At 71.0% G+C, this 114,534-nt stretch carries 96 protein-coding genes and 2 pseudogenes (1 of these 98 only partly in view); 55 read left to right on the plus strand and 43 right to left on the minus strand.

The window, feature by feature from the left end; all coding sequences use genetic code 11:
• On the minus strand, positions 1–306 hold a 306-nt coding region (locus ACZ7L7_RS18445; protein WP_472076513.1), incomplete at its 3' end, for a cbb3-type cytochrome c oxidase subunit I.
• Complete coding sequence (ctaC, locus tag ACZ7L7_RS18450) at positions 303–1,262, minus strand: aa3-type cytochrome oxidase subunit II (RefSeq protein WP_285516098.1); 960 nt, start codon at positions 1,260–1,262, stop codon at positions 303–305. The genes ctaC and ACZ7L7_RS18445, both read right to left, overlap by 4 nt.
• 266 nt (positions 1,263–1,528) lie before the next feature.
• On the opposite strand from ctaC, the gene ACZ7L7_RS18455 reads away from it, so the two are divergent.
• On the plus strand, positions 1,529–2,905 hold the full coding sequence (locus ACZ7L7_RS18455) for a cysteine desulfurase/sulfurtransferase TusA family protein (RefSeq protein WP_285516097.1): 1,377 nt from the start codon (positions 1,529–1,531) through the stop codon (positions 2,903–2,905).
• 8 nt (positions 2,906–2,913) lie between these two features.
• Here ACZ7L7_RS18455 and ACZ7L7_RS18460 read toward each other — a convergent pair whose 3' ends face one another.
• Positions 2,914–3,888: a carbohydrate kinase family protein gene (locus ACZ7L7_RS18460; protein ID WP_285516096.1), complete on the minus strand. Its 975-nt coding sequence runs from the start codon at positions 3,886–3,888 to the stop codon at positions 2,914–2,916.
• A gap of 134 nt (positions 3,889–4,022) precedes the next feature.
• On the opposite strand from ACZ7L7_RS18460, the gene ACZ7L7_RS18465 reads away from it, so the two are divergent.
• Positions 4,023–4,232, plus strand: coding sequence for a hypothetical protein (locus ACZ7L7_RS18465; protein WP_261718150.1), 210 nt, complete (start codon positions 4,023–4,025; stop codon positions 4,230–4,232).
• 94 nt (positions 4,233–4,326) lie between these two features.
• A complete protein-coding gene (locus ACZ7L7_RS18470) occupies positions 4,327–5,856 on the plus strand; it encodes a hypothetical protein (RefSeq protein WP_285516094.1) in 1,530 nt (509 codons plus the stop codon).
• Positions 5,857–5,938: 82 nt separating this feature from the next.
• Here the strand turns inward: ACZ7L7_RS18470 and ACZ7L7_RS18475 are convergent, their stop codons facing one another.
• Positions 5,939–6,295: a HesB/IscA family protein gene (locus ACZ7L7_RS18475; protein ID WP_004001854.1), complete on the minus strand. Its 357-nt coding sequence runs from the start codon at positions 6,293–6,295 to the stop codon at positions 5,939–5,941.
• Between the two features lie 324 nt (positions 6,296–6,619).
• Between ACZ7L7_RS18475 and nadA the strand changes: the two genes are divergently transcribed.
• Positions 6,620–7,804, plus strand: a complete 1,185-nt coding sequence (gene nadA / locus ACZ7L7_RS18480) for a quinolinate synthase NadA (protein ID WP_471593104.1) — start codon at positions 6,620–6,622, stop codon at positions 7,802–7,804.
• A gap of 18 nt (positions 7,805–7,822) precedes the next feature.
• Here the strand turns inward: nadA and ACZ7L7_RS18485 are convergent, their stop codons facing one another.
• The 6 genes from ACZ7L7_RS18485 to ACZ7L7_RS18510 form a co-directional block, all read right to left on the minus strand.
• On the minus strand, positions 7,823–10,063 hold the full coding sequence (locus tag ACZ7L7_RS18485) for a protein kinase domain-containing protein (RefSeq protein ID WP_471593105.1): 2,241 nt from the start codon (positions 10,061–10,063) through the stop codon (positions 7,823–7,825).
• Positions 10,064–10,157: 94 nt separating this feature from the next.
• A complete protein-coding gene (locus ACZ7L7_RS18490) occupies positions 10,158–13,274 on the minus strand; it encodes an efflux RND transporter permease subunit (protein ID WP_471593106.1) in 3,117 nt (1,038 codons plus the stop codon).
• Between the two features lie 133 nt (positions 13,275–13,407).
• Complete coding sequence (locus ACZ7L7_RS18495) at positions 13,408–14,091, minus strand: response regulator (RefSeq protein WP_261718154.1); 684 nt, start codon at positions 14,089–14,091, stop codon at positions 13,408–13,410.
• Positions 14,088–15,323 (minus strand): sensor histidine kinase, encoded by a 1,236-nt coding sequence (locus ACZ7L7_RS18500; protein ID WP_472076517.1) that lies wholly within the window; start codon positions 15,321–15,323, stop codon positions 14,088–14,090. Before ACZ7L7_RS18500 ends, ACZ7L7_RS18495 begins: the two co-directional genes overlap by 4 nt.
• Before the next feature lie 323 nt (positions 15,324–15,646).
• A complete protein-coding gene (pspAA, locus tag ACZ7L7_RS18505) occupies positions 15,647–15,925 on the minus strand; it encodes a PspA-associated protein PspAA (RefSeq protein ID WP_093718601.1) in 279 nt (92 codons plus the stop codon).
• Positions 15,926–15,948: 23 nt separating this feature from the next.
• Positions 15,949–16,734 carry a PspA/IM30 family protein gene (locus tag ACZ7L7_RS18510; RefSeq protein ID WP_261718156.1) on the minus strand — a complete coding sequence of 262 codons (786 nt, stop codon included), beginning with the start codon at positions 16,732–16,734 and terminating at the stop codon, positions 15,949–15,951.
• A 292-nt stretch (positions 16,735–17,026) separates the two neighbouring features.
• Here ACZ7L7_RS18510 and ACZ7L7_RS18515 point away from each other — a divergent pair, with 292 nt between their 5' ends.
• Both ACZ7L7_RS18515 and ACZ7L7_RS18520 read left to right on the plus strand, forming a co-directional pair.
• A complete protein-coding gene (locus ACZ7L7_RS18515; RefSeq protein WP_285516086.1) occupies positions 17,027–17,626 on the plus strand; it encodes a DUF3043 domain-containing protein in 600 nt (199 codons plus the stop codon).
• An 83-nt stretch (positions 17,627–17,709) separates the two neighbouring features.
• Positions 17,710–18,411, plus strand: a complete 702-nt coding sequence (locus ACZ7L7_RS18520) for a class I SAM-dependent methyltransferase (RefSeq protein ID WP_285516085.1) — start codon at positions 17,710–17,712, stop codon at positions 18,409–18,411.
• Positions 18,412–18,518: 107 nt separating this feature from the next.
• On the opposite strand, the gene ACZ7L7_RS18525 is transcribed toward ACZ7L7_RS18520, so the two are convergent.
• Positions 18,519–18,728, minus strand: a complete 210-nt coding sequence (locus ACZ7L7_RS18525; protein ID WP_285516084.1) for a hypothetical protein — start codon at positions 18,726–18,728, stop codon at positions 18,519–18,521.
• A gap of 91 nt (positions 18,729–18,819) precedes the next feature.
• Here ACZ7L7_RS18525 and ACZ7L7_RS18530 point away from each other — a divergent pair, with 91 nt between their 5' ends.
• A complete protein-coding gene (locus ACZ7L7_RS18530) occupies positions 18,820–20,022 on the plus strand; it encodes a bifunctional adenosylcobinamide kinase/adenosylcobinamide-phosphate guanylyltransferase (protein WP_471593107.1) in 1,203 nt (400 codons plus the stop codon).
• A 12-nt stretch (positions 20,023–20,034) separates the two neighbouring features.
• On the opposite strand, the gene ACZ7L7_RS18535 is transcribed toward ACZ7L7_RS18530, so the two are convergent.
• Complete coding sequence (locus ACZ7L7_RS18535) at positions 20,035–20,793, minus strand: class I SAM-dependent methyltransferase (RefSeq protein ID WP_285516082.1); 759 nt, start codon at positions 20,791–20,793, stop codon at positions 20,035–20,037.
• Between the two features lie 167 nt (positions 20,794–20,960).
• On the opposite strand from ACZ7L7_RS18535, the gene cobT reads away from it, so the two are divergent.
• The gene (gene cobT, locus ACZ7L7_RS18540) at positions 20,961–22,031 is read left to right on the plus strand and encodes a nicotinate-nucleotide--dimethylbenzimidazole phosphoribosyltransferase (RefSeq protein WP_285516081.1); all 1,071 of its coding nucleotides are present in this window, start codon (positions 20,961–20,963) and stop codon (positions 22,029–22,031) included.
• 186 nt (positions 22,032–22,217) lie between these two features.
• Here the strand turns inward: cobT and ACZ7L7_RS18545 are convergent, their stop codons facing one another.
• A complete protein-coding gene (locus tag ACZ7L7_RS18545; protein ID WP_453607076.1) occupies positions 22,218–22,961 on the minus strand; it encodes a hypothetical protein in 744 nt (247 codons plus the stop codon).
• Positions 22,962–23,030: 69 nt separating this feature from the next.
• Here ACZ7L7_RS18545 and ACZ7L7_RS18550 point away from each other — a divergent pair, with 69 nt between their 5' ends.
• Entirely contained in the window at positions 23,031–23,816 is a 786-nt protein-coding gene (locus tag ACZ7L7_RS18550; RefSeq protein WP_472076520.1) for an adenosylcobinamide-GDP ribazoletransferase, read from the plus strand.
• 7 nt (positions 23,817–23,823) lie between these two features.
• Here the strand turns inward: ACZ7L7_RS18550 and ACZ7L7_RS18555 are convergent, their stop codons facing one another.
• The 4 genes from ACZ7L7_RS18555 to ACZ7L7_RS18570 are packed head-to-tail and all read right to left on the minus strand — an operon-like array spanning position 23,824 to position 29,635.
• Positions 23,824–24,636, minus strand: coding sequence for an endo alpha-1,4 polygalactosaminidase (locus ACZ7L7_RS18555; RefSeq protein ID WP_285516078.1), 813 nt, complete (start codon positions 24,634–24,636; stop codon positions 23,824–23,826).
• Positions 24,633–26,036 carry a hypothetical protein gene (locus ACZ7L7_RS18560; RefSeq protein ID WP_472076522.1) on the minus strand — a complete coding sequence of 468 codons (1,404 nt, stop codon included), beginning with the start codon at positions 26,034–26,036 and terminating at the stop codon, positions 24,633–24,635. Before ACZ7L7_RS18560 ends, ACZ7L7_RS18555 begins: the two co-directional genes overlap by 4 nt.
• The gene (pelF, locus tag ACZ7L7_RS18565; protein WP_472076524.1) at positions 26,033–27,550 is read right to left on the minus strand and encodes a GT4 family glycosyltransferase PelF; all 1,518 of its coding nucleotides are present in this window, start codon (positions 27,548–27,550) and stop codon (positions 26,033–26,035) included. The genes ACZ7L7_RS18560 and pelF overlap by 4 nt, the downstream gene beginning before the upstream one ends.
• A 54-nt stretch (positions 27,551–27,604) precedes the next feature.
• Positions 27,605–29,635 (minus strand): hypothetical protein, encoded by a 2,031-nt coding sequence (locus ACZ7L7_RS18570; RefSeq protein ID WP_285516075.1) that lies wholly within the window; start codon positions 29,633–29,635, stop codon positions 27,605–27,607.
• Positions 29,636–29,973: 338 nt separating this feature from the next.
• Between ACZ7L7_RS18570 and ACZ7L7_RS18575 the strand changes: the two genes are divergently transcribed.
• The 7 genes from ACZ7L7_RS18575 to ACZ7L7_RS18605 all read left to right on the plus strand — a co-directional run bounded on the left by ACZ7L7_RS18575 (position 29,974) and on the right by ACZ7L7_RS18605 (position 40,559).
• Positions 29,974–31,497: a leucyl aminopeptidase gene (locus ACZ7L7_RS18575; RefSeq protein WP_285516074.1), complete on the plus strand. Its 1,524-nt coding sequence runs from the start codon at positions 29,974–29,976 to the stop codon at positions 31,495–31,497.
• Positions 31,498–31,739: 242 nt separating this feature from the next.
• Entirely contained in the window at positions 31,740–33,128 is a 1,389-nt protein-coding gene (gene lpdA / locus ACZ7L7_RS18580) for a dihydrolipoyl dehydrogenase (protein WP_176711634.1), read from the plus strand.
• A gap of 60 nt (positions 33,129–33,188) precedes the next feature.
• The gene (sucB, locus tag ACZ7L7_RS18585) at positions 33,189–34,970 is read left to right on the plus strand and encodes a 2-oxoglutarate dehydrogenase, E2 component, dihydrolipoamide succinyltransferase (protein ID WP_472076526.1); all 1,782 of its coding nucleotides are present in this window, start codon (positions 33,189–33,191) and stop codon (positions 34,968–34,970) included.
• A gap of 174 nt (positions 34,971–35,144) precedes the next feature.
• Complete coding sequence (locus ACZ7L7_RS18590; protein ID WP_453608271.1) at positions 35,145–35,774, plus strand: GntR family transcriptional regulator; 630 nt, start codon at positions 35,145–35,147, stop codon at positions 35,772–35,774.
• 455 nt (positions 35,775–36,229) lie between these two features.
• Positions 36,230–38,932 carry a pyruvate dehydrogenase (acetyl-transferring), homodimeric type gene (aceE, locus tag ACZ7L7_RS18595; RefSeq protein WP_453608268.1) on the plus strand — a complete coding sequence of 901 codons (2,703 nt, stop codon included), beginning with the start codon at positions 36,230–36,232 and terminating at the stop codon, positions 38,930–38,932.
• 56 nt (positions 38,933–38,988) lie between these two features.
• Positions 38,989–39,978, plus strand: a complete 990-nt coding sequence (locus ACZ7L7_RS18600) for a helix-turn-helix transcriptional regulator (RefSeq protein ID WP_285516069.1) — start codon at positions 38,989–38,991, stop codon at positions 39,976–39,978.
• Positions 39,979–40,034: 56 nt separating this feature from the next.
• Positions 40,035–40,559, plus strand: a complete 525-nt coding sequence (locus ACZ7L7_RS18605; RefSeq protein WP_285516102.1) for a DUF4240 domain-containing protein — start codon at positions 40,035–40,037, stop codon at positions 40,557–40,559.
• A 9-nt stretch (positions 40,560–40,568) separates the two neighbouring features.
• On the opposite strand, the gene ACZ7L7_RS18610 is transcribed toward ACZ7L7_RS18605, so the two are convergent.
• The gene (locus tag ACZ7L7_RS18610) at positions 40,569–41,387 is read right to left on the minus strand and encodes a peptidoglycan recognition protein family protein (RefSeq protein WP_472076529.1); all 819 of its coding nucleotides are present in this window, start codon (positions 41,385–41,387) and stop codon (positions 40,569–40,571) included.
• A 173-nt stretch (positions 41,388–41,560) separates the two neighbouring features.
• On the opposite strand from ACZ7L7_RS18610, the gene ACZ7L7_RS18615 reads away from it, so the two are divergent.
• On the plus strand, positions 41,561–42,745 hold the full coding sequence (locus ACZ7L7_RS18615; protein WP_472076671.1) for a MarP family serine protease: 1,185 nt from the start codon (positions 41,561–41,563) through the stop codon (positions 42,743–42,745).
• A 148-nt stretch (positions 42,746–42,893) separates the two neighbouring features.
• On the opposite strand, the gene ACZ7L7_RS18620 is transcribed toward ACZ7L7_RS18615, so the two are convergent.
• Positions 42,894–43,391: a GNAT family N-acetyltransferase gene (locus ACZ7L7_RS18620; protein WP_285516067.1), complete on the minus strand. Its 498-nt coding sequence runs from the start codon at positions 43,389–43,391 to the stop codon at positions 42,894–42,896.
• A 71-nt stretch (positions 43,392–43,462) separates the two neighbouring features.
• Between ACZ7L7_RS18620 and ACZ7L7_RS18625 the strand changes: the two genes are divergently transcribed.
• Together ACZ7L7_RS18625 and ACZ7L7_RS18630 are read left to right on the plus strand one after the other, a co-directional pair.
• Entirely contained in the window at positions 43,463–44,359 is an 897-nt protein-coding gene (locus tag ACZ7L7_RS18625; RefSeq protein ID WP_453608259.1) for a TIGR01777 family oxidoreductase, read from the plus strand.
• A gap of 171 nt (positions 44,360–44,530) precedes the next feature.
• The gene (locus tag ACZ7L7_RS18630) at positions 44,531–45,868 is read left to right on the plus strand and encodes an NAD(P)/FAD-dependent oxidoreductase (protein WP_471431932.1); all 1,338 of its coding nucleotides are present in this window, start codon (positions 44,531–44,533) and stop codon (positions 45,866–45,868) included.
• Between the two features lie 361 nt (positions 45,869–46,229).
• On the opposite strand, the gene ACZ7L7_RS18635 is transcribed toward ACZ7L7_RS18630, so the two are convergent.
• Positions 46,230–47,663, minus strand: coding sequence for a regulator (locus tag ACZ7L7_RS18635; RefSeq protein WP_285516064.1), 1,434 nt, complete (start codon positions 47,661–47,663; stop codon positions 46,230–46,232).
• A 233-nt stretch (positions 47,664–47,896) separates the two neighbouring features.
• Here ACZ7L7_RS18635 and lipB point away from each other — a divergent pair, with 233 nt between their 5' ends.
• The 4 genes from lipB (at position 47,897) to ACZ7L7_RS18655 (ending at position 50,977) form a co-directional block, all read left to right on the plus strand.
• Entirely contained in the window at positions 47,897–48,694 is a 798-nt protein-coding gene (gene lipB / locus ACZ7L7_RS18640) for a lipoyl(octanoyl) transferase LipB (protein WP_471431934.1), read from the plus strand.
• A 107-nt stretch (positions 48,695–48,801) separates the two neighbouring features.
• A complete protein-coding gene (lipA, locus tag ACZ7L7_RS18645) occupies positions 48,802–49,767 on the plus strand; it encodes a lipoyl synthase (RefSeq protein ID WP_285516062.1) in 966 nt (321 codons plus the stop codon).
• A 248-nt stretch (positions 49,768–50,015) separates the two neighbouring features.
• A complete protein-coding gene (locus tag ACZ7L7_RS18650; protein ID WP_285516061.1) occupies positions 50,016–50,216 on the plus strand; it encodes an SCO2195 family GlnR-regulated protein in 201 nt (66 codons plus the stop codon).
• Between the two features lie 59 nt (positions 50,217–50,275).
• A complete protein-coding gene (locus ACZ7L7_RS18655) occupies positions 50,276–50,977 on the plus strand; it encodes a DUF4191 domain-containing protein (protein WP_261718165.1) in 702 nt (233 codons plus the stop codon).
• Between the two features lie 1,492 nt (positions 50,978–52,469).
• On the opposite strand, the pseudogene ACZ7L7_RS18660 reads toward ACZ7L7_RS18655, so the two are convergent.
• The 4 genes and pseudogenes from ACZ7L7_RS18660 to ACZ7L7_RS18675 all read right to left on the minus strand — a co-directional run.
• Positions 52,470–52,964: pseudogene (locus ACZ7L7_RS18660) on the minus strand (recombinase family protein); the annotation flags it as partial.
• Positions 52,965–53,118: 154 nt separating this feature from the next.
• Positions 53,119–53,892, minus strand: coding sequence for a replication initiator (locus ACZ7L7_RS18665; protein WP_354430062.1), 774 nt, complete (start codon positions 53,890–53,892; stop codon positions 53,119–53,121).
• 61 nt (positions 53,893–53,953) lie between these two features.
• A pseudogene (locus tag ACZ7L7_RS18670) lies at positions 53,954–54,652 on the minus strand (replication initiator); the annotation flags it as partial.
• Between the two features lie 124 nt (positions 54,653–54,776).
• On the minus strand, positions 54,777–55,049 hold the full coding sequence (locus ACZ7L7_RS18675; RefSeq protein WP_261718166.1) for a hypothetical protein: 273 nt from the start codon (positions 55,047–55,049) through the stop codon (positions 54,777–54,779).
• Positions 55,050–55,387: 338 nt separating this feature from the next.
• On the opposite strand from ACZ7L7_RS18675, the gene ACZ7L7_RS18680 reads away from it, so the two are divergent.
• On the plus strand, positions 55,388–56,119 hold the full coding sequence (locus ACZ7L7_RS18680) for a helix-turn-helix domain-containing protein (protein ID WP_261718167.1): 732 nt from the start codon (positions 55,388–55,390) through the stop codon (positions 56,117–56,119).
• Positions 56,120–56,266: 147 nt separating this feature from the next.
• Here the strand turns inward: ACZ7L7_RS18680 and ACZ7L7_RS18685 are convergent, their stop codons facing one another.
• The 3 genes from ACZ7L7_RS18685 to ACZ7L7_RS18695 form a co-directional block, all read right to left on the minus strand.
• Positions 56,267–56,770 (minus strand): flavin reductase family protein, encoded by a 504-nt coding sequence (locus tag ACZ7L7_RS18685; RefSeq protein WP_250752264.1) that lies wholly within the window; start codon positions 56,768–56,770, stop codon positions 56,267–56,269.
• A gap of 66 nt (positions 56,771–56,836) precedes the next feature.
• Entirely contained in the window at positions 56,837–57,988 is a 1,152-nt protein-coding gene (locus ACZ7L7_RS18690) for an acyl-CoA dehydrogenase family protein (RefSeq protein ID WP_472076533.1), read from the minus strand.
• A gap of 102 nt (positions 57,989–58,090) precedes the next feature.
• Positions 58,091–58,558, minus strand: coding sequence for an RDD family protein (locus tag ACZ7L7_RS18695; RefSeq protein ID WP_285516057.1), 468 nt, complete (start codon positions 58,556–58,558; stop codon positions 58,091–58,093).
• A 209-nt stretch (positions 58,559–58,767) separates the two neighbouring features.
• Between ACZ7L7_RS18695 and glnA (ACZ7L7_RS18700) the strand changes: the two genes are divergently transcribed.
• From glnA (ACZ7L7_RS18700) to pspAB, 4 genes are all read left to right on the plus strand, one after another.
• On the plus strand, positions 58,768–60,177 hold the full coding sequence (glnA, locus tag ACZ7L7_RS18700; RefSeq protein ID WP_285516056.1) for a type I glutamate--ammonia ligase: 1,410 nt from the start codon (positions 58,768–58,770) through the stop codon (positions 60,175–60,177).
• Positions 60,178–60,277: 100 nt separating this feature from the next.
• Entirely contained in the window at positions 60,278–60,541 is a 264-nt protein-coding gene (locus ACZ7L7_RS18705; RefSeq protein WP_285516055.1) for an SCO2583/SCO2584 N-terminal domain-containing protein, read from the plus strand.
• Between the two features lie 78 nt (positions 60,542–60,619).
• Entirely contained in the window at positions 60,620–61,528 is a 909-nt protein-coding gene (gene htpX / locus ACZ7L7_RS18710) for a zinc metalloprotease HtpX (RefSeq protein ID WP_285516054.1), read from the plus strand.
• 23 nt (positions 61,529–61,551) lie between these two features.
• Positions 61,552–62,139 carry a PspA-associated protein PspAB gene (gene pspAB / locus ACZ7L7_RS18715; RefSeq protein ID WP_285516053.1) on the plus strand — a complete coding sequence of 196 codons (588 nt, stop codon included), beginning with the start codon at positions 61,552–61,554 and terminating at the stop codon, positions 62,137–62,139.
• A 25-nt stretch (positions 62,140–62,164) separates the two neighbouring features.
• On the opposite strand, the gene ACZ7L7_RS18720 is transcribed toward pspAB, so the two are convergent.
• Positions 62,165–62,422, minus strand: coding sequence for a hypothetical protein (locus ACZ7L7_RS18720; RefSeq protein ID WP_453605468.1), 258 nt, complete (start codon positions 62,420–62,422; stop codon positions 62,165–62,167).
• A 119-nt stretch (positions 62,423–62,541) separates the two neighbouring features.
• Here ACZ7L7_RS18720 and ACZ7L7_RS18725 point away from each other — a divergent pair, with 119 nt between their 5' ends.
• On the plus strand, positions 62,542–63,045 hold the full coding sequence (locus tag ACZ7L7_RS18725) for a DUF1269 domain-containing protein (protein ID WP_285516051.1): 504 nt from the start codon (positions 62,542–62,544) through the stop codon (positions 63,043–63,045).
• A gap of 57 nt (positions 63,046–63,102) precedes the next feature.
• Here ACZ7L7_RS18725 and ACZ7L7_RS18730 read toward each other — a convergent pair whose 3' ends face one another.
• Positions 63,103–63,417, minus strand: coding sequence for a hypothetical protein (locus ACZ7L7_RS18730; protein ID WP_093722361.1), 315 nt, complete (start codon positions 63,415–63,417; stop codon positions 63,103–63,105).
• Between the two features lie 233 nt (positions 63,418–63,650).
• Here ACZ7L7_RS18730 and ACZ7L7_RS18735 point away from each other — a divergent pair, with 233 nt between their 5' ends.
• The 9 genes from ACZ7L7_RS18735 to ACZ7L7_RS18775 all read left to right on the plus strand — a co-directional run bounded on the left by ACZ7L7_RS18735 (position 63,651) and on the right by ACZ7L7_RS18775 (position 73,593).
• Entirely contained in the window at positions 63,651–64,013 is a 363-nt protein-coding gene (locus tag ACZ7L7_RS18735) for an arsenate reductase family protein (protein ID WP_285516050.1), read from the plus strand.
• Positions 64,014–64,087: 74 nt separating this feature from the next.
• A complete protein-coding gene (locus tag ACZ7L7_RS18740) occupies positions 64,088–64,912 on the plus strand; it encodes a hypothetical protein (RefSeq protein ID WP_472076537.1) in 825 nt (274 codons plus the stop codon).
• Positions 64,913–65,029: 117 nt separating this feature from the next.
• A complete protein-coding gene (locus tag ACZ7L7_RS18745; protein WP_453605465.1) occupies positions 65,030–65,725 on the plus strand; it encodes an RlpA-like double-psi beta-barrel domain-containing protein in 696 nt (231 codons plus the stop codon).
• A 299-nt stretch (positions 65,726–66,024) separates the two neighbouring features.
• The gene (gene glnII, locus ACZ7L7_RS18750; protein ID WP_285516047.1) at positions 66,025–67,053 is read left to right on the plus strand and encodes a glutamine synthetase; all 1,029 of its coding nucleotides are present in this window, start codon (positions 66,025–66,027) and stop codon (positions 67,051–67,053) included.
• 66 nt (positions 67,054–67,119) lie between these two features.
• Positions 67,120–68,862, plus strand: coding sequence for a hypothetical protein (locus ACZ7L7_RS18755; RefSeq protein ID WP_472076539.1), 1,743 nt, complete (start codon positions 67,120–67,122; stop codon positions 68,860–68,862).
• A 59-nt stretch (positions 68,863–68,921) separates the two neighbouring features.
• Positions 68,922–69,929, plus strand: coding sequence for an NAD-dependent epimerase/dehydratase family protein (locus ACZ7L7_RS18760; protein WP_472076541.1), 1,008 nt, complete (start codon positions 68,922–68,924; stop codon positions 69,927–69,929).
• A gap of 53 nt (positions 69,930–69,982) precedes the next feature.
• Positions 69,983–71,236 carry a sensor histidine kinase gene (locus ACZ7L7_RS18765; RefSeq protein ID WP_472076543.1) on the plus strand — a complete coding sequence of 418 codons (1,254 nt, stop codon included), beginning with the start codon at positions 69,983–69,985 and terminating at the stop codon, positions 71,234–71,236.
• Positions 71,221–71,877, plus strand: a complete 657-nt coding sequence (locus tag ACZ7L7_RS18770; RefSeq protein WP_285516043.1) for a LuxR C-terminal-related transcriptional regulator — start codon at positions 71,221–71,223, stop codon at positions 71,875–71,877. Before ACZ7L7_RS18765 ends, ACZ7L7_RS18770 begins: the two co-directional genes overlap by 16 nt.
• Positions 71,878–72,024: 147 nt before the next feature.
• Positions 72,025–73,593, plus strand: coding sequence for a DUF1996 domain-containing protein (locus ACZ7L7_RS18775; protein ID WP_453605453.1), 1,569 nt, complete (start codon positions 72,025–72,027; stop codon positions 73,591–73,593).
• A 93-nt stretch (positions 73,594–73,686) separates the two neighbouring features.
• Here the strand turns inward: ACZ7L7_RS18775 and ACZ7L7_RS18780 are convergent, their stop codons facing one another.
• Entirely contained in the window at positions 73,687–74,133 is a 447-nt protein-coding gene (locus ACZ7L7_RS18780; protein WP_285516041.1) for a hypothetical protein, read from the minus strand.
• Between the two features lie 99 nt (positions 74,134–74,232).
• Between ACZ7L7_RS18780 and ACZ7L7_RS18785 the strand changes: the two genes are divergently transcribed.
• The 5 genes from ACZ7L7_RS18785 to ACZ7L7_RS18805 all read left to right on the plus strand — a co-directional run bounded on the left by ACZ7L7_RS18785 (position 74,233) and on the right by ACZ7L7_RS18805 (position 79,481).
• Positions 74,233–74,733: a tetratricopeptide repeat protein gene (locus ACZ7L7_RS18785; RefSeq protein WP_453605451.1), complete on the plus strand. Its 501-nt coding sequence runs from the start codon at positions 74,233–74,235 to the stop codon at positions 74,731–74,733.
• Positions 74,734–74,782: 49 nt separating this feature from the next.
• Entirely contained in the window at positions 74,783–76,702 is a 1,920-nt protein-coding gene (locus tag ACZ7L7_RS18790) for a hypothetical protein (protein ID WP_472076546.1), read from the plus strand.
• A gap of 71 nt (positions 76,703–76,773) precedes the next feature.
• On the plus strand, positions 76,774–77,688 hold the full coding sequence (locus ACZ7L7_RS18795) for a metal-dependent hydrolase (protein ID WP_285516038.1): 915 nt from the start codon (positions 76,774–76,776) through the stop codon (positions 77,686–77,688).
• Entirely contained in the window at positions 77,688–78,734 is a 1,047-nt protein-coding gene (locus ACZ7L7_RS18800; RefSeq protein WP_285516037.1) for a PDR/VanB family oxidoreductase, read from the plus strand. Before ACZ7L7_RS18795 ends, ACZ7L7_RS18800 begins: the two co-directional genes overlap by 1 nt.
• A 57-nt stretch (positions 78,735–78,791) precedes the next feature.
• Positions 78,792–79,481: a TetR/AcrR family transcriptional regulator gene (locus tag ACZ7L7_RS18805; protein ID WP_453605443.1), complete on the plus strand. Its 690-nt coding sequence runs from the start codon at positions 78,792–78,794 to the stop codon at positions 79,479–79,481.
• Here the strand turns inward: ACZ7L7_RS18805 and ACZ7L7_RS18810 are convergent.
• The 7 genes from ACZ7L7_RS18810 to ACZ7L7_RS18840 all read right to left on the minus strand — a co-directional run bounded on the left by ACZ7L7_RS18810 (position 79,478) and on the right by ACZ7L7_RS18840 (position 92,196).
• Positions 79,478–79,837 (minus strand): 5-carboxymethyl-2-hydroxymuconate Delta-isomerase, encoded by a 360-nt coding sequence (locus ACZ7L7_RS18810; RefSeq protein WP_285516035.1) that lies wholly within the window; start codon positions 79,835–79,837, stop codon positions 79,478–79,480. The two genes, ACZ7L7_RS18805 and ACZ7L7_RS18810, sit on opposite strands and share 4 nt — an antisense overlap.
• A gap of 61 nt (positions 79,838–79,898) precedes the next feature.
• Positions 79,899–85,289, minus strand: a complete 5,391-nt coding sequence (gene pulA, locus ACZ7L7_RS18815; protein ID WP_472076549.1) for a pullulanase-type alpha-1,6-glucosidase — start codon at positions 85,287–85,289, stop codon at positions 79,899–79,901.
• A gap of 129 nt (positions 85,290–85,418) precedes the next feature.
• Positions 85,419–86,795 (minus strand): alpha-amylase, encoded by a 1,377-nt coding sequence (locus ACZ7L7_RS18820; RefSeq protein WP_472076551.1) that lies wholly within the window; start codon positions 86,793–86,795, stop codon positions 85,419–85,421.
• A gap of 209 nt (positions 86,796–87,004) precedes the next feature.
• Complete coding sequence (locus ACZ7L7_RS18825) at positions 87,005–88,717, minus strand: glycoside hydrolase family 13 protein (protein ID WP_453605435.1); 1,713 nt, start codon at positions 88,715–88,717, stop codon at positions 87,005–87,007.
• Positions 88,718–88,896: 179 nt separating this feature from the next.
• A complete protein-coding gene (locus ACZ7L7_RS18830) occupies positions 88,897–89,805 on the minus strand; it encodes a sugar ABC transporter permease (RefSeq protein ID WP_471431952.1) in 909 nt (302 codons plus the stop codon).
• Between the two features lie 13 nt (positions 89,806–89,818).
• Positions 89,819–90,823: a carbohydrate ABC transporter permease gene (locus tag ACZ7L7_RS18835; protein ID WP_261718180.1), complete on the minus strand. Its 1,005-nt coding sequence runs from the start codon at positions 90,821–90,823 to the stop codon at positions 89,819–89,821.
• A 101-nt stretch (positions 90,824–90,924) separates the two neighbouring features.
• Positions 90,925–92,196 carry an extracellular solute-binding protein gene (locus ACZ7L7_RS18840; protein ID WP_453605432.1) on the minus strand — a complete coding sequence of 424 codons (1,272 nt, stop codon included), beginning with the start codon at positions 92,194–92,196 and terminating at the stop codon, positions 90,925–90,927.
• Between the two features lie 381 nt (positions 92,197–92,577).
• Between ACZ7L7_RS18840 and ACZ7L7_RS18845 the strand changes: the two genes are divergently transcribed.
• A complete protein-coding gene (locus ACZ7L7_RS18845) occupies positions 92,578–93,612 on the plus strand; it encodes a LacI family DNA-binding transcriptional regulator (RefSeq protein ID WP_285516031.1) in 1,035 nt (344 codons plus the stop codon).
• A gap of 108 nt (positions 93,613–93,720) precedes the next feature.
• A complete protein-coding gene (locus ACZ7L7_RS18850) occupies positions 93,721–94,587 on the plus strand; it encodes a phosphatase PAP2 family protein (RefSeq protein ID WP_285516030.1) in 867 nt (288 codons plus the stop codon).
• 10 nt (positions 94,588–94,597) lie between these two features.
• Here the strand turns inward: ACZ7L7_RS18850 and ACZ7L7_RS18855 are convergent, their stop codons facing one another.
• Positions 94,598–97,594, minus strand: a complete 2,997-nt coding sequence (locus ACZ7L7_RS18855; RefSeq protein WP_285516029.1) for a bifunctional [glutamine synthetase] adenylyltransferase/[glutamine synthetase]-adenylyl-L-tyrosine phosphorylase — start codon at positions 97,592–97,594, stop codon at positions 94,598–94,600.
• Positions 97,595–97,995: 401 nt separating this feature from the next.
• Between ACZ7L7_RS18855 and ACZ7L7_RS18860 the strand changes: the two genes are divergently transcribed.
• Entirely contained in the window at positions 97,996–98,436 is a 441-nt protein-coding gene (locus tag ACZ7L7_RS18860) for a VOC family protein (protein WP_471431954.1), read from the plus strand.
• A 2-nt stretch (positions 98,437–98,438) separates the two neighbouring features.
• Here the strand turns inward: ACZ7L7_RS18860 and ACZ7L7_RS18865 are convergent, their stop codons facing one another.
• A complete protein-coding gene (locus ACZ7L7_RS18865) occupies positions 98,439–98,912 on the minus strand; it encodes a hypothetical protein (RefSeq protein WP_453605426.1) in 474 nt (157 codons plus the stop codon).
• A gap of 82 nt (positions 98,913–98,994) precedes the next feature.
• Complete coding sequence (glnA, locus tag ACZ7L7_RS18870; RefSeq protein WP_093725411.1) at positions 98,995–100,356, minus strand: type I glutamate--ammonia ligase; 1,362 nt, start codon at positions 100,354–100,356, stop codon at positions 98,995–98,997.
• A 301-nt stretch (positions 100,357–100,657) separates the two neighbouring features.
• On the opposite strand from glnA (ACZ7L7_RS18870), the gene ACZ7L7_RS18875 reads away from it, so the two are divergent.
• Positions 100,658–101,848, plus strand: a complete 1,191-nt coding sequence (locus ACZ7L7_RS18875; RefSeq protein WP_472076555.1) for a globin domain-containing protein — start codon at positions 100,658–100,660, stop codon at positions 101,846–101,848.
• A 186-nt stretch (positions 101,849–102,034) separates the two neighbouring features.
• On the opposite strand, the gene ACZ7L7_RS18880 is transcribed toward ACZ7L7_RS18875, so the two are convergent.
• Positions 102,035–102,475: an Rrf2 family transcriptional regulator gene (locus ACZ7L7_RS18880; protein ID WP_285515658.1), complete on the minus strand. Its 441-nt coding sequence runs from the start codon at positions 102,473–102,475 to the stop codon at positions 102,035–102,037.
• 187 nt (positions 102,476–102,662) lie between these two features.
• On the opposite strand from ACZ7L7_RS18880, the gene ACZ7L7_RS18885 reads away from it, so the two are divergent.
• The 3 genes from ACZ7L7_RS18885 (at position 102,663) to ACZ7L7_RS18895 (ending at position 105,767) form a co-directional block, all read left to right on the plus strand.
• Positions 102,663–103,325: a DUF3105 domain-containing protein gene (locus tag ACZ7L7_RS18885; protein WP_472076557.1), complete on the plus strand. Its 663-nt coding sequence runs from the start codon at positions 102,663–102,665 to the stop codon at positions 103,323–103,325.
• A complete protein-coding gene (locus ACZ7L7_RS18890; RefSeq protein WP_285515660.1) occupies positions 103,325–103,945 on the plus strand; it encodes a DUF305 domain-containing protein in 621 nt (206 codons plus the stop codon). The genes ACZ7L7_RS18885 and ACZ7L7_RS18890 overlap by 1 nt, the downstream gene beginning before the upstream one ends.
• 67 nt (positions 103,946–104,012) lie before the next feature.
• The gene (locus tag ACZ7L7_RS18895) at positions 104,013–105,767 is read left to right on the plus strand and encodes an NAD+ synthase (RefSeq protein WP_472076559.1); all 1,755 of its coding nucleotides are present in this window, start codon (positions 104,013–104,015) and stop codon (positions 105,765–105,767) included.
• A gap of 511 nt (positions 105,768–106,278) precedes the next feature.
• Here the strand turns inward: ACZ7L7_RS18895 and panB are convergent.
• Positions 106,279–107,145 (minus strand): 3-methyl-2-oxobutanoate hydroxymethyltransferase, encoded by an 867-nt coding sequence (gene panB, locus ACZ7L7_RS18900; protein ID WP_093725698.1) that lies wholly within the window; start codon positions 107,143–107,145, stop codon positions 106,279–106,281.
• A gap of 207 nt (positions 107,146–107,352) precedes the next feature.
• On the opposite strand from panB, the gene ACZ7L7_RS18905 reads away from it, so the two are divergent.
• From ACZ7L7_RS18905 to ACZ7L7_RS18925, 5 genes are all read left to right on the plus strand, one after another.
• Complete coding sequence (locus ACZ7L7_RS18905; protein WP_285515662.1) at positions 107,353–108,903, plus strand: MFS transporter; 1,551 nt, start codon at positions 107,353–107,355, stop codon at positions 108,901–108,903.
• A 37-nt stretch (positions 108,904–108,940) separates the two neighbouring features.
• On the plus strand, positions 108,941–109,582 hold the full coding sequence (locus ACZ7L7_RS18910) for a TetR/AcrR family transcriptional regulator (RefSeq protein ID WP_285515663.1): 642 nt from the start codon (positions 108,941–108,943) through the stop codon (positions 109,580–109,582).
• Between the two features lie 180 nt (positions 109,583–109,762).
• Positions 109,763–110,812 carry an endonuclease/exonuclease/phosphatase family protein gene (locus tag ACZ7L7_RS18915; RefSeq protein WP_285515664.1) on the plus strand — a complete coding sequence of 350 codons (1,050 nt, stop codon included), beginning with the start codon at positions 109,763–109,765 and terminating at the stop codon, positions 110,810–110,812.
• Positions 110,813–110,891: 79 nt separating this feature from the next.
• Positions 110,892–111,917, plus strand: coding sequence for an ATP-binding cassette domain-containing protein (locus ACZ7L7_RS18920; RefSeq protein WP_285515665.1), 1,026 nt, complete (start codon positions 110,892–110,894; stop codon positions 111,915–111,917).
• Complete coding sequence (locus tag ACZ7L7_RS18925) at positions 111,914–112,723, plus strand: ABC transporter permease (protein WP_093723057.1); 810 nt, start codon at positions 111,914–111,916, stop codon at positions 112,721–112,723. Before ACZ7L7_RS18920 ends, ACZ7L7_RS18925 begins: the two co-directional genes overlap by 4 nt.
• A gap of 13 nt (positions 112,724–112,736) precedes the next feature.
• Here the strand turns inward: ACZ7L7_RS18925 and ACZ7L7_RS18930 are convergent, their stop codons facing one another.
• Positions 112,737–114,534, minus strand: partial view of an AfsR/SARP family transcriptional regulator gene (locus ACZ7L7_RS18930; protein WP_285515666.1) — the 3' portion only. It continues 1,433 nt past the right edge of the window; 1,798 of the gene's 3,231 nt are visible here — the last part of the coding sequence; the start codon falls outside the window, past its right edge; its stop codon occupies positions 112,737–112,739.

The raw sequence follows: 114,534 nt of genomic DNA on the forward strand, positions 1-114,534 counted from the left end.
CAGCGGCGTCGCGAACATCAGCAGCATCACGGTGCCGTGCATCGTGAACGCCTGGTTGAACTGCTCGTTCGACATGATCTGCAGACCGGGCCGGGCGAGTTCGGCGCGCATGAAGAGCGCCATCACGCCACCGATCACGAAGAACACGAACGACGTGATGAGGTACAGCGTTCCGATCGTCTTGTGGTCAGTGGTCGTCAGCCACTTGACCACGACATTGCCGGGCTGCTTGCGCCTGACCGGCAGCTCGTCCGTGTAGTGGGACTCCGCCGCCGCGGCACCCTGGGGTTCGTTGAGGATGCTCACAGGTTGTTCGTCTCCCGGTTCTTCTCGTGGCTCGTCTGCGCGATGCCTGCGGGAACGTAACCGGTCTGCCCCTTCTTCACGAGTTCCTGAAGGTGCTGCTCGTACCGCTCCTGGGAGACGACCTTCACGTTGAACAGCATTCGGGAGTGGTCGACGCCGCAGAGCTCGGCGCACTTGCCGAGGAAGGTGCCCTCCTGGTTCGGGGTCACCTCGAAGGCGTTGGTGTGGCCGGGGATGACGTCCTGCTTCATCAGGAACGGCACCACCCAGAAGGAGTGGATGACGTCGCGCGAGGTGAGCACGAAGCGGACCCGCTTGCCCTCCGGCAGCCACAGGGTCGGACCCGGGTTGCCGGTCTGCGGGTTCTTGGTGCCCGGGATGCCGCAGTCGTAGACACCGCCGGCGTTGGCCGGGAAGTCGTCCTTGAAGCGGTTCGGGATCGCGTCCAGGTCCTTGGACTTGGTGGCGTCCCCGGTGGAACCTTCGACGTCCGCGATGTAGTTGAAGCACCAGCTCCACTGGAAGCCGACGACATTGATGGTGACGTCGGGCTTGTCCTTGAGCTCAAGGAGCTTCGACTCGTCGCGGGCGGTGAAGTAGAAGAGCACCGAGACGATGATGAGCGGGACCACCGTGTACAGAGCCTCGATGGGCATGTTGTACCGGGTCTGCGGAGGCACCTCGACCTTGGTGCGGCTGCGCCGGTGGAAGATGGCGCTCCAGATGATCAGACCCCACACCAGCACGCCGACGGCGAGCGCGGCGGCCCAGGAGCCCTGCCACAGGGAGAGGATCCGCGGAGCCTCTTCCGTGGTCGGGGTGGGCATACCAAGGCGGGGGAAGTCCTTGTATGTGCAACCGGTGGCGGTCGCCAGGACCAGGCCCGCGGTCATTGCCTGCAGCAGCTTCCGCCGCATCGGGCGCCGCGGCGAGCGGTCGGAGCCGTTGGGACTCACGTAGCGCCTTCCCGAGAGTCTCGCCCGCGCGGTTCGGCTGCGGCCTGGCCTTCTCGCTGGTCGGTCGCCGCCCTGCGTCGGGCAGGGGTTTGGATGTTTATGCGGACCAAACCCTAGCCGACGCTCTCCGAGGGTTCGCAGGGAGGGGTGCCTAGTGGGTTGGGGGTTCGCTGGATTGGCGGCTGCGGGTTTGTTGTCGCTGGTCGCGCCCACGGGGAGCCGCCGATCGGCACAGGCATGTACGTCTACGGAGCTAGCGTGGTCGTGTGTCCTATTTCGATGCCGCTTCCGGTGCCCCGCTCCATCCCGTCGCCCGTCAGGCGCTGTTGGCCTCCCTCGACGAAGGGTGGGCTGATCCCGCGCGGTTGTACCGGGAGGGGCGACGGGCCCGGATACTGCTGGACGCGGCCCGCGAGGCCGCTGCCGAGGCCGTGGGGTGCCGCCCTGACGAGCTGAGCTTCACCGCCTCGGGCACCCAGGCCGTGCAGAGCGGGATCGCGGGCGTGTTGGGCGGGCGGCGGCGGGTGGGACGTCACCTCATCGTGTCAGCCGTTGAACATTCTTCCGTGCTCCATTCGGTCGAAATCCACGAGCGGGAGGGCGGCTCGGTCAGCCGGGTGACCGTCGACCGCTCGGGAGCCGTGGACCCCGCGGCCTACGCGGAAGCCCTCCGCCCCGATACCGCGCTGGCCTGCCTTCAGTCGGCCAACCATGAGGTGGGCACCGTGCAGCCGGTGGCCGAAGTGGCCGCGCTCTGCCGGGAGGCGGGGGTGCCGCTGCTGGTGGACGCGGCGCAGTCGCTGGGGTGGGGGCCGGTCGAGGGCGACTGGTCGCTGCTGGCGGCCAGCGCCCACAAGTGGGGCGGTCCGGCCGGGGTCGGGCTGCTCGTGGTGCGCAAGGGTGTCCGGTTCGCCCCGCAAGGTCCGGTGGACGAGCGGGAGTTCGGGCGGGTCCCCGGGTTTGTGAACCTGCCGGGGATCGTGGCGGCGGCCGCCTCGCTGCGGGCGGTGCGGGCCGAGGCGGACCGGGAGGCGGCGCGGCTGCGGGAGCTGACGGAGCGGATCCGGGCGCGGGTGCCGGAACGGGTGCCGGATGTCGAGGTGGTGGGCGATCCGGTACGGCGGCTGCCCGGGATCGTCACCTTCTCCTGTCTCTATGTCGACGGGGAGGCACTGCTGCACGAGCTGGACCGGGCCGGTTTCTCCGTGTCGTCCGGATCGTCCTGTACGAGCAGCACGCTGACGCCCAGCCATGTGCTGAAGGCGATGGGGGTGCTCAGCGAGGGGAACGTCCGGGTGTCACTGCCGCTCGGGGCGGCCGAGGAGGATGTGGAGCGGTTCCTCGACGTGCTGCCGGGGGCGGTGGCCGCGGTACGGGAGAAGCTGGGCGCCCCGGCCCCTCGTACCGCCGTCGAGGAGGACGCGCTGGTGGTGGACGCGCTGGGCAAGCGGTGCCCGATCCCGGTCATCGAGCTGGCGAAGGTCATCGGCGACGTGCCCGTCGGCAGCCTCGTCCGGGTGCTCTCCGACGACGAGGCGGCCCGGCTGGACATCCCCGCGTGGTGCGAGATGCGGGGGCAGGAGTACGTCGGGGAGGAACCGGCGGACCGGGGTACCGCGTACCTGGTCCGCCGGGTGAGCTGAGGCGCGGGTCAGTTCAGGTGGCCCTGGACCTCGGCCGCGGCCTCGTCGCCGTAGGCCTTGGTGAAGCGCTCCATGAAGTGGGCGCGGCGCAGCTGGTACTCCTGGGTGCCGACGGTCTCGATGACCAGCGTGGCGAGCATGCAGCCGACCTGGGCCGCGCGCTCCAGGGAGACGCCCCAGGCGAGGCCCGACAGGAAGCCGGCGCGGAAGGCGTCGCCGACGCCGGTGGGGTCGGCCTTGCGCTCCTCCTCGGGGCAGCCGACCTCGATGACGGGCTCGCCGACGCGCTCGATCCGGACACCGCGGGAGCCGAGGGTGGTGACGCGGTGGCCGACCTTGGCCAGGATCTCCTCGTCGCTCCAGCCGGTCTTGGTCTCGATCAGGCCCTTCTCGTACTCGTTGGAGAAGAGGTAGGTCGCGCCGTCCAGCAGTATCCGGATCTCGTCGCCGTCCATGCGGGCGATCTGCTGGGAGAAGTCCGCGGCGAAGGGGATGCCGCGGGTGCGGCACTCCTCGGTGTGGCGGAGCATCGCCTCGGGGTCGTCGGCGCCGATGAGGACCAGGTCGAGGCCGCCGACGCGGTCCGCGACGGTCTTCAGCTCGATCAGCCGGGCCTCGCTCATGGCACCGGTGTAGAAGGAGCCGATCTGGTTGTGGTCGGCGTCGGTGGTGCACACGAAGCGGGCCGTGTGCAGGGTCTCGGAGATGCGCACCGACTCGGTGTCCACGCCGTGCCGGTCCAGCCAGGCGCGGTACTCGTCGAAGTCGAAGCCCGCGGCGCCGGCCAGGATCGGGCGGGTGCCGAGCTGTCCCATGCCGAAGGCGATGTTCGCGCCGACGCCGCCCCGGCGGACGTCCAGGTTGTCGACCAGGAAGGACAGCGAGACCGTGTGCAGCTGGTCCGCGACGAGCTGGTCGGCGAAGCGGCCGGGGAAGGTCATGAGGTGGTCGGTGGCGATGGAGCCGGTGACTGCGATGCGCACGGCTGGGAATCTCCTGCACTGCGGCGGCGGATTGACAGTTAACGCTACTAGGTTTCGGGCACCGCTCAGAAGCGGCCAAAACTACCTGATAGTAGATCTTTCTTGGCGGCCCGGGACGTGCTTACGGTTCGGCTATGACGAAACTCAAGGCTCCGCTTCCCGTCACGGCGGACACGGACGGCGACCTCGCGTCGCTGCGCGGCGACTGCGCCCGGATGGCTCCGCACTGGCACGCTCCCGACCGGGTCGCCGCACACCCGGTCTCCCCCTCGCTGATCCACGGGGTGGAGGTACCGACCGCCTACGCGCGGCTGCTGGACGCCATGTCGGACTACGGCGACTGACCGGACCGCCCGACGGGAACCGCGGGCTCGTCTGTCGCGTCCCATCGACGTCCCCCGGAAAGGGGATGCGGGATACGACTCAAGGAGCGATGCGGTGAACACCGAGCGACCCGGGAACGACGACGCGGCCGAGCCCGACGCCGTCGGGGCCGAAGAGAAGACGGAGCCCGGCGAGGGCTCCGGTCCGGGGCGACGCCGGTCCCCGGTGGTCATCGCCTCCGTCGCCGCCGCCGTTCTGCTCGTCGGTGGCGGCGGGGCCTACCTCGCCGCCACCGCCGCCTCCTCGGACGGCTCCGGCGGCGGTGCGTCCGCGGGCAAGTCCGGTGACACTCCCCCGCCGCTCGCCCTGGACGGGTACTCCGAGGAGTCCGGCCCCGGGATCGCGCCCGGGGAGCCGAACCCGTACGGCACCTCCTTCCGGGCGGACGGCCCGCTCCCGAAGGGGCCCGGTTCCGCGCCGGTCCATTACGCCCGGGGCCAGGTCACCGAGGACGAGGTGGCGCGGCTGGCGAAGGCGCTCGGGGTGGACGGGAAGCCCGTGCTGAGCGGACAGACCTGGCGGATCGGCGGCCAGGACGGCTCGGGGCCCTCGCTCCAGGTGAACCGGCAGGCGCCGGGGACCTGGACCTTCCAGCGGTACGCGCCGGGCGGCGACAACTGCACGGGGACGACGACGTGCGACAAGAAGCCCACCGGCAGGGCCGGCGACCCGGTGAGCGAGGCGGCGGCGAAGCAGGCAGCCGCGCCGGTGCTGAAGGCGGTCGGGCAGGACGACGCCAAGCTGGACGCGAGCCAGGTCACGGGCGCCGAGCGGGTGGTGAACGCCGATCCGGTGATCGGCGGGCTGCCCACCTACGGCTGGACGACCGGGGTGCGGATCGGCGCGCAGGGTGACGTGGTCGGCGGCAGCGGGCAGCTGAAGGCGCCGGTCGAGGGCGACACGTATCCCGTGCTGAGCGCGGAGAAGACCGTGGAGCGGATGAACGAGGCACCGGGGCAGGACCCGCGGTCGGGCATCGCCGGCTGCGCCAGCCCGGTGCCGCTGGAGGACGGGGAGACCTGCGGGGAGCAGGACAAGCCCGGCAAGCAGGAGACCATCGAGGTCGAGAAGGCCGTCTTCGGGCTCGCCGCGCACTATGTGGACGCCAAGCAGGCGCTGGTGCCGTCCTGGCTGTTCCAGGTCCGCGCGCCGGGCGCGCAGGACAGCTTCACAGTGACCCATCCTGCCGTGGACCCGAAGTTCCTGGCCTCGCCGACGGCGTCCGACGGCCCCACCGAGAAGCCGAGCCCGCGGCCCACCGGCCCGGACTCGGGGCAGACCACGAACACCGTGGGCGTCCAGGGCTACACCGCCGAGGGCAAGGAGCTGACGGTGTACTTCACCGGCGGGGTCTGCGCCGACTACGACGTCAGCGTCAAGGAGAGCGGCGACAGGGTGACGGTCACGGTGACCGAGACGCCGTGGCCGGACAAGGTCTGCATCCTGATCGCCAAGGTCTACGACCGCACGGTCCCGCTCGACAAGCCGCTCGGCGACCGCGAGGTCGTGGACGCGGACGGCGCGAAGGTCCCGTGGGAGAAGCCGGGCGCCCGGCTGCCGGACACCGCCAAGGCACCCCAGTAGGAGCCCGGACACACGAAGGCGGCGACCCCCGTGGAGGGATCGCCGCCTTCGTCGTAAGACCTTCGGGCCGGGCCCGAACGGCTTAGCTGAACGAGTCGCCGCAGGCGCAGGAGCCGGTGGCGTTCGGGTTGTCGATCGTGAAGCCCTGCTTCTCGATGGTGTCGACGAAGTCGATGGTGGCGCCGCCGAGGTAGGGGGCGCTCATGCGGTCGGTGACGACCTTCACGCCGCCGAAGTCCTTCTCCACGTCGCCGTCGAGGGAGCGCTCGTCGAAGAAGAGCTGGTAGCGCAGGCCGGAGCAGCCACCGGGCTGGACGGCGACACGCAGGGCGAGGTCGTCACGGCCTTCCTGGTCGAGCAGGGCCTTGACCTTGGACGCGGCGGCGTCGGTCAGGACGATGCCGTCGGTGACGGTGCTGGTCTCGTCCGATACGGACATCTACATCTCTCCCGGGTTGTACGGAGACTGCTTGCCGACGGTTGTAACCGGCGCGGCGGCGGATTCATTCCGGACCGGGCGCGTGTCTTACCGGTTCGTGCGGTTGCTTCCTCATGCTCGCACACGGCCCGGGGAGCGGAAAACGGCCCTTTCGGGAATGAAAGACCGCTCACAGGGATTCACGTCACATGGACGCTATGCCCATCGTCAAACTGACGTGAAGCGGTTATGATAGATAGCGTCATTTCGACGAAAAGCCAGATGGTGACCCCGCCGCCCGGACCACACCGGACGGCGAGCCGCAGAACAGAAAGGGTGCGTGTCGTGACCACCGCCCAGACCCAGGAGCTCGACGTACAGCCGACGCCCCTCGCCCTGCTGCTCCTCGGCCGGGAGGCCGACCCGAAGAGCGAGCGCGGTGTGGAGTGCCCCGGTGACCTGCCCTCGCCGTCCGACCCGGACCTGGTGGAGCGCGCCCGCGCGGCCAAGGCGAAGCTCGGCGACAAGGTCTTCGTGCTCGGCCACCACTACCAGCGCGACGAGGTCATCCAGTTCGCGGACGTCACCGGCGACTCCTTCAAGCTGGCCCGGGACGCGGCCGCCCGCCCGGAGGCCGAGTACATCGTCTTCTGCGGTGTGCACTTCATGGCCGAGTCGGCGGACATCCTGACCTCCGACGACCAGAAGGTCGTCCTGCCCGACCTCGCCGCCGGCTGCTCGATGGCCGACATGGCGACCGCCGAGCAGGTCGCCGAGTGCTGGGACGTGCTCACCGAGGCCGGGATAGCCGAGCAGGTCGTCCCGGTGTCGTACATGAACTCCTCGGCCGACATCAAGGCGTTCACCGGCAAGCACGGCGGCCTGATCTGTACCTCCTCCAACGCCGAGCGCGCCCTGGAGTGGGCCTTCGAACAGGGCGAGAAGGTCCTCTTCCTGCCCGACCAGCACCTGGGCCGCAACACCGCGGTGCGGGACATGGGGATGTCGCTGGACGACTGCGTCGTCTACAACCCGCACAAGCCGAACGGCGGTCTGACCGCCGAGGAGCTGCGCGCCGCGAAGATGATCCTGTGGCGCGGCCACTGCTCGGTGCACGGCCGGTTCAACATGGACTCGGTCAACGACGTGCGCGAGCGCATCCCGGGCGTCAACGTCCTGGTGCACCCCGAGTGCAAGCACGAGGTCGTGGCCGCCGCCGACTACGTCGGCTCGACGGAGTACATCATCAAGACGCTGGAGGCGGCCCCGGCCGGCTCGAAGTGGGCCATCGGCACCGAGCTGAACCTGGTCCGCCGCCTGGCCAACCGGTTCGCGCCGGAGGGCAAGGAGATCGTCTTCCTGGACAGGACGGTCTGCTTCTGCTCGACCATGAACCGCATCGACCTCCCGCACCTGGTCTGGGCGCTGGAGTCGCTGGCCGAGGGCAAGCTCGTCAACCGCATCGAGGTCGACAAGGAGACCGAGGCGTTCGCGAAGCTGGCCCTGGAGCGGATGCTCGCCCTGCCATAACCCGCGGACCCGGCACGCTCACCCCGACACGGGCTTCCGGTCGGGGTGGGCCGGGTCGAGGGAGAAGACGTCGCCGTCGGGGGTGTTGACCACCACGGCGCCCCGGTCCAGCAGCACCCTGGGCACCTGCCAGGTCGACGTCACCCGCTCGGCGCGCGGCAGGGTCTCCCACAGCAGTTCGCCGTTCCCGGCGTCGAGGGCGGCGACCCGGCCGCTGACGCTGGCCATGTAGACCACCTGGTTGCGCGGGTCGTGGGTGACACCGCTCGGCTCCTCCAGGCTCGTCGGGGTCCGCCACAGCTTCTTCCCGGTCTCCGCCGACACGGCCGTGACCCGGCCGGAGGTTCCGGTGAACCACAAAGTGCCGCCCGAGAGCGTGACATTGCCCTCGAACCGCTCGGCCAGCTTCGTCGTCGTGGTCCTGCCGCTCTCCGGGTCCACCCGCCGGATCCGGGAGAACGGTCCCGTGTCACCGGTCGCCGGGTTTCCCTCCTCGTCCTCGGCCGGGTCCAGGATGAGCAGCCGGCCGTCCAGCGTCCCGACCGGGGTGCCCTCCGAGGGCACCGTGACCCGCTGCTCCTTGCCGTCCTCCGGGTCGAAGCGCACCAGCAGCGCCTGCTCGGCGGGCGCGTTTCCCGGTCCGCAGGTCAGGAACGGCCCGTCGACGAGGTTCAGCAGACCGCAGTACAGGTCCTTCGGCAGCGGAGCCGTCCAGCGCTCGTCGCCGGTGCGCGGCGAGCGGGCGGTGACGGTGCTCCCGTCGCCCTCCGGGACGACGACCAGGTCGTCCGCGAGGTACGCGCCGTCCGTCCAGCGGGGGTTGACCTCACGGTGCCACAGCCGCTTGCCCGTCTTGGTGTCGAGGGCGACGACCGTGGCCACATGCTCGCCCCCGGTGGGCTCGGGGAAGTACTTCTGCTGCACCAGCAGCGCGTCGTCCGCCGTCCCCAGCAGCGTGTACTCGTAGCTCCCTTCGCCGGTGCCGGGCGGCGCCACCCCGGCACGCCAGTCGACCCGCCCGGTGAGCCCGTCGATACGCATCGGGAGCACTCCGGCGCCCGCGCAGTAGACGGCGCTGCGGTGCACACGGCACTGCGGGGCGTCGGACTGGTAGTCGGCGACCGTCCGCCCCTTGCGCACCCCGCGCTCGGCGGTGGCGTGCACCGTCGTCTGCCAGGGCTGCCAGCCGTCCGGCAGGACCGCCCAGCGGGAGGAGGCGGCCGCCTCCTCGCTCACCGTGCCCCCGTCGCCCTCACCCTCGACCTCCGCCCAGCCCGGGACGGTCAGCAGATACGCCGTCAGGGCCAGCACCACCGCACCGGTCGCGGCCGGCGCCGGCCGCAGCCGCCGGTGTCGGCGGGCGGGAGCGGTGAACGGCGGGGCGCCGGTGTCGGACTCGTGCGGCAGGCCGCCGCCGGGTGTCACCGTCGGCAGGTCGTCGGCCGGGTCCTCCTCGGGCAGCAGCCGGGCGAACTCCTGGGCGAGGTGGTCGAGTCCGGGCCGCTCCGCGGGGTCCTTGGCGAGACACCGCTCCAGGACCGAGCGCAGCGGCTGTCGTACGCCGTCCAGGACCGGCTCGTCGTGGACCACCCGGTACGCCGTCAGATAAGGGCTGTCCGCGTCGAACGGACCCCGGCCGGTCAGGGTGTACGTCAGCAGCGCGCCGAGGGAGAAGACATCGGAAGGCGGTCCCACCGAGCGGGCGTCCGTCAGCTGTTCCGGGGACATGAACGGCGGGGTGCCGATCATCTGGCCGGTCTCGGTGAGCGGGAGGTTCTCCGCGGCCCGGGAAATACCGAAGTCGATGACCCGGGGGCCGTCGTCGGCGAGCAGGACATTGGCCGGTTTCAGGTCCCGGTGAACCACCCCGGCCCGGTGGATGTCGCGCAGCGCCTCCACCAGACCCAGCGCCAGGCGCCGCAGCCGCTCCTCGGGCAGCGGGCCCAGCTCGCGGATGCGGGAGGCCAGCGAGCGGCCGGGCACGTACTGCGTGGCCATCCACGGGCGGTCCGCCTCCGGATCGGCGTCCACCACGGGTGCGGTGAAGGCGCCGCTCACCTTGCGGACGGCCTCGATCTCCTGCCGGAACCGGGTACGGAAGACGGCGTCCGCCGCGTACTGGGCGTGCACCACCTTGACCGCGACATCGCGCCCGGAGCGGGCCCTGCCCCGGTAGACGACGCCCATGCCGCCGGCACCCAGCCGGTCGACGAGCCGGTACCCGCCGAGCGACTTCGGATCGTCCTTGTGCAGCGGCACTCCCCGATCCCTCTCCCCCGTGTGTCGGTTGGGACCACAGAATACGGCCGGGTCCCGTACCTGCGTGTACGGGACCCGGCCGTGCGGTGCTGCGTCAGACGCCCGCGGGCTCCGGCTCGTCGGAGGCGGCCGGGGCGGGCACGCCCGCCTTCTTCAGCCGCTTCGCCGCGCGCTTCTTCGCCCGGCGCTCCTTGCGCAGCTCCAGCATGGCGTAGAGCGTCGGGACGAGGAGCAGGGTGAGCAGCGTCGAGGTGATCAGACCGCCGATCACCACCACCGCCAGCGGCTGGGCGATGAAGCCGCCCTCGCCGGTGACGCCGAGCGCCATCGGAAGCAGGGCGAAGATCGTCGCCAGGGCGGTCATCAGGATCGGGCGCAGCCGGTGGCGGCCGCCCTCGATCACGGCCTCGACCACGCCGTAGCCCTGCCCGCGGTACTGGTTGATGAGGTCGATCAGCACGATCGCGTTGGTCACCACGATGCCGATCAGCATCAGCATGCCGATCATCGCGGGGACGCCCATCGGGGTGCCGGTGAGGACCAGCAGGCCGATCGCGCCGGTGGCCGCGAACGGGATGGAGACCAGCAGGATCAGCGGCTGGGCCAGCGAGCGGAAGGTCGCGACCAGCAGCATGAAGACGATCGCGATGGCCGCCAGCATGGCCAGGCCCAGGTTGGCGAAGGCCTCGTCCTGGTCCTCGGAGACCCCGCCGATCTCGGCCGTCGCGCCCTCGGGCAGGTCCAGGCCGTTGATCGTGGACTGCAGGTCGGCGCTGACCGCGCCGGTGTTGTCACCGGTCGGCTTGGCCGTGATGGTCGCGGCGCGCTGCCCGTCGATCCGGGTCATCGACACCGGTCCGTCGACCAGCTTCACGGTGGCCACGTCGGACAGCTTCACCGGGCCGAGGCGCAGGGCCTTGAGCTCGGCGAGCGTCTCGGCGGGCTTGGCCGAGCGGATGACGATGTCGCGCTCGGCGTCGTCCAGGGTGGCGCGTGCGGCGGTGGTGCCGCGGACGGCCTGGGCGACGGCCGCGCCGAGGGTGGCGTCGTCGAAACCGGCGGCCGCGGCCTTGTCGTTGGCCTTGACCGAGATACGCGGCACGCTCTGGGAGAGGTCGCTGGTGACGTCGGTGACGTCGTCCAGGTCGGCCACGGCCTTGCGGACGTCCTCCGCGGCCTCGCGCAGGACGTCGGCGTCGGCGGCCTTGACGACCACGCTGAGGTCCTGGTTGCCGAAGCCGTCACCGGCGGCGATGGTCGTGGTGCCGATGCCGTCGAGCTTCTTCAGCCCGGCCTCGATGCGGTCGATGACGTCGTCGGAGGAGGCGGAGTCCTCCAGCATCACCGAGTAGGACGCCTGGTTGGTGTCCGTGCCGCCGCCGAAGGCCGCCATGAAGCCGGACGAGCCGATGGTGACCTGGAAGTCCTTGACGCCCTCGGTCTCGCCGAGGAGCTTCTCGACCTTCCTCGCCTGGGCGTCGGTCGCCGCCAGGCTGGTGCCGGGCTTGAGCTCCTGCTTGACGGTGAGGACCTCCTGCTCGCCCTGGTCGAAGAAGTTCGTCTTCAGCAGCGGCGCCATGCCGAAGGTGCCGAGCAGGACGACGACCGCGAGGGCCACGCTGGTCAGCCGGCGCCGGGTGGCGAACCGCAGGACCGGCACGTACAGACGCTGCAGACGGCTCCTGGCCTCCTTCTCCTCGGCGGCACGGCGGGCCTCCTCGGCGTCCTCGGGGGTGCCCTTCGGGGGCCGCAGGAACCAGTACGACAGCACCGGCACGACCGTCAGCGACACCAGCAGGGAGGCCAGCAGCGCGGCGGTGACGGTGAGGCTGAACGAGCCGAACAGCTCGCCCACCATGCCGCCGACCAGGCCGATCGGCAGGAAGACGGCGACCGTGGTGAGCGTCGAGGACGTCACCGCGCCCGCCACCTCGCGGACCGCCTTGAAGATGGCCTGCTCGCGCTCCTCGCCGTAGCCGAGGTGGCGCTTGATGTTCTCCAGGACCACGATCGAGTCGTCCACGACCCGGCCGATGGCGATGGTCAGGGCGCCCAGCGTGAGCATGTTCAGGGACAGGTCCCGGGTCCACAGCACGATCAGCGCGAGGACCACGGACAGCGGGATGGACACCGCCGTCACCAGCGTGGAGCGGACGGACGCCAGGAAGACCAGGATGACCAGGACCGCGAAGAGCAGGCCGAGCGCGCCCTCGGTGGTCAGGCCGTCGATGGCCTTCGCGACCGCCGGGCCCTGGTCGCTGACGACGGTCACCTCGGCACCGGCGCCGAGGTCGGCGCGCAGCTGCGGGAGCTTGTCCTCGACGGCGTCGGAGATGGCGACCGCGCTGCCGTCGCGGTCCATGGTGACCATGACCGCGAGGCTCGGCTCGCCGTTGGTGCGGGTCAGCGAGTCGGCCGGGGCCTCCTCCTGCTTCACGTCCGCGACATCGGCGAGGCGGACCGGCTTCTTCTCGCCCTTGATCCGCAGGTTCTCGATCTGCTCCAGCGAGGTGAAGCCGCCGCCGACCTGGACGGTGCGGTTGGCGCCCGCCTCGTCGAAGGAGCCGGCCGGCACGGTCGCGCCGCCCGCCTGGAGGGCCTGGGCGAGGGACTGCGCGGTCAGCCCGGCCGCGGCCAGCTTCGGCTCGTCGGGGGTGACGGTGACCTGGAGGTCGCGCACCCCGTCGACGGTGACCTGGCCGACGCCGTCGATGTCCTTCAGCGCCGGGACGACCGTGGTGTCGAGCTGGTCGGCCAGCGCCTGCTGGTCCTTGTCGGCGGTGACGGCGAGCACCACGGTCGGCATGTCGTCCGTGGACCCGGCGATGACCTGCGGGTCGACAGCGTCCGGGAGCTGTGCGCGGGCCCGGTTCACGGCCTGCTGGACGTCGGCGACGAGCTGCTGGGTGTTGTTGCCGTAGTCGAAGGACGCCATGATCAGGGCGTTACCCTCGCTGGCGGTGGAGGTGACGCCGGTGATGCCGTCGACGCCTTCGAGGCTGTCCTCGATGGGCTCGACGACCTGCTTCTCCACCACGTCCGGGGAGGCGCCCTGGTAGGGCGCGAGCACCGACACCATGGGCAGTTCGATGGACGGCAGCAACTGCTGCTTGAGCTGGGGTATCGCGATCGCTCCGAAGGCGAGCGCGATGATCGACACGAGCCCGATCAGGGCGCGTTGCGCGAGGCTGAATCTGGACAGCCAGGACATGGGATCAGGGTCTCTCTTCTGTTGAGACGAGCGGCGCCTTAAACCCTGATCCATCCGGAACCCCTGATTCGTAGGCCCGAGGTCCCGTTTCCTTATCCCGCGCCTACTCCACTCGCAGTACGCCCGGCCGCCCTCACTCCACCCTTGGACGGACCAGCCCGGACTCGTAGGCGATCACCACGAGCTGCGCCCTGTCCCGTGCGCCCAGTTTGGCCATGGCCCGGTTGACGTGCGTCTTCACGGTGAGCGGGCTGACTTCCAGGCGCTCGGCGATCTCGTCGTTGGAGTGGCCGGCCGCGACCTGCACCAGCACCTCCCGCTCCCGCACGGTCAGCGCGGCCAGCCGCTCGGAGCGGACCGGGTCAGCGTCCTCGTCGCCCGTGTCGCCCTGGGCGAGGAAGCGGGCGATCAGGCCCTTGGTGGCGGCCGGGGAGAGCAGTGCCTCGCCGCCCGCGGCGACCCGGATGGCGTTGAGGAGTTCGTCGGGCTCGGAGCCCTTGCCGAGGAAGCCGGAGGCCCCGGCGCGCAGCGACTGCACGACGTAGTCGTCGACCTCGAAGGTGGTCAGGATGACCACGCGGACCTGGGCGAGGGACGGGTCGGCGCTGATCAGACGGGTGGCGGCGAGGCCGTCGGTGCCGGGCATCCGGATGTCCATCAGGACCACGTCGGCGCGCTGCTCCTTGGCCAGTTGCACCGCCTCGGCGCCGTCGGAGGCCTCGCCGACGACCTCCATGTCGGGCTCGGAGTCGACCAGGACGCGGAAGGCGCTGCGCAGCAGCGCCTGGTCGTCGGCGAGCAGGACGCGGATGGTCATACGGTCTCCCCCGGTTCTCCCGTGGCGGTGGCGGTACGGGTCCTGACCGGCAGGATCGCATGGACACGGAAGCCGCCGCCGTAGCGGGGGCCGGTGGTGAGAGTGCCGCGCAGGGCGGTGACGCGTTCGCGCATGCCGAGCAGCCCGTGGCCGCCGCCGGAGTTCGGGGCCGTGTCGTCGGGGGTGCCGTTGTCGAGGACGGTGATCTCCATATGGGGTCCCACCCGGACGACGCTGACCTCGGCCTTCGCCGAGTTGCCGGCGTGCTTCTGGACGTTGGTGAGGGCTTCCTGGATGACCCGGTACGCGGCGAGGTCGACGGCGGCGGGGAGGGTGGTGCCCTGGTCGGCGCGGGCCACCTCGACCTGGAGTCCGGCGCTGCGGAAGGTGCCGACCAGTTCGTCGAGGAGGTCCAGGCCGGGCGCGGGTTCGGTGGGGGCCTCCGGGTCGCCGGACTGGCGCAGCAGGCCGACGGTGGCGCGCAGTTCGTTCAGCGCGGAGCGGCTGGCCTCGCGGACGTGGGAGAGGGCCTCCTTGGCCTGGTCGGGGCGCTTGTCCATGACGTGGGCGGCGACTCCGGCCTGCACATTGACCAGGGCGATGTGGTGGGCGACCACGTCGTGCAGGTCGCGGGCGATGCGCAGGCGTTCCTCGGCGACCCGGCGGCGGGCCTCCTCCTCACGGGTGCGCTCGGCGCGTTCGGCGCGCTCCTTGATGGCGTCGACGAAGGCGCGGCGGCTGCGGATGGCGTCGCCGGCGGTGGCGGCCATGCCGGTCCAGGCGAAGATCGCGAGGTTCTCCTGGGCGTACCAGGGCAGCGGGCCCGCGAGCATGGCGGCGCCGGTCAGCACCGTCATGGTGAGCAGGCCGATGCGCCAGGTGGTGGGACGGTCGGTGGTGGACGCGACGGTGTAGAGCGCGATGACCGCGGACATGGCGACGGGGGCGCGGGGGTCGTCGCCGGTGACGCTCTCGATCACGGAGAGGGTGCCGGTGACGGCGAGCACGGTTCTGGGGGCGCGGCGGCGGAAGACGAGGGCGGTGGCGCCGAGGGTGATGAGGGTGAGGCTGGCGAGGTCGGGGGTGCGCAGGGTCCAGGTGACGCCGTCCTGGCTGTGCGGGTCCACGAACGAGCCGGCGACCATGCAGACCAGGACGGCGGCGGCGAGGGCCGCGTCCAGGGCCATGGGGTGCGCTTTGAGATGGGCTCGGGCGCGGTCGAGGGTGTTCACGGCTGTTTACGGTAGCCGGGGTGGGGGTCGGTGCGAATGGTGCCCGGCGCCGGGGCTGGGGTGGGGGTGGGTCGCGCAGCCCGGCGCGTGCGGGGTGCCGCGGCGGGGCGGGCTTCGCTTGCCCGCGCTTGCGGGGTGCCGCGGCGGGGCGGGCTTCGCTTGCCCGCGCTTGCGGGGTGCCTCCCCCAGAGGGGGGACCCCCAGCCCACCCGTGCCGCCTGGGGGTCCCCCCTCTGGGGGAGGCACGACTGCCCGCAGCTACGCGGATATGGCGGTACCGGCTGCCCGCAGCTACGGCGATCGCGCGGCACCGGCTGCTCGGCTCACCCCGGGATCAGGCCGTCGTCGCTCAGGAGTTCCTGGACCTCTTCCAGGGTGGCGTCCGGGGACGGGAGGATGAGGTCCGAGGGTTCCAGGGCGTCGTCGGGGAGGGGGTCGCCCAGCTCGCGGACCTTGGTGAGGAGGGCCTGGAGAGTACGGCGGAAGCCGGGGCCGTCGCCGTTCTCCATCTCGGCCAGAAGCTCGTCGTCCAGCTTGTTGAGCTCGGTGAGGTGGCTGTCGGCCAGCCTCACCTGTCCCTCCCCCATGATCCGTACGATCATGTCGCCCTCCTAGGCGTGGGCCCCTACTGCTTGTCGAAGCGCGGGGTGTCCTGCGGCTGCTGCTGGGGCTGGGACTGGCCGGTGCCGCCCTCGATGGCCTGCTGCTGCCCCGAGGTGCCCCCGGCCAGCTCCGCCTTCATGCGCTGAAGCTCCAGCTCTACATCCGTACCACCGGAGAGCCGGTCCAGCTCGGCCTGGATGTCGTCCTTGTGCATGCCGGACTGGTCGTCGAGGGCACCGGAGGCGAGCAGTTCGTCGATGGCGCCGGCGCGGGCCTGGAGCTGCGCGGTCTTGTCCTCGGCACGCTGGATCGCAAGGCCGACGTCGCCCATCTCCTCGGAGATGCCGGAGAACGCCTCGCCGATCCGGGTCTGCGCCTGGGCCGCGGTGTAGGTGGCCTTGATGGTCTCCTTCTTCGTACGGAAGGCGTCCACCTTGGCCTGGAGCCGCTGCGCCGCGAGGGTGAGCTTCTCCTCCTCGCCCTGGAGGGTGGCGTGCTGGGTCTCCAGGTCGGTCACCTGCTGCTGGAGCGCGGCCCGCCGGGACAGCGCCTCGCGGGCCAGGTCCTCGCGGCCCAGCGCCAGCGCCTTGCGGCCCTGGTCCTCCAGCTTGGACGACTGCGACTGGAGCTGGTTGAGCTGCAGTTCCAGGCGCTTGCGGCTGGTCGCCACGTCGGCGACACCGCGGCGCACCTTCTGGAGCAGTTCCAGCTGCTTCTGGTACGAGTAATCGAGGGTTTCGCGCGGGTCCTCGGCCCGGTCAAGGGCCTTGTTCGCCTTCGCGCGGAAGATCATCCCCATACGCTTCATGACACCGCTCATGGGCTTCGCGCGCCCCCTTCTGACGGACTCCAGCTCCAGCTCCTGCGACAGAACCCACAGTACGGGCCCTGCATCCATTACCGCACTGTTCGGGGACGGATGCGCTCATCCCCAAGGACGACTGACGGCGTCCGGGCTCCGGCGTAAGGAGTAGGTGCTCCCCGGGGTTCCCCGAAACGCTGGCAACGTCCCCTCTGTCCCTTACAGGACGACTGGTGTTGCCGATTCGTTCCCCACCGGGCTGGGGTCCATGCGTGCGGACCCCGTACCCTTGGGTTTTGTGTTCCGTAGCCGTGCCAAGGAAGAGAAGGCACCTGCCGCCGACAAGGCGCCGGTGAACTTCTCCAAGCAGCCCCGCGACCCGCAGGCCCCGAAGGGCAGGCCCACGCCCAAGCGCAGTGAGGCCCAGTCCCAGCGCCGCAGCGTCGCCAATACGCCCACCACCCGCAAGGAGGCGGCCAAGCGCAGCCGGGAGGAGCGCCGGCAGGCGCTGGCCCGTCAGCGCGAGGCGCTGGCCAACGGCGACGAGCGGTACCTGCCCGTACGGGACAAGGGTCCGGTGCGCCGTTTCGCCCGTGACTTCGTCGACTCGCGCCTGAACATCGCGGAGTTCTTCCTCCCGATGGCCGTGATCATCCTCGTGCTGAGCATCACGCCGTCGCAGGCCGTCAAGAGCATCTCGCTGCTGATGTGGCTGGTCGTGATCGTGCTGATCGTGCTCGACTCGATCGTCACCGGCTTCCGGCTGAAGAAGCAGCTCAAGGAGCGCTACCCGGACGAGAACAAGCGTGGCGCGGTCGCCTACGCCCTGATGCGCTCGCTCCAGATGCGACGGCTCCGGCTGCCCAAGCCGCAGGTCAAGCGCGGGGAGCGGCCCTGAGCACGACGCCGTTCTCCGGGGGCGCGGCGGATGCCTGGCTGAGCAAGCTGGGCGGACTGCGGGATGTCGTACGACAGGAGCTGGTGGCCCGGCAGCTCGACGAGCAGATAGTCGGCCGTTACCCGGTGGGGCGGCGGCTGCGCATCCTCGACGTGGGGATGGGGCAGGGCACGCAGGCGCTGCGGCTGGCACGGGCCGGTCATCAGGTGACCGGTCTGGAGCAGGACGCGACGATGATCGCCGCGGCTCGGGAGTCGCTGGCGTCCGAGCCGGTCGGCATCCGGGAGCGGATGCGGATCATCGAGGGGGACGGCCGGGACACCGGTGTGCACTTCCTGCCGGGCAGCTTCGACGTGGTGCTCTGCCACGGCGTGCTGATGTACGTCGAGGAGCCCGACCCGCTGCTGGCGGGTCTGGCGCGGATGCTCGCCCCGGGCGGGCTGCTGTCGCTGCTGGTCCGCAACGGCGACGCGCTGGCGATGCGGCCCGGTCTGTCCGGCGACTGGGCCGGGGCGCTGGCCTCCTTCGACACCACCGCCTACCGCAACCGGCTGGGCCTGGACGTCCGGGCGGACCGGCTGGCCACGCTGAAGGCGACGCTCGCCGGGATCGGCGCCCCGCTGCACACCTGGTACGGCGTGCGGGTGTTCACCGACACCGCGGCGGACGGCGCCGAGATCCCCGCCGACCTGGAGAGTCTGCTGGCCGTGGAGGAGCGGGCGGGCCGCACGGACCCGTACCGGGGGGTCGCGGCGCTGCTGCACCTGTGCGGGGTGCGGGGCTGAGGCCGTCAAAGCCCACCGGCTGAGCCCGGTCGGGCAGTGGGAAGGGGCGGCGGTACGTGAATCACGTACCGCCGCCCCTTCCCGTACCGCTGTGCCGCTGTGCCGCGCTACTCGTCGGCGTGCAGGCTCATGGGGCCGTAGATCTCGGTGGCGTCCTCGAACAGACGTACCTGGTCCACGCCTCCGGCGAGCAGGTCCTTCCACACCTCACCGATCCAGGACTCGGCGTCGCCCTGTGTCGAGAACTCCTCGGGCTCCACCGCGGGCGCGGTCTCGGTCCCGTCGGACTTCTCGAACCGCCACGTCCATGTCGCCATGCATGCCTCCCCTGGGTGAGCACTGGTGCTGGTCAGCCTATAGGTGGGTGCCCGCAGCGCACGTCATGGCGTCAACAGTGAAAATCATGGTGTGGAACTGACATTGCTGGGCACCGGCGCCCCCGCGGGCCTCCCCCGCCCCGACTGCCCCTGCGCGGTGTGCGCGACCGCCCTCGGTCCGGACGCCCGGGCGGCGACCGCGCTGCTCGTCGACGGGGCGCTGCTGCTGGACCTGACGCCCGGTGCCGCGTTCGCGGCGGCGCGGGCGGGCAAGTCCCTGGGCGGCGTACGGCAGGTGCTGCTCTCGCACCCGCACGACGGACCGGCCGTCGAGGTGCCCGCCGGACTCCCCGCCCCCGGACGGGTGCCGGACGGACGGGAGTTGACGCAGCTGACGGGGCACCGGGTGCGGGCGCTGGCGATGGACGCGGGCGGCACCGGGTACGCGGTGACCGGGCCCGGCGGACAGCGGCTGCTGTATCTGCCGCCCGGGAGCGCGCCGGCCGGGATCGAGGACGGGGGCATCGGTACGTACGACATGGTCGTCGCCGATGTCATGGGGCGGCCGGACGCGCTGGCGCGGCTGAGGGCCGTGGGGGCGATCACGCCGACGACGGACGTCGTCGCCGTCCACCTGGACCACGACGTGCCGCCGGGCGCGGAGTTGCGGCGCCGCCTCGCCTCCCTGGGGGCGCGGGCGGTGCCGGACGGGGCGACGCTGGTGGTCGGGGCGTACGAGGAGGTGCCCGACGTGCCGCGGCGGACGCTGGTGCTGGGCGGCGCCCGGTCGGGGAAGTCGGTGGAGGCGGAGCGGCGCCTGGAGGCGTTCCCGGACGTGCTGTACGTGGCGACGGGCGGGCTGCGCGGCGGGGACACCGAGTGGACGGCGCGGGTGGCGGCGCACCGGGAGCGGCGGCCGGGGTCGTGGCGTACGGAGGAGACCTGCGACCTGGTGCCGCTGCTGGCCGAGGACGGGCCGCCGCTGCTGATCGACTGTCTGTCGCTGTGGCTGACGGACGCGATGGACGCGGTCGGGGCGTGGGACGACGCGATGTGGGCGGACGGCGGGGAGAGGGCGCTGCGGGAGCGGGTGCGCGAGCTGACCGAGGCGGTGCGGGCGACGCGGCGGACGGTGGTGGCGGTGTCCAACGAGGTCGGTTCGGGGATCGTGCCGGCGACCGCGTCGGGGCGGCGGTACCGGGACGAACTGGGGCGGCTGAACACGGCGTTCGCGGCGGAGTGCGAGCACGTGCTGCTGGTGGTGGCGGGGCAGGCGGTGGCGCTGCGGGGGTGAGGGGCCGAGGGGCTACGCGTTGCCTTCCTTGCGGGCGATGACCCGGTAGGTGCCCGCGAAGGCGGTGTGGCGCAGCAGCGGGTAGCGGATGTGCTGTGTGGTTCTGACGATCGTGCAGGAGCGGGAGTGCAGTTCCGCGCGGAGGTTCTCCAGCGGCAGCAGGTGCGCGTGGCGGGGTTGCGGCCGGGGCTGCCACCAGCGGCCGAGGAGCCGGGCGAACCGGCTGTGCGGGTCGGGGAGTTCCAGCAGGAGGTGGCCGCCGGGGCGCAGGGCGGTGAGGGCGGCCCGGAGGAGTTCCCGGGGGTCGGTGGTGTGCGACAGGTGGTGCAGGACGCTCACCACGTCGTAGCGGGCGCGCAGCCGGGCCGCCAGGTGGGGGTTGGTCAGGTCGCCCGTGTACGCCTCCTCCAGATGGCCCGCGGCCAGGGCCTTTTCGAGGCGGGAGGCGGGGTCGACGCCGTCGAAGGCGGTGTACGGGAAGAGTTCCTTCGCCGCCGCCGGGAACGCCGCGTCGCCGGTGCCGACGTCCAGCCAGCTCTCCGGTTCCGGGAAGGGCAGCATCGCGCGGGCCGTGGCCCGCAGATCCCTGCGGCCGGGCCGGTACAGGGGGCGGCCGGGGCGGGCCGGGCAGGGGTTCTGGAAGGCGTGGGCGCAGTCGTGGCACTCGGTCAGGGGGAGCAGGGCGCGCAGACGTCTGGAGCCGCACCAGGGGCAGTCGTCGCGGCGGGGAACGGGGGCGGAGGAAGGGGGCTCGGCGAGGTGGGCGGACATGGGCGACTCCGGGCGCGAGGGGCGTACGACAATCCGCAGCAAAACGGAACGTATGGGATCGCGATCTTGGGTGCAACGACGCCGCCCCGGAGCCGGGGTGACGTGGCGGGGTGTCCGGTGGCGATCTGGCGGCGTTCCGTTCGACCGGTGCCGGTACTGTTCGGCGAATGAGCTCGCTTAATCTCGACGACTTCACCGATCTGATCGAGCGCCCCGACAGCAAGGTGCGGCGCGACGCGGAGGCGCGCCGGGAGCGCCAGATCGTGCCGCCCGGATCGCTGGGCCGCCTCGACGACCTGGGTGAGTGGCTGGCGGCCGCGCAGGGTGCCGTGCCGGTGCGGCCGGTGGAACGGCCGCGGGTCGTGCTCTTCGCCGGTGACCACGGGATCGCCGAGCTGGGGGTCTCGCGACGGCCGGCCGGCGGCGCGGGGCAGTTGGTGCGGGACATCCTGGACGGCGGCCGGCCGGTGTCGGTGCTGGCGCGGCGGCTCGGGGTGCCGGTGCGGGTCGTGGACATGTCCCTGGACTGCGATCCCGACTCGCTGCCCGAGACCGTCGTACGGCACCGGGTGCGGCGCGGCAGCGGCCGGATCGACATCGAGGACGCGCTGACCCTTGAGGAGGCGGAGGCGGCGTTCCGGACCGGTGTCACCCTCGCCGACGAGGAGGCCGACTCCGGGACCGATCTGGTCGTGCTCGGTGATGTGAGCGTGGGCGGTACGACCGTGGCGGGCGTGCTGGTCGCCGCGCTGTGCGGGACCGACGCGTCCGTGGTGACCGGGCGGGGTGGGCTGGCCATCGACGACCTGGCCTGGATGCGCAAGTGTGCGGCGATCCGGGACGCGTTGCGGCGGGCGCGGCCGGTGCTCGGGGATCAGTTGCAGTTGCTGGCGACGGTGGGCGGGGCGGATTTCGCGGCGCTCACCGGGTTCTTGCTGCAGAGCGCTGTGCGGAAGATGCCGGTGCTGCTGGACGGGGTGGTGGTGGCCGCGTGCGCGCTGGTCGGGCAGCGGGTTGCCTTTCGGGCGCCGGACTGGTGGCTGGCGGCGCACGACAGTGGGGAGCCGGGGCAGGTGAAGGCGCTGGATCGGATGGCGTTGGAGCCGCTGCTTGCGCAGGGTGTGAAGGTCGGCGAGGGGGCCGGGGGGTTGTTGGCGCTGCCGATGGTGCAGGCTGCGGCGGCGTTGGCGGCGGAGTTGCCGGAGGTCTCCGACGGGGCGGCGAAGCCGGAGGAGTGACCCGGGGTTTGGTGGGGGCCGTCGGCCGGGGGTGCCGTGGGGGTGGGTGCGCTTGCCCGCGCTTGCGGGGTGCCTCCCCCAGAGGGGGGACCCCCAGCCCACCCGTGCCGCCCTGCGGCACGACTGCCCGCAGCTAGGACGGCATGGCTGCCCGCAGCTACTGGGGTTTGGCGGTGCCGCCCGCAGCTAGGTTGGCTCGTTTGGTTTGCCTCCCACCCAGTCCTGGAGTTTTTGCATGGGGACTGTCCAGCGGCGGTCGTGGTGGTAGGCGCGGAGCATGGCTCGGGCTCGGGCTCGGGGGCGGTTCTTGTAGAAGCGGCGGGACCAAGGGGTGTCGGGGCGGGCCAGGCGGATCGCGGCGATCAGGGCCAGGAACGGGATCACCACCCCGAACACCGCCATCTTCGCCTTGCCCTTGGCCAGGGCGATCAGGGAGAAGAGGAAGCTGGTCGCCACCGTCCAGATGACCGTGCCGCGGTCCTGGAGTTCGTCGTCGCTGAGGTCGTTGACGCCGAACGGGGAGAAGCCGGAGAGGACCAGGCCCACCAGCGCGGCCGTGAGGATGACCATCTCCACGCTCTGGCGGCCCTCCTCCGTCCAGTAGACGTCGGCCAGGTGCAGGATCAGCGCGAACTCGTCCAGCACCAGACCCGCGCCGATCCCGAACACCACCGCGCACGCGGCCGCCCCGAACCCGTACCGGCTGCTCGCCACCGCGCCGAAGCCGCCGATCACGGTGAGGATGACTCCGGGCACGACGTGGTGGATGTGCACCCCGCCCGCGCTGACGTTGCCGAACGGACCCCGGCCCGCGCGGATGAGGCGGGTGATCAGCCGGGTGACGAGGAACGTCACGACGAAGGCGGTCAGGGCGAGCAGCAGGGGCAGTTTGCCCGGTTCGATGATGTTGCGATGCAGCCATTGCCCCATGTCCCGAGTGTCACCGGGGTACTGGACCGGCGCGGCCGGGACTGGGCCGCCTGACGTAACCTTCCGCCCGTGTCCACAACCCGCCTCGACCCCGGCCTCCGTTTCGCCTTCGGCACCCTCACCGTCCTGCCCGTGAAAGTCGAGCGCTGGGACCGGGACGCCGCGCGCGGCGGCATGCTCTGCGCTCCCGTGGTCGGACTGGTGGTCGGCGCGGGCGCCGCGGCCGTCGGACTGACCCTGCTCTACCTCGGCGCCGGCACCCTGCTCGCCGCCGTCGGCTCCGTGGCCGTACCCGCCCTGCTCACACGCGGACTGCACCTCGACGGCATCGCCGACACCGCGGACGGGCTCGGCAGCGGCAAGCCCGCCGAGGACGCGCTGCGGATCATGAAGCAGTCGGACATCGGGCCGTTCGGGGTGATCACCCTCCTGTTCGTCCTGCTCGCCCAGGTCGCCGCCCTGGCGCAGGTGTACGACGACTCCTGGGCCCGGGGTGCGCTCGCCGCCGTCGTCTCCGCCGTGGCCGCGCGGCTGGCGCTCACCCTGGCCGCGCGTACCGGCGTGCCCGCGGCCCGGCCGGAAGGGCTCGGCGCCGCCGTCGCCGGGGTGGTGCCCGTGCGCTCGGCGGCCGTCGTCACGGCCGTCGCCGCGCTGGCCGCCGCTGCCGCCGGGACCCTCTTCGGCGCCGACGACGCCGTACGCACCGCCCTCGCCCTCCTCGCCGCCCTCGCCCTCGCCGAACTCCTCCTGCGCCGCTGCGTCCGCCGCTTCGGCGGGGTCACGGGCGATGTCTTCGGCGGGCTGGCGGAGACGGCGGCCACGGCGTCGTTGGTGGTCCTGACCTTCGCGGCGTGACAGGCCTCTAGCAGGCCTTGCGCCATACCCCCAGCTCGTACCTCTTCAGCAGCGAGCTGAGGCCGAGCCGTCGGGACTGCGGGCAGAAGCGGCCGGTCGGGAGCTCGTACTCGACGTGGAAGACCGCCTTGTCCGCCTCGATGAACGGCTTCAGCGTCTCGCACTCGTCGTACTGGGCGCACTGCTCGTTCACCGCGAAGTCGAAGTCGCCGACCAGTTCCGGGATCTGGTCCAGGTCGTTCTTCAGGCCGACGGCCAGGCCCCGGTCGTGGGCCAGCTTCGCGATCAGGCGGTTGTAGCGGAGCTGGTCCTTCGCGGTGAGCGGGAAGCCAGTGCGGTTGAGGTAGCCGTCCATGTTGTCCGGCTCGACGGCGTCGAAGCCCTTGTCGCGGCACATGTCGAAACGCTCGGCCATCAACGGCTCCAGGACGTCGGTACGGCGGATGTCCAGCCAGCGCTCGCCCTTCCAGCCGTTGCCGCGGCCGAGCAGCGACTCGGGGAAGTCGTCGGCGTCCGGGCGGAACTCCTCCCAGGCGCCGGTGGAGAGGTAGCAGATCACCTTGCGGCCGTCCCGGTGCAGGTCGGCGACCGTCTCCGCCGAGTGGTCGAAGCCGTCGATGTCGTACACCGGTACGTCGACGGACGCGTCGAGGCGGCCGCTGAGCTGCCACTGCCAGTCCGTGCCGGGGCGGGGCTGCCAGCGTGGACCGGTGGGGCGCTTGTCGTCCGACGACGCGGTGCAGGCGGCGGTGAGCAGCAGGGCGAGCAGGGCGGCGGCGAGGGTGGGGAGGCGGCGTCTCACACGGCGATGGTCTCTCATCGGTGCGCTGTGGCCCTTCCGAGGTGGATGCGGACGAGGGTCAGTTGGGCGGCGGTGGCCAGGGCGTAGAGCGCCGTCGAGGTGTCCGTGAGGGTCTGGGTCAGGGCCGTTGCCGTGCAGATGACGGCCGTGCCGGTGACCGCGCCGAAGGACTGGAGCAGCAGGCCCGTCCAGATCACCGCGCCCAGGAGGAGCAGGGCGGGGGTGGGGGGTGCGAGTGTGAAGGCGAAGGCGAGGGTGAGGAGGGTGACCGAGTAGGCGGTCAGGCCCGTGGCTATGTGGCGGGTGGTTCGGCGGCGGAATGTGCGGGGGGTTGTCGCGGAGCGGAGTGTTGTCAGGGCTGAGCTGCGGAAGCGGTACAGGAGGTATTCGGCGGGGCCCATGCTCAGGGTGAGGGCGGCGGCTGTGCGTACGTCGTCCAGGGCCGTGTGGATGACCAGGGCGCCGGTCGCCAGGCCGAAGAGGGCGTACGGGAGCGAGCCGGCGAGGGGTGGCGCCGTGGGGGTGGGTGCGCTCGCCGGCGCTTGCGGGGTGCCGCTGCGCCCAGCCGTGCCGCCTGGGGGTCCCCCCAGGCCCTTGAGGCACTGGGGGAGGCACGACTGCCCGCAGCTATGTCGGTTGGGCCGCACCGCCACGCCGCGGCACGAGGGCCCGCAGCCGCGTGGACTCGGCTGCCCGCCGCTGCGGCAGTCCAGTAGGGCCAGGGTCGCCACTGCTGCCAGGGACAAGGTCAGCGCCCCTGCTCTCGCCGCGGCCGGGAGAGGGTGGATCACTGTCAGTACCGCGCCCGCTGTCAGCGGTAGGAGTGCCGTCAGCAGGGCCCGTTCGCGGCCCAGTACCAGCAGCGCCGTCGCCGCGCCCAAGTAGCAGGACTGGGCCGCCGCCGCGAGCAGCGGGGCCGTGGATGCGAAGGGCGCCGCCGTCACCGTGCCCAGCACCGCGCCCGTCGCCCCGCCCCGTAGCAACGCGCTGCGTGCCGCCCGCTTGTCCCCCATCCCCAGCCACAGGTACGCCCGGTGCGCCACCCCCTGGTTCCAGGCCCAGCCGAACAGGGCCGCTGTCAGGAGCGGGGCTGTCGCCGACGGGCCCAGTAGGGGTGCCGCCAGGACGTACCCGAGGCCGGGGAGGGCGAAGACGGCGCCGCGCAGGAGGCAGGGAAGCAGGCCCACCCGCCAGGGGTCCGCGGGAGCGCGCCGTGGCTCTGCCGGGCGGCGCGGGACGCGGGTGTACAGCTTCTCCGCCAGGGCGAAGGAGTTGTCCGCGCCGTAGCGTTCGCGGATCAGGTCGTCCGTCAGGCCGTCGGATTCGAGGAGCGCGGCGATCTCGTCGGGGTGGACCGCGGCGGCCACGAAGTCGTCGAGGCGGTCGGCCAGTTCGGTCACCGGGTCGGGGCGGTTCACCAGTCCGTCCCCACCGTCGCGAGCTTCTCGTACCAGGGGTCGCGCAGTTCCAGGGTCCAGTCGGTGACGGTTTCCACGGACGGCTCGTACCGCTCGGGCAGGCCCGCCAGTTCCCGGTAGATCGTGCGGAAGGCGTCCACCGAGCGGCGCAGGGTGAAGCGGTCGATGACCCGTTGGCGGGCCTGCGCGCCGAGGCGCAGGCGGCGGTCGTCGTCCTTGAGCAGGGTCAGGGCTGCCGCCGCCATCTGCTCCGGCTCGCGCGGCGGGACCACCAGCCCCGTGTCGCCGACCGCCTCGCGCACTCCCCCGACGTCCGTGGAGACCGTCGTACGGCCGCAGGACATCGCCTCGATGAGGGAGAACGGGAAGCCCTCCGAGATGGAGGAGAGCATGACCACGTGCCCGGCCGCGTACGCCCGCCAGACCTCGCTGACCCGGCCCTCGAAGGTGAGGCCGTCGGCCACGCCGAGTTCGGCGGCGAGTTTCTCCAGCCGGGTGCGGTAGGCCTCGCCGCCGGGCGGGACGGGGCCGAACAACCGCAGCCGGGTCTGGGGGAGTTCGACGCGGACCAGGGCGTAGGCCCGTAGCAGGGTCTCCAGGTCCTTGATGGGGTCGATCCGGCCGCACCAGGTGAGGGTGGGGACGTCGGGTTCGGGCCCGGCGTGTGGGAAGGCGTGCGGGTCCACGCCGTTGTAGACGGTGCGGATGCGGTCGGCGTCGGCGCCGCCGCGCTCCTCCCAGCGCCGGTTGTACTGGTTGCAGGGTGTGATCAGGTCCGCGGCCCGGTACCCGTGTGAATTCAGTTCACGGTAGAAGCCGAGCATGAACGCCTTCACGGGCCAGCGCTGTTCGGCGCCGCGGTATCCGAGGTAGCGCTCGCGCAGATAGATGCCGTGCTCGGTGAGGAGGAACGGTACGCCGTCCAACTCCCGTGCGGCGAGCGCGGGCAGCGTGGCGAGGCCGCTGCTCACCGCGTGCGCCACGCAGTCCTCCGGGAGCCGCACCGCCAGCGGGCGCAGGGCGTGTTCCAGCAGGTCGAGCGCGGTGAGCGCGTCGTGCACGGTCGGGTCGGCGACGGCCGTCGGCAGATGCGGCATCGTCCAGATCCACATCAGCGACCGCAGTGCGGCCTCGCCGCGCAGCGCCCCCGACAGCCGTCCCGCCCGCGCCAGTTCGGCCAGCTCGTACAGGGCCTCCCCGAAGTCGGCGCGGGAGTCGGGTTCGAGGAAGGAGAGCAGGAACCGTTCGTAGGAGTCGAGGAACCGGCGGCGGGTACGGCCGAGCAGCGGGCGTCCGCCGCCGGGCGGCGTCGGCCCCCACAGCGGGACCGGCACATGGCGGCGGACGTTCGGCGGCAGTTCCCAGGTGACCGGTTCCCGGCCGGAGCCGGTGAGCGAGACGATGTCGAAGGACACCTCCGGCATGCCCCGGACGAGCTGGTCGCACCAGGTGCTGACGCCGCCGTGGACATGCGGGTAGGTGCCTTCGGTGAGCATGGTGACAGGACGGCGCATCGCTGCGCGGGTTCCCCCCTGTGATGCGGACGAGGTACGCGGGGCGGGCCCGCCCTACGGCAGGTTCAGCGTGAGCGCGGACTGGAGCAGTCCGGGCGCTCCCCAGGCCGAGCGCTTGCCCGCGTACGAGGTGCCGAAGGCGGTGGTGCCCAGGAGCTGCTGCTGCCGGGTGCCCTCCGGTGCCGTCACCGGGATCTGCGTGCCGGACGGCGCGGTGATCGTGACGGTCCGTCCGATGCGGTAGGCCGTGACCTTGTTGTTCGCCACCGCTTTGCGCCACGCCTCGCGGCGCTGCAGCTCGGTACCGATCGCCTTCTGGGAGAGGTTCTGCACCGGGGTGTTGTCGGCGAACAGGGCGCGGTAGTCGCCGAGGATCCGGTTGAGCACCGGGTAGAGGATGCGTTCCTCGGCGAGGTTGGACTGGTGGACGTAGTGCGGGCGGGGGTCGTTGCCGACCACGTGCCCGAGGGCGATGCGGGTCTCCTGCGGGACGATGTACTCGGCGTAGCCGGTGGCCGGGTCGAGCGGCTCGTCGAGGCAGGTGGAGGCGGGGTTGTCCTCGCAGATGCCGCTGCCGCCGTCGGCGCGGGAGGTGTAGATCCAGTTGTACTCGTCGGCCATCTCGGCGGCGGTGCCGGTGTTGTAGTACACGTTCATCGGGTGCCGCGGCACGGTCAGGGCGCCTCCGACCGCGCGCTGCTCGGGCTCGCGGGAGTTGTCGGAGGCGGTCCACTTCACGCCGTTGTCGGCGAGGGCGCCGGCCAGGTTCGGGTTGTCGGCGGGCTGCTGGGGCAGGGTCTTCAGGCCCGAGTGCTCGCCGGTGACGAGTTCGGTGCGGTCGACCTGGATGCCCTTGCCCACGGCCCAGTTGTGGTTGTCCCGGATCTGCTGGGAGATCTCGGAGCGGCTCATGTACTTGACGGAGCCGTCGGCGTTCTTCGCGCAGGTCCACGGCACCGTGGAGGTGTCCTGGACGCAGCCGAGGAAGGGGTGGGTCCAGGTGTGGTTGATCCAGCGGTACTGGGCGCGGTCGGCGACCAGGCGGGTGGCGAGCGGGTCGGTGCCGCCGTGCTCGCTCTTCCACTCCTCGCCGGACCCGGCGTTGTAGACCAGGTCGAGGGTGAAGCCCTGTTCGCGCTGCCACTGCGCGGCGTAGGCGGCGTCGGCGGCGGTCATGCGGATCGGGTCGGTCTCCTCGCCGCCGCCGACGCAGTCGATGTCGCCGGGGGTGCAGTTGCGCTCGGTGTCCCAGCGGGCGTCGGGCGCGAGGACGTCGTCGACGTGGACGGCGAAGTAGTTGCGGTCCTGGCCCAGGTGGACGCCCTGGGTCAGCCACTCCACGATGCCGCGGGCGAGCAGCCGGAACTGCCGCTGGTGCTGGTTGTAGGCGAAGGTGACGACCAGTTCGCGGCGCCCGTCGTGGGCGTACTCGCCGACCAGGCTGCCGCGTCCCTCGCCCTCGGGGACGGGGAGGTCGACGTAGCTGGTGAAGCCGGCGCGGGGGCGGGCGACGTAGCCGTAGCTCTCCTGGACGGTCGGCGCGTTGTCCTCGAAGGCGAAGGCGCCGTCGAGGTAGCCGAACGCGGAGGACTTCCCGGCGGCGGTGACGGCGGCCTCCCGGCCGTCGAGGCTGCCCGCCCAGCCGCCCTCGCTGGTGTAGTCGAGGCCGACGCCGGGGTGGGCCCAGGTGTAGGCGTCGACCTGCGGGACGCCGAAGGTCCGCTCGAAGGTCTCCAGGGCGGTCTGCTCGGCGGAACCGGCTCCGAACGGGGCCTCGTTGGGCAGCACCACGCCCTGGAACTTCGCCCGCGGCCGTCCGCCGACGGTGTCGCTGAGGAAGCCGGCGGTGAGGGCCGGACGGGCAGAATCGTTCAGGTCGACGGTGGTGTACGGGATGCCCGTACCGCGCAGCTGGGCCACGATGGCCCCGACCGCGCTGCCGCCGTCGTCCACCACCAGGACCCGCAGGTCGACGCGCGGCTCCACCGCGGCCGCCGCGCCGGGCGCCCCCGGGCCCAGCGTCATCGCCCCCACGGCCGTCAGTACGGCGGCGGTGCATCTCCATCGGTACGCGCGGTGCGTCATGTGTTGTCTCCCCCCACAGGACCCGTCATGACATGTCGACGGGGATCCTCGGAAATCATGCGAAGCGGCCGGCCCTCGGCTCGCCGGAACGCGTTGAGTGTGGCTCAGGTCACCGGGAGTGAGAGCGGTGAAGCCGCAACGACGCCACTGACAGGTGAACGCCCGCAGGAATGAGCGAACGGGACACACGCGCGTAGGCTCAAGCCCGAGTGTCAGCACCGGGGAAGGCCCCGCTGAGCCGCACCTGCGTCATCGGAATTAGGGTCGGCCGTCGGGCCCGGTCGACCCACCATCTTTCGGCCACTGCAACTTCACATCGGAAGCGAGAATTCACCACCGTGACTGCTCTGACTCTCAGCACCGCCGCGGCGGCCGGCCTTAGGGCCGACGCGATCGTGATCGGTGTCGCCAAGGGCGCCAAGGGCCCCGTGGTCGCCCCTGGTGCCGAAGCCCTGGACAAGGCATACGACGGCCGCCTGGCCGGCATCCTGGAGACCCTCGGTGCCTCCGGCGGCGAGGGCGAGGTGACCAAGCTCCCGGCCCCGGCCGGATTCAAGGCGCCGCTCGTCGTCGCCGTCGGCCTGGGCGCGGAGCCCGAGAAGGACGCCGAGTACGACGCGGAGGCGCTGCGCAAGGCCGCCGGTGTCGCGGCGCGCACGCTCGCCGGCTCCAAGAAGGCCGCCTTCGCCCTCCCCCTCGCCGACGCCGCCGACGCCGGGGCGATCGCCGAGGGCGCGCTGCTGGGCGCGTACTCCTTCGGCGCCTACAAGGACAGCGGCAAGGACGGCAAGGGGAACGGCAAGGCGCCGCTCGCCGAGGTCGCGCTGCTCGGCGGCAAGCCCCGGGACAAGGCGTACCGGGCCGCGATCGAGCGGGCCACCGCCGTCACCGAGGAGCTCAACCGTGCCCGCGACCTGATCAACACCCCGCCGAACGACCTCTACCCGGAGGCGTTCGCGGCCGTCGCGCAGGCGGCGGGCAAGGAGCACGGCATCAAGGTGCAGGTGCTCGACGAGAAGGCGCTGGCCAAGGGCGGCTACGGCGGCATCCTCGGCGTCGGCGCCGGCTCCGCGGCCGGTCCGCGGCTGGTGAAGCTGTCGTACACGCACTCCAAGGCCAAGAAGCACCTGGCGTTCGTCGGCAAGGGCATCACCTACGACTCGGGCGGCATCTCGCTGAAGCCGGCCGGTCACAACGAGACGATGAAGTGCGACATGAGCGGTGCCGCCGCCGTGTTCGCCGCCGTCGTCGCGGCGGCCCGGCTGGGCCTGGAGGTCAATGTCACCGGCTGGCTGGCGCTGGCCGAGAACATGCCGTCCGGTTCCGCCACCCGCCCGGGTGATGTGCTGCGCATGTACAGCGGCAAGACCGTCGAGGTGCTGAACACCGACGCCGAGGGCCGCCTGGTGCTGGCCGACGCGCTGTGGGCGGCCTCGGAGGAGAAGCCGGACGCGATCGTGGACGTGGCGACGCTGACCGGTGCCATGGTGCTGGCGCTGGGCAACCGGACGTTCGGCGTGATGGCCAACGACGACGCGTTCCGCACGGCGATCGTGGAGGCCGCCGAGGAGGTCGGCGAGGCGTCCTGGCCGATGCCGCTGCCGGACCACCTGCGCAAGGGCATGGACTCCGCCACCGCCGACATCGCCAACATGGGCGAGCGGATGGGCGGCGGCCTGGTCGCGGGCCTGTTCCTGCGCGAGTTCGTGGGCGAGGGCATCACCTGGGCGCACCTGGACATCGCGGGCCCGGCCTTCAACGAGTCCGGTCCGTTCGGTTACACCCCCAAGGGCGGTACGGGGTCGGCGGTGCGGACGCTGGTCCGGCTCGCCGAGCTGACGGCCGAGGGCGACCTGGGCTGATCCACTCGACGGGGCCTCGCGCGCGGGTAGGGCGAGGCCCCGTCGCCTTGTGTTTCGCGTGTTCGCTTATGAGCGTGTGGTGTCTCACACGTCGGCCCCGCGTCTCGTTCCCCTCCGACAAGTGCGAAGATGGGCGTCGGCAGGACAGGGCCCCACCAAGGGCCGAAAGAACGAGCGGCCGGACACCAGCCGCCGACCGGTCACTGGAGACCGGCGTGGCGCACATGCATGGAGGACGTGACGTGGCGAACGACGCCAGCACCGTTTTCGACCTAGTGATCCTCGGCGGTGGTAGTGGCGGTTATGCCGCGGCCCTGCGCGGGGCTCAGCTGGGCCTGGACGTCGCCCTGATCGAGAAGGACAAGGTCGGCGGCACCTGCCTGCACCGGGGTTGCATTCCCACCAAGGCTCTGCTGCACGCCGGTGAGATCGCCGACCAGGCCCGCGAGAGCGAGCAGTTCGGTGTGAAGGCCACCTTCGAGGGCATCGACATCGCCGGGGTCCACAAGTACAAGGACGGCGTGATCTCCGGCCTGTACAAGGGCCTGCAGGGTCTGGTCGCCTCCCGCAAGGTGACGTACATCGAGGGCGAGGGCCGGCTGTCCTCCCCCACCTCCGTCGACGTCAACGGCCAGCGCGTCCAGGGCCGTCACGTCCTGCTGGCGACCGGCTCCGTGCCGAAGTCGCTGCCGGGCCTGGAGATCGACGGCAACCGCATCATCTCCTCCGACCACGCCCTCGTCCTGGACCGTGTGCCGAAGTCCGCGATCATCCTGGGCGGCGGTGTCATCGGCGTCGAGTTCGCCTCGGCGTGGAAGTCCTTCGGCGCGGACGTCACCGTCATCGAGGGTCTGAAGCACCTCGTCCCGGTCGAGGACGAGAACTCCTCCAAGCTTCTTGAGCGCGCGTTCCGCAAGCGCGGCATCAAGTTCAACCTGGGCACCTTCTTCCAGAAGGCCGAGTACACCCAGGACGGCGTCAAGGTCACCCTCGCCGACGGCAAGGAGTTCGAGGCCGAGGTGCTGCTGGTGGCCGTCGGCCGCGGCCCGGTCTCGCAGGGCCTCGGCTACGAGGAGCAGGGCGTCGCGATGGACCGCGGCTACGTCCTGGTCGACGAGTACATGCGCACCAACGTTCCCACCATCTCCGCCGTCGGTGACCTGGTCCCGACCCTCCAGCTCGCGCACGTCGGCTTCGCCGAGGGCATCCTGGTGGCGGAGCGCCTGGCCGGTCTGAAGACCGTCCCGATCGACTACGACGGTGTCCCCCGCGTGACCTACTGCCACCCGGAGGTCGCCTCCGTCGGCATCACCGAGGCCAAGGCCAAGGAGATCTACGGTGCGGACAAGGTCGTCGCTCTGAAGTACAACCTGGCGGGCAACGGCAAGAGCAAGATCCTGCAGACCGCGGGCGAGATCAAGCTCGTCCAGGTCAAGGACGGCGCGGTGGTCGGCGTCCACATGGTCGGCGACCGCATGGGCGAGCAGGTCGGCGAGGCCCAGCTGATCTACAACTGGGAGGCCCTGCCGGCCGAGGTCGCGCAGCTCATCCACGCCCACCCGACGCAGAACGAGGCGCTCGGCGAGGCCCACCTGGCCCTGGCCGGCAAGCCGCTGCACGCGCACGACTGACCCCTCGGTCGACAACGCGACGACACAGACTTCCGCAATCCGTTAGGAGCAACCGAAACCATGGCGGTTTCCGTAACCCTTCCGGCGCTCGGCGAGAGCGTCACCGAGGGCACTGTCACCCGCTGGCTGAAGGCCGAGGGCGAGCGCGTCGAGGCCGACGAGCCGCTGCTGGAGGTGTCGACCGACAAGGTCGACACCGAGATCCCCTCCCCTGCCGCCGGTGTCCTGGCCTCCATCAAGGTCGCCGAGGACGAGACCGTTGAGGTCGGCGCCGAGCTGGCCGTCATCGACGACGGCACGGGCGCGCCCGCTGCCGCCCCGGCCCCGGCCGCCGAGCCCGCGCCCGCCGCGGCTCCCGAGCCGGCCGCTGCCGCCCCCTCCACCGAGCAGGCCGCCCCGGCCCCGGCGCCCACCGCCGAAGCCACCGCCGGCGCCGGTTCCGCCCAGGGCACGGACGTGGTCCTGCCCGCGCTCGGCGAGTCCGTCACCGAGGGCACCGTCACCCGCTGGCTGAAGTCGGTCGGTGACACCGTCGAGGCCGACGAGCCGCTGCTGGAGGTGTCCACCGACAAGGTCGACACCGAGATCCCGGCGCCCGCCTCGGGTGTGCTGCTGGAGATCACGGTCGGCGAGGACGAGACGGCCGAGGTCGGCGCCAAGCTCGCCGTCATCGGTGCCGCGGGTGCCGCTCCGGCCGCTGCCCCGGCTCCCGCCGCCCCGGCCCCGGCCGCCGCCCCGGCGCCCACCCCGGCCCCGGCCGCCCCCGCGCCCGCTCCGGTCGCCGCCCCGGCCCCAGCCGCGCCCGCGCCCGCTCCGGTCGCCGCCCCGGCCCCGGCCGCTCCGGCGCCCGCTCCGGCCGCTCCGGCTCCGGTCACCCCGGCCGCTCCCGCGCCGGCCGCCGCGAAGGCGACCGACGAGGGCGCCTACGTGACCCCGCTGGTGCGCAAGCTCGCCGCCGAGAACGGCGTCGACCTGTCCACCGTCAAGGGCACCGGCGTCGGCGGCCGTATCCGCAAGCAGGACGTGCTCGCCGCCGCCGAGGCCGCGAAGGCCGCCCCGGCTCCGGCCGCCGCTGCCGCCCCGGCCGCCGCGAAGAAGGCCCCCGTGCTGGAGGTCTCCCCGCTGCGTGGCCAGACCGTCAAGATGCCGCGCATCCGCAAGGTCATCGGCGACAACATGGTCAAGGCGCTGCACGAGCAGGCCCAGCTGTCGTCGGTCGTCGAGGTCGACGTCACGCGGCTGATGCGGCTGCGCGCCCGCGCCAAGGACGCGTTCGCGGCCCGTGAGGGCGTCAAGCTCTCCCCGATGCCGTTCTTCGTCAAGGCAGCCGCGCAGGCGCTGAAGGCCCACCCGGCCATCAACGCCAAGATCAACGAGGCCGAGGGGACCATCACCTACTTCGACACCGAGAACATCGGTATCGCGGTGGACTCCGAGAAGGGCCTGATGACCCCGGTCATCAAGAACGCCGGTGACCTCAACCTCGCCGGTATCGCCAAGGCCACCGCGGACCTCGCGGGCAAGGTCCGGGCGAGCAAGATCACGCCGGACGAGCTGTCGGGCGCGACCTTCACCATCTCCAACACCGGTTCGCGCGGTGCGCTCTTCGACACGATCATCGTGCCGCCGGGCCAGGTCGCGATCCTCGGCATCGGCGCCACCGTCAAGCGCCCGGCCGTCATCGAGACGGAGGAGGGCTCGGTCATCGGCGTCCGCGACATGACGTACCTGACCCTGTCCTACGACCACCGTCTGGTGGACGGCGCCGACGCGGCCCGTTACCTGACCGCGGTCAAGGCGATCCTGGAGGCGGGCGAGTTCGAGGTCGAGCTCGGCCTGTAACCCGCTTCCGCGGTACCACGGCGAAGCCCCCGTCCGGAGCCGTCCGGGCGGGGGCTTCGCCCTACCGCCGTGTAAGTCTCGTCTCACCTGCGCGAAAGCGCCCCTGTGCGCCCCTGCGGGGCGGGCTCGCGGCCTTATTGTCTAAACGTCAAACGCGCGCCCTAAGGAGCCCTCATGACCGCGCCCGTCGTCCACTCGCTGCGCGAACAGATCCGCGAGCACATCCTGGAAGGGATCATCAGCGGGCGCTGGCAGCCGGGTGAGCGGATCGTGGAGCGGCGGATCGCGACCGAGCTGGAGGTCAGCCAGACGCCGGTCCGGGAGGCGCTGCGCGAGTTGGAGTCGCTGCGGCTGATCGAGTCGGCGCCGAACAAGGGCGTACGGGTACGGAACCTGACCGCCGCGGACCTGGAGGAGAGCTACCCCGTCCGGGCCGGCCTGGAGGCCATCGCCGCGGAGCTGGCGGCGGAGCGGCTCGCGGTGGACTGCTCGGCGCTGGAGCCGCATGTGGCGGCGCTGTACGAGGCGGACCGCATCGCGGACGGTACGGCGCAGGTGCGGCACACGGTCGGCTTCCACCGCGAACTGGTGCGCGCGGCCGGTAACTCGGTGCTCCTGCACACCTGGGAGGGGCTCGGCATCGAGGTCTTCACGGCCCTGTCGATCCGCTGGCTGGGCACGGTCCAGCAGTCGTACGCGGAGGAACACGAGGAGTTGGTCGCAGCGTTCAAGCGCCGGGACCCGCGGATCGCCGAACTGGTGAAGGCCCACGTCCTGGGCTGCGCCCCACGCCACGAGCCCTAAAGGGGCGCGGGGAACTGCGCGACCAGCCCCCACCACCCCGCACCCGCCACCCCTCCGAACGCCCCGAGCTGATCCGCGCCGCCAGCCCCCTGCGCCCCGCGCCGCAAAGCACCACAAGCCTCAAAGGGGCGCGGGGAACTGCGCGACCAGCCCCCACCACCACCCCGCACCCGCCACCCCTCCGAACGCCCCGAGCTCATCCGCGCCCACCCCGCCTCACCTGCGCAAATCACCGGCGGAGCGGTCACCCCGTGCCACCGCCGGAGGCACCCCGTGCCGACTTTCTCGTGATCAAGAGGTTTTCTCCCTCAACCCTTTGATCGATCATCGATCAGGGAGTTACAGTCGCGGGCGGGCTTGCCACCCAAGCCCCTCGCCCTGTCCTGCCAAAGACAAAGGGCACCCCCGAACCCTTACCGATGAGGGAACCCCCTTCGACTGAGGAAGGCGGCGACATGACCGACCCCAACGCCATCCAGCCCAGCGAGCTCGACCAGCTCCCCGACCGGGACCCCGAGGAGACCGCCGAATGGCAGGCCTCCCTGGACGCGGTCGCCAAGGCGGCCGGCCCGCACCGTGCGGCTTACCTGATGCGCCGCACCCTGGAGCGCGCGGAGGGCGCCGGTGTCGCGCTGCCCAAGCTGCTGGAGACGGACTACGTCAACACCATCCCGACCGCCGCCGAGCCCGCTGTGCCCGGTGACCCGGAGATGGAGGCCAGGATCACCGCCTGGAACCGCTGGAACGCGGCGGCCATGGTGACCCGCGGCAGCAAATACGGCGTCGGCGGCCACATCGCCACCTTCGCCTCCGCCGCCTGGCTGTACGAGACCGGCTTCAACCACTTCTTCAAGGGCAAGGAGGCCGACGGCTCGGGCGACCAGCTCTACATCCAGGGCCACGCCTCCCCCGGCATCTACGCCCGCGCCTTCCTCGACGGCCGGCTCACCGAGCAGCACCTGGACAACTTCCGCCAGGAGGCGGGCGGCAACGGTCTGCCTTCGTACCCGCACCCGCGCCGGCTGCCCTGGCTGTGGGAGTTCCCGACCGTCTCCATGGGCCTCGGCCCGCTGTCGGCGATCTACCAGGCCCGCTTCAACCGCTACCTGACCAACCGCGGCATCAAGGACGTCTCCGCCTCGCACGTGTGGGCGTTCCTCGGCGACGGCGAGATGGACGAGCCGGAGTCGACGGCCGCACTCGCACTGGCCAGCCGCGAGGGCCTGGACAACCTGACGTTCGTCATCAACTGCAACCTGCAGCGCCTCGACGGCCCGGTCCGCGCCAACTTCAAGATCGTGCAGGAGCTGGAGGCCCAGTTCCGCGGCGCCGGCTGGAACGTCGTCAAGACCCTGTGGGGCTCCGCCTGGGACGAGCTGTTCCAGCTCGACACCACGGGCGCGCTGGTACGCCGCCTGCGCGAGGTACCGGACGCCCAGGTGCAGACGTACCAGACCCGCGACGCCGCCTACATCCGCCAGGACTTCTTCGGCAAGGACCCGGCGCTGGTGGAGATGGCGAAGCTGCTCAGCGACGACAAGATCCTTGAGTGCTTCCACCTCTCCCGCGGCGGCCACGAGTCCCGCAAGGTGTACGCCGCGTACAAGGCCGCCGTCGAGCACAAGGGCGCGCCGACCGTGATCCTGGCCCAGACGGTCAAGGGCCACACCCTCGGTGAGGGCTTCGCCTCGAAGAACGCCAACCACCAGATGAAGAAGCTCTCGGTGGACGAGTTCAAGGCGATGCGCGACCTGCTGGAACTGCCCATCAAGGACAGCGACTTCGCCGACGGCCAGGTCCCCTACGGCCACCCCGGCGCGAACTCCCCCGAGGTCCGCTACCTCCAGGAGCGCCGCGCGGCCCTCGGCGGCCCGGCCCCGGCCCGCCGCGTCCACCCGGTCGCGCCGCTGCCCGCCCCGGCGGAGAAGGCGTTCGCCTCCTTCGACAAGGGCTCCGGCACCCAGAACGTGGCCACCACCATGGCCTTCGTCCGCCTGATCAAGGACCTGGTCCGCGACAAGGCGACCGGCAAGCGCTGGGTGCCGATCGTCCCCGACGAGGCGCGCACCTTCGGCATGGAGTCGCTGTTCCCGTCGCTCGGCATCTACTCGCCCAAGGGCCAGACGTACGAGCCGGTCGACCGCGACCAGCTGATGTACTACAAGGAGGCCAAGAACGGCCAGATCCTCAACGAGGGGATCACCGAGGCCGGTTCGATGGCCGACTTCATCGCCGCTTCGACGTCGTACGCGACGCACGGCGAGACGATGATCCCGTTCTACATCTTCTACTCGATGTTCGGCTGGCAGCGCACGGCCGACCAGATGTGGCAGCTCGGCGACCAGCTCGGCCGCGGCTTCCTGGTCGGCGCCACGGCGGGCCGCACCACGCTGACCGGTGAGGGCCTGCAGCACGCCGACGGCCACTCCCCCGTCATCGCGGCGACCAACCCGGCGGCCCTGACGTACGACCCGGCCTTCGCCTACGAGGTCGCGGCGATCGTCAAGGAGGGTCTGCGCCGGATGTACGGCGAGGCGGCGCCCGGCGAGGACCAGGATGTCTTCTACTACCTGACGGTCTACAACGAGCCGCTGCCGCAGCCCGCGAAGCCGTCCGTGCCCGGCATCGACGAAGGCATCGTCAAGGGCCTGTACCGCTTCAACACGGCGGAGTCCGCGGGCCTGACCGTCCCGGCCAACGCCCCGCGCATCCAGCTGCTGGGCTCCGGTACGGCCATCCACTGGGCGCTGAAGGCGCAGAAGCTGCTCGCCGAGGAGTGGGGTGTCGCGGCCGACGTGTGGTCGGCGACGTCCTGGACCGAGCTGCGGCGCGACGCGCTGGAGGCGGACGCGGCGCTGCTGCGCGGCGAGGAGCGGGTGCCGTTCGTCCGGCAGGCGCTCCAGGGCGCCGAGGGCCCGGTGCTGGCGGTCTCCGACTACATGCGCCAGGTGCCCGACCAGATCGCGCAGTGGGTCGAGCAGGACTGGGCCTCGCTCGGCGCCGACGGCTTCGGTCTGTCGGACACGCGTGACGCGGCCCGCCGCCACTTCGGGGTGGACGCCGAGTCCATCGTGGTCGCGGCCCTCGCCCAGCTCGCCCGGCGCGGCGAGGCCAAGGCGACGGCGGTGAAGGAAGCCCGCGAGCGCTACGGCCTGTAAGACAGAGCGACGACGAGGCTCCCGCTGCGGCGGGGGCCTCGTTGCATGATGGTCGGGTGCGTGCCGCCCGACTGATCAAGATGGTTCTGCTGCTGCAGTCCCGGCCCTCGATGACGGCTGCCGAGCTGGCCCGGGAGCTGGAGGTGTCCGAGCGGACGGTGACCCGGGACGCGCAGGCGCTGTCGGAGGCCGGGGTGCCGGTCTACGCGGACCGCGGGCGGGCCGGGGGCTACCGGCTGATCGGCGGCTACCGCACCCGGCTGACCGGGCTGGCGCGCAGCGAGGCCGAGGCGCTGTTCCTCAGCGGGGTGCCCGGCGCGCTGCGCGAGATGGGCCTGGAGGACGCCGCCTCCGCCGCCCGGCTGAAGGTCTCCGCCGCCCTGCTGCCGTCCCTGCGGGACGCCCCGCGCAGCGCCGCCCAGCGGTTCCATCTGGACGCGCCGGACTGGTTCAAGGAGCCGAAGACGCCCGCGCTGCTGCCCACGATCGCCCAGGCGGTGTGGGACGACCGGCGGATCGCGGCGGTGTACCGGCGCGGGGACGGCGAGGTCCGGCGGGAGCTGGAGCCGTACGGGCTCGTGCTCAAGGCCGGGGTCTGGTACCTGTGCGCCCGGGTCGCCGGGCACGGCACCCACCGGGTCTACCGCATCGACCGCTTCACCTCCGTGGAGGCGGACGGGGCGGAACGCTTCGAGCGGGAGGAGGAGTTCGACCTGCCCGCCTTCTGGGAGGAGCGGGCCGAGCAGTTCGCCCGCTCCATCCTGCACGCCGAGGTGGTCGTACGGCTCTCCCCGGCCGGTGTGCGCAGGCTGCCGTACGCCGGTGATCCGCAGGCGGCGCGGGAGGCGCTGGCGACGGCCCCGGAGCCGGACGCCGACGGATGGGTGACCGTCACCCTGCCCGTGGAGTCGGAGGACGTCGCGCACGCGCAGCTCACCACGCTGGGGCCGGAGGCGGAAGTACTGGCGCCGGAGAGCCTGCGGGCGCGGTTCGTGGCCGACGCGGCGCGGCTGAACGCCCTGTACTCGCCGCATCGGGACCGATAACAATCCGCCGCACTCCACGTGCGCCCCACCCGTCCAGGGCCGATGCTGGACCCGTGATGGACGAGACGGAGTTCTGGGAGCTGGTGGACGCCACCCGCGAGACCGCCGAGGGCGACCCGGAGGAGCAGGCGGACCTGCTGGTCGAACGGCTCCTGCAACTGGACCCCGAGATGGTCCTGGACTTCTCCCGTCACTTCGAGGCCCGCTACAACCGCGCGTACACCTGGGATCTGTGGGGTGCCGCGTGGCTCCTGCTGGGCGGCGCGAGCGACGACGCCTTCGACTTCTTCCGGTGCTGGCTGATCGGGCAGGGCCGGGAGGTGTACGAGGGCGCGGTGCACGATCCGGACTCGCTCGCGGACCTGCTGGACGACTTCGACGAGGAGTTCGACGGGGACGGGGAGGAGCTGGGGTACGCGGCGGACGAGGCGTACGAACAGCTGACGGGGACGATCGCCCCCGACCTCGGCATCGCACCCGCCCCGGCGGAACCGGCCGGTACGGCGCTGGACTTCGAGAACGAGCAGGCGCTGGCGGATCGTTACCCCAAGCTCTGGGAACGGTTCCGCGTCCGCGACTGAGACGCTCTCTCAGCGGCGGCCCTGCAATCGGGCCGCCAGCTCCCGGATCTCCGGCAGCCGGGCCATCAGGGCCGCTCCCGGGCAGGTCGTCATGTAGCCCTCCTGGTGGCCCGCCAGGGCGTGCAGGGTGGCGGTGGTGCCGCGGGCGTAGCGGCTGCCGTTGTTGCTGGAGACCAGGTGTACCTTCGCGCGCGGGTCGACGTCCGACAGGCCCAGTTTCCAGGCGGCCAGCGCGGCGATGGAGTCGGTCATCGCCTTGGGCACCTCGACCCCGGCGGTGAAGGTGCCGATCGCGGCGATACCGGCGGTGCGGTGGTTGAAGCCCTGGGTGTGGGCGCCGGTGACGGGGCGGTCGGTGCCGCCCGCGCGGCCCTCGTAGATGGTGCCGCAGCGGTCGACGAGGAAGTTGTAGCCGATGTCGTCCCAGTCCCGTGAGCCGGTCTGCCCGCTGTACAGGTAGCGGATGATCCGGGGGGACTCGGCGCAGTCGTAGGCGTTGGGCGAGTCGGTGTGGTGGACGAAGACGGCGACGACCTTGTCGTCGTAGCGCGGCGGGGGCTGTCTGCGCCAGGTGTCCCGGTCCAGCCACGCGGAGCGCGGCACGACGGTCGGCCGGGCCGCGGTGTGGGCGACGGCAGAGCGGGCCGCCGGGGACTTCGCGGCGGCCGTGGCGGCGTCCTCCACGCCGTTCGCGCACAGGGCCAGCGCCGTGACGGCGGCGAGCCCCGGCAGGCAGCCCAGGGCGACCAGGGCCGCGCGGGGTATTCGGGGGGCACGGCGGCTCCGCGCCCCCCGCGGTCTTCGCCAGACCGGCAGCTCGACACGCATGCACCCACTGTCCGACGGATCCGCACCCTTCGCGATATGGGCGCTGACACCCGAAGGAACACCTGATGGAACCATCGTCATGGTCTGCGACGTTTTCCGGGGTACACGCTCGCGCGTGACTGATCACTGAGCCCGTTCCGTGCGTACTGATGGATCGAGAGAAAGGCGGCTTGGTGGACCTGCTCGACATCCTGCTGTTACTGGCTGTCCTGGCCTACGCGGCCTCCGGCTACCGGCGCGGTCTGGTCGCGGGGTGCGTGGCGCTCGCCGGGTTCGTGGGCGGCGCGGCCGTCGGTGTGTGGGCGCTGCCGTGGCTGATGGAGCTGGTGGAGCCGGGTACCACGGCGGCGACGGTGACCGCCGTGCTGACGGTGCTGGTCCCGGCGGCGGTGGGGCACGAGCTGGCGGGGCGGCTGGCGCTGCGGCTGCGCCGGGAGCTGGACCAGGGGCCGCTCAGGGTGGTCGACGGGGTGGGCGGCGCCGTCGCCAACTCGGTGGCGGTGCTGATCGTGGCGTGGGTCGCGGCGAGTGTGCTGGCCGCCTCCTCCTCGCCGCTGCTGACGTCGGCGATCCGGGACTCCCGGCTGCTGGGGACCGTGCAGGACGCGATGCCGGACACCACGCCCGCCTGGTTCTCGCGGGCCACCTCCGCGCTCACCGAGGCGGGGTTCCCGCAGGTGTTCAACCCGTTCGAGAACGAGTCCACCGCCGAGGTCGCCAAGCCCACCGGGGACAGCGTGACGGCCGCCGCGACCAGCGCCGCCAAGCTGAGCACGGTCAAGATCGAGGGCGTGGCGGGCACCCAGGGCCGCGAGGGCAGCGGGTTCGTGTACGCGGCGCGGCATGTGATGACCAACGCCCATGTGGTGGCCGGCATCGACGAGCCGAGCGTGCGGGTGGGCGGCGTCGGGCGGTCGTACGCCTCCCGGGTGGTGCTGTTCGACCCCGACAAGGACGTGGCGGTGCTGTACGTGCCGGAGCTGAAGGCGCCGGTGCTGGAGTGGGACGACGACGCGGACCGGGGTGATTCCGCGGTGGTGGCGGGCTATCCCGAGGACGGCGCCCTGAACCTGCAGGCGGCCACCGTCGCGAGCCGGGTGCGGGCGACGGGCCAGAACATCTACAACGACAGGAACGTCACCCGGGAGATCTACTCGATCCGCTCCACCGTCCGCCCCGGCAACTCCGGGGGCCCGCTGCTGACCACCGACGGCCGGGTGTTCGGTGTGGTCTTCGCCCGCTCCACCTCCGACGCCGAGACCGGCTACGTGCTGACCGCGGCGGAGGTCGCCGAGGACGCCGAGCGGGCGGCGCGGGCGACGGAGCCGGTGGACACGGGGGACTTGATCACCTCGTAGGGCGGCGCGCTCCACGATCATGGGAGGCCTCCGATCCCCGGGAGGTTTCTCGTGGCCGTGTTCTTCCTGATCTCCCTGCTCGTGGCGGGCGCCGCGCTCGCGGTCGCGGTGCGCAGGCGGCGGGCGGCCGCCGCCCTGGACCAGGAGGTCAGAGACGGCGCCCCATGACGACGTCGTCCACGTAGGTGCCGTCCAGGCAGAACTCCTCGGGCAGCACGCCCTCCACTACGAAACCCTCGGACTCGTACAGCTTGCGGGCCGGGGTGTTGTGGCCGAGGACGCGCAGGGTGAGGCGGCGGGCGCCGCGCCGGCGGGACTCCTCGACGGCCGCCCGGAGCAGCGCGCGCCCCACTCCGCGCCCGCGCGCCGACTCCGCGACGGCGAGGCCCTGGATCTGCCGCACGTGCGCGTTCGAGGCGAGCGGGGTGGGCGGGACCACGCGGATGTACCCGGCGACGCATCCGTCGAGCTCGGCGACGAGGAAGTCCTCGGGAAGGTGCCGCTCGTCGAAGAAGGGACGGTACGGCGGTTGCGGGCGGGGCGTGACGGCGTGCAGCGTCGACCATGTGTCGCGGTCGAGCCGGGCCAGTGCCTCCTCGTCGGCGGGGCGGGCTATGCGTATGCGCGGCGGCTGGGTCTCGGGCATAGGGCTCACCTTATGGGGAACACGGGCGGTTCCGACCAGGCATTTTCGGCGGCGGGGACAGGATGGGGAGCATGCGGATTTCACGAGTGGCCGTGGCGGGCGCGTCCGGGCTGATCGGCGGTGCCCTGAGCCGGTCGCTGCGGTCGGACGGTGTCGAGGTGGTGCGGCTGGTGCGGCGTACGCCGCGGGCGGAGGACGAGATCCGGTGGGACCCTCAGGCCCGGTTCGTCGACGCGGGTGATCTCGCCGGGTGCGACGCGGTGGTCAATCTGGCGGGCGCGGGGGTGGGGTCGCGGCGCTGGACGGAGGCGTACAAGGCGCGGATCCGGGACAGCCGGGTGCTGGGCACGGCGGCGCTCGCGGAGGCGATCGCGGCCATGGACAGCCCGCCGCGGGTGTTCGTCAACGGCAGTGCGATCGGCTACTACGGCGAGACCGGCGACCGGATCGTCGACGAGAGCGCGCCGCCCGGGGAGGGGTTCCTGCCCGAGGTGTGCGTGCGCTGGGAGGCGGCGGCGGCTCCGGCGGAGCGGGCCGGGGTGCGGACGGTGCTGGTGCGCTCGGGTCTGGTGGTGGCGAGGAGCGGTGGGGCCTGGGCGCGGCTGTTCCCGTTGTTCAGGGCGGGCCTGGGCGGGCGGATGGGGGACGGCGGGCAGTACTGGTCGTTCGTCTCGCTGCACGACGAGGTGGCCGCGATCCGTCATCTGCTGGACTCCGAGGAGCTGTCGGGCCCGTTCAACGTGACCGCGCCGGAGCCGGTGACGAACCGTGAGATCACCGCGGCGATGGGCAGGGTGCTGAAGCGGCCGACCCCGTTCCCGGTGCCCGCCGCGGTGCTGCGCACGGTGCTCGGGGAGATGGCCGAGGATGTGCTCGGCAGCGCGCGGGTGGTGCCGAAGCGACTGCTGGAGTCGGGGTTCCGGTTCACGTACCCCGGTATCGACGAGGCCGTACGTGCCGCGCTGTGACGGAGTGCGATCAACTTCCCTTCCGTATGCGACCGTTGTGCGACCGTGCCCGGTCGATGCGCGACTTCCGCTGACCGGTCGCAGACCTAACCTCGACCCGAACTCGGGTATTCCGGGAGCCAGTTGGGGGCATGAGGTCTCCACCGGCCGCGCAACGTCGAGGAGGGGCACGTGCTTGAGCCCGCGTACCAGGCGGACGTCGTCGTGGTGGGAGCCGGGATCGCCGGCCTCGCCGCGGCACATCGGCTGACCAGCGCAGGAGTGACGACCACAGTCCTGGAGGCCGCCCATGAGGTGGGCGGCCGTATGTCGACCGAGAAGGTCGACGGCTTCCGGCTCGACCGCATAGGGCAGTTGATGTCCACGTCGTATCCCGAACTGCGCATGACTCCGGGTCTCGACGCGCTCGCCCTGTGCTCGTTCGCACCCGGAGTCCTGCTGCACAGCGACGGACACCGCCACCGGGTGGGCGCTCCGGCGCTCCAGGGTGGCGCGAGGGGCGCACTGCACGCGGTGCGCGCCCTGGCGAGCGCCCCCCGTCCGGCCTCGGCGCCCCGCACGCCGCTGGGGACCGCGGTCGACCAGGCCCGCCTGGCCGCCGCGCTCGCCCGGATCGCGGGCACGCCGGTCGAACGGCTGCTGACCCGCGCCGAGTCACCGGCCGGGCAGGCGCTGACCGAGCGCGGTCTGCCCGGCCGCGCGGTGGAGAGCTTCCTGCGTCCGCTGCTGGCGGCGCTGCTGTGCGATCCGGAGCTGACCGGGTCCAGCCGCTCGGCGGACCTCGCCCTGCACTCCTTCGCGAGCGGCCGCCTGTGCGTCCCGGAGGGCGGCGCGGAGGCGCTGCCGCAGCTGCTCGCGCGGTCACTGCCGCCCGGGACCGTGCGCACCGGGGTGCGGGTCACCTCGGTCTCCACGACCTCGGTGACCACGGCGGAGCACGGGGTGTTGCGGTGCCGGGCGATCCTGCTGGCCACCGGCGCGGGCACGGCGGCCGGGCTGCTGCCGGGGCTGCGGGTGCCGGACACCCACCCGGTGACGGTCGTCCACCACACCACGGACCGGCCGCCCGCCACCGGCGGGGCGCTCGTGCTGGACGCCGACCGGGGCGGGCCTGTCGCGCACACGGCGGTCGTCAGCGCCGTGGACCCGACCCGCGCCCCTGCGGGCCGGGCGCTGATCTCGTCGACGGTGCTGGGCACTCCCCCGCCCGACCTGGACACGGCCGTACGCACCCACCTCGCCCGCCTCTACGGCACGTCCACGGCGAACTGGGAGACCCTGGCCGTGCACCACACCCCGGACGCGGTCCCGGCCACCCGCCCGCCGTACGACCCCAGCCGTCCGGTACGGCTGCTGGCGGGCCTGTACGTGTGCGGCGACCACCGGGACGCCGGCAGCACGGTCCAGGCCGCCCTGCGCTCCGCCGACCGCGCCACCGCCTCACTCCTGGCGGACCTGGGCGCGGCCGGTTCCCTGCACCGCGCGGACCCGCTGCCGACGGCGGCGTGACACCCGTCGGCCCGGCACGACCGCCCCCGGCGGCGTGCCGGGCACCCGGCCGCGGCCATCCGGCACCGCAGGGACGCCCGGCCGCACCACCGCCGACGGCGAGCACAACAGCCCCGACCCGGCACCACCGCCCCCAGTAACCCGCCAGGCACCCAGGCACCCGGCCCCGCCCACCTCCGGACCCACGCCCGGCACCACCGGGACCGCCCGTACCGCTGTCAGCGAGGGGACGGGACGGCTCCCGCGACGCCGCCGACCAGTGCGGCGAGACGCCTCGCAGTCCGGTGCGGCTGTGCGCTGTGGCACGGCGGCCCCGGGCTCCCCGTCCGGCACCGCGCGGCGGCCGGTGCCGGACCCTCGCTCACGCCAGCGCCGCCACCTTGTCGCGGTAGCCGCGTACGGGGGCGGCGTCCTTGTACGGCTCCAGGCGGCGCTCGAAGTCCTTGATGTACTCCACCGCCCGTACCGACCGCATCTCCGCCGCCTGTCCGGCCGCCTCCACGGCCAACGCGCACGCCTGGTCGAGCTCGCCGAGGCCCAGGCGGGCGGAGGCGAGGACGACCCGGCAGAACAGGCGGCTGCGGGCGAAGGCGGGCGCCCGCAGTTGCAGGGAGCGCTCGGCATGCTGGGCTGCCGCCCGGAACTGCTGCAGATCGCGGTGGCAGTGGCCGAACTCGTCGGCGAGCTGCGCCTCGTCGAAGAACCGCGCCCAGTGCGGCACCTCGTCGCCGGGCCGCGCCGCCTCCAGCGCCCGCTCGGCCCGTACCAGCGACGCCGTACAGGCCCGTACCTCCCCCAGCACCCCGTGCCCGCGCGCCTCGGCGGCGTGCAGGAGCGCCTGGACGGTGGGCGACGCGTTGGTGCCCACGCCCTGCTGCGCGACCCGGGCGAGCTGCACCGCCTCCCGGCCGTGCCCGAGGTAGACGGCCTGGCGGCTCATGGTGACCAGCACATAGCTGCCGTAGGCCCGGTCCCCGGCGGCCTGGGCGAGCCGCAGCGACTGGACGTAGTACCGCTGCGCCAGCCCGTGCGCGGCGATGTCGTACGAGGTCCAGCCCGCGAGCCGGGTCAGGTCGGCCGCGGCGGCGAACAGGCGGCGGCCGGTCTGCTCACCGTAGGTGCCGCGCAGCATCGGCTCGCACTCGTGCTCCAGGTAGCGCACGAGGGCCTGGCGGGCGTGGCCGCCGCCGTACATGTTGTCCAGGGTGCGGAACAGTTCGCCGACCGAGCGCAGGGCGTTGATGTCGCCGGTGGTGACCTTCTGGCCGGGAGGGCGTTCGCCCTGGCCGCGCTGGCGGGGCATGGCGGGGCGGCCCTGGGCGGGGACGCGGGCGGTCTGTTCGTGCGCGACCTTGTCGTCGGCGCGGCCGATCAGCCAGTCCCGGCTGGGCACCACGAGCCCGGCCGGGGTGAAGGCGATCTTGCGGAGTTCGGCGTGGCTGCCGGAGTCCTTGCGCCACAGGCCGCTGACGATGTCGACGGCCTCCTCGGGGGTGGCGGCGAACTCCAGGCCCGCGTAGACGGGGGCGCAGGCGTCCAGGCCGAGGTCCTGGGCGGTGAGGCGGCGGCCGAGGCGGCGGGTGAAGACCTCGGCGATCAGGGCGGGCGTGGTGCCGCGCGGCTGCTGGCCGCGCAGCCACCGGGTCACCGATGTCTTGTCGTATCTGAGGTCCAGCCCGTGTTCGAGTCCGAGCTGGTCCACGCGACGGGCGAGTCCCGCGTTGGAGAACCCCGCTTCTGCGATGAGCGCGGCGAGCTGGCGGTTGGGGGTGCGCTGCGCGGGTCGTTCCGTCATCTGCGGTGCGGTCTCCTGCCTTCCGGGCTCTGACATGCCCGGATTGCCTGTGAGCAGCCCTTATGGCCTCTGTGAACGGCGCGAATGTAGCGGAGAGTGAGCACCCGATCGCACACTTCGCCACCCGTTCATCCGATCGTGTGAGGATTGGCCGCGAGACTGACGCTCGACCGGCAGTCGTACAGTGGCGTGGGCACCGTTCGTGCCTTACGACGTCCAGGGAGGCGCTTGCCGTGAGTGAGTTGCGGTTCGTCCGTATGGGGTTCGGCGCGGAAGCCGTCGACTACCAGGTGGCCTGGGACGAGCAGCGCCGGGTGCACGCGGCGCGGTTCGCCGACGAGGTGCCCGACACCGTGCTGCTGCTCGAACACCCGCCGGTCTACACGGCCGGGCGGCGCACCCAGGACAACGAGCGGCCGCTGGACGGCACCCCGGTCATCGACGTGGACCGCGGCGGCAAGATCACCTGGCACGGTCCGGGCCAGCTGGTGGGCTACCCGATCCAGAAGCTGCCGCGCCCGGTGGACGTCGTGGCCCATGTGCGGCGCCTGGAGGAGGCCCTGATCCGCACCTGCGCGGAGTTCGGCCTGGAGACCTCCCGGGTCGAGGGCCGTAGCGGTGTCTGGGTGCTCGGCGACCCGGTCGAGCAGCGCCCGGCGATCGGCGGCCTCTCCCTCGACTTCGACCCGCGTCTGCACGACGAGGAGTTCGACCCGCGCCTGAACGGCCCCGAGTACGCGCCGTCCAACGCGGGCCAGCGCCGCGAGGACCGCAAGATCGCCGCGATCGGCATCCGGGTCGCCAAGGGCGTCACGATGCACGGCTTCGCCCTGAACGTGAACCCCGACAACAAGTGGTTCGACCGCATCATCCCGTGCGGCATCCGCGACGCGGGCGTCGCCTCCCTCGCCGACGAACTCGGCCGCGACATCACCATCGCCGATGTCCTGCCGGTCGTCGAACGCCACCTGAAGGACGTCCTGGAGAACGCGGACCTCAGGCCCCGCGAGATCGAGAAGGCGACCGCCTGACACCGGGAATCAGCCCTGCGGTCCACGGGTTGGCCTCAACAGCAGGGCTGTACAAGCACGGGCGTACCCTGGTGTACGCCGAAGAATCGAAGTCACAGGGAGCCGATGTGTCCGCAGTCACTCCGGACGGACGCAAGATGCTGCGCCTGGAGGTCCGCAACAGCCAGACCCCCATCGAGCGCAAGCCCGAGTGGATCAAGACCCGGGCGAAAATGGGTCCCGAGTACACCGCGATGCAGAAGCTCGTGAAGAGCGAGGGCCTGCACACGGTCTGCCAGGAAGCCGGCTGTCCCAACATCTACGAGTGCTGGGAGGACCGCGAGGCGACCTTCCTCATCGGCGGCGACCAGTGCACCCGGCGCTGTGACTTCTGCCAGATCGACACCGGCAAGCCCGAGGCGCTCGACCGCGACGAGCCGCGCCGCGTCGGCGAGTCCGTGGTCACCATGGACCTGAACTACGCCACCATCACCGGCGTCGCCCGCGACGACCTGGAGGACGGCGGCGCCTGGCTGTACGCGGAGACGGTCCGCCAGATCCACCAGCAGACCGCGGACCGCGAGGCCGGCCGCACCAAGGTCGAGCTGCTGGCCCCCGACTTCAACGCCGTCCCGGAGCTGCTGCGGGAGGTCTTCGAGTCCCGCCCCGAGGTCTTCGCGCACAACGTCGAGACGGTGCCGCGGATCTTCAAGCGCATCCGCCCCGGCTTCCGCTACGAGCGCTCGCTGAAGGTCCTCACCGAGGCCCGCGACTTCGGCCTGGTGACCAAGTCCAACCTGATCCTCGGCATGGGCGAGACCCGCGAGGAGATCAGCGAGGCGCTCCGGCAGCTGCACGAGGCCGGCTGCGAGCTGATCACCATCACCCAGTACCTGCGCCCCTCCGTGCGCCACCACCCCGTGGAGCGCTGGGTCAAGCCGCAGGAGTTCGTGGAGCTGAAGGAGGAGGCCGAGCAGATCGGCTTCTCCGGTGTGATGTCCGGCCCGCTGGTGCGCTCCTCCTACCGCGCCGGGCGCCTGTACCAGATGGCCGTCGAGAAGCGCGGCGCGTTCGTCGCCTCCCAGGCGGTCTGACGGCACCGGGTGCCACCGTGTGCGTGTGAATCCGCGCACAAGCAACTACCGTTCAGTAACGGCTGATTGACGCGGCCCTGCCGCGTCCCCGCAGATGGGGGCGCCGACGGGGCCGCGTCATCGTTTGCGGACGCCAAATCAAGGCTTCACTGGCGTTTGACCGGTCGGTCACGCCCTGGTAACACCAAACAGTGACGCTGGACTCACACCACGTACACCGAAGCCGCTCACGAGGGGGGACCTCAACCATGCAGGCCGCGCCGGTACGCGCCACCGCCATCCCGTCGTTCACCACTGCACTCCGTGCCGTCGAATCGCTGCTCATGAGCAGCGGCCAGCGCACCGCCCGCCGCAACGCCTGGACCTCCGTCCTGGAGGACCGCCGCCGGGCCAAGGACCGGGTCGAGGCGCAGCGCGTGCTGGACCGGGTGCGCACCTCCCGCCCCTGACCGTCGCGTGACCGGCACTGCCGTCGTCGGCGCTCCCGGGGCCACGTAGACTTCGTGCCATGGCGAGAAGTGACAGGGCGGCGGATGCCGCTAACCCCGGGCGTCTGAAGCAGATCGCCCTGACCTACAAGATGACCCGCAGGGCCGACAAGAAGATCGGCTTCGTTCTCGCGGGCGTCTTCCTCCTCATCCTCGGTGTCTTTCTCGCGATCGGCTTCCTGATCGGTCACCCGATCTACCTCGGCATCCTGGGCGTACTGCTCGCCTTCCTCGGCACCGCGATCGTGTTCGGGCGCCGGGCCGAGCGGGCCGCCTTCGGGCAGATGGAGGGCCAGCCGGGCGCCGCCGCGGCCGTGCTCGACAACATCGGCCGGGGCTGGACGACCACCCCCGCGGTCGCGATGAACCGCAGCCAGGACGTGGTGCACCGGGCGGTCGGCAAGGCCGGCATCGTGCTGGTCGCCGAGGGCAACCCGAACCGGGTCAAGAGCCTGCTGGCCGCCGAGAAGAAGAAGATGAACCGGATCGTCGCGGACGTGCCGGTGCACGATCTGATCGTCGGTACCGGCGAGGGCCAGGTGGAGCTGAAGAAGCTCCGCACGACGATGCTGAAGCTCCCCCGGGTGCTCACCGGCCCGCAGGTGACGGCGACCAACGACCGGCTGCGCGCCATGGGCGACCTGATGAGCAACATGCCGCTGCCGAAGGGCCCGATTCCTGGGCGTGGCCTTCCCGGTCGCCCCCCGCGCTCGCGAGGATGACACCCGGCCTCACCTCCCCGCTCATTTCCATGCGCGGCAAGGGGTGAGCATCGACGGGAGGGGCGCCCTCGCAACCTTGTAGGGCGCCCATGAGTTCTTCCCAGAGCCCCGATGCAGTCCAGCGCCGCCAGTGCCCGCGTAGCCCCGTAGAGCCGTATTTCGTGTCCAGCTCAGGCCAGCGGGCACCGGTCCGCGCCTTCTCCAAGAACGCTTCCAACACGACGCGTGGCGCGAGTCCGCCCTTCTGGCGAGGAGTGAGACCTCCGCCCGGGAAGCGGACCGTTGCCGCGATCCGCTCCCAGTCCGCGTCTGTGACGTCCGGGACCAGGCGTTCGTTCTTCCGGAACCACTCCGCCACCGAGCAGACGAGCCCCTTGCGCATCGGCGGAGGAGGACCGGTCACCTTGATGCGGATGTTGAGCAGTTCCATGAACTCGTGCCGCTGTTCGTCAGACAGTTCCTCAAGGCGGTGGTGTGCCATCCCGGCGAGCGCCTGAAGATTCTTCGCGCGCTCCTCCCCCATGGCCACTTCAGCCTGCCAAGCCGCAACCTCTTCACGGGTCTTCTCCAGGTGCGCCAGTTCCTCCAGCAAGGGCTTGACGGCCCGCTCCACGGCCGCTTCGGCTTCCTTCGGGGAGCGTCCCTTGCGCAGTTCCCGCTTGGTCACCACCACGGTCGTGACGTCGATCGTGTCGTTCTGCTCCGCGATGTGCTGGTCCAGTTCGGCGAGCCTCGACGTCAGGTCGACGTTCTGCCCGACAGTCGTTCCCGCCCACTCCTCAGCCATGGTCCGCAGGCGCTCAGCGTCGCCGAGGAGATCACAGACTTCCGTCCATGCCCACTTCTCCACGCCGCCCGCGTTGATCTGGGAGCAAGAGCAGGTGGGCGCGCCGGGGTATGCCTCGATCTTGCCCGTGCAGCGGTAGTGACGAGTGGTTGCGTCAGCACGAGTGGCCCCGACGTAGTACTTGCCACAGGGGCTGATGATCCGGCCTGAAAGCGAGTACACGCGTCCAGGTCCCGCAGCGGCGCGAGCAGGCTTGGCGGTCGCTCGGCGCAGTTCGGCGACCTCTTCCAGAGTGAACATGGGGTCAAGCTCCATGACGACGCTCTCGCCCCACAGGGGGCGACCGTCCGGCCCCAATTCGGCATTTTCGGGGTTCCTGAAAATAAACCGGCCGTTCAGTAGATCCTCGTTCATCAGTCGGGACCTGATATTGGCATGGCTCCAGAATTTACCTGACCGGTTGAGAAGTCCCTCAGCGTTGAGGCTCAGCGCCACTTTTCGCCAGTTCCCTCGGAACTTGACCGCGAAAGTCCGAGCCCTACGAAGGACCACAGCTTCGTGAAGGGTCGTGCAGGGCGATACTCGAGAGCAGTACTCCCCTCCATCGCATTCATCGATTACGAGCCTTTGCTCGCCCTTCCTTCCTTTGTTGGCAATCCGGTATCCGTAGCGAGCCTGTCCACCAGGAAAACCGCCGTCCTCCGCCTTCTCTTGGATTCCCCCTTGGGTGCGGCTGCGGATATTCTCGCGCTCTTCCTCCGCGTAATCAGCGTCCTTTCGCATCTTCGAGCGCCCGGAAGCAGTGGAATTGTCGTAGTCGTCCTTGACGACAGCCACGAAGATCCCGAGTTCTTCAAGATCCCAGACCCAGCGCCAGAATGCCCGACCTGTACGGCCAATAGCCCGACCTTCGTTCACCACCACCATGTCGAAGGGGCGAGGATCACGGTGAGCGTCCTCCATGAGCCGCTTGAGGTCGCCCCGTTGGTGAGCCTCCAGGCTGCCGCTCACACCCTCGTCGGTGTAGGTGCCGACGTGATGCCAGCCCTTGCGCTCGATGTAGCGCGCGGTCTTCTTGGACGTGTAGGCGACGCCGTAGCCCTTGGCCTGATCTTCGGTCGAAACCCTCAGGTAGTCGACAGCTCGAAGCGTGGTCGCCCCTGCCGCCACATCGATTGAGGATGTGAGAGTCTTACCCATGTCAGTCCCTCCAGACTGGCCAGACCCCGGAGCGCGCCAACGCTGCCGGGGTCACCCATATGGCCAGTCGATCATACGTGACGATTGCTCTGTCAGGGCGCGAACAGAATTTCCAGTATTCGGCGATGCACCGCTTCCGAGCCCGGCTTCTCCGTCACCTGCCAAATGACCTTTCGGTCAGGATCCTTATTTCTGGTATGTCGTATCCGTTCTGGCTGCGCCTTCTTTCCTGCCCGCTTAACGCCTTCAGGAGCCGCATTGGACAGGTCATTTTTGTGTGTGGAGTTGAGGCCCGTTCGCTTCCGACTCCCAGCCACTCCTCCCATTGCCGCGCGTCTTCCCATGCCTCTTTGGCCAGCCGGAGACTCTGTACGTGGTCTTCGGCAATGCCGAGGGCGAAGTCAGCCTCTCCGGGGGTGTAGCCGGATCCGGCGTAGCGCCAGTTCGATTCCGTGACCGTGTCCGGGCCGTCCGTGGGTTTGGTGTCGCCCTTGCGGTGGTCGGCTCGTTCCTCGCGCAGGGCACCGTACGTGGTGGAGTAGCGGAGGGATTTGGTGAGGATGTGGCCCCGGTAGCCGAGGCTGTGGACCCAGGGGCGCAGCCGGAGGTGTTCCAGTTCGGCGAGGCCGCCCAGGCGCCAGCAGGTACCCATGAGGGCGCGTACGTGGCTGGTGACGACGGCCGCGCGGATGGTCTCCAGGCTGGTGACGCGGTAGTCGAGTCCGGCGCCGGTTTCGGCCGCGCCCTTGGTGACGTACTTGGCCACATACCCGGCGACCGCCGCATCTGATGGGGTGTCACCGTCGGGGAAGGGCCGGATGGGGTGAGCGTCGAGTTGTCCGCCCCAGCGAATGCGTTCGGTGCCGTAGGCGTCGGAGGCGGGCACGGTGACGAAGCTGAAGGCGGCAGCCTGCTCGACCGCATCCAACAGCCAGTTCTTCCGTCGCCCAGGCGGGAGCGGCCGAGGCGGGGCCATCCGGGCCGTCCAGGCGCACGACGGCATGGAAGTGGATCGCCGCCCGGCGCTGGAACTCGGCGACCTTGGCGAACGACACGACCAGGTGGTCACGGAGCTTCGAGCGAGATACCCCACCGGCCGAGGCGAGGTAGCGACGTACGGCGGTGGTGAACCGGTCCCACAGTCGCCCGGCGTGCGCGTGCCACAGCACGTGGCCCGTGTAGTCGTAGCAGTCCGGGCACAGTGGCAGACCGACCAGTGGGTCATCCTCGGTGTGCACCAGGCCGCAGCCCATCCGCCGCCCGTGCTCGCAGCGCGGATCATCCCTGCAAGGACGGCACCGTTCGCCGTCCACCACGCGGTGCACCGGCCCGAACGACGGGGCGGTCAGGGTCACGAACAGCCGGGGACGCTCCCGTACCGCATCGGGCACACCCTTGCCGCCGGAGAGGCCCGCACGCACGAGCTGGAAGGTGTCCCCAGCATGCAGGCGAGAGCACGGCTCGCATACCGAGGCACGCCGGTTGCGGCAACGCACGGCCAGCCGCTCGCCAGGCTCTCCGGCCGTCGTATAGGAGGAGATCACCTCACCCGTGACGGCATCGGCGGTGACCGTGGAACCGGAGAGGTAGATCGGATTGGCGCAGCCGCCGACCGCTTGGATCTGTTCCTTCCAACGCTGGAAGAGCGGGTCTTTCAAGCAATCCTCTCCGGCCGGCGGCGTGCCCAAAGCGCGCCATCACCTCACCACAGGCCCAGAGAGCAGAGAGCCCCGCCCACGCGCCGGGGGGAGACGCACAGACGGGGCAGCCGACCCGCTGAGCCTTGATTCGCCGTCCTCAGCGAGCCGGGGTCTATTCCTCGCGACTCACGCAAGTGTGGTCGGTCACGACACGGCCGTCCGGCGCCGTCTGGACGTGCGCAGATGACGCCATCAGATGCGCCGCGACCTTCTGCACCACGTCAGCGTTCCACGTTCCCAAGGCCACCATCGGACGCCCATCCGGCGCTACGCGCGGAGCCAGCCAGCCGAGATCCCGCTTCGGAATCCCGATCGCCAGCAGAGCCTGACACAGCACCTCGTGCGCGTCAGCAGCGGCCTTCTTACTGCTCCTGTAGATCTCCATCGGGATCACTGCTCCACCCCCTTCGGAGCGCAAGCCGTGTGCCAGTAGGCCACGACCGGAGACGATTCCCGGCGAGCCAGCATCCCCCGACGACAGCTCTCAAGGCTCTTGATCAGCCTTCCGCACGCCGGGCACGTCTCACCGGCCGGGGCGTAGGTCGTGTACTCCCACTGTCGGGCATCGGTGTCCACCGTCGGGCTCGTCATGGAGGGATCGTGGCCCGCTCTTGTGGACGTATCTCCCCCGTGGGTAGCGACAGTTGAGACAATCGGCCGTTAGGCTCGAAGAAGGCCCAAACGTCCGCGGGGGAAGTCTTGAATGCCGCCTTACGATCAGCTATGGCCGACGCCGATATGAAACCCAGGCAACTCGCGGCCCGGATCGGTGTGAGTGTGAAGCAGGTGGAACGCTGGCTGGCGGATGCCGAACTGAGGCCACACGCGAGGAACCGCACGGACGCCTGCCGTGCGCTGGGAGTGGATGAAGAGATGATCTGGCCGAAGACCATTCAGGAACGCGTGAAGACAGGCCACGACCGCGAGCTAGTCCACAGCTACCCCTACCGATCTGCCTGCCCCTCGACAGTGTGGGCCGATCTTGTCGACGAGACCACACAAGAACTCTTCTTCGCTGGCTACACCAACTATTTCCTCTGGACCCAGGTGCCTCATTTCGCCGACACCCTTCGTCGCAAAGTCGAGAGCGGGTGCCGCGTGCGATTCCTGCTGGGGGATCCGGACGGCGAGGTGACCCGGAACCGCGAGGCCATCGAGGACGTCACGCTGAGCGTGTCCACGCGTATCAGGATCAGCCTGGAGCACCTGGAGCGGCTTGAGCCCCTGGAAGGGCTGGAGACTCGATTCAGCGCCGCAGAGGACGCGGTGAACCACGTATCCCTGTCCGTCTTCCGCTTCGATCACAATGCCTTGGTGACTCCACACCTTGCCCGGCTCGTAGGCCATGACTCCCCGCTGCTGCATTTGCGCCGACAGGGTGACGGCGGCATGTGGTCGCGCTTCGCGGAGCACGCGGAAGAGCTCTGGGGCCGAGGAGTGCAAGTCCGTACCTGACGCGCCCCAGCCAAGAGTCCGGAGACCGCGACACCACAACACGGCCCCCGCCATCGACACCAGGTCGGGACGGGGCCGCCGCACGGTGGACCTCCCTGAGTATTTGCCCAGGTCAGGAGTTAGACACGCTGAGCCGTTCTCAGGCCCTCAGGCCAGCGTCCGGAAGGACCGGTCGTAGTAGACCATCGGGGCCCCCTCCCCCAGCCGTACCTCCGTCACCCGGCCGATCAGGACCGTATGGTCCCCGGCCGGGTGTCGTGCGTGTACGGCGCAGTCCAGTACGGACAGGGCCCGCTCGACCGCCGGCAGCCCGCCGGGGCCGGGGCGCAGCCCGCCCGAGGCGAACTTGTCGGCGCCCTTGGTGGCGAACCGCTCCGCGAGCAAGCGGTGGCGGGGCCGGAGCACGCTGACCGCGAAACGGTCGCAGCGGGCGAAGGTCGACGCCGAGTCGGCCGCGTTCGCCAGGCACACCAGAACCATCGGCGGCTGGAGCGAGACCGAGCAGAACGAGCTGGCGGTGAACCCGCGAGGGGTGCCGTCCGGGCACCGGGTGGTGACCACCACGACGCCCGAGGGGAAGCGGCTCATCGCGGCCCGGAACTCCTCGGGCGCCACCGCCGCCTCCGGTATGTGTGTGTCCTGGTCCGTCATGACGGCCGCACCACCTCCGCGTTCACGTCGACTATGCGCGTGGTGTCACCGGGCGGCAACCGGGCGCTACCGCCGCTCGGACAGCGCCCAGGCGCCGTAGGCCGCGCCCGTGGTCTCGAAGGAGAGCGCCACATGGGAGGCGGCGCTGTTCACATCGCGCCAGAAGCGCTGCACCGGGTCGGTCTGGGACTGGCCCGAGGTGCCGCTGGTGCGGAAGATCCGGTCCACCGCCGAGACCAGCAGTTCCACCGCCAGCGCCAGGTCCCTGGCGCCGCGCACCGCCACCTCGCCCTCGGGCGGTGACTCGACGCCGTCGGCGACGGCCGCGGTGCGCCGGATCAGCAGCTCGGCGGCGTCCGTCTCGGCGGCGGAGCGGGCCAGGGCCACCTGGGTGGCGGGCTGCTCCGCCACGGCCCTGCCGCGCCGGTCGACCCGGGAGGCGGTCCGCTCCGCCCAGGACCGCATGGCCCCGCGCACGGCGCCGACCAGCGGGGCGGCGAAGGGCAGGGAGTTCACGGCGTACATGGGCACGATGTGGCAGCGCGCGTCCGAGGCGGGGGCCCGGCCCGCGTGGACGGCGGAGCGGGCCAGGGTGCGGTGCTCGGGCACGTGGGCGTCGGCGAGGACGAGGGTGTCGCTGCCGGTGCCGCGCATACCGACCGAGTACCAGCTGTCCTTGATCGTGAAGTCGGCCGCCGGGACCGCGAAGTAGCGCACCTCGGGCCGCCCGCCGGGGTCGGCGGAGGGCTCGTCGGGCACCGCCGCGCAGGCCAGCGCCCAGTCGGCGAAGTGCACGCCGCTGATGTACCTCCACTCGCCGCTCAGCCGCCAGCCGCCGGGCACCCGCTCGGCGGCACCGGAGGGCATCAGCGCGGCGGCCACCAGCGCGTCCGGGCCGTCGGCCCAGATCTCCCGCTGCCCCTCCTCGGGCAGGAAGGCGGCGTATCGGCCGGCGTAGGCGGACAGCGAGGCCGCCCAGGCCGCCGAGGTGCAGCCCTCGCCGACCTGGAAGACCGCGGAGCTCAGCTCGCCGAAGCCGCCCTCCTCGCCGCCGTACGCGCGGGGCACGAAGTGCCGGGCGAAGCCCGCCTCAAGCACCGCGTTGACCACCTGCGGGGGAAGCCGCCGCGCGGCCTCCGCCTCCTCCGCGTGCTGGGCCGCGATGTCCGCGACGCGGGACGCCCGCGTCACGATCGTCGACGTGTTGTCGTACGACACTGTCCAACCACCTCCGCCGGGTACGGCGGCCAGTGTTTCGAACAGGGTTCGACGGAGCCGGGACCCCGGGCCGTGGCCCGGGCGCCCGTCACCCGACCGGCGTCAGACGCGGACCTGGACGGTGCGGGCCAGCCGGTCGTGCAGCCCCCGGCCGTCGCGGTCCCAGATCAGGGCGGGGACGGCGAGGCAGAGCAGGGCCGTGCGCAGCAGAGCGCGCAGCGGCTGGACGCCGCCGGAGTCCAGGGCGACGACCCGCAGACCGAACAGGCGCTTACCGGGAGTGAACCCCACGCTGCCGACCGTCAGGGCGCTCATCAGGAACAGGATGAGAAGTGCCCAGTTCCCGGTGGCCGTGTCGTAGCCCTCGGTGATCAGGCCGTATGCGATCAAGAGGCACAGGCCCCAGTCCACGACGAGGGCGCCGAGCCGCCTGCCGGGGCGGGCGATCGAGCCCGGGCCGTGCTCCGGCAGACCGAGCTGCTCGCCCCGGTAGCCGAGATCGATACCGGCTTCTTCCATGGCCGCGCGGGGTCCGGAGAGCCACGATCCGATTGCTTGCCTGTTGTCCACCCGTCCACGGTACTGCGCCCGGATATGACCGGGGGCAGGCGGGGTGCGCCGGGGCTACGGTGGAAGGGGACCCGGTTAACTTGTGCGAAACAAATGGGTCACGCCCGAGAAATCACGCGTCCCTAGGGTCGAGGCCAGCGTGTGCCACCGCACTGGCCGCACCATCGAACTACCACCCCGGCGAGGCGCTCGGGAGTAGGAGGAGCTGGATGTTCCAGAACGCCGACGAGGCCAAGAAGTTCATCGCGGACGAGGGGGTCAAGTTCATTGACGTCCGGTTCTGCGACCTGCCGGGCGTCATGCAGCACTTCTCGCTGCCCGTCGAGGCGTTCGACCCGGACGAGGAGCTGGCGTTCGACGGTTCGTCGATCCGCGGCTTCCAGGCCATCCACGAGTCCGACATGGCGCTGCGCCCCGACCTGTCGACGGCCCGGCTGGACCCGTTCCGCCGTGACAAGACGCTCAACATCAACTTCTTCATCCACGACCCGATCACGGGCGAGCAGTACTCCCGTGACCCGCGCAACGTGGCGAAGAAGGCGGAGGCCTACCTCGCCTCGACCGGTATCGCGGACACCGCGTACTTCGGTCCCGAGGCCGAGTTCTACGTCTTCGACAGCGTCCGCTTCAAGACGTCGGAGAACGAGTCCTTCTACCACATCGACTCCGAGGCGGGCGCCTGGAACACCGGTGCGCTGGAGGACAACCGCGGCTACAAGGTCCGCTACAAGGGCGGTTACTTCCCGGTCCCGCCGGTCGACCACTTCGCCGACCTGCGCGCCGAGATCTCCCTGGAGCTGGCCCGGGTCGGCCTCCAGGTCGAGCGTCAGCACCACGAGGTGGGCACCGCCGGCCAGGCAGAGATCAACTACAAGTTCAACACGCTGCTCGCCGCCGCCGACGACCTCCAGCTCTTCAAGTACATCGTGAAGAACGTGGCCTGGCGCAACGGCAAGACCGCGACCTTCATGCCGAAGCCGATCTTCGGTGACAACGGCTCGGGCATGCACGTGCACCAGTCGCTGTGGGCCAACGGCGACCCGCTGTTCTACGACGAGGCCGGTTACGCGGGCCTGTCGGACACCGCCCGCTACTACATCGGCGGCATCCTCAAGCACGCCCCGTCGCTGCTGGCGTTCACCAACCCGACGGTGAACTCCTACCACCGCCTGGTCCCGGGCTTCGAGGCCCCCATCAACCTGGTGTACTCGCAGCGCAACCGCTCCGCCGCGATGCGTATCCCGATCACGGGTTCGAACCCGAAGGCCAAGCGCGTCGAGTTCCGCGCGCCCGACTCCTCCGGCAACCCGTACCTGGCCTTCTCGGCCCTGCTGCTCGCGGGCCTGGACGGCATCAAGAACAAGATCGAGCCGGCCGAGCCGATCGACAAGGACCTCTACGAGCTGGCTCCCGAGGAGCACGCCAACGTGGCCCAGGTCCCGACCTCGCTCCCGGCCGTCCTCGACTCGCTGGAGCGCGACCACGAGTTCCTCCTCCAGGGCGACGTCTTCACGTCGGACCTGATCGAGACGTGGATCGACTTCAAGCGCACCAACGAGATCGCCCCGCTCCAGCTGCGCCCGCACCCGCACGAGTTCGAGCTGTACTTCGACGTGTGATCGGCGCCTGACCGGTTCGACGCCGCCCCCGCTCCTGTTTCTCAGGGCGGGGGCGGCGTCGTATCGTGGCAGTACTGCTGTTCGAGAAGGGTTGACGGGGATGGCCGAACAGGGTGATGGCGAGCGGGAGTTCGACATCAAGTGGGCGGATGCCGCGGCGCACAAGGAACCGTCGGCGCGGGCGCGCATGCTGGCCGCGCGGTGGAAGGAGAACCCGCCCGGACCTGTGCCCTTCCGGCCCGAACCGACTCCGGCCCGGCGTTCCCGTGAGCGGCGGCCGTGGGTGTCGACCCTCATCGTCTTCAGCTGTGTGGCGGCGGTGATCGTGCTGCTCGGGTACGCGAGCGCGCGCGGTTCGTACTGACCGCGCGGTTCCGCTGGAATCTCCGCGGCGATGCACACTGGCAGTGGGACTGGTGCCTGACTGCACGAGGTGATGCAGATGCGGAGCCGCTTTCGCAGTGACCGGGGTCTGACCGCACGGATGGGCGTCACCATGTTCCTGCTGGGCCTGGTGTACGTGGCCTTCGTGGCCGCCCTGATCGTGCTGCTGAAGTCCTGGGTGCTGGTCGTGGTGATCGCCGCGGCGTTCCTCGGCGCGCAGTACTGGTTCTCCGACCGGCTCGCACTGTTCGCGATGCGCGGGCGGCCCGTGGAGCGCGAGGAGTATCCCGACCTGCACGGTGTCGTCGACCGGCTGAGCGCGCTGGCCGACATGCCCAAGCCGGTGGTCGCCGTGTCCGATATGGACATGCCCAACGCGTTCGCCACCGGGCGCAACCCCGATCACGCCGTGGTGTGTGTGACCACGGGGCTGCTGCGGCGCCTGGAGCCCGCGGAGCTGGAGGGTGTGCTCGCGCACGAGATGTCGCACGTCGCGCACAAGGACGTCGCCGTGATCACGATCGCCTCGTTCCTCGGCGTGATCGCCGGGCTGATCGTGCGGTTCGCCTTCTACTCACAGTTGTTCGGCGGGGGCAGGCGGGACCAGAACACCGCGGTCGTGTTCGCCGCCGTGATGGGGATATCGGCGGCCGTGTACGCCATCAGCTTCCTGCTGATCCGGGCCCTGTCCCGGTACCGGGAGCTGGCCGCGGACCGGGCGGCGGCGCTGCTCACCGGGCGGCCCTCGGCGCTGGCCTCGGCGCTCACCAAGGTCACCGGGGACATCGGCCGCATCCCCACCAAGGACCTGCGTACGGCGCAGGCGTTCAACGCCTTCTACTTCACCCCGGCGCTGGGCCGGAACCCCGGTTTCGCCCGGCTCTTCTCGACCCACCCGACCCTGGAGCAGCGCCTCGACCAGCTGGGGCGGATCTCCGCCGAGCTGGGTGAGGCCACCGCTCCCTGACAAGCTCCCCGAGGGGCGTGCGCATGGGACTGCTGGACATTCTGCTCGGCCGGACGAAGGCGGTCGCGCCCGATCTGGACCGGCTCTTCGGGCTGCCCTCGGCCGCGGTGACGCTGGAGGTGGCCACCGGGTTCGTGCCGACCGGCACCGGGGCGGTGTGCTTCGCCACGGTGGAGGGCGCCGCCTTCGAACAGACGCACCGCGAGGTGCAGGCGCTGCTCGACGCGGACGCGGACCGCGAGGGGCGGCCGGTACGGCTGACCCGGGACAGCTACGGCTACTCCTGGCTGGTCTCCGAGCGCACCCCCGACCGGCTCCCGGAGCTGGTCAACGATCTGCACGCGGTGAACAGCGCGATGGAGGTCAACGGCTTCGGCCCGCAGTTGCTCTGTTCCCTGGTCGGTTTCCGCAATCCGGCCGAGGAGCGGACGCTGGCGCTGGTCTACCTGTACAAGCGGGGCACCTTCTACCCGTTCGCGCCGCTGCCCGGCCAGGAGCAGCGGCGCGACAACGCGCTCGAACTGAAGGTGCGTGCCGCCCTCGGCGACGACCTGCGACTGGAGGAGGACCTCGGCCGCTGGTTCCCGGTGTGGGGCGCCCCGGGGCTGTGAAGGCACCGGCCGGGGCATCGGCACCTCAGCCGCGGCGGCCCCGCTCACGCTCGTAGCGGCGCTCCCACTTGGCCTGGAGGTCCCGGCGCGCCCGGTAGGCGCGGTAGTCGGCCGGAGCGGACGGCGTACCGGTGCCGGTGCCGCCCGGCGGGGGTGTCGGCGTCGCGGTCCGTCCGTACCGCACGTACAGGTAGAGGACGGCGACCGCGGCGAGCCAGTAGAGGGGGTTTCCGAATCCCATGATGACCAGGACGACGGTCCCGGTGAGGACGATGGTGCCCATGACACCAGCGTAGGAAGCCCGGAACTCGGCGTGCATCCCCTTTTTTCCGGTTCTAGAGTCGGACCGATTGCGCGAAAGCCGCAATCTCGGTGAAACAGGGAACAAAGGGGTATCCCGGAATGAGCGATCTCTTCGTCATCGCCTACAACGACGTCGACACGGCGAACCAGGTCCGCGAGAAGCTGTTCGAGCTGTCCAAGCAGCACCTGGTGGAGCTGGAGGACGCGGTGGTGGTCGAGCGCCACGAGGACGGGAAGATCAAGCTGCACCAGGCGGTCAATCACACGGCCGTCGGCGCGGCCGGGGGCGCCCTGTGGGGCGGGGTGATCGGGCTGCTGTTCCTGGCACCGCTGCTGGGGGCGGCGGTGGGCGCGGCGGCCGGCGCGGCCGGGGGCAAGTTCACCGACACCGGGATCAACGACGACTTCATGAAGAACCTCAGCCAGAACCTGCGGCCGGGCGCGGCCGCGCTGTTCGTGCTGGTGAAGAAGGCCGCCGAGGACAAGGTGATCCCGCAACTGGCGCCGTACGGCGGCGAGTTGGTGCAGACCTCGCTGAGCAAGGCGGACGAGGAGCATCTGCGGGAGGCCATCGAGGTGGCGCTGAGGACACCCACCGAGTGAGCCCCGCAGCCCGAAAGGCGCCGGGTCCCCGATCCGACGGGGCCCGGCGCCCGTCGCTCAGCGCGTGTAGCGCAGCAGGGCCCGCACCATGTGGCACGTGGTGTCCGACGGCGGGTGGACGCCGATCAGCTCCGCCGTGTCGCGGATGGTCTCGTTGCGGGCCTGGTTCGGCAGGTAGACGCCGGAGTCGAGCAGGGCTATGGCCAGGCGCATGGCCTTCAGCCGGCGGTTGTGGCTGACGTACCACTCGCGCGGGCGGCCCGCCGGCAGCGGGCGCTTGGCCAGCGGCGCGTACGGCAGGTCCAGCAGGACGGGGCGCTTCGCGGTGGACTGGGTCGGCAACGGCTTCGTCTTCAGTGCGGCAGCGGGCACGGGCATCCTCCTGTCGCGGTCGGGGCGCCGTCGTCCGGACGCTCCGGCGACACCCTCGAACACTGCTTCCATTCTACTGCCCGCCACTGACAATCAGCAGACCGCAAGGGCCCTCAAAAGCCCAGGTGGACAAGGTAATTGGCGGTCTGTCACGGCAGATCAGGGAGGGGTTCCTGGGGCGGCGAGAAATCGAACAAAGTCGGCTCGGATCCGCCCCCGCTACCGTGGTCGCCATGGAGATCTGGATCAACCCCGCCTGTTCCAAGTGCCGCAGCGCCCTGAGCCTGCTCGACGCGGAGGGCGCCGACTACACCGTCCGCCGCTACCTGGAGGACGTCCCGAGCGAGGACGAGATCAGGGCCGTACTCGACCGGCTCGGCCTCGAACCCTGGGACATCACCCGCACCCAGGAGGCCGCCGCCAAGGAGCTGGGGCTGAAGGAGTGGGCGCGGGACGGGGAGTCGCGGGACCGGTGGATCGCGGCCCTGGCCGCGCACCCCAAGCTGATCCAGCGGCCCATCATCACCGCGGAGGACGGCACGGCGGTGGTGGCCCGCTCGGAGGAGGCGGTACGGGACGCACTGTCCCGAAAGTGATGCTCCCGAAGGGTTGCTGACCCTTTGTCGCATGGTGTGAGCGCAGGTCCGGCGGGCTGTTACCCTCCGCGGCCATGACATTCGGTGATCATGGAACGCCGCAGCCCGGCTACGACTACCCGTACGGCAACGACCCGCAGGACGCCTGGGCCGCCGAGCAGGAGCGGATACGTCGCCGGCGGCGCGGGCGCCGGGTGGCGGCCGGGGTGACCGGCGGCGTGCTGGCGGTGGCGGTCACCACGTTCCTGCTCACGCGCGGCGGTGACGAGGAGGACACCTCGGCCGCCGCGCCGAGCGCCACGCCCTCCGCCACCAAGTCCGCGGTCCCGCGTGTCGACGTCGGCGATCCGTCGGGCGCCCCGAGTGCGCTGCCCTCGCTGCTGGCGCGCCCGATCATCAGCGCGGAGCAGGCGTTCCCCGAGGAGACGGTGACGCTGAAGGACGGCTCCGCCTACACGCGGGTCGACCGGGCGACCACCACGGACTGCGCGCGCGGCATGTCGCCGCAGCTGGCCGAGCTGATCGAGCAGGGCGAGCCGTGCGCGCGGATCACCTCGGCCCTGTTCACGGACGCCGACCGGCGCTCCCAGGTGACGGTGTCCGTGCTGAGCTTCGAACGCGTCGAGGACGCCTCACGCGTGTTCATGATGGCCTCCATGGACCCGGTGACCTACCAGGTCGTCTCCCTCGACCCGCCGCCCGGCGCCGGGATGCCGACCGTGCCGCCGGGGACGCCCGGGGTCTTCGAGCGGCTGATGACCGTGCGGTCCGTGGTGTTCGCCAACGGGCAGTGGGGCGACGGCGCGACGACGGGCGTGGAGGAGATCACCGGGCAGACCCAGGGACTGCTTCAGCACGTCAACGACACGGTGGTGGCCTACGAGGACAGCGACGGCTGAGCACCTGAACTCACCTGTGACGCAGGTCACTTCAGTGACTCCTGTAAACCGCTGAGTAGCTTCGTTCGGTATCTCGTACATAGCGGCGTACAGCTCCCGACCTCCCAGGAGGCGCGTATGTCACGCAGGCGCACACTCAGTACGAAGAAGAAGATCGCGCTGCTCGTCAGCGCGGCGAGTGTGGCGGGTGGTGGTGCCTTCGTCATGGCGAGCACCTCCAACGCCGCGCCGCCGAAGACCGCCGCGGAGTCGAGCGTCTGTCAGGGCCTCGCCACCGCGCTCGGCAACAACGAGCGGTTCATCGCGGACCAGAAGGCCAATCCGGACGCCCAGTCGCAGGCCCGGATTGCCAACCGCGAAGCGGTCGTCAAGCAGATCAAGGTCCAGCAGGAGGCGTCGGGTTGCGTCGTCGGGGAGTCGGCTCAGGGCTCCCAGGCCGGCGCACCCGCCGCGCCGCCCGCCAACGCCGGCAACCAGGGCCAGGGGCAGGGCCAGGGACAAGGCCAGGGCCAGGGCCAGGACCAGGCCGGGGGCCAGAACCAGGGCGGAGGCCAGGCCGCCGCCGGTGAGCAGGTCTGCAACGGCTCCACGGTCACCCTCTCCGGTGAGGGCGGCGCCCCGGCCGCGTCCAGCAACCAGTTCCCGGCCGGGACCAAGCTGAAGGTCACCAACCTGGACAACAACAAGTCCACGACGGTCGAGGTCACCTCGGTCTCCGGCTCCTGTGTGCTGCTGAACAACGCGGCCTTCGAGCAGGTCCGCGAGCCGGGCAAGTTCCTGATCCGCCGTGCCGTGATCGAGAAGGTGGGGTAAACCGCCGGGTCACATCATCGGGGGTGCGGGCATGGGCCCGGTCACCGGCTTCGCGGAGGGGAAGCCGGCGGCCGGGCCCATCGCATACGAGCCGGTGCCTCGCCCGCCGCGCGCTCCCCCACCTCCCTCACAGCGTGAGTCGCACCACAGAATCACCAGGTAACACGGGGTTCACATTCGAGCAATGACCGGGAAATCGCCTGTTGACAGGCTCCGGGGCATCAGGAGCGGCGCCCCAGTGCCGCAGCGCCGCAGCACCCGCAAGTGCGCCTAGTGACCCACCCCGAAGGATGTGGCCCGTGAGCTTCAAGGCTGAGTACATCTGGATCGACGGCACCGAGCCGACGGCCAAGCTGCGTTCGAAGACCAAGATCCTTGGCGACGACGCGAAGGGTGCCGAGCTGCCGATCTGGGGCTTCGACGGGTCCTCCACGAACCAGGCCGAGGGCCACGCCTCGGACTGCGTGCTCAAGCCGGTCTTCTCCTGTCCGGACCCGATCCGCGGCGGCGACGACATCCTCGTCCTGTGCGAGGTCCTGAACATCGACATGACCCCGCACCCGACCAACACGCGTGCCGCGCTGGTCGAGGTCGCGGAGAAGTTCGCCTCCCAGGAGCCGATCTTCGGCATCGAGCAGGAGTACACCTTCTTCAAGGACGGCTACCCGCTCGGCTTCCCCAAGGGCGGCTTCCCGGCCCCGCAGGGCGGCTACTACTGCGGTGTCGGCGCGGACGAGATCTTCGGCCGTGACGTGGTCGAGGCGCACCTGGACAACTGCCTGAAGGCGGGCCTGGGCATCTCCGGCATCAACGCCGAGGTCATGCCCGGCCAGTGGGAGTTCCAGGTCGGCCCGCTGGCCCCGCTGGAGGTCTCCGACCAGCTGTGGGTGGCCCGCTGGCTGCTCTACCGCACCGCCGAGGACTTCGGTGTCGCCGCCACCCTCGACCCCAAGCCGGTCAAGGGCGACTGGAACGGCGCCGGCGCCCACACCAACTTCTCCACCAAGGCGATGCGCGAGGGCTACGACGCGATCATCACCGCCTGCGAGTCGCTCGGTGAGGGCTCCAAGCCGCTGGACCACGTCAAGAACTACGGCGCCGGCATCGACGACCGTCTGACCGGTCTGCACGAGACCGCCCCGTGGGACAAGTACAGCTACGGCGTCTCCAACCGCGGTGCCTCCGTGCGTATCCCGTGGCAGGTCGAGAAGGACGGCAAGGGCTACATTGAGGACCGCCGTCCCAACGCCAACGTCGACCCGTACGTCGTGACCCGCCTCCTGGTGGACACCTGCTGCTCCGCCCTGGAGAAGGCCGGCCAGGTCTGATCCGCAGCCTTCAGCAAGGGGCGCCCGCCGATCCGGTGGGCGCCCCTTCTGCGTATCGTGCGCCGCATGGATCTCGACGGCACACCGGACGTGGGCACGCTGCTGGAGGCGGTGGAGTCCGCTGACGCGGACGTGCGCGAGGAGGCGCTGGACCGGCTGGCCTCCGCGGCCTGGCGGGACGACGACTTCGCGGTGGCCACGGCGCGAGCGGTGCCGGAACTGGCGCGCCTCGCCCGGGAGTTGCCCGCCGCCCGCGCGGACCTGCTGCGCCTGCTCGCCGACCTCGCGGAACGCGACGACTGGCCCGAGGAAGGTCAACTGCCCCCGGTGGCCGCCGAGTTGCCGTCCCTGCTGTCCTTCGCCCAGGACCCCGACCCGGCCGTACGGGACAGCGTGACGGCGCTGGTCCTGTCCTGCCGGCATCTGGACGCGCTGCCGCTGCTGCGCTCGCGTGTCGCCGAGGAGCCCGAACCCGGGGTGCGCGGGCACGCGGTGACCGCGCTGGCGCTGCTGGAGCCCGGCGACTGGCGGCACGCCCTGCTCACCGACCCGGAGCCCCCCGTGCGGCTCGCCGCCGCCGAGGACCTCCTGCGCACCGCCGAACCGCCCTTCCCGCACGACCTGGTGGACGTCTGCGCGCAGGCGTATACGGCCGACCCGTACGACCTGGACGAGGGCCACTGGGCTCCGGCGCCCCACCGGCGTTTCTCCGACCGTCTGCTGGACGATCCCGAGGCCGCGCTGCGCGCCGCCGCCCAGGGTGTGCCGCTGGCGTACGAGATCACCGCGCGCTGGCGCGACCGCGAGGCCGACGTGCTGCCGTACGCCCTGCGCGATCTGGAGGACGGGGAGCTGCACCAGTTGGCGCGGCTGTGCCAGAACCTGCCGGAGGAGTTGTGGGCACCGGTGCGGGAGCGGGTACGGCAGTTGCCGGAGAGCGAGCGGGCGGCGGCGGTCACCGTGCTGGCCCGGGTCCGTGCCCCGGAGGCGGTCGGGGAGGCCGTGCGGCTGGTCACGGACGAGCCGGGTGCCGCGCCGGGCCCGTACTCGGTCGTGCTCGCCGTGCGGGCGGTGACCGAGGTCTTCGGGGCCGGGGCCCTGCCCGTGGCCCGCGCGGTGGCCGGGCGGATCGGGCGGACGCACGCGGATCTGATCCGGGTGCTGGAGCGGTACCCGGAGGTGGCGCTCGGCGTGGTGGACGAGATCACGGCGCTGGTGCCCCGCTACGAGGGCGGTCACGCCTGGGCGGCGGTCGAACTGCTCGGGGCGCTCGGTCCGGCCGCCGGGGAGGGGGCGGCACGTGCCCTGCGCGAGGAGGCGACCGGCGGCGACCACTCCTCGGTCGCGGTGTACGCGGCGATGGCCCATCACCGGGTCACCGGTGACCCCGCGCTCGCCCTGCGCCTGCTGGCGGCGGACGGGCCGACATGCTGGTCCGCCCTCGCCGCCGGACTCGGCCCCGCGGCGGCGCCGCTGCTGCCGCACTTCGAGCCGCTCCTCTCCCCCGACGTGCACCCCGTCACCCGCGCCCGGGCCGCGCACGCGGTCCTGCGCATCACGGGCCGCATCGAGGACACCGTGGAGCCCCTGGCCCACTGCGCGGCCGACGCCGGCGCCCACCACACCGACCGCCTGGCCGCCGTCACGGCCCTCACCGGCACCGGCCCGCTCCCCCGGTCCGCCGTGGCCCCGCTGCGCGCGACGGCCGAGTCACCGCGCCGCGTGGTCGAGGAGCCGGGCGGCGGCCCGGAGCAGCACCCGGACTACGTGCTGCGCGAAGCGGTACGCACCCTTCTGACGGCGACCTGACCTCTGCTGTCGGCAGAGCGGTGTTCCTTGCCGACTCCCCCGCGGGCAGAGTCGGCAGCATGAGACTTCTGGTGCTGGGCGGTACGGAGTTCGTGGGACGGGCCGTGGTCGAGGCCGCGCTCGGGCGGGGGTGGGAGGTGACCGTCTTCCACCGGGGGCGGCACCAGGCACCGGACGGGGCGAAGGCGCTGCACGGCGACCGCACCGCGGAGGGCGGGCTCGCGGCGCTGGAGGGGGACGCCGCGTGGGACGCCGTCGTCGACACCTGGTCGGGGGCGCCCGGCGCGGTCCGGGACACGGCGCGGCTGCTGCGGGACCGGGTGGGGCGGTACGTCTATGTGTCCAGCTGCTCGGTGTACGCCTGGGCGCCGCCCGCCGGGTACACCGAGGACGCGCCGGTGGTCGCCGCTGCCGGGGACGGGTACGCCGAGGACAAGCGGGGCGGCGAGCTCGCGGTCCTGGACGCCTTCGGGCCCGAACGCTCGGTACTGGCGCGGGCGGGGCTGATCATCGGGCGGTACGAGAACGTCGGCCGCCTGCCCTGGTGGCTGGACCGCATGGCCCGCGGCGGCCCGGTCCTCGCCCCGGGTCCCCGGGACCTGCCCCTGCAGTACATCGACGTCCGCGACCTGGCCGACTGGCTCCTGCTCGCCGCGGAGGGGGACTTCGGCGGCCCGTACAACCTGATCAGCCCCTCGGGTCACGCCACCATGGGCACCCTGCTGGAAGCCTGCGCGGCTGTCGCCGGCGGCACGGCCGACCTGTGCTGGACCGACCCCGACCTAATCCTCAAGCACGGCATCGAACCGTGGACCCAGCTCCCGGTCTGGGTACCCCCGGGCAGCGACCTGCACGACGCCCTGCACAGTGCGGACGTCTCCCGCGCCCTGGCAACGGGCCTGCGCTGCCGCCCGGTCGAGGAGACGGTCACCGACGCGTGGGCCTGGCTGCGGAGCCTGGGCGGGGCCGTCCCCGTGCGGCCGGACCGCGGGGCGAAGAGAATCGCTCCGGAGGTGGAGGCGCGGGTGCTGGCGGCGCGCGACGGTGTACCTGGCACCACCCCCTGACCCGGGGGTTCGGCCCCGTGACCGACCGCCGGGGGCTCGGTCAGACTTGCGGCATGAGCGATACGGAGACCAAGAGCAGGGCCAGGGGCATGGTGCGTGCCGCGGTGCGGGGGCTGGGACTTTCGGCGGTGCTGCTGCCGGGGGCCGTGCTCTGCTACACGCTCGCGCTGGTGTCGATCGCGCTGATCCCGATCGGCGTCGGGCTCGTGACGACGCCCTGGGTGCTCGGGTGGGTGCGGGCGTTCGCCAACTGGCGGCGGGGGCTCGCCGAGCGGTGGGGCAGGGTGTCCATACCGTCGGCGTACCGGCCGATACCGGAGGACGCCAACCCCTGGGCGCGTACGGTCGCGATGCTCGGTGATCCGGCGACCTGGCGGGACCTGCGCTGGCTGATGGTGGACATGTCCGCCGGGTACCTGACCGCGCTGCTCCCGGCCGTGCTGGTGCTGTATCCGGTCGAGGGGTTCGCGCTGGCGCTGGGGCTGTGGCGGGTGTTCCCCGACGACTACTGGTACGGCTTCGTGCCGGTGAGCGACCAGGCCTCCGCGTTCGGGGCGGCGGCGCTCGGCGGTGTCATCCTCTTCGTCGCCCATCGGTACGCCGTGGACGCCCTCCAGCTCCATTTCCGGCTCACCAAGGCGCTCCTCTCCCCCAGCCAGGCCGAACTCGCCGAGCGGGTACGGGTGTTGACCCAGACGCGGCGGGACGCCGTGGACACCTCCGCCGCCGAACTGCGGCGCATCGAGCGGGACCTGCACGACGGGGCGCAGGCCCGGCTGGTGGCCATGGGGATGGATCTGAACACCATCGAGATGCTCATCGAGAAGGACCCCGAGCAGGCCAAGCGGCTGATCGCGCACACCCGGAAGTCCTCCGTGGACGCGCTGGCCGAACTGCGCGACCTGGTGCGCGGCATCCACCCGCCGGTCCTCGCCGAGCGCGGACTCGGCGACGCCGTACGGGCGTTGGCGCTGCGCCTGCCGGTGGCCACCGAGGTGTCCGTGGAGCTGCCGGGCCGCGGGGACGCGCCGGTCGAGTCGGCCGCGTACTTCGCCGTCAGCGAGGTGCTGACCAACGCCGTGAAGCACTCCGGCGCCGACCGGATCTGGGTCGACCTGCACCACGAGGACGGCATGCTGCGGATCTCCGTCACCGACAACGGCAAGGGCGGCGCCGTGATCGGCCCCGGGTCCGGACTGGCCGGGGTGGAGCGCCGGCTGGGTACATTCGACGGCGTCCTGGCCGTCAGCAGCCCCGCGGGCGGTCCCACCATGGTCACGATGGAGATCCCTTGCGCGTTGTCCTAGCCGAAGACCTCTTCCTGCTGCGCGACGGACTCGTCCGGCTGCTCCAGGCCTACGACTTCGAGATCGCCGCGGCCGTGGAGAGCGGCCCGGAACTCGACCGGGCGCTGGCCGAGCTGAAACCGGACGTGGCCGTGGTGGACGTACGGCTGCCTCCCACGCTCACCGACGAGGGCCTGCAGTGCGCGCTGCGGGCCCGTCGCGCGCGCCCCGGCCTTCCGGTGCTGGTGCTCTCGCAGCACGTGGAGCAGTTGTACGCGCGGGAGCTGCTGGCCGACGGCAACGGCGGGGTGGGGTATCTGCTCAAGGACCGCGTGTTCGACGCGGAGCAGTTCGTGGACGCCGTACGGCGCGTGGCGGCCGGGGGGACCGCGATGGACCCGCAGGTGATCCAGCAGCTGCTGTCCCGGCGGGCCGCGGACGAGCAGCGCCCGCTGCAGCGGCTCACCCCGCGCGAGCTGGAGGTGCTGGAGCTGATGGCGCAGGGCAGGTCCAACGCGGCCATCGCCGCCCAGCTCGTCGTCACAGAACGGGCCATCGCCAAGCACACCTCCAATATCTTCGCCAAACTGGGCCTTGAGGTCTCGGACGACGACAATCGCCGCGTCCTGGCGGTTCTCGCCCATCTGGACCAAGACCGCTGAAAAGACAAGCACGGCAAGCCAGTTGCCGTGAAATTTCTGAGACTGCTGAACACCTCTGGGGCTCCGTCCGTATGGAACGGAGCCGCTTCACTCCTGTCGGGCGCCTCGAATGCCCCGCAAGCCCCGCAAGGAAGTCAGAGGAGTTCCATGGGACGCAACACACGAAAACGCCGTACGCCGCTGGCCACCAAGGCCATTGCCGCATCGGCGGCCCTAGCACTCGGTGGGGGCGGGCTGATCTGGGCGAACTTCTACGCATCCGCGCACGAATCGGGCTCGGATCAGAACCGGACGAGGTCGGCCGCGGCGCAGATCGCCACGATCGACTGCCCGGACGTCGGCCAGCAGCTCACCGAGGTGCCGAACCAGGCCCGGGGCGAGGTCGACGGCGAACTGGCCACACTGGACCAGCAGATCACCGAGGCGTACCAGCGGCTCGCGACCACGCGAGACGCCCAGGCCCGGGACGGCAGCTACGTCCAGAACGCCATCCTCCAGCCGCTGAAGGACCGGCGGAAGGCGATCATCGACCGCATCCAGCTGGAGATCAACCGGGCCGGCGGCAACGCCTCCGAGGACCTGGACAACCTCTCCGGCTGCACCGGTACGCCCGCCCAGACCACCGACGGTCAGGCCGGCCAGAACCAGAACGGCGACGGCCAGAACCAGGGTGGACAGGACCAGGGCGGCGACCAGGGTGGTCAGGACCAAGGCGGCCAGGACCAAGGCGGTCAGGACCAGGGCGGCGACCAGGGTCAGGGCGGCAACGGTGGTCAGGGCGGCAACGGCCCGACCGCGGACGACTTCGTCGACATCACCCAGGTGCAGGCGAACGCCCAGCTCGGTGTCGGTGCCAACGGCCTGCCGGCGAACGGCCGGTCCGGGTCGCGCGGCGTCTTCATCACGAAGTGCGGCACCAACAGCAACGACAACCACAACACCGACAACGTGATCGTGGCCCCGGGTGTCAGCAACGGCGCCCACCACCTGCACGACTACGTCGGCAACCAGAGCAACAACGCGTTCGCGAGCGACCAGGACCTGGCCAACGCGCAAACCACCTGCCAGAACCAGAGCGACCGCTCCTCGTACTTCTGGCCCGTGCTGCGTCTCCAGGACGGCTCCCAGGACTTCGACCAGAACAACGCCGGTGGCGGCACCGAGGGCAACGTCGGCAAGATCCTTGAGCCCGTCTCGGCCCAGCTGAAGTTCGTGGGCAACAAGCGGAGCAAGGTCGTCGCGATGCCGCAGGCGCTGCGGATCATCACCGGTGACGCGAAGGCGTTCGTCAACGGCAACGGCAACGCCAACGTCAACTGGAGCTGCACCGGCTTCGAGAACAAGGTCCAGCTCAAGGACAAGTACCCGATCTGCCCGCAGGGCAGCCAGGTGGTCCGTACGACCAACTTCCAGAGCTGCTGGGACGGCCAGAACATCGACAGCGCCAACCACCGTACGCACGTGGCGTTCGTCCAGGCCAACGGCCGCTGCGCCAACGGCTTCAAGGCGATCCCGCAGCTCCAGGTCCGGCTGGTCTACGACGTTCCCGCCCCGACCATCGAGAACGGTCAGGTCGTGAACCCGTACGCGGTGGACACCTTCCCGGAGCAGCTGCACAAGCCGATCACCGACCACAACGACTTCATCAACTTCTTCTCCACGAGGCTGATGAACAAGATGGTCAAGTGCATCAACAGCGGCCAGCGCTGCCAGTGATCCCCCCGCGGTGATCCGCTCTCGGTGACCCACGGAGAAGGCCGGCGGTGAGAATTCCTCACCGCCGGCCTTCTCGTGCGTACGGTGCCGGGATCAGTGCCCGGAGTCGTGCCCGCTGTCGTCGCCCCCGCCGCTTCCGCCCTCGTGCGCCGAGTGGTCGGTGCCCTCCTCCAGGTCCCCGCCGAGCTTCTCCCGCAGCGACTTCAGCGTGCTGCTCTCGTCGCCGACAGCGACCCACTTGCGGCCGACGAGGTAGTGGCCGCCGTAGTCCTTGGCGCCGTTGATCCACTCGCGCTGGCCGCGGTCGGTGGCGAAGGTGGCGAGGATGAACTTGTGGCCGCCGCCCTTGCAGATCGCCTGGCGGATGTCGTCGGCGTCGATCTGGATGTCCGGCGCGCACTTCACCTCGGCGGCCAGCTGCTCCAGACTCCCGGACGCCGTCTTCGGAACGTCGTCGGCGCTGTCGTCACCGCCACCGGAACCGCATCCCGCGAGCACCAGCACCGCCACCGCCGCGAGCATCGGTCGGGTCACCTTCATCAGTTCCTCCATACAGGGGCCTCCCGGTGCATACGGCTCCCGCACGCGGAGCGCTCAAAATACCCTCCGGAGTTCGCTCAGACGTGCGAGAGTGACGCGGTGATCAAGGACTGGGAAGACCGCGTGAGCGCCGCCTGGGCGACCTTCGACGACTACCCCGAGGAGCGGGCCGCCGACTTCAGAGCCGTGATCGACGCGCTCGTCGCCGAACTGCCGGAGGACAGCCCGCTCGGCCCCTTCGAGCAGGCGTGTGCCTGGGACTCCACGGGCCACTCCGACAAGGCGGTCCCGCTCTACCGCGAGGCCCTCGCCCGCGGCCTGAGCGGCTACAAGGGGCGCCGCGCCAAGATCCAGCTGTCCAGCTCGCTGCGGAACACCGGACAGGCCGAGGAGGGTGTCAAGCTGCTGACGCCGGAGCTGGAGGCGCCCTCCGACGAACTCGACGACGCGGTACGGGCCACCCTCGCCCTGTGCCTGTCCAGCCTCGGCCGGGACCGCGAGGGGCTGTCCCTGGTCCTGGGCGCGCTGACGCCCCATCTGCCGCGCTACCAGCGGTCGATGGCCAACTACGCGCGGGCGCTGGTGGAACCCGAGGTGTGAGTCACCCGGGTGGCGGTGACCTCCCCACGGTTCGCTCGTTTGGCTGGACGTGCAGTCACAGGATGTCGCCCCGCGCCCCTCAGCCGCCTCCGCCACCGACCCCGTCGTCGACGTCGAACAGGCCGAGGCGGCGCTCGTCGAGCACTACCCCCGGCTGGTCCGGCTCGCCTATCTGGTGCTGCCGCCGGGGCTGGGGCGCAAGCGGCGGGTGCTGACCGCGCACGCCCTCGCACAGGGCGCGCTGCCCCGGGGGCGGACGTCCACACCGCTGATCCCGGCGCAGTCCACCGGGCGCGAGGGCGACCCCGGGTACGCCTTCATGCGGCTGCGCGTGGTGCGCGCGGCGCTGCGGGCGGGGGTGCCGCTGAGTCTGCGGGCGCTGCCCAGGCGGGCCCAACTGCCGCCGCTGTTGCCCCAGGTGTGGGGCCTGCGGCTGTTCCCCCGGTCCGGCGGCGCCGACGAACTCGCCCTGGACCAGCGGCTCGCGGCGCTCTCCGCCCCGGCGCGGGCGGCGTACGTCCTGCGCGGGCTGGAGAAGCTGAACGACGACGCCGTGTACGAACTGCTGGCGGCGGCCGGGGTCGACGACGTGGACGAGGCCCTCGAAGAGGCCGACGCCGTCCCGGCGCGGTACGCGCTGCTGGACTCCCCCGAGTTCGACGCCTGTTCGCTGCAGGCCCGGCCCACGGATCTGATGCGGCGCAGGCAGCACCTGAAGGCGGCGCTGGTCGCCGGGGCCGCGCTGGTGGTGTGCGGGGCGCTGCTCGGGCTGCCCGGCGAGGGCTGGGCGCCGGACGGCGCCGCGGCTCCCCCGTACGCGCAGAACCCGGCGGCGCAGGCCGCCCTGGATCCGAGCCGGCTGGAGAAGGTGGCGCCGGCCGCCTGGGAGACGGCCTCCCGGCTGGACTTCTCCGTCTGGCCCGCGCGCGGTGAACTCACCGGCGACCGGTCCCTGCTGCGCCGCGCCCTCGCCGTCTGGGCCCGCCCCGGCGAGAAGGTCCGTGTCTCGGCCACCCCCGGCACCCCGTCCGGCGGCCCCGCCGGACCGCCCCAGCTCCTCTACGCGGGCACCGTCGACAACGCCCGCGTGGTGATCCTCTACGACGGACTGCGCATCGCCCGCTACGCCGAGCCGAAGGACGGCACGGCCGGTGCCGCCATCGACTTCGCGCGGGTCGACGGCGCGACCGGCGCCGAGGCGAGCGCCGTGGTGCTGGGGCGGTCCGACGGCAACGTCCGCTATCTGTTGGCGCCCTGGGTGCAGAAGGCCGCCGAGCGGGATCTGCTCAAGCCCGGTTCCGGGGCGATGGCGCTGACCCTGGCCGACGGGGTCACCTCGCCACTGGCCAGCCCGGCGGCCCAGCAGTCGGGGTGCACGTCGTGGAACGTGCTGCAGGTGACCGGCGAGGCGGGCACGAGCCTGCTGTCCGACCTCGCCGAGTTGGTCCCGGCCCGGCTGACCGCGGGGCGGCCCGGTTCGGCGAAGGACGCCTCCGGGGCGGCCGGGCTGCGTACCTGGGCGCCGTACTCCTGCTCGCTGTCGGCGGCGCGGGCACAGGGCGTGCGGTCGGTGAACGCCTGGCAGTTCGCGCGGCAGCCGCTGCCGGACGCGAGCGGTTCGGCGGACTGGGTGTGCACCCGCGCGGAGACCTGGCGGGGCGGCGCCCAGGTGCTGGCCCAGTTCCGCACACCGGGCGGTGCCCAGGGGGCGGTGGCGGCCCAGGGCCAGGACGTCCCGGCGTGCGGTCCGCGCGATCCGCATGTGCTGGCCGGGGTGCTGTGGAAGGCGCAGGACGAGTCCTGGTACCTGCTGGCGGCGGGCAGCCGGGACACGGCGTCGATCGAGGCGACGGGCGGGGTGACCGCCTCCGGGCCGGGTCCGCTGCTGACGGCGGAGGCGGAGCAGGGCGCGCGGGCCGGGCTGAAGGGGACGCTGGCGGACGGGCGGGAGGTCAGCGGACTCAAGTAGCCGCCCCGGCCTGAGAAATATCGTGCGGCACAGGTCTTCTGCTGGGACTTACCCATCAGTACATTGACAGCATGTCTAACAAGCAGGCCCGGGTGCCCCTGCCCGTCACCGGTGAGCGGGTCGCGCTCAAGGCGCGCAAGGTGTCCTTCTCGTGGGAGGAGACCCCGCTGCACTGGGTGCCGGGCGACCCCTTCGCCACGCACACCATGAATGTGCTGCATCTGCTGCTGCCCGCCGGTGAGCGGTGGTTCGTGCATGTGTACCGGCAGATCCTGCCGTACATCCGGGACGAGCGGCTGCGCGAGGACGTCCTCGGGTTCATCGGGCAGGAGGCGATGCACTCCCAGGCCCACGACGAGGTCCTGCCGCACCTGAGGGAGCAGGGGCTCGATCCGACGCCGTACACCGCGCAGGTGGACTGGTTCTTCGAGAAGCTGCTCGGCGACCGGACGCTGCCGCCGGGGCGGGCCAGGCGCTGGTGGCTGATGGAGCGGGTGGCGCTGATCGCGGCCATCGAGCACTACACCGCGTTCCTCGGCGACTGGATTCTCAACGCCGGTGAGCTGGACCGGCGCGGCGCCGATCCCACCATGCTGGACCTGCTGCGCTGGCACGGCGCCGAGGAGGTCGAGCACCGGTCGGTCGCCTTCGACCTGTTCATGCACGTCGACGGTTCCTACCGGCGGCGGGCGCGGACCTGGGCGCTGGCGTTCACGGCGCTGATGTTCCTGTGGCAGCGCGGGGTCCGGTTCTTCATGGAGAACGACCCGACGCTGCCAGCCGGCAAGGCGAGCTTCCGCGCCTTCTACGTACGCGGCAGACGCGGGGTGCTGCCCTCGACGGGGGCCATGCTGCGCTCCATACCCCGCTATCTGAGCCGGGGGTACCACCCCTCCCAGGAGGGCTCCACCGAGCAGGCGGTGGCCTATCTGGCCTCCTCCCCCGCCGCCGTCGCCGCGCTCGCCGCGGAGAAGGGGGCGAAGTGATGCCGGGTCTGCGGACGTTGGCGGTGGTCGCGGGCGCCGCGCTGCTCGCCCGGCGGGCCCTGCGGCGCCGGATCCAGGACTCCCCGCTGTGGCCGATGCCGGCGCTGGAGGAACCGACCTCCGGGCGGCCCCGGTCGCGGGCGCTGCGACTGCTGGTGACCGCGCACGAGAAGGTCGCCGACGGGGTCGTCCTGCTGCGCCTCGAAGGGCACGGCCTGCCGCGCTGGGAGCCCGGGGCCCATCTGGACCTGGTGCTGCCGTCCGGGCTGGTGCGGCAGTACTCGCTGTGCGGGGACCCGGAGGACGCCTCGGCGTACACGGTCGCCACACGGCTGGTGGAGGACGGGCGGGGCGGTTCACGCGAGGTGCACGAGCAGGTGTGCGAGGGGCTGGAGCTGGAGGTGCGCGGGCCGCGCAACCGCTTCCCGCTCGTCGAGGCGCCCGCGTACGTCTTCGTCGCCGGGGGTATCGGGATCACGCCGATCCTGCCGATGCTGCGGGCGCTGCCCGAGGGCACCGACTGGCGGCTGCTGTACGGCGGGCGGAGCCGGGCGTCGATGCCGTTCCTGGAGGAGCTGGCGAAACTGGACGCCGGGCGGGGCCGGGTACGGGTCGTCGCCGAGGACGAGGACGGGCGCCCGGACCTGGACGCGCTGTTCGCGTCGGCGCCGAAGGACGCGGCCGTCTACTGCTGCGGTCCCGAGGGGCTGATGGCGGCAGTGGAGGAACGGGTGCCGGACGTCCGCCTTGAGCGGTTCGCGCCCGCCGCGTCCCTGCGGGGCAACGGTGCCTTCGAGCTCGAACTGCGGCGCAGCGGGAAGGTGTTGACGGTACCGGCCGACTCCACGGTGCTCGCCGCCGTGCGCGCCGAGCTGCCGGACACCCTGTACTCCTGCGAGCAGGGGTTCTGCGGGACCTGCCAACAGCGGGTGCTGGAGGGCGAGGTGGAGCACCGGGACGAGCTGCTGACGGACGCGGAGCGTGACGACTCGATGCTGATCTGTGTGTCCCGGGCCCGGGGCGGGCGGCTGGTGCTGGACATGTGAACGCCCTTGCCCGATGCGGCTCGTTCGACGGCCGAATCCGATCGGTAAGGTGTTCGTATGACTACCGGGGTACGCCGCAGAATGGGGGTCGAGGAGCGACGGCAGCAGCTGATCGGTGTCGCTCTCGACCTCTTCAGCCGACGCTCGCCGGACGATGTCTCCATCGACGAGATAGCGTCCGCCGCGGGGATCTCCCGCCCGCTGGTCTACCACTACTTCCCGGGCAAACTCAGCCTGTACGAGGCCGCGTTGAAGCGTGCGTCGGACGATCTGGCGTCCCGGTTCGTGGAGCCGCACGAGGGTCCGCTGGGTGAGCGGCTGCTGCGGGTGATGCGCCGCTACTTCGACTTCGTCGACGAGCACGGCCCGGGTTTCTCGGCCCTGATGCGCGGCGGCCCGGCGGTCGGTTCCTCCACCACGAACGCCCTCATCGACTCCGTGCGCCAGGCCGCGTACGACCAGATCCTGTCGCATCTGCGGGTCGAGACCCCGCCCGCCCGCCTGGAACTGGTCGTCCGCTCCTGGATCTCGCTCGCCGAGTCGACGGCCCTGATCTGGCTGGACGGCCGCCGCATCCCGCGCGCCGAGCTGGAGGTCCAGCTCGTCCAGGACTTCGCCGCCCTGGCCGCGGTGGCAGCGGCCCACGACACCGAACTGGCCGCCCTCCTGAGCGACCTCCTCAAACAGGAACCCGGCGACGGCCCCTTCACCGACCTGGCGACCCGACTGCTGAGCCTGGCGTCCTAGTCCGTCTCGTACTTGGTGTACGACGGGTCCAGGTCGCGGATCTCTGCGGAGGCGTGCAGCCTGTGGTTCGCCGGGGGCGTGACGTGCTTGCGAAGGAGGTCCAGGACCGCCTCCGTGAGCCGGGACTTCGTTTCGTCCGTGCGGCCTGCCAGGAGGGCGATGTGGACGTGGATCAGGGCGTGGCCCTCGGGGTCCTGGCCCACCACGGTGGTCTCGGTGCGGCGGAAGCGGGTCTTGCAGGCGGGCTGCTTCGCCGCCGCGATGTCCACGACCGCGGTGTGCAGGTCGCGGGCGAAGGCGGGGCGGTCGAAGGACTCCGCCAGGTTCTCGGAGTAGTCGACGGTGATCTGCGGCATGAGCGTGAGCCCTCCTGTTCAAGGTCAGGAGGGCTCACACTAGCCGCAGGGCGTCAGCGGATCAGCCGGTGGTGGTGAAGACCGCCACCGTCCGCGCCGGGACCGTGAAGGTGCCGGTGTCCTTCGCGTAGGACGAGGTCTTCACGACCGCGTCCCCGCCCGCCGCCTGCACCGGGTGCAGGCCGTAGCCCGTCCCGGCGAGCGCGGCCACGCGCTGCTCCTGCTCCTCGGGCGTGGCGTTGAAGACGACGACCAGGTCGCCGAGCTTCATGGTGATCACGCCGGGCGTCTCGTCCTCGCCGGAGAGCGGGAAGGAGAGCTTCGACTGCACCTGCCCGGTGGTGGAGAGGGAGAAGGCCTTCTCCGTCGAGCGGATCCTCAGCAGGTCCCGGTACGCGGCCGAGGCGCCGTCGATCTGCTCGCAGCCCACCTTCACCGTGCCGAGCAGCGGCTTGGCGTAGGACCACTTGGACTGGTTGTCCGCGGCGGGCGGCAGCCCGCGTCCCATGCCGTTGCCGTCCTGGCAGTTCCAGTGGATGGCGTTGAACCAGTCGCCGCTGTCGTAGGAGTTGCGGTCCAGCGACTTAGAGCGCAGCAGGTCGGTGCCGGCCTGGGAGAGCGCCGGGCCCTGTGAGAGGGTGGCGGTCGCCATGGCGAGGACCTGCATCCGGGCCCGGTCGTCCGCGCTCACCGTCGCCGGCAGCTTGAAGGCGAGGGCGTCGAACAGGGACTCGTTGTCGTGCGCGTCGGCGTAGGCGAGCGCGTCTCCGGGGGCGTCCGCGTATCCGGCGGGCTGGCCGTTGTAGTCGACCTCGGCGCCCTTGACCTCCTTGCCGCTGGTGTCGGTGAACCGGTAGTCCGCCAGGTTGCCGGACAGACCCACCTTGATCAGGTCCTGGTAGTGCAGCAGCCGCGCCTTCTGCTCGGCCTCGGTGCCGTTGTTCTTCGAGGAGTTGGGCTCGGTGTACAGGCCCGACGCGAAGCCCTGGATGCCCGGGTCCTCGTCGAAGGGGCCGCCGCCGCGCACCGCGTCACGGGCCCGGTCGGAGAAGGTCGCGATGCCCGTTCCGGCCATGTTCTTCTGGGTGGCCTGGGTGAAGCGGGCGTCGTCGGCGATCTCTCCGAAGTTCCAGCCCTCGCCGTACAGGATGATCTTCTTGCCGTCGACGCCGTCCTTCTGCAGGGTCAGCTCGTCGAGGGCCTTGCGGACGGCGAGGATGTTCTCCTTCGGGTGGTGGCCCATCAGGTCGAAGCGGAAGCCGTCGACCTTGTACTCCTTGGCCCAGGTGACGATGGAGTCCACGACGAGCTTGCCCATCATGGCGTTCTCGGTGGCCGTGTTGGCGCAGCAGGTGCTGTTGGCGACCGAGCCGTCGGCCAGGAGCCGCTGGTAGTAGCCGGGCACGATCCGGTCCAGGACGCTGGTGGACGCCTGGCCGCCGGCGGCCGTGTGGTTGTAGACGACGTCCATCACGACCCTGAGGCCGTTCTCGTTGAGCGCCTTGACCATCTTGCGGAACTCGACGTTACGGGTGGTGCCGTCCGGGTTCGTCGAGTAGGAGCCCTCGGGGACCGTGTAGTGGTACGGGTCGTAGCCCCAGTTGTAGACGTCCTTCGCGGCGGTCTTCGCCACGCACGCCTGCTGCTCCTCGGAGTCGGCCGGGAAGGAGGCCAGGTCACAGTCGGGGGACTGCTGGTCGGACTTCTTCTCGGGGATGGTGGCGATGTCGAAGGCGGGCAGCAGGTGGACGTACGAGGTGCCCGCCTCGGCCAGCTTCCGCAGGTGCTTGGAGCCGTCGCTGAGCTTGTCGGTGAAGGCCAGGTAGGTGCCCCGGTGGTCCGCGGTGCGGTCCTCGACCGAGAAGTCACGCACGTGCAGTTCCTGGATCTGCGCGTCCTTCAGCGGCACCGCCCTGGGCTTGGTGTACGTCGTCCAGCCGGCCGGCTTCAGGGACTTGTCGGCGAGGTCCACGACCAGGCTGCGCGCCGAGTCGGTGGTCAGGGCGACGGAGTAGGGGTCGGTGACCTTGTTGGTGACGACCTTGCGGACGCTGGGCGCCCACACCTTCACGACGTACCGGTACGGCTTGTTCTTCCAGGACGCCGGGCCGGTCACGGACCAGACGCCGGTGGTGTCGTCGCGCCGCATGGCGACGGTGGAGCCGCCGATCTCCAGCTTGACCTGCTGCGCGGTGGGCGCCCACACCGACAGGGTGGGCTTCCCCTTGGAGAACACCGGCCCGAGGTCGGCCTTCGTGGCGTTGTACAGGTCGTCCAGGACGCCCGCGATCTGCACCCCGGTGGCGGTCAGCACGGCGCCGTTGGCGGCGCGCTGGGAGGCGACGACCTGGCCGCGCAGCGCCTCACGGACCCGGTCGCGGTCGCGGGGGTCGACGGAGTAGGCGGTGTACGACTTCAGGTGCGGGAACTTCGCCTTCTGGGCGTCGGTCAGCGTGGCCTTGTTCAGCCGGAGCCAGCGCTGGTCGGCACCGGTCAGGGCGCCGTCCTCGGCGGTGATGGAGCCGGTGCGGGAGTAGATCAGCTGGGTGGAGGCGGCGGCCTCCGAGCCGTTCCAGGCGACCGTGTTCCGGTCGATCCAGACCGCCTTGGCGGTGGTCAGGTCGAGCGCGGCGGCGCTGCCCGCGGGCTGCGGCAGCAGGTACTTCTCCTGGCCGTTCAACAGCCACACCTCGTGGCCATTGGCCTTGAGGTCCAGCGACTGGTCGGAGGGCAGGTCCTTCTCGTCGCCCTTGTGGAGGATGTAGCTGAGGCTGCCCGCGCCCTCGGCGAGGGGCACCTCGAAGACCGCGCCATAGGCATCAGTCTTCACCGGCTTCAGGGGGTTCGACCACTCGGTGGGGTTCGCGGCGCCCGTCCAGGTGTGCAGGCCCCAGCCCTCGTAGTCGCCGTCGGCGCGGTGGTAGTGCAGCACGGCCTTGGACTTGTCCTGGGCCGGGTACTCGGGCCGCTCGGTCAGGGCGTCTTCCTTGCCCTGCTCGATCCAGATCTCGCCGGTCTTGGTGACGTCGATCGTGCGGTCGGCGGAGACGTCCTTGTTGCCGTCCTTGTCGATGACCAGGTAGCCGACGCTCGACGCGCCCGGCTTGAGCTTGACGTAGGCGAAGGCCCCGTAGGCGTCCCGGCCGATGAAGGGGTGGCTCTTGGGCCACTCGGTGGCCTCGCCGTCGGCGATGTCGCCCCAGGTGTACAGGCCCCAGTCGCTGTAGTCGTCGTCCGCGCGCTTGTAGTGGACGATCGCGTAGTCGCGGGAGGAGGCGGTGGGCTTCTCCTCGGCGGGCGGGGTGCCCGTGGTGGAGGCGGCGGTGGCGCTCGCGGTGCGGCCGAGGGAGTCGATCACCACGGCCTTGTAGCGCAGGGCGGTGCCGGCCGGTACGTCCTCGCCGATGACCTGCGTGACCTTGTACGGGGCGTGGTCGGCGGAGCCGAGGGTGCGCCACTTGCCGTTGCCGACCTGGGCGGCGAACACGACCCGGTTGAGCTGGCCGCCGTCGACGTCGGCGCCGATCTCCACGGTGCCGGTGGCACCGGCGGCCGGGGCCTTGAGGGTGACCTTCGGCTTGGCGGCCGGGTTGCCGAGGCGGCCGTCGGCCTTCAGCACGATCGCGGAGCGAGCGGGGACGGTGACGGTGATCTTCTTGTCGGCGTCGGAGGTCACCGAGGCGTCGGTGCCGTAGATGCCCTGGAAGCCCATCCGGGCCGAACCGGTCGCGAAGGTCGCCGACTTCTCGTCGTCGGCGTTGTTGAAGGCGACGACGTACTCGGTGCGGTTGGTGGCGAAGCGGGAGAAGGCGTAGACGCCGGCGCCGTCGGCCGCGTAGCGCTCGGTCTGCACGCCGTCGGCGAGCGCCGGGTGCGCCTTGCGCAGCTCGGCGAGGGCGCTGATCTGGCGGTACAGCGGGGCCTTGGTGTCGTAGGCGTCGACGGCGTGGGTGCGGTCGGTGCCGATCTGGTCGTCGTCGAGGTAGTCGGCGGTCTTGGAGGCGAACAGCGTCTGGCGGGCGTCCTTGTCGCCGCCGGAGCCGGTGAAGCCCTGCTCGTCGCCGTAGTAGACGACCGGGTTGCCGCGGCTGAGGAACATCAGCTCGTTGGCGAGCTTGGCCTTCTTCAGCAGCTCGGCGTCGGAAGCGTCCTTGGCGTCCTGCTTCAGGAAGTACCCGATGCGGCCCATGTCGTGGTTGCCGAGGAAGGTGACCTGCTCGTACGCGTTGGCCTTGTCGGTCGCGTACTTGTAGTCGTCGCCGAAGACCGAGGCCAGCTTCTGCGCGCTGCCGCCCTGGGAGGCGTACTGGCGGGCCGCTTCCTGGAACGGGAAGTCGAGCGTGGCGTCCAGGCGGCCCTGGGTGACGTACGGGGAGGTGATGCTGGTGTCGGCGGAGTACACCTCACCGAACATGAAGAAGTCGTCCCGGCCCTGCTTGGCCGCGTAGGCGTCGAGGGCGGTGGCCCACTGGGTCCAGAACTCCATGTTGACGTGCTTGACGGTGTCGATGCGGAAACCGTCGATCCGGAAGTCCTTGACCCACCGCTGGTAGATCTTCTCCATGCCGCTGACCACCTCGGGACGCTCGGTCCACAGGTCGTCGAGGCCGGAGAAGTCGCCGTTCTCGGAGCTCTCCCCGGCGAAGGTGGAGTCGCCCCGGTTGTGGTACATCGTCGGGTCGTTGAGCCAGGAGGGGACCTTGGCGTTCTTCGCCGCCTTCGGGGTGCGGGCGAAGGAGTCGTTGTCGACGGACGGGAAGCGGCTCTTTGCGTCGGCGTAGTCGGCGTCGTCGAAGGGCTCGCCGTTCTTCGTCAGGTACGGGAAGGCGCCCTTGGCGAGGTAGTCGTAGGACTTCTCCTCGTAGTCGACGACGTCGGCGGTGTGGTTGGTGATGACGTCGAAGTAGACCTTCATGCCCTTGGCGTGCGCCTTGGCGATGAGGTCCGCCAGGTCCTGGTTCGTCCCGAAGTGCGGGTCGACCTGGGTGAAGTCGGTGATCCAGTACCCGTGGTAGCCGGCCGAGGCGTTCGCGCCGGTGCCCTGCACGGGACGGTTCTTGAAGATCGGCGCCATCCAGATGGAGGTGGTGCCGAGGCCCTTGATGTAGTCGAGCTTCTTGGTCAGGCCCTTGAGGTCGCCGCCCTGGTAGAAGCCCTTGTCGGTGGGGTCGAACCCGGTGCTGAGCCGGGACCCGGTCAGACCTCCCTTGTCGTTGCGGGTGTCACCGTTGGCGAAACGGTCCGGCAGGACGAAGTAGAACTGCTCGCGGGTGACGTCGTGCCGGGCGGGCTCGGCGGCGAGCTTCGCGTCCGACGGCGGGGCGGGCGGGGTCTGGGCCCTGGCCGCCAGTGGCTGGACGAGCGCCGCGGCCAGCGCGGTCACGGTGACCGCGGCGACCCGTCCGGCCTGAGCTGTGCGACGCCTGGGCGGCGCCGACCATCTAGGTATCACTGACGTGAACTCCTTGCGATACGGCTCTGTTGGGTCCGACCCCGCGCGACCGTATCGCCGCCGTAAGCGTTACAGCAAGAGTCCTGAAATGATTGGTAAGAGCTTTCAGCTCCAAGTGCCGTTCGCGGCTCAGCAGCTGGACTTGCCCGCGTAGATGGCGAGCGCCGTGTTGCCACCGAGAGTGGCCGAGAACTGACCGTTCGCGTTCACCGTGACGGTCGTGTTGTTCTGCACGTTGCAGTACGTCCCGGCGGGCAGCGATGTCTGGAAAGTACGGTTCAGGCTGCCCGTTTCGTGGTTGATGACGACATAGCCCTTGTTGCCGCGTCCGAAGGCGATGGCGTCATTGCCGTTGTCCCACCAGTTGGTGACGGCCTGGCCGCGGGTGGCGTTGCGGAAGCCGACCATGCGGACGATCTCGGGCCACTTGTGCTGGCACTTCCACCCGTCCTGCCAGCAGGCATTGACCTGGCCGCCGTTGGGCGGGCCCGCGTCGATCGAGGACCACTCGTAGGCGGAGTTGATGTCCGGGGCGCCGTAGGGGTGGGCGAGCATGAAGACGTGGGCCAGCGTGTAGTTGGCGCCGTCCTTGTAGGTGAGCGTGGAGCCGTTGCGCTCGGTGTCGTGGTTGTCGACGAAGACACCGGCGACGCCGCTGCTCAGGTAGCCCCAGCCCTCGCCGTAGTTGCTCAGGTAGGCGAGCTTCTCGTTGTTGAAGACCCGCTTGAGGTCGTAGGCGTAGCGGAACTCCTGGACGTCGCCGTTGCCGGTGTACTCGGTGGGCTGGACGGCCTCCCCGCTGCCGTAGATGACCTCCTGCTTCCAGTAGACGCCCGGGTTGGTCAGCCGGGACTTGATGTTCGCGAGGTCGGCGGCGGCGATGTGCTTGGCCGCGTCGATGCGGAAGCCGTCGACACCGAGGGAGAGCAGGTCGTTCATGTACCCGGCGATGGCGCCGCGCACGTAGGACTCCCCGGTGTCGAGGTCGGCGAGGCCGACCAGTTCGCAGTTCTGCACGTGCCAGCGGTCGCCGTAGTTGGTGATCTCCGACGTGCAGTTGTCGAAGTCGTAGGAGGAGTACAGGCCCGGGTAGTTGTACTTCGTGTACGAACTCCCGCCGGTGCCGGTGCCGTTGCCCGAGGACATGTGGTTGATGACGGTGTCGACGACGACCTTCACACCCGCCGAGTGACACGTGTTGACCATGTTCCGGAAGGCGGTGCGGTCTCCCAGCCGTCCGGCGATCTTGTAGCTGACCGGCTGGTACGAGGTCCACCACTGCGAGCCCTGGACGTGCTCGGCGGGCGGGGAGACCTGGACGTAGCCGTAACCGGCGGGACCGAGGGTGTTGGTGCACTCCTTGGCGACGGAGGCGAAGTTCCACTCGAACATGACCGCGGTGACGTCCTTGGTGCCGGGCGGGGAGGCGTACGCGGCAGTGGGGGAAAGGACGCCGGCCGCCGTGGCGGCTAGCGCGGTCGCTGTGACGGACCATCTGGTTATCACGGTGGCTCCTTGTGGGGATCGCCGGGCGTCCCTGCCCGGCGTCCGCGGAACGTACCGCTAACGAAAGGTTTACAGCAAGAGAGTTGAAACTCATAGCAAGTTGTTCCAACTCTCTCTTGACGTGCCCCTCACAAGCCGCGCACGCTGTGGTGCGCCCCGGTATGCCGAAGGGCCCGCCGGAGCGGGCCCTTCACTGGTGTGCGACCGGGTCAGGCGGTCGTCCACCAAGCCGTGGTGTCGGCGGGCAGCTTGGCCTCGCCGTCGCCCTCGGCCACCTCACCGCTCGCCAGCAGCAGACGGCCGCGGACCGGCACGGTCACCGACTCGGAGGTGGTGTTCGCGACACAGACGAACTCACCGCGGCGGAAGGCCAGTACGCCCTCCGACGCCTTCAGCCACTCCACCGAGTCACCGGCGCCCAGGTCCGGGTGCTCGCGGCGGGCGGCCAGGGCCGCACGGTACAGCTCCAGGGTCGAGCCCGCGGTGCCGGACTGCGCCTCCACGCTCAACTCCGCCCACTCCGGCGGCTGCGGGAGCCAGCTGCCCCCGCTGCCGAAGCCGTACGAGGAGCCCTCGCGGGTCCACGGGATCGGCACCCGGCAGCCGTCGCGGAAGCCGTCCTGGCCCGCGCCGCGGAAGAACGCCGGGTCCTGCCGGACCTCGTCGGGCAGGTCGACGACGTCCGGCAGGCCCAGCTCCTCGCCCTGGTAGACATAGGCCGAACCCGGCAGCGCCAGCATCAGCAGGGTGGCCGCGCGCGCCCGGCGCAGGCCCAGTTCGCGGTCGCCCGCGGTACGGATCTGGGTGCCCAGGCCGGGCGGGTTGGCGAACCGGGTGGCGTGCCGGGTCACATCGTGGTTGGACAGCACCCAGGTGGCCGGGGCGCCCACCGGGCGCATCGCCTCCAGGGTGCGGTCGATGACCTCGCGCAGTTCGGCCGCGTCCCACTCGGTGCCCAGGTACTGGAAGTTGAACGCCTGGTGCAGTTCGTCGGGGCGGACGTAGCGCGCGGTGCGCTCGACGGTCGGCGTCCACGCCTCGGCGACGAAGATGCGCTCGCCGTCGTACTCGTCGAGGATCAGCCGCCAGTTGCGGTAGATGTCGTGCACGCCGTCCTGGTCGAAGAACGGCATGACATCGTTACCGAGCAGTTTCAGCTGGTCGTGGGAGCCGAGGTCGGGCAGGCCCTCCGCCTTGACCATGCCGTGGGCGACGTCGATGCGGAAGCCGTCGACGCCCATGTCCAGCCAGAAGCGCAGGATCGAGCGGAACTCGTCGCTGACCGCCGGGTGCTCCCAGTTGAAGTCGGGCTGCTCGGGGGCGAAGAGGTGCAGGTACCACTCGCCGGGGGTGCCGTCCGGCTCGGTGACCCGGGTCCAGGCCGGGCCGCCGAAGATGGACTCCCAGTCGTTGGGCGGCAGTTCGCCGTTCTCGCCCTTTCCGGGGCGGAAGTGGTAGCGCTCCCGCAGGGGCGAACCGGGTCCCTCGCGCAGCGCCCGCTTGAACCACTCGTGCTGGTCGGAGGAGTGGTTGGGCACCAGGTCCACGATGATGCGCAGGCCCACCTCGTGGGCGTCGCGGATCAGCGCGTCGGCGTCCAGCAGGTTGCCGAACATGGGGTCGACGGCACGGTAGTCGGCGACGTCGTAGCCGGCGTCGGCCTGCGGCGACGCGTAGAAGGGGCTCAGCCACACGGCGTCCACGCCGAGGTCGCGCAGGTACGGAAGTCGGGAGCGTACGCCTTCCAGGTCGCCCATGCCGTCGCCGTTGCTGTCGGCGAAGCTGCGCGGATAGACCTGGTAGATCACCGCGTCCCGCCACCAGTCGCGGCGGTGGGCGACGGTGGCGACGGCGGAGGTCGTTGCCGGGTCGGCGGAGTGCTGGCTCATGATGTCCTTGATGCGTGATCGGTTCGAGGTCATGTGGCTGCGGTGAAGCGAAGGCTGTCGAGGCGGCCGCGATGACAGCGGGGTCGGATGGCCATCGCGACCGCCTCGGGTTGGGGGGAAAGGGGGCGACTCCCCTTTGGGGAGGGGAGGAAGGGCATCTCTCCTCTGGGGGTGAGGAGGACTCCCCCGGGGGCACTCGGCCCCCGACAGGGTCAGCCCTTCGTGCCACCCGCGGTCAGGCCCGTCACCAGGTTCTTCTGCACCAGGTAGAAGAACGCCGACACCGGTATCGCGATCAGAACCGCCGTCGCGGCCATGTACTGCCGCTGCGCGTCGTGCTCGCTGACGAAGGTCTGCAGCGCGACGGCGAAGGTGTACTTCGTGTCCGACAGCATGAACGTCGAGGCGAAGGCGACCTCACCGAAGGCGGTGATGAAGCTGTAGAAGCCGGCGACCGCGAGTCCGGGCTTGGCGAGCGGCAGGATCAGCCGGACGAACGTGCCGAAGGGGCTCAGGCCGTCGACCCGGCCGGCCTCGTCGATCTCGAACGGGATGGTGTCGAAGTAGCCCTTGAGCAGCCAGGCGCAGTACGGCACCGCGGTCGAGCAGTAGACCAGGATCAGACCGAGGTAGGTGTCGACCAGCTGGAGGTCCGACAGGATCTGGTACATCGGCACGATCAGGACGGCGATCGGGAACATCTGGGTGACCAGGAGCACCCACATGAACTTCTTGTAGCCCGGGAAACGCATCCGGGAGACCGCGTACCCGGTGGTCGCGGCGATCATGACGCCGATGACCGTGGTGCCGAGCGAGACGATCAGCGTGCTCCACAGCCAGTCGACGAAGTTGGTCTCCTGGAGGACGAAGGAGTAGTTCTCCAGCGTCATCTTCCCCCAGATGTCACCGGGGTGGAGATAGTCGTCCTTGTCCGGGCCGAGGGAGAGGAAGACCAGCCAGGCGATCGGGAAGAGCGCGGCCAGGCTCGCCACGATCAGGATGCCGTGCGAGACGGCGGAGGCGGCGCGGCTGCGTTCGCCGCGGCGGCGCACGGTACCCGGTGTGGGGGCCACGCGGATCTCCTTCTTCGGCTCGGCAGGGGTCTCAACGGTAGTGCTCATCAGAACTCCTGCCTCAGATCGCGAGCTGCTGGTCATTGCGGTTCAGCCAGCGGCGGTAGAAGGAGGTGAAGACGATCAGGATGGCCAGCAGCAGCATGCCGTAGGCGGCGGACTGCGCGAAGTCGCGCGGCTGCTGTCCGAAGCCGAGGTAGTAGGCCCAGGTGACCAGGATCTGCGCGTCGGGGGCGGTGTCGCCGAACAGCAGGAAGATGATGGCGAACTGGTTGAAGGTCCAGATGATGCCGAGCAGGATCACGGTGGAGCTGACCGAGCGCAGGCCCGGCAGGGTGACGTAGCGGAACTGCTGCCACTTGCTCGCGCCGTCCATCTCGGCCGCCTCGTAGAGCGTGGAGTCGATGGACTGCAGGCCGCCGAGGAGCGAGAGCATCATGAACGGCACACCGCACCAGGTGTTGACCATGATCGCGGCGAACCGCTGCCAGAAGGTGTCCTCCAGCCACAGCGGGGTCGGCAGGTGCAGGAACTCCAGACCGGAGTTGATCACGCCGCCGTCGGCGAGCATGAACCGCCAGCCGAAGACGGTGACGAAGGTGGGCACGGCCCACGGCAGGATCAGGACGAGCCGGTAGAAGGTGCGGCCGCGCAGCTTCTGGTTGAGCAGCAGCGCGAGAGCCAGGCCGATCGTGTAGTGGAGGGTGACACAGGCCGCCGTCCAGAAGATCGTCCAGATGAAGTGGGACCAGAACCGCTCGTAGGAGGTCTCGCCCCACAGGATGTCGGCGTAGTTGTCGAAGCCGATGAACTTGTAGGTGGCCTCGATCTCGTTGACGCCGATCGTGCGGGCCGTGTTGAGGCTGTTGGCGTCCGTGAGCGTCAGATAGAAGCCGTAGGCCAGGGGATAGAGCACGAGCACGCCGAGCACGACGACCACCGGGGTGATCATCGCGTAGGCGTACCAGTGCTTCTGGTAGGAGTGCTTGAGGCGCTGGCCCAGCCCGGGCCGCGGCGCGCGGTCACCGCGGCGCTTGCCGGTGGCGCGGTCGATGGCGACTGTCATGGTTCTCGACACCTTCTGAGGATCAGGAGTTGGGCCAGGCACTGCTTGCGGACCGCCGGGTCCCTCCCCCTCTGTCGAGACGGGACCCGGCGGTCACGGGCTCACTGCTTGCTGAAGTCCGGCACCAGCTTGGCGATGGCGGTCTCAGCGCTGCTCAGACCCTCGTCCAGGGACTTCTTGCCACCGGCGATGGCGAGCAGCTCGGTGTCCACCGGGCCCCACAGGGAGCTGTACTCCGGCAGCGCCGGGCGGGGCTGGGCGACGGCGAGGACGTCCTGGAAGCCCGCGATGCCCGGGTCGGCGACGACCTTGACGCTGTAGGCGTCGTCACGCGTGGGCAGCGTGGAGTTCTTCAGGGCGATGGTCTCCTGCGCCTTGGCGGAGGTCATGAAGTTGACGAACTTCAGGGCCGCCTGCTGGTGGGCGCTGTCGGAACCGGCGTAGACCGAGAGGTTGTGGCCACCGGTCGGGGCGCCCTGACCGGCGGAGCCGGCCGGAACCTTGGCGATGCCCAGGTTCTCCTTGTCCTTGAACGCGGAGCCCTTGTAGAAGTTCGTGATCTCCCAGGGGCCCTGGATGATCGAGGCGACCTTGCCGTTGACGAACGCCTCCTGGATGTGGGCGTAGGCGTCGGCGGTGGTGTCGGCCTTGTGCAGGCCCTTGCCGTCGAACAGGTCCAGCCAGGTGCCGTAGGCCTTCTTGGCCTCGGCGGAGTTCACCGTGATCTTCTTGGCGGCGGCGTCGACGGTGTCGGTGCCCTCGCCGTGCAGGAAGGACTGGGCGTAGTAGGCCTGGGTGGAGCCCCAGTAGCCGTCGACGCCGGTCTTGTCCTTGATCTTGGCGGCGGCCTTCTTCAGGTCGCCCCAGTTCTCGGGGACGTCGACGCCGGCCTTCTCGAACAGGGCCTTGTTGTAGACGAAGGCCAGGGTGTCCGTGGTGAACGGAACGCCGTAGGTCTTGCCCTCGTACTTGGCCTGCTCGATCAGGTTGGACTTGAACTTGCTCTGGTCCGCGAGGGCCTCGGTGCCGTCCAGCGGCAGGAAGAAGCCCTTCTTGGCGAAGGCCGGGGTCCAGCCGACCTCGGAGCGCAGGATGTCCGGGGCGCCCTTGGAACCGGCGGCGGTGTCGAACTTGTTCTGCGCCTGGTCGAAGGGGACGTTGACGTACTTGACCTTGATGTTCTTGTTGGCGGCCTCGAACTCCTTGACCAGGGCCTTGTACGTCGGCGCCTCGTTGGTCGCGTTGGAGGTGTCCCACCAGGTGATGGTGACCGGGCCGTCGGCCTTGTCGCCACTGTCGCCGTCTGAGCCGCAGGCCGTCGCCGCGAGGGCGAGGGACGCCACCAGCGCGGTGGCCGCTATGCCACGCCGCATGAGTTCTCCTTGAGGGTGAAAGCCCGTGTGATGCAGGAGACAGCCCCGTCTGCTGTTCCTGCTGTCTTGCCGACTGCGCCGTTGCGGCCGCCGGGCGACGTGAACGTAACAGCCATGTAAGCGCCGCGAAAGACCTTGCAGAAAAAAAGTGCAAGGCATCACCGAAGTTACCTCCGTGTGACCTCCCGGCGATCCTCGCGAGACCGTTGTTCTGCGGGGTTGAGCGGTGTTGGGTGGTGTTGTGCAAGACTTGCAAGCTCTTGCTATCCGTTTCACCGAGGGGACGCCATGTCGCAGCAAGGCGCTAAGCGCCGGTCAACCGTCCGCACCCGGCGCCCGATTGGTGTGCAAGGCGGCATACGGCCGGTACAGTCCAGTGCCGTGACCACACGGCTTGCGGACATCGCTGCGCAGGCGGGGGTGAGCGAAGCGACCGTCAGCCGCGTCCTCAACGGGAAGCCGGGCGTCGCCGCCACCACCCGCCAATCGGTGCTGGCCGCCCTCGACGTCCTCGGCTACGAGCGGCCGGTACGGCTGCGCCAGCGCAGCGAGGGCCTCGTGGGCCTGATCACCCCGGAGCTGGAGAACCCGATATTCCCGGCCCTCGCCCAGGTCATCGGCCAGGCGCTGACCAGGCAGGGCTACACACCGGTGCTCGCCACCCAGACACCCGGCGGCTCCACCGAGGACGAGCTGACCGAGATGCTGGTGGACCGCGGGGTCGCGGGCATCATCTACGTCTCCGGGCTGCACGCGGACACCACCGCCGACATGCAGCGCTACGAGCGGCTGCGCGCCCAGGGCGTGCCCTTCGTCCTCGTCGACGGCTTCTCCCCCAAGGTGCAGGCGCCGTTCATCTCCCCCGACGACCGCGCGGCGATGACGCTGGCGGTGACGCATCTGGCCTCGCTCGGGCACACCCGGATCGGCCTCGCGCTCGGGCCCAAGCGGTTCGTCCCGGTGCAGCGGAAGATCGAGGGCTTCGTCCGCGCCATGCAGGACCAGCTGGGCCTGACCCCGGACGTCATAGAGACCGAGTTCGTCCAGCACTCGCTGTACTCCCTGGAGGGCGGCCAGGCGGCCGCCACCGCGCTGATCGACCGGAACTGCACCGCGGTGGTCTGCGCCAGCGACATGATGGCCCTGGGGGCGATACGGGCGGCCCGGCAGCGGGGGCTGGAGGTCCCGAAGGACATCTCGGTGGTCGGTTTCGACGACTCCCCGCTGATCGCCTTCACCGACCCGCCCCTGACGACCATCCGCAAGCCGGTGCCGGCCATGGGACAGGCCGCGGTGCGCACGTTGCTGGAGGAGATCGGCGGGACTCCGGCGCCGCACAGCGAGTTCGTGTTCATGCCGGAACTGGTGGTGCGCGGTTCGACCGCTTCGGCCCCTGGTGACCAGAATCGTCCCTAGGACGGATGGACTCGCGGCCGGTACGGTACGGCTGGCGTAGGACGTGCGACCGGAACCGGACCAGGGGATGATCGGTGGGGGAAGGCGTTTCTGGCAGACTTTGTGCCCATGGGTGACACGACCGTGACCGAGGCGGAAGACCGCACACAGGCGGCCGTTCCTCAGCCCCTCACGGCGTCGCGGAGGCCGGGTCTGCTGCACCGGATGCGCGCCCCCCGGCGGCCCCGGCTGTGGTTCGAGATCCTGCTGATCGCGGTGAGTTACTGGACGTACTCACTGATCCGCAACGCGGTCCCCGAGCAGCGGGACGAGGCCCTGCGCAACGCCGACTGGATCTGGCGGGCGGAGCAGACCCTCGGGCTCGCCGTGGAGCGGTCCGTGAACCATGCCGTGGACTCGGTGACTTGGCTCATCGTCGGCATGAACTACTACTACGCCACCCTGCACTTCGTGGTGACGCTGGGTGTCCTGGTGTGGCTCTACCGTAGTCACCCCGGCCGCTACGCGGCGACCCGCACGGTGCTGTTCGCGACCACCGGTGTGGCACTGCTCGGTTACTACCTGTATCCGCTCGCTCCCCCTCGGCTGATGACCGGCGGCGGTTTCATCGACACGGTCCTCGTGCACGAGACGTGGGGTTCGATGGCCTCGGGCGACTTGAAGGACATGTCGAACCAGTACGCCGCGATGCCCTCGATGCACATCGGGTGGTCCCTGTGGTGCGGGCTGACCATCTTCGCGCTGGCCTCCGTGCCGTGGGTGCGCGTCCTGGGGCTGCTGTATCCGGCGGTCACCCTTGTCGTCATCGTCGCCACCGCCAACCACTTCTGGCTGGACGCGGTGGGCGGGCTGCTGTGCCTGGCGTTCGGTTACGGGGTGGCGCGGGTGTGGTACGGGGCGTTGCCGTACGCCCTGCCGCAGGCGGTGCCCGAGGAGGCGGCGCATCGGGGGTTGTGGCTGCGGAAGCGGCGGTAGGCGCGGCCCGTCAGCCGCTGTAGAACAGCTCCTCCACCACGCTGCGTGCCCGGCGGGCCGTGCGGCGGTAGTCGTCCAGCATGTCGCCCGCGTGGCCCGGGCCGTAGCCGAGGTAGCGGCCCACCGCCGCCAGCTCGCGGGGTTCCGAGGGGAAGGTGTCGCCCGCGCGGCCCCGGACCAGCATGACCGCGTTGCGGACCCGGGTGGCCAGGACCCAGGCCTCGTCCAGGGTGGCCGCGTCCTCCGCGGAGATCAGGCCGGCGGCGGCCGCCGCGGCGAGCGCGGCCCGGGTGCGGGTGGTGCGCAGGCCCGGCACCTGTGCCCCGTGCCGCATCTGGAGGAGCTGGACCGTCCACTCGACGTCCGAGAGGCCGCCCGGGCCGAGTTTCGTGTGCAGTTTGGGGTCGGCGCCGCGCGGGAGGCGTTCGGACTCCATACGGGCCTTCAGGCGGCGGATCTCGCGGACCGCCTCGTCGGCGAGACCGGCGGCCGGGTAGCGGAGGGGGTCGATCAGCTCGATGAAGCGGCGGCCGAGGTCCTCGTCCCCGGCGACCGGCTCGGCCCGCAGCAGCGCCTGCGACTCCCAGACGAGGGACCAGCGCCGGTAGTACGCCTGGTAGGAGTTCAGCGTGCGCACCAGCGGGCCCGACTTGCCCTCCGGGCGCAGGTCGGCGTCGATCTCCAGGGGCGGGTCGGCGCTCGGGATCTGCAGCAGCCTGCGCATCTCGGCGACGACGCGGTTCGCCGCCTTGGCTGCCTCCTGCTCGTCCACGCCCTCGCGCGGCTCGTGCACGAACAGCACGTCCGCGTCGGAGCCGTAGCCCAGCTCGTGGCCGCCGAAGCGGCCCATGCCGATCACCGCGAACCGGGTCGGCAGGGTGTCGCCCCAGCCCTCGCGGACGACCGCGCGCAGGGTGCCCGCCAGCGTCGCCGCGGTCAGGTCGGAGACGGCGTCGCCGACCAGGTCCACCAGCGCGCCCTGGTCTGCCTGGGCGGGCTGTGCCTCGGTGCCGTAGGAGCCGACGATGTCGGCGGCCGCCGTACGGAACAGTTCGCGGCGGCGGACGCCTCGGGCCGCCGTGACGGCTTGGGCGGCGCCGTCGGCGCGGCCCACCGCGGCGAGGATCTCCTGCTCCAGGTGGGCGCGGGGGCGCGGTTCCAGTCCGCCGCCGTCGCCGTCGCCGAGCAGGGCCACGGCCTCGGGGGCGCGCATGAGGAGGTCGGGGGCGAGGCGTCCTGCCGAGAGCACGCGGGCCAGGTTCTCGGCGGCCGCGCCCTCGTCCCGGAGCAGGCGGAGGTACCAGGGCGTCTTGCCGAGGGCGTCGGAGACCTTGCGGAAGTTCAGCAGGCCCGCGTCCGGGTCGGCGGAGTCCGCGAACCAGCCCAGCAGGACGGGCAGAAGCGTGCGCTGGATCGCCGCCTTGCGGGTGACTCCGGATGCCAGGGCCTCCAGGTGGCGCAGGGCCGCGGCGGGGTCGGCGTAGCCGAGGGCGACCAGGCGTTCGCGAGCCGCCTCGGTGCTCAGGCGGGCCTCGCCCGGGGCGAGTTGGGCGACCGCGTCGAGCAGGGGGCGGTAGAACAGCTTCTCGTGCAGCCGTCGTACGACGCCGGAGTGGCGGCGCCATTCGCGGTTCAGGTCCGCCACCGGGTCGCTGCGCAGGCCCAGCGAGCGGGCGATGCGGCGCAGGTCGGCCTCGTCCTCGGGGACCAGGTGGGTGCGGCGCAGCCGGTACAGCTGGATGCGGTGCTCCATCGAGCGCAGGAAGCGGTAGGCGGCGTCCAGTTGGGCGGCGTCGTCGCGTCCTACGTAGCCGCCGGCGGCGAGGGCCTTGAGGGCGTCGAGGGTGGTGCCGCTGCGGAGGGAGGCGTCGGCGCGGCCGTGCACCAACTGGAGCAGTTGTACGGCGAATTCGACGTCCCTCAGTCCTCCTGGGCCGAGCTTGAGCTGGCGGTCCAGTTCGGCGACGGGGATGTTTTCGACTACTCGGCGGCGCATCTTCTGTACGTCCGCCACGAAGTTCTCGCGTTCGGCGGCCTTCCAGACGAGAGGTTCGAGCGCTGCGACGTACTCCTCGCCCAGTTCGATGTCGCCCGCCACCGGGCGGGCCTTGAGCAGGGCCTGGAACTCCCAGGTCTTCGCCCAGCGCTGGTAGTAGGCGAGGTGGCTGGAGAGGGTGCGGACGAGGGGGCCGTTGCGGCCCTCGGGGCGGAGGTTGGCGTCGACCGGCCAGATGCTGCCCTCGACGGTCGTCTCTGAGCAGATCCGCATCATGTGGGAGGCCAGGCGGGTGGCCGCGCGCAGGGCCTTGGTCTCGTCCGCGCCGCCCACTGCTTCGCCTACGAAGATCACGTCCACGTCGGAGACGTAGTTCAGCTCGTGGCCGCCGCACTTGCCCATCGCGATGACCGCGAGGCGGCAGAGGGCGGCGTCCTCCGGGGCGGCGGTGCGGGCCAGGGCGAGGGCGGCGCGGAGGGTGGCGGTGGCGAGGTCCGCGAGTTCCGCGGCGGACTCGGCTACGTCCGTGGTGCCGCAGACGTCCCTTGCCGCGATGGACAGCAGGCAGCGGCGGTACGCGACGCGGAGGCTGACGGGGTCCGTGGCCTCGGCCAGGCCGCGCTCGAACTCGGCCACGCCGGGGTGCAGGTCGCGGGGCTCGTAGGTGACCAGGGCGCGCCAGTCGTCGGCGTGGCGGGCCAGGTGCTCGGCGAGGGCGGCGGAGGCGCCCAGGACGCCCAGGAGGCGGTCGCGGAGAGGCTTGGCGGCTATCACCGTGTCCAGCAGTTCGCGGTACGCGGTGGCGTTGGGCTGGGCCTCCAGGAGGCGGACCAGGCCGTGCAGGGCCAGGTCGGGGTCGGCGGTCTCGCCGAGGGCTTCCAGGAGGACGGGGTCGTTGCGTACGGCGCTCAGTTCGGGGGTGTCGAGGAGGCGCTCGGCGGCGGTGGGGTCCGTGAAGCCGTGTCGCAGCAGTCGTGTGAAGGTACTGCTTCTGCGCCCCGGCGCGGTCATCCCCGGCCCTCCTTGTCGTTCCGATCAAGGTCGTACTTGGGTCGAGCCTAACCGCTGCGCTGGGCTGGGGCAGGGTGCCCAACCGCTGCGCTGTGCTTGGGCGGGGATGCCTGCGGCGGCCTGCGCGGGTGGGTGGGGGTGCGCGTAGCGCCTCGGACGGGGTTTGGGGCGGGGCCGCGCCGGGGGGTGTCCGTCCTCGGTCCGGCGGCTCGGTGGGTTTCGCGGTGCCCCCTGCCGGACGCCGGACACTGCGGGCGGACACCCCCCGACACGTCCCCTTCCCGCCGTGGGCGGCTGCGGCACCGTGCACGTTCAGGCGGAGGGTGCTCTTCCCGTGGCGGTGGGCGGCAATCTCCGGTTCGGTGGTGGGGAGACGGTCCGGTGAGCAAGGAGGTACAGCTATGGACTTCACGCTTGAAGTGATTCCGCTGCCCGTGAGTGACATCGATCGGGCCCGGGACTTCTACCGGGACAAGGTCGGGTTCCATGTCGACATCGACCAGGAGGTCATGCCCGGGATGCGGATCGTGCAGCTCACGCCGCCGGGGTCGGGCTGTTCCATCGCCCTGGGGGACAGGTTGTGGGACTACGGGGAGGGCGAGGCCCCTCGGCCCGGGTCCTATCAGGGGCTGCAGTTGTGTGTCGCCGACATCAAGGCGGCTCGGGCCGAGCTGGTGGAGCGGGGGCTGGAGGTTTCCGAGCCTGTGCAGTACGCGCCTGATGACGGTGCGACGTTCATGTACTTCAAGGATCCGGACGGGAACGGGTGGTCCGTCCAGGAGTACCGGGTGCGGGGCGAGAAGCCTTTGCACCGGGTTCTGTCGGAGCAGGCGGGTGGCTGAGGTCATATCAGGCCCGACTGTGTGAAGGGGCATCCGGGCAGTCGGCGGTGCCACCAGGGCCGGCGGGGGTCCGCGTGGGGGTCGGGGAGTGTGCGGGCTCGGTAGCGGGTGTCCAGTGCGGCTACCAGGCCTGCCAGTTCGGCTCGGTCCTGCGGGTTGAGGTTCCGCAGGACCGTGGCCAGTACATCGCGGGCGTGCCGCACGTCGCGCAGGGAGCAGCCGCGGCATCCGCAGTCGTCGCCGTACGGGTAGCGGGGGCGGGTGCCCGGCGGGGTGATGAAGTCCCGGTAGCGGCGCAGGGCCGCGTCGGTGGCCATGGAGAAGATGTCATAGTCCGGCGAGAGCCACTCGTACCGGGCTATGGCCCAGGTGGTGTGGTGGGAGAGGCCCCGGATGCGGGGCGGTGGAGGTGTGTCCCACCGGCGGGCTCGGCTGCTCCGGTCGGGGCGCAGTTGCGCGGGGCGCCTACGCGGCATCGGCCTTTCGTGATGTCAGCATGGCGCGAGTGTACCGATCGCAATGGGCCGACGGCTCGGTGCCGTCGGCCCGTTGCGGCCCCTACAGAACCGGCAGGTTCTTGCGCAGCTCGAAGGCCGTTACCTCGCTGCGGTACTCCTCCCATTCCGAGCGCTTGTTGCGGAGGAAGAAGTCGAAGACGTGTTCGCCGAGGGTTTCGGCGACCAGGTCGCTGCGTTCCATGAGGGTGAGGGCCTCGCCCAGGTTCTGGGGCAGGGGTTCGATGCCCATGGCGCGGCGTTCGGCGTCGGAGAGGGCCCAGACGTCGTCCTCGGCGCCCGGGGGGAGTTCGTAGCCCTCTTCGATGCCCTTCAGGCCCGCGGCCAGGAGGACGGCGTAGGCCAGGTACGGGTTCGCGCCGGAGTCCAGGGAGCGGACCTCCACGCGGGCCGAGCCGGTCTTGCCGGGCTTGTACATCGGGACGCGGACCAGGGCCGAGCGGTTGTTGTGGCCCCAGCAGATGTACGAGGGGGCCTCGCCGCCGGCGCCTGCCGTGCGCTCCGAGCCGCCCCAGATGCGCTTGTAGGAGTTCACCCACTGGTTGGTGACCGCCGAGATCTCGGCGGCGTGGCGGAGCAGGCCCGCGATGAAGGAGCGGCCGACCTTGGAGAGCTGGTACTCGGCGCCGGACTCGTAGAACGCGTTGCGGTCGCCCTCGAAGAGGGAGAGGTGGGTGTGCATGCCCGAGCCCGGGTGCTCGGAGAAGGGCTTGGGCATGAAGGTCGCCTGGACGCCCTGTTCGAGCGCGACCTGCTTCATGACCAGGCGGAACGTCATGATGTTGTCGGCCGTCGACAGGGCGTCGGCGTAGCGCAGGTCGATCTCCTGCTGGCCGGGGGCGCCCTCGTGGTGGGAGAACTCCACCGAGATGCCCATCGACTCCAGCATGGTGATCGCCTGGCGGCGGAAGTCCATGCCGATGTTGGTCGGGGTGTGGTCGAAGTAGCCGCTGTTGTCGGCGGGGGTGGGGCGGGAGCCGTCCAGCGGGCGGTCCTTCAGGAGGAAGAACTCGATCTCCGGGTGGGTGTAGAAGGTGAAGCCCAGGTCGGAGGTGCGGGCGAGGGCGCGCTTGAGGACGTAGCGCGGGTCCGCGAAGGACGGGGAGCCGTCCGGCATGAGGATGTCGCAGAACATGCGGGCCGTGCCGGGGGTCTCCGCACGCCAGGGCAGTACCTGGAACGTGGAGGGGTCCGGCTTGGCGATCATGTCGGATTCGTATACACGGGCGAAGCCCTCGATGGCCGAGCCGTCGAAGCCGATGCCCTCGTCGAAGGCCTGCTCAAGCTCTGCCGGAGCCACGGCGACGGACTTGAGGAAGCCCAGCACGTCCGTGAACCACAGGCGTACGAACCGGATGTCGCGCTCCTCCAACGTACGGAGCACGAACTCCTGCTGCTTGTCCATCTTCCGCTTCCCCATCCTTGCTGGTCAGGCCGTCTTCCCACGGATCGCGGGACAGACGGTCGGGCACCTGAGCATCACACCACAACACCGTTTCGCGCGCGTTGCCGACCTTGATCGGCCGGCCGATTGCTGTCCGAACGCCCGGCGCACCGCGGCTCTGCGCCCATCTTGCCTGTTCGGGCCGACATCCGTAATGCCCGGCCCGTGGGCGAGATGCCGGTGGGGACACCCCCGGTTAATTGGTATTTCAGATGCAAGTTTTAATGGGGGGCGTACCGGTCGAGAGCCCGAAGGAGCCCCGATGCTGTCCGAACAGTCCGCTGCCGTCGTCCGCGCCACCCTGCCCGCCGTGGGTGCCAACCTGGACGCGATCACCGAGCGTTTCTACGCCGGGATGTTCGCCGCCCGTCCCGAGTTGCTGCGGGATCTCTTCAACCGCGGCAACCAGGCGGCCGGAACCCAGCGGCGGGCCCTCGCCGGGTCCATCGCGGCCTTCGCGACCTACCTGGTCGAGCACCCGGACGACCGGCCCGACGCGATGCTCTCCCGCATCGCCCACAAGCACGCCTCGCTCGGGGTCGCGCCGGAGCAGTACAAGATCGTCCACGAGCATCTGTTCGCCGCGATCGTGGAGGTGCTCGGGGAGGCGGTGACCGAGGAGGTCGCCGCCGCCTGGGACGAGGTGTACTGGCTCATGGCCAATGCCCTCATCGCTCTGGAGAAGCGGCTGTACGAGGAGGCCGGGGAGCCGGTGTGGCGCAGTTGGGAGGTCGTGGAGCGGGTCGCCGAGACCGCCGAGGTGCTGACGTTCCGGCTTCGGCCCGTCGACGGCGGGCCCGTGGCCGACTTCCGTGCGGGGCAGTACGTCTCCGTACGCGTCCAGCTCCCGGACGGCGCCCGGCAGATACGGCAGTACAGCCTGTCCGGGGCGCCCGGCTCGGCGCTGCGGCAGTTCTGTGTGAAGCGGGTGCCGGGGGATGCCGGGACGCCCGCCGGTGAGGTCTCCGATCACCTGCACGCGCGGGTGAAGGAGGGCGATGTGGTGGAGCTGTCCGCCCCCTACGGCGACCTCGTGCTCGGCGAGGGCGCCGACGCGCCGCTGCTGCTCGCCTCCGCCGGGATCGGGGTGACCCCGATGATCGCCATGCTGGCCCAGCTCGCCCAGGACGGTCACACCGGCCCGGTCACCGTCGTCCACGGCGACCGCTCCCCCGCCGCCCATGCCCTGCGCGGCGAGCAGGAGACCTACGCGGCCAAGCTCCCGGAGGCCTCGGTCCACTTCTGGTACGAGCAGGACGCCCCGGAGGGCGCTCGTCCTGGGTTCGTCGACCTCGCGGATGTCGACGTGGTGCCCGGCACGCGCGCGTACCTGTGCGGTCCGCTCCCGTTCATGCGCATGGTCCGCACCCAGCTCCTCGCCAAGGGTGTCCCCGCGTCCGACATCCACTACGAGGTCTTCGGCCCGGACCTGTGGCTCCCGAAGGCCGCGTGACGCGGAGCCGGAGCGGGCCGGAGGCTTACGGAGTACCGCACGTGGTGGTGACCGGGTCTGGGGGAGCTGCCCGCTGAAGGGGTGCCGCCGCGCCCACCCGTGCCGCCCTGCGGCACGACTGCCCGCGGCTGTGCGGGCACCCCTCAGCGGGCGGCTCGGGAAGTGCGGGTGCCGAGCACGCCGCCTTCAAGCCCCCGGCCCCCGGCCGATCCGGAGCAGCAGCGGCCCCGTCGGTGCCGAGACCATGTCGCCGATCGTCAGCGGGTCCAGCGTGGCGAAAAACGCCTCCTGGGCCCGCCGCAGGGCGCCGCGCAGGCGGCAGGCCGAGTTCAGGGGGCAGGGGTTGTCGCCCTCGCACTCCACCACGTCGCCGGAGCCCTCGAAGGAGCGGACCAGCGCGCCCACCGACGCCGTGCGGCCCTTCTCGGTGAGGGTCAGACCGCCGCCCCGGCCGCGGCGGGCGTCCAGCAGGCCCTGGTGCTGGAGCTCGGCCACGACCTTCGCGGCGTGGGTGTAGGGCACGTCCATGTCCGCGGCCACCTCGCGCGTGGTCGGCGTGGCACCCTCCGTGACGGCGAGCCGCATGAGGAGCCGCAGGGCGAGGTCGGTGGACCGCAACAGACGCATACCCGCAGCGTAGAGGCACGCCCGGATAATGTGCATTCCTGCTGCAAATTTCAGTGCGCAGCTGTCGGTCCGCTGTCGATTCCGTTGCGATCCGGCCCTTTCCCTTGTCCGCCCTTCGGGTGATCCCATGTTCACCATTACGATCAGCGGACCCGACCGTCCCTTACCCGCAGAAGGACTTCACGCCATGGGATCCGCCAAGAAGAGCGCCTCCGCGGCGCGCAAGGCCCGCATAGAAGAGATGCGGCGCGCCGAGCAGTCTCGCGAGCGCCGCAACCGGATCCTCACGATCGGCGCCAGCATGACGGTGGTCGTCGCCCTGGTCGTCGGCGCGGTCGTCCTGGTGCAGTCGCAGGACGACGACAACGACTCGGTGGAGTCCAAGACCACCGGCTCCCTGGTCGCGGGCGCGGACGGGGTGAGCGTCTGGAAGGGCGGCAAGCTCTCCCAGACCCATGTGAACAAGACGGTGAAGTACCCGGTCGAGCCCCCGGTCGGCGGTGACCACAACCCGGTCTGGCAGAACTGCAACGGTGACGTCTACGCCGAGGCCGTCGCCAACGAGAACGCGGTGCACTCCCTGGAGCACGGCGCGGTCTGGGTGACGTACACCAGCAAGGCGGACAAGAAGGACGTGGAGGCGCTCGCCGCGAAGGTGAAGGCGACGCCGTACACGCTGATGAGCCCGTACGAGGACCAGAAGTCGCCGATCATGCTGTCGGCCTGGGGCGCGCAGCGCGCGGTGACCGGCGCGGACGACCCGGAGCTGGGCAAGTTCTTCGAGAAGTACGTGCAGGGCGAGCAGACCCCGGAGCCGGGCGCCGCGTGCACGGGCGGTAAGGGTCAGTGATGAAGCACGCCGGGTGGATCGCGGGCACCGCGGCGGCGGTGCTCGTGGCGGCCGGCGCGATCACCTACGCCGTCGCCGACGGCGAGGGCACCGCCTCCTCCCCCGCCAAGGACTCCGCGGACGCCGGGTTCGCCCGGGACATGGCGGTGCACCACCAGCAGGCCGTGGAGATGTCGTACATCGTGCGCGACCGCACCGACGACCCCGAGGTGCGGCGCCTGGCGTACGACATCGCGCAGACGCAGGCCAACCAGCGCGGCATGCTGCTGGGCTGGCTGGACCTGTGGGAGCTGCCGAAGGTGTCCTCGGACCCGCCGATGACCTGGATGGACATGGGGTCCATGGGCTCCGGCGAGGACGGCGCGCTGATGCCGGGCATGGCGACCAACAGCGAGATGAAGAAGCTGGAGAAGCTCAGCGGCGAGGAGGCCGAGGTCTTCTACCTCCAGCTGATGACCGACCACCACAAGGGCGGCATCCACATGGCGGAGGCCTGTGTGAAGCGCTGCGAGGTGAAGGTCGAGACCCGGCTCGCGCAGACCATGGTCGACGGCCAGGAGTCGGAGATCGCGCTGATGGCGGGAATGCTCAAGGACCGGGGCGCCAAGGCCCGGCAGTAGCGGTCGCGGGGGTGGTGCGCGTCACGCACCACCCCATCGCGTCGATTTGACGATTACACTGGGGCGCGTGCCTCAACTTCGCCTCGCTCTGAACCAGATCGACTCGCGCGTCGGTGACATCGCCGGCAACACCGAGACGATCCTCCGCTGGACCCGGCGCTCCGCCGAACAGGGGGCGCACCTCGTGGCGTTCCCGGAGATGGCGCTGACCGGGTATCCCGTCGAGGACCTGGCCCTGCGGTCCTCCTTCGTCTCGGCGTCCCGCGCGGCGCTGCGCACGCTGGCCGCCCGGCTCGCCGAGGAGGGCTTCGGGGAGCTGCCGGTCGTCGTCGGCTACCTCGACCGGTCCGAGACGGCCCAGCCGAAGTACGGCCAGCCCGCCGGTGCCCCGCGCAACGCCGCCGCGGTGCTGCACCGCGGCGAGGTGGTGCTCACCTTCGCCAAGCACCACCTGCCGAACTACGGCGTCTTCGACGAGTTCCGCTACTTCGTGCCCGGCGACACCATGCCGGTGGTCCGGGTGCACGGTGTGGACGTGGCGCTCGCCATCTGCGAGGACCTCTGGCAGGACGGCGGCCGGGTGCCCGCGGCGCGGTCGGCCCGGGCCGGCCTGCTGCTGTCGGTCAACGCCTCGCCGTACGAGCGCGACAAGGACGACACCCGGCTGGAACTGGTCCGCAAGCGGGCCCAGGAGGCCGGCTGCACCACCGCCTACCTCGCGATGATGGGCGGCCAGGACGAGCTGGTCTTCGACGGCGACTCGATCGTGGTCGACGCGGCCGGTGAAGTCGTCGCGCGTGCCCCGCAGTTCGAGGAGAGCTGCCTGGTCGTGGACCTCGACCTGCCGGCGGCCGTGGCCGACGCCCCGACCGGTGTGGTCGACGACGGGCTGCGCATCGACCGCGTGGTCCTGTCCGAGGAGCCCGTGGCCGCGTACGAACCGGAGCACGCGGGCGGCTACGCCGACCGTCTCGACGACGACGAGGAGGTCTACTCGGCGCTGGTCGTGGGGCTGCGGGCCTACGTCGCCAAGAACGGCTTCAAGTCGGTGCTCATCGGGTTGTCCGGCGGTATCGACTCGGCGCTCGTGGCCGCCCTCGCCTGTGACGCGGTGGGCGCGGAGAACGTGTACGGCGTCTCGATGCCGTCGAAGTACTCCTCCGACCACTCCAAGGGCGACGCGGCGGAGCTGGCGCGCCGCACGGGCCTGAACTTCCGTACGGTGCCGATCGCGCCGATGTTCGACGCCTACATGGCGGCGACGGAGCTGACCGGGCTCGCGGAGGAGAACCTGCAGTCCCGGCTGCGCGGCACGCTGCTGATGGCGATCTCCAACCAGGAGGGCCACATCGTCCTCGCGCCCGGCAACAAGTCAGAGCTGGCGGTGGGGTACTCGACGCTGTACGGCGACTCGGTGGGCGCGTACGGGCCGATCAAGGACGTGTACAAGACCTCGGTGTTCCGGCTCGCCCAGTGGCGCAACCGGGCCGCCGCCGAGCGCGGTGAGACGCCGCCGATCCCGGAGAACTCCATCTCCAAGCCGCCGAGCGCGGAGCTGCGCCCCGGCCAGGTCGACACCGACTCGCTGCCGGACTACCCGGTCCTGGACGCCATCCTGGAGCGCTACGTCGACCGCGACCAGGGCGCCGACACCATCGTCGCCGCGGGCTTCGATCCGGCGCTGGTGGCCAGGACGCTGCGGATGGTCGACACCGCCGAGTACAAGCGCCGCCAGTACCCGCCGGGCACGAAGATCTCCCCGAAGGGCTTCGGCAAGGACCGCCGCCTGCCGATCACCAACGGCTGGCGCGAGCAGGCGTAGCCCGGGGGCCCGGGCAGCCGGATCGTCCGGCGCCGCGGGCCCCGGCACACGCTCGCCGGAAGGGCCCAGCGGCGCGGTCGGCCCCTGTCGCCCCCATCCCCGGCCACGCCCGCGTGGAGGCGCCCCGCAGCGCCCCGCTCGGGCTCACCACCGTGCCCCCGCCCGCACCGGCCGAGCCGAACGGCAGGCCCTCGGGCCGCCGGACACTCCAGCGGCGCGCGGACACGCGAGCAGGCGCGGCACCGGGGACCGGGCTCCCGGCCCGGGCATCCGGGCCCGCAGGCGCACCACCGGGCCCGGACACGGCAGCAGCCCGCCGACGGGGGAAATCGGCGGGCTGCTTCTGTACCGCGGTGGCTCTGTGCGTGCCGCTGCGGGTCGCTTCGGGCGCCGCGGCGGCTCCGACCGGCGTGCGGCCGCGGCTCCAGGGCCTGTCTTCACACTCCCGTCGTCGCCCGGAGGGCGGCCCCGCGGCGTCAGGTGCGTGCTCTCGGCGTGCCGGGCGAAGGACCTAGTGGACGGAGTGTTCCTCCTGCGGGAACGTTCCGCCGACCACGTCCTCGGCGAACGCCTTCGCGGCGTTGCCCATGACCTCGCGCAGGTTCGCGTACTGCTTGACGAACTTCGGCACCCGGCCGCCGGTCAGGCCCAGCATGTCCGTCCAGACCAGGACCTGGGCGTCGGTCTCGGCTCCCGCGCCGATGCCGACCGTCGGGATGTGCAGCACCCGGGTCACCTCGGCGGCCAGCTCCGCCGGGACCAGCTCCAGCACGACCGCGAAGGCGCCCGCGTCCTGCACCGCCTTGGCGTCCCTGAGCAGCTGCGCCGCCGCCTCCTCGCCGCGGCCCTGGACGCGGTAGCCCATGGCGTTGACGGACTGCGGGGTGAGGCCGATGTGGGCCATGACCGGGATGCCGGACTCGACCAGCAGCTCGATCTGGCGGTGCGAGCGCTCGCCGCCCTCCAGCTTCACGGCGCCGACCCCGGCCTCCTTGACCAGCCGGGTCGCCGAGCGCAGGGCCTGCACCGGGCCCTCCTGGTAGGAGCCGAAGGGCAGGTCGCCGACGATCAGGGCGCGCGAGGTGCCCCGTACGACGGCGGCGGAGAGCATGGTCATCTCGTCGAGCGTGACGGGCACGGTGGTGTCGTACCCGAGGTGACAGTTGCCCGCGGAGTCCCCGACCAGCATGACCGGGATGCCGGCCTCGTCGAAGACGGACGCGGTCATCGCGTCGTAGGCGGTGAGCATGGGCCACTTCTCGCCCCGCTCCTTGGCGAGGGCGATGTCGCGGACGGTGATGCGGCGGGTGCCCTTCCCCCCGTACAGCGCTTTGCTGCCGCCGGAAGGCGTGGTCTGGGCAGCCGAAAGCTGCGTCATGGCAACGGCTCCTTATGTCATCTCGAAGCGCCCTTACGGCGTCCCCGGATCCCTTCCATGGTGGCACTTCGTGCCAGGCGAAGCCAGAGCGACCTCGGTCACGCTCGACCGGTGCGAGAGGGGGGCATGGGCAGGTGGAGTAAGAGAGGGGTAAAAGAAATACATTACGGTACCGGTCCGTATCGTAATGGGCCTACGGTGGGAGCCATGACTGCTCCTGCTCCCGCCGTTCCCCGGATACCCGAAGCGGTGCACCGGCGCCGCTGGGCCATCCTCGGCGTCCTCATGTTGAGCCTGCTGATCATCGTGCTCGACAACTCGATCCTGAACGTCGCCGTCAAGACGATCTCCACCCCGGCCCCGACCGGCCTCGGCGCCAGCCAGAGCGAGCTGGAATGGGCGATCAACGCCTACACCCTGGTCTTCGCCGGGCTGCTGTTCAGCGCCGGGCTGCTCGGTGACCGGCTCGGCCGCAAGCGGGTGCTGCTCGGCGGGCTCGTCGTGTTCGGCATCGGCTCCGCGCTCGCCGCCTTCGCCGGATCACCGGCCGAGCTGATCGGCTTCCGCGCGGTCATGGGCCTCGGCGCCGCCTTCGTCATGCCCGCCACCCTCGCCGTCCTGATGAACGTCTTCGAGCGGGACGAACAGCCCAAGGCCATCGGCATCTGGGCCGGCGGCGTCGGCCTCGCCATCGCCATCGGGCCGATCACCGGCGGCGTCCTGCTGGACCACTTCTGGTGGGGCTCGGTCTTCCTGGTCAACGTCCCGATCGTGCTGGTCGCGCTGGCCCTGATGATCTGGCTGGTCCCCGACTCCCGCGACCCGAACCCCGGCCGGATCGACCCGATCGGCGTGGCCCTGTCCGTCGTCGGCCTGGTCCTGCTGGTCTACGGCATCATCCGGGGCGGCGAGCTGGCCGACTTCACGGACGCCACCGTGCTGGCGACGACCGGCGCCGGCCTTGCCGTACTGGTCGCCTTCGTGGTGTTCGAGAAGCGCAGCGACCATCCGTCGATCGATGTCACCTACTTCCGCGACAAGGTCTTCTCGTCCGCCATCGCCGCGATCGCGCTGGTCTTCTTCGCGCTGATGGGCGTGACCTTCTTCTCCGTCTTCTACACCCAGAGCGTGCGCGGCTACTCGCCGCTCCAGACTGGTCTGCTGCTGCTGCCGCTCGCCGTCGCCCAACTCATCTTCGCGCCCCGCGCCCGGCTGCTGGTGGACCGCTTCGGCAACCGCGCCACGACCACCGCCGGTATGGCGCTCATCGCCGCGATGCTGGCCGCGTTCGCCACGCTGGACGAGGACACCCCGATCTGGATCCTTGAGGTGATCTTCTTCCTCATGGGCACCGGCATGGCGCACATCATGACACCGGTCAGCGTCGTGATCATGCAGGCCCTGCCGCGCGAGAAGGCCGGTTCGGCCTCCGCGCTCAGCAACACCTTCCGGCAGGTCGGCGGCGCCCTCGGGATCGCGGTGCTCGGCTCGGTGCTGTCCACGGCGTACCGGTCCTCCATCGAGGGCGACCTGGGCGCGGTGCCGCCCGGACTGCGGCACACCGCGGGCGAGTCGATCGAGTCCACCCTCGCGGTGGCGGCCCGCCTCGGCCCCGAGGGCGGTCCGCTGGCCGCCCGCGCCAACGAGTCCTTCCTGCACGCCATGCATGTGACGGCGCTGTGCGGTGCCGCGGTGGCAGTGCTCGGCGCGGTGGTCGTGGCCCTGTTCCTGCCGGGGCGCACCCAGCAGCGGCCGTAGGGGAGAATCCCCCCGTACACGGAAGGGACGCAGACAGGTGAGCCTCGCTGACAAGCCCAAGACCGACGCCCCCGCGCGCGGCCGGCCCCGGAGCGAGGCCGTGGAGCGGGCCATCATCGAGGGCGTGATGAAGCTCCTGGAGGACGGTGTGCCGCTCGCGGAGCTGTCCATCGAGCGGATCGCCCGGACCGCCGGGGTCGGCAAGGCCGCGATCTACCGTCGCTGGCGCGGCAAGGAGGAGCTGTTCGTCGACGTCGTACGGGCCGCCGAGCCGCCCGACGAGGAGCTGCCCGGCACCTCCATGCGCGACGACCTCGTCGCCCTGCTGGAGACACTCAGGCAGCGCGGTCTGGTCAGCCGTTCCTCGGTGATACTGCACAGCGTGCACGCCCAGATGAAGTCCAGCCCGAAGATCTGGGAGGCGTACAACAAGCTCGTCGTGGCACCCCGGCGCCGGCTCGGCATCGAGGTGCTGCGGCGCGGCCAGCGCAACGGCGAACTGCGCGCCGACATCGACGTGGAGCTGCTCAACGACCTGTTCGTGAGCCCGATGCTGGTGCGTTCGGTGATGCGCCCGGACGCCGATCTGCCGGACGGCCTCTCGGAGCGGATCGTGGACACGCTGCTGGAAGGTCTGCGGCCGGCCGGCTCACCGCCCGTCAGTTCTCCCGCCGAGTAGGGGATGTGCGCGTTTCGTCACAGAGCACGCTTTCGCCATCGGGAACCGGAACTCGTGAAGCCGACTTGTACGTCCTCGTGCCCGTACGGCCGTCATGGGACGGCGGAACAGAACCGATCATCCCCTAGGGTCGTAACCGCGGGGGACGATGGTGTGCACGGCAGGCAGTGAGGCGACGGTATGGCGCAGCAGGCGTACATGACGGAGACGGACAACGGCGGCTCGGGCTCCGAGCACCCGGGAAACCGGTTCCGGCGCCTGCTGGGGCGGTGGCTGGCCGGGTGGCGCGAACGCGGGACCTGGCGCCGGGGCATCGTCACCGGTGCCTTCGCGGTGGTCCTCGCGCTGGTCATGGTGTTGCACGCGCACATCCCCAACCGGATCGGCAATCTCGGCAGTCTCACCGAGACGTTCCTGCCGTGGCTCGGTCTGTTCGTCCCGCTGGTGCTCGTGGTGGGTCTGGTGCGCCGGTCGGCGACCGCGCTGCTCGCGACGGTGCTGCCGGTGGCGGTGTGGCTGAACCTCTTCGGCGGGCTGCTCTCCGACAAGACCGCGGCGGGCGGCGACCTCACCGTCGCCACGCACAACGTCAACGCCGACAACCCCGACCCGGAGGGCACCGCCCGGGACGTGGCCGCGTCCGGGGCGGACGTGCTGGCGCTTGAGGAGCTGACCGCGACGGCGGTGCCGGTGTACGAGAAGGCGCTGGCGTCGACGTACAAGTACCACTCGGTGCAGGGCACGGTCGGGCTGTGGAGCAAGTACCCGCTGAGCGGCGTGAAGTCGGTGGACCTGGAGCTGGGCTGGACCCGGGCGATGCGCGCCGCGGTGGCCACCCCGTCCGGGGACGTCGCGGTGTACGTCGCCCATCTACCCTCGGTGCGGGTGAAGATCGAGGCCGGGTTCACCGCCCGGCAGCGGGACAAGAGTGCGGACGCCCTCGGCGAGGCCATCGCCGACGAGCGACTGCAGCGCAGTGTGCTGCTCGGCGATCTGAACGGCACCATGAACGACCGTGCGCTGAACGCCGTCACCTCCCAGATGCGCTCCACGCAGGGCGCGGCGGGCAACGGCTTCGGATTCAGCTGGCCGGCCTCGTTCCCGGCCGCGCGCATCGACCAGATCCTGGTGAAGGGCGTCGAGCCGGTCACCTCGTGGACGTTGCCGGAGACCGGGAGCGACCATCTGCCGGTGGCGGCGCGTGTGAAGGTGGACGAGAGCGCGTCGTAGGCGGGCCTGTCGGTGAGGTGTCGGCGGCTGTAGGCCGGCTGTCGGTGGTCTGTCGGTGGGGGCTGGCACTGTCCTTGCCATGACGCGAATCGACATGAAGCCCAGTGGCGCGGGGAGCGCCGTTGTCGTGCGGGGGCTGGTCAAGCACTACGGCGAGACCAAGGCGCTGGACGGCGTGGACCTGGAGGTGCGGGAGGGGTCCGTGATGGGGGTGCTCGGACCCAATGGGGCCGGGAAGACCACCCTCGTACGGATTCTGTCGACGCTGCTCCCGCCCACCGCCGGACAGGCCACCGTCGCGGGGTACGACGTGGTGCGGCAGCCCCGGCAGTTGCGCCGGGTGATCGGGCTGACCGGCCAGTACGCCTCCGTGGACGAGAAGCTCCCGGGCTGGGAGAACCTGTACCTCATCGGGCGGCTGCTGGACCTGCCCCGCAAGGCCGCCCGTGCCCGTGCCGACGAGCTGCTGGAGCGGTTCTCGCTGACCGACGCGGCGAAGCGGCCCGCGGGCACCTACTCCGGCGGTATGCGCCGCCGTCTCGACCTCGCCGCCTCGATGATCGGGCGCCCCTCGGTGCTCTTCCTCGACGAGCCCACCACCGGCCTGGACCCGCGCACCCGCAACGAGGTGTGGGACGAGGTCAAGGCGATGGTCGGGGACGGGGTCACCGTGCTGCTGACCACCCAGTACATGGAGGAGGCCGAGCAGCTCGCCTCCGAGCTGACCGTCGTGGACCGCGGCAAGGTCATCGCCAAGGGCGGTATCGACGAGCTGAAGGCGAAGGTCGGGGGCCGGACGCTGCGGGTGAAGCCGGCCGATCCGCTGCGGCTGCGCCCGCTCGCCACCCACCTCGACGGGCTCGGCATCACCGGGCTCGCCACCACCACCGTGGACCCCGAGCGCGGCGCGCTGCTGGTGCCGATCCTCAGTGACGAGCAGCTCACCGCCGTGGTAGCCGCGGTGACCGCGCAGGGGGTCACGCTCTCCTCCGTCTCCACCGAACTGCCCAGCCTGGACGAGGTGTTCCTGTCCCTCACCGGCCACCGCGCCGGTGTCCCGCAGGAGACCGAGACCACCGACGCACGCGAGGAGGTCGCCGTATGAGCGCCCCCACGATCACCACCGCCGACGCCCGTATCCCGCTGCGCGGCCATCTGCGGCACACCGGCGCGCTGCTGCGGCGCAATCTGCTGTGGATCCGGCAGGACCCGGAGTCGATGGCCGACGCCGTCCTCTTCCCGATCGTCTTCACCCTGCTGTTCGTGTACGTCTTCGGCGGCTCGATCGGGCAGGCGCTGGGCGGCGGACAGGACGCCTATGTGCAGTACCTGGTGCCCGGCATGCTCGCCATGATGGGCATGACCATGGCCCAGGGCGTGGGCACGGGCTTCAACCAGGACTTCAACTCCGGTGTCATGGACCGCTTCCGGTCGCTGCCCATCGGCCGCGGCTCGGTGCTGTTCGCCAAGATCGCGGTGGAGCTGCTGCGCATGCTGCTGGCGACCGGCGTGATGTTCGTGGTGGCCCTGCTGGTCGGCTTCGACGTCACCAACTGGGGCGGTCTGCTGGCCGCCGTCGCCCTGGCCGTGGCCTTCGGCTCGTCGCTGATGTGGGTCTTCCTCACCCTCGGCGTGACGATGAAGAGCGTGCAGTCCGTGCAGGCGATGGGCTTCCTGGTGCTGATGCCGCTCCAGTTCGGCTCGTCGATCTTCGCGCCGACGGACTCGATGCCGGGCTGGCTGCAGAACTTCACCGACTACAACCCGCTGTCGGCGCTCGCGGACGCCTCCCGCGGTCTGATGAACGGCGGACCGGTCGCCCACGACCTGTGGCTGACCCTCGGCTGGTCGGTGGCGCTCACGGCGGTCATGGCGCCGATCGCGGTCCACAAGTTCCGCACCAAGACCTGACCCGGCGGGTGGGTCACACCAGGGCGGCGGCCTCCTTCGCGGAGAGTCCGCCGCCCTCGGCGTACCCGGTCCCGTACGCCTCCTCGTCCAGGGCGGCGCGCACCGCGGCGACGGCCTTCGACCGGCACTCGCGCTCCAGCCTGGAGAGCCGGTGTCCGGGCGGCAGCAGCGCCTCGGCGGCGCCGAGGCAGCGGGCCCCGTCCAGGGGCCTGTCGTCGGCCAGCGCCAGCGCCGCGATGACCAGGCAGCCGGAGACCAGTTGGGGAGCCATGGCCCGTGCCACGTCGTTGTCCGACTGCGCCAGGGCGCGCCGCAGTTTCTCCAGCGCCTCCTCGTTCAGGCCCTCGGCGGCGTCCATCCAGGCCTCACCGCTGAGGATGAAGGCGTCGAAGACATGGAACTGGGCGGGCCCGAAGCCCTCCCTCAGCAGCCGGATCTGCTCGCGGGCCTCGGGGATGCGGCCGGTCATGCTGAGCCAGCCCGCCAGGATGACCCGGCTGAACGGCATCGCCTCACCGTGTCCACCCTCCACCCTGGCGAGGACGTCCCGCAGCAGGCGTTCGCCCTCCTCGCCCTGCCCGTCCTCCAGCAGGACACTGGCCAGCCGGGCGGTCAGTACGGCCTCCTGGGCGCGGGCGCCGAGGTGGCCGGCGAGCTCCAGGGCGGCCCGGTAGTCGGCGGCGGCCTCGGCGTAGGCGCCGCGGCGCTCCCGGGCCTCCGCGCGCGCCGACAGCGCCTCGGCGCGGCCCCAGGAGTCACCGAGGCGCTCGTAGAGGGCGAGGGACTCGTCGGCGTCACGGGCCGCGTCCTCGCCGCGGCCGGGGCGGTGGGCGAGGAGGTTGGCGCGCAACTGGAGGGTGGCGGCCAGTTCCCAGTCGTAGCCGGGTGTCCTGCGGCTGGTCTCCACGCTGGCGTCGAGCATGCGGGCGACCGCCTCCATGTCCCCGGTGAGCATGACCGCGAACACGGCGAGCAGGCCGGGGCTGCGGCAGGACTGCGGCAGGCCCGGCGGGTAGGTAGCGGCGATGGTGCGCAGCTTCTGCTGCGCGGCGTCGTTCTGCCAGGCATCCAACTCGGTGTCCATGCAGGCGAGATGGGCGAGATGGACGCCGCGCCGGGCCTCGGCGAGCACTTCTCCGGTGTACGGCGGCGGCTCGGCGGTGACCTTCTGCCACACCGGCCGGGCGGGTTCGGCCGGGGCGGCGAAGGGGTCGGGGCCGAGCCGCATCACCTCCGCGCACCAGTTGCGGGCCTCGATCCTCAGGTCGCGCATCTGCCAGTACCAGGCCAGCGACAGGGCCAGGGTCAGCGCCTCCTGCTCGTCGCGCTCGGCGACCGCGTGCCGGAGCGCGGTGCGCAGGTTCTCGTACTCGCGCTGGAGCCTTTCCACGGCCTGCAGTTGGTTGGGGCCGCGCAGCAACGGGTCGGTGAGCCGGGCGAGTTCGCGGTAGTACGTCAGATGCGCGTGCTCGGCGCCGGCGCGCTGCCCGGACTCGTCCAGGCGCTCGCCCGCGTACTCGGCGACGGTCTCCAGGAGCCGGTAGCGCATCATGCCGTCGCCCGAAGGGGCGGCCACCACCAGGGATTTGTCGACCAGGGAGCCGAGCGCGTCGAGGGCGGCGGGCCCGCACACGGCCTCCGCGGCGGGCAGGTCGCAGCCGCCGGCGAACACCGAGAGGCGGCTGAGGACTTCGCGTTCGTCCTGGTCGAGCAGGTCCCAGGACCAGTCGACGACGGCGCGCAGGGTCTGCTGGCGGGGCAGCAGGGTGCGGCTGCCGGAGGTCAGCAGCCGGAAGCGGTCGTCGAGCCGG

This window comes from Streptomyces sp. NPDC110618, assembly GCF_055657065.1.

Coding starts and splice junctions, on each gene's coding strand:
- ACZ7L7_RS18465 (WP_261718150.1), top strand. CDS start 4,023: ATGACGAAACTCAAGGCTCCGCTTCCCGTCACGGCGGACACGGACGGC.
- ACZ7L7_RS18475 (WP_004001854.1), bottom strand. CDS start 6,295: ATGTCCGTATCGGACGAGACCAGCACCGTCACCGACGGCATCGTCCTG.
- ACZ7L7_RS18490 (WP_471593106.1), bottom strand. CDS start 13,274: ATGTCCTGGCTGTCCAGATTCAGCCTCGCGCAACGCGCCCTGATCGGG.
- ACZ7L7_RS18495 (WP_261718154.1), bottom strand. CDS start 14,091: ATGACCATCCGCGTCCTGCTCGCCGACGACCAGGCGCTGCTGCGCAGC.
- pspAA (WP_093718601.1), bottom strand. CDS start 15,925: ATGATCGTACGGATCATGGGGGAGGGACAGGTGAGGCTGGCCGACAGC.
- ACZ7L7_RS18510 (WP_261718156.1), bottom strand. CDS start 16,734: ATGAAGCGTATGGGGATGATCTTCCGCGCGAAGGCGAACAAGGCCCTT.
- ACZ7L7_RS18525 (WP_285516084.1), bottom strand. CDS start 18,728: ATGGCGACATGGACGTGGCGGTTCGAGAAGTCCGACGGGACCGAGACC.
- ACZ7L7_RS18535 (WP_285516082.1), bottom strand. CDS start 20,793: ATGTCCGCCCACCTCGCCGAGCCCCCTTCCTCCGCCCCCGTTCCCCGC.
- cobT (WP_285516081.1), top strand. CDS start 20,961: ATGAGCTCGCTTAATCTCGACGACTTCACCGATCTGATCGAGCGCCCC.
- ACZ7L7_RS18545 (WP_453607076.1), bottom strand. CDS start 22,961: ATGGGGCAATGGCTGCATCGCAACATCATCGAACCGGGCAAACTGCCC.
- ACZ7L7_RS18555 (WP_285516078.1), bottom strand. CDS start 24,636: ATGAGAGACCATCGCCGTGTGAGACGCCGCCTCCCCACCCTCGCCGCC.
- pelF (WP_472076524.1), bottom strand. CDS start 27,550: ATGCGCCGTCCTGTCACCATGCTCACCGAAGGCACCTACCCGCATGTC.
- ACZ7L7_RS18570 (WP_285516075.1), bottom strand. CDS start 29,635: ATGACGCACCGCGCGTACCGATGGAGATGCACCGCCGCCGTACTGACG.
- sucB (WP_472076526.1), top strand. CDS start 33,189: ATGGCGGTTTCCGTAACCCTTCCGGCGCTCGGCGAGAGCGTCACCGAG.
- ACZ7L7_RS18590 (WP_453608271.1), top strand. CDS start 35,145: ATGACCGCGCCCGTCGTCCACTCGCTGCGCGAACAGATCCGCGAGCAC.
- aceE (WP_453608268.1), top strand. CDS start 36,230: ATGACCGACCCCAACGCCATCCAGCCCAGCGAGCTCGACCAGCTCCCC.
- ACZ7L7_RS18605 (WP_285516102.1), top strand. CDS start 40,035: ATGGACGAGACGGAGTTCTGGGAGCTGGTGGACGCCACCCGCGAGACC.
- ACZ7L7_RS18610 (WP_472076529.1), bottom strand. CDS start 41,387: ATGCGTGTCGAGCTGCCGGTCTGGCGAAGACCGCGGGGGGCGCGGAGC.
- ACZ7L7_RS18620 (WP_285516067.1), bottom strand. CDS start 43,391: ATGCCCGAGACCCAGCCGCCGCGCATACGCATAGCCCGCCCCGCCGAC.
- ACZ7L7_RS18625 (WP_453608259.1), top strand. CDS start 43,463: ATGCGGATTTCACGAGTGGCCGTGGCGGGCGCGTCCGGGCTGATCGGC.
- ACZ7L7_RS18635 (WP_285516064.1), bottom strand. CDS start 47,663: ATGACGGAACGACCCGCGCAGCGCACCCCCAACCGCCAGCTCGCCGCG.
- ACZ7L7_RS18650 (WP_285516061.1), top strand. CDS start 50,016: ATGCAGGCCGCGCCGGTACGCGCCACCGCCATCCCGTCGTTCACCACT.
- ACZ7L7_RS18655 (WP_261718165.1), top strand. CDS start 50,276: ATGGCGAGAAGTGACAGGGCGGCGGATGCCGCTAACCCCGGGCGTCTG.
- ACZ7L7_RS18675 (WP_261718166.1), bottom strand. CDS start 55,049: ATGGAGATCTACAGGAGCAGTAAGAAGGCCGCTGCTGACGCGCACGAG.
- ACZ7L7_RS18680 (WP_261718167.1), top strand. CDS start 55,388: ATGGCCGACGCCGATATGAAACCCAGGCAACTCGCGGCCCGGATCGGT.
- ACZ7L7_RS18685 (WP_250752264.1), bottom strand. CDS start 56,770: ATGACGGACCAGGACACACACATACCGGAGGCGGCGGTGGCGCCCGAG.
- glnA (WP_285516056.1), top strand. CDS start 58,768: ATGTTCCAGAACGCCGACGAGGCCAAGAAGTTCATCGCGGACGAGGGG.
- ACZ7L7_RS18705 (WP_285516055.1), top strand. CDS start 60,278: ATGGCCGAACAGGGTGATGGCGAGCGGGAGTTCGACATCAAGTGGGCG.
- htpX (WP_285516054.1), top strand. CDS start 60,620: ATGCGGAGCCGCTTTCGCAGTGACCGGGGTCTGACCGCACGGATGGGC.
- pspAB (WP_285516053.1), top strand. CDS start 61,552: ATGGGACTGCTGGACATTCTGCTCGGCCGGACGAAGGCGGTCGCGCCC.
- ACZ7L7_RS18720 (WP_453605468.1), bottom strand. CDS start 62,422: ATGGGCACCATCGTCCTCACCGGGACCGTCGTCCTGGTCATCATGGGA.
- ACZ7L7_RS18725 (WP_285516051.1), top strand. CDS start 62,542: ATGAGCGATCTCTTCGTCATCGCCTACAACGACGTCGACACGGCGAAC.
- ACZ7L7_RS18735 (WP_285516050.1), top strand. CDS start 63,651: ATGGAGATCTGGATCAACCCCGCCTGTTCCAAGTGCCGCAGCGCCCTG.
- ACZ7L7_RS18740 (WP_472076537.1), top strand. CDS start 64,088: ATGACATTCGGTGATCATGGAACGCCGCAGCCCGGCTACGACTACCCG.
- ACZ7L7_RS18745 (WP_453605465.1), top strand. CDS start 65,030: ATGTCACGCAGGCGCACACTCAGTACGAAGAAGAAGATCGCGCTGCTC.
- ACZ7L7_RS18755 (WP_472076539.1), top strand. CDS start 67,120: ATGGATCTCGACGGCACACCGGACGTGGGCACGCTGCTGGAGGCGGTG.
- ACZ7L7_RS18760 (WP_472076541.1), top strand. CDS start 68,922: ATGAGACTTCTGGTGCTGGGCGGTACGGAGTTCGTGGGACGGGCCGTG.
- ACZ7L7_RS18765 (WP_472076543.1), top strand. CDS start 69,983: ATGAGCGATACGGAGACCAAGAGCAGGGCCAGGGGCATGGTGCGTGCC.
- ACZ7L7_RS18775 (WP_453605453.1), top strand. CDS start 72,025: ATGGGACGCAACACACGAAAACGCCGTACGCCGCTGGCCACCAAGGCC.
- ACZ7L7_RS18780 (WP_285516041.1), bottom strand. CDS start 74,133: ATGAAGGTGACCCGACCGATGCTCGCGGCGGTGGCGGTGCTGGTGCTC.
- ACZ7L7_RS18795 (WP_285516038.1), top strand. CDS start 76,774: ATGTCTAACAAGCAGGCCCGGGTGCCCCTGCCCGTCACCGGTGAGCGG.
- ACZ7L7_RS18800 (WP_285516037.1), top strand. CDS start 77,688: ATGCCGGGTCTGCGGACGTTGGCGGTGGTCGCGGGCGCCGCGCTGCTC.
- ACZ7L7_RS18805 (WP_453605443.1), top strand. CDS start 78,792: ATGACTACCGGGGTACGCCGCAGAATGGGGGTCGAGGAGCGACGGCAG.
- ACZ7L7_RS18810 (WP_285516035.1), bottom strand. CDS start 79,837: ATGCCGCAGATCACCGTCGACTACTCCGAGAACCTGGCGGAGTCCTTC.
- ACZ7L7_RS18825 (WP_453605435.1), bottom strand. CDS start 88,717: ATGACCTCGAACCGATCACGCATCAAGGACATCATGAGCCAGCACTCC.
- ACZ7L7_RS18830 (WP_471431952.1), bottom strand. CDS start 89,805: ATGAGCACTACCGTTGAGACCCCTGCCGAGCCGAAGAAGGAGATCCGC.
- ACZ7L7_RS18835 (WP_261718180.1), bottom strand. CDS start 90,823: ATGACAGTCGCCATCGACCGCGCCACCGGCAAGCGCCGCGGTGACCGC.
- ACZ7L7_RS18840 (WP_453605432.1), bottom strand. CDS start 92,196: ATGCGGCGTGGCATAGCGGCCACCGCGCTGGTGGCGTCCCTCGCCCTC.
- ACZ7L7_RS18850 (WP_285516030.1), top strand. CDS start 93,721: ATGGGTGACACGACCGTGACCGAGGCGGAAGACCGCACACAGGCGGCC.
- ACZ7L7_RS18855 (WP_285516029.1), bottom strand. CDS start 97,594: ATGACCGCGCCGGGGCGCAGAAGCAGTACCTTCACACGACTGCTGCGA.
- ACZ7L7_RS18860 (WP_471431954.1), top strand. CDS start 97,996: ATGGACTTCACGCTTGAAGTGATTCCGCTGCCCGTGAGTGACATCGAT.
- ACZ7L7_RS18865 (WP_453605426.1), bottom strand. CDS start 98,912: ATGCCGCGTAGGCGCCCCGCGCAACTGCGCCCCGACCGGAGCAGCCGA.
- glnA (WP_093725411.1), bottom strand. CDS start 100,356: ATGGACAAGCAGCAGGAGTTCGTGCTCCGTACGTTGGAGGAGCGCGAC.
- ACZ7L7_RS18875 (WP_472076555.1), top strand. CDS start 100,658: ATGCTGTCCGAACAGTCCGCTGCCGTCGTCCGCGCCACCCTGCCCGCC.
- ACZ7L7_RS18880 (WP_285515658.1), bottom strand. CDS start 102,475: ATGCGTCTGTTGCGGTCCACCGACCTCGCCCTGCGGCTCCTCATGCGG.
- ACZ7L7_RS18885 (WP_472076557.1), top strand. CDS start 102,663: ATGGGATCCGCCAAGAAGAGCGCCTCCGCGGCGCGCAAGGCCCGCATA.
- ACZ7L7_RS18890 (WP_285515660.1), top strand. CDS start 103,325: ATGAAGCACGCCGGGTGGATCGCGGGCACCGCGGCGGCGGTGCTCGTG.
- panB (WP_093725698.1), bottom strand. CDS start 107,145: ATGACGCAGCTTTCGGCTGCCCAGACCACGCCTTCCGGCGGCAGCAAA.
- ACZ7L7_RS18905 (WP_285515662.1), top strand. CDS start 107,353: ATGACTGCTCCTGCTCCCGCCGTTCCCCGGATACCCGAAGCGGTGCAC.
- ACZ7L7_RS18915 (WP_285515664.1), top strand. CDS start 109,763: ATGGCGCAGCAGGCGTACATGACGGAGACGGACAACGGCGGCTCGGGC.
- ACZ7L7_RS18920 (WP_285515665.1), top strand. CDS start 110,892: ATGACGCGAATCGACATGAAGCCCAGTGGCGCGGGGAGCGCCGTTGTC.
- ACZ7L7_RS18925 (WP_093723057.1), top strand. CDS start 111,914: ATGAGCGCCCCCACGATCACCACCGCCGACGCCCGTATCCCGCTGCGC.